The sequence below is a fragment of the Novosphingobium umbonatum genome (assembly GCF_004005905.1).
In the GTDB taxonomy this organism is placed as follows: Bacteria; Pseudomonadota; Alphaproteobacteria; order Sphingomonadales; family Sphingomonadaceae; genus Novosphingobium; species Novosphingobium umbonatum.
Genome location: NZ_SACO01000004.1, coordinates 286491 through 401833, shown reverse-complemented (window position 1 = coordinate 401833; position 115343 = coordinate 286491). Strand labels below are relative to the sequence as shown.

Sequence of the window (115343 nt, the reverse complement as noted above, 5' to 3'; positions counted from 1 at the left end):
CACGTCGATCAGGTCGTCATATTGCGCCAGAACCGCCTCTATATCGGCCATGGTAAAGCCTTTGGGTTCGGGGCCGGGCGCGACATATTGCGCGGGGCGGTTGGGGTAATGGCTGCGGATCGCCGAATTATAGATCAGGCCCAGCGTGACCAGCAGGATGGAATTGGCCGCCACCGGCACCAGCGCAAAGGACCAGCCAGCGGCCACCACCGCCTTGCCACCGATCACACAGGTCAATGCGCAGGCGCCTCCTGGCGGGTGCAGGCAGCGGGCAAGGCTCATCACCACGATCGCGCTGGCCACGGCAAGGCAGGCCGCATAGGCCGGATCGCCCAGCCATTTCATCCAGAAAATCCCGCAAAGCGCCGAGAGGACATTGCCCCCGACAATGGCCCAGGGCTGCGCCAAAGGGCTGGCGGGGACGGCAAACAGCAACACAGCCGAGGCCCCCATCGGCGCCACCAGCAGCGGGATGCTGGCCGGATCGCCCAGCCAGAGCCGCATCACCAGACCGGTGACGAGGATGCCCAAAGCGCCGCCCAGCCCTGCGGCCATTTGGCGCGAGAGGGGGCTGCGCGGTTGCACGTCGACAATCTGGGCAAAATGCGCAAGGGGCCGGAAACGGATCACAGGGCGATGCCTGCCCCCATCACATCGGCCAGAGTATGGCCTGACAATTGGTTGTAGAAAGCGCGCTGGGCCTGCGCGAACACCGATGGCAGGCCGCAGCCTTTGATCAGGCCACAGCCCGCGCAGCTGACCAAGCCGCAGGATGGCTCCATCGCCTGCACCACCGCGCCAATGTTGATCTGGGCCGGATCACGCGCCAGGCGGATGCCCCCGCCGCGCCCGCGCGTGGCCTCGATAAAGCCTTCATGCGCCAGTTGGTTGGCAATCTTCATCAAATGGGTGCGGGAAATGTCTTGTGCCTGCGCCACATCGGCAATCGCCATGCGCGCGCCATCGGCCTGCGCCAGACAGATCAGCAGGCGCAGCGCGTAGTCGGTGTGGCGGGTCAATTGCATGGTTGCTGCCTTTAGCGCGCGATTTGATTCATCTCAAATGAATCTTTGTGGCATCCCGATAAGTGGACTTTGTAAGTCATCTTTCGGGAGAGAATCATGTATTGCGTGCAGTGCGAACAATCGAACAAGGGCGGATGCGCGGTCAAAGTGGGCTCTTGCGGCAAGACCGCCCCGGTTGCCGATATGCAGGACGTGCTGTTGCGCATCATGCAGGGCGTTTCGGCCTATGCCAGCCTTGCCGCGCAAAAAGGCGCGCGTGATGCCGAGGTGGATGCTTTTACGCCCCATGCATGGTTCACCACGCTGACCAATGTGAATTTTGATGCTGACCGTTTCACCGCCCTGATCGCGCAGGCGCTGGATATGCGCGCCAAGGCCAAGGCTTGCGCCGTTGCGGCGGGCGCGGATCTGTCCGATCTGCCCGAACCGGCCACATGGAACCCCGGCACTACCGCCAGCGAACTGGCCGCCGCTGCACCTTTCGCCGCGATCCAGCGCTTCATGGACCGTGACGGGCCCAGCATTGTCGGCCTGCGCAATCTGGTGCTTTACGGGCTGAAGGGCACGGCGGCCTATGCCGAACATGCCCGCGTTCTGGGGCATGAAGAAGCGGCCGTATCGGCAGAGTTCCACCGCATTGCGGCCTTTCTGGCCACCGACCCCACCGATGTTTCGGCGCTGCTGGCGCAGTCCCTTGCGATTGGCGCGCTGAACCTGAAGGTGATGGAATTGCTGGACGCGGCCAACACCACCCGCTTTGGCCATCCCGAAGTGACCATGGTCCGCATGACGCCGGTGCAGGGCAAGGCTATTCTGGTGTCCGGCCATGATATGGGCGATCTGGAAGTGATCCTGCGCCAGACCGCCGGTCTGGGCATCAATGTCTATACCCATGGCGAATTGCTGCCCGCCAATGCCTATCCGGGCCTGAAGCGCTATTCTCATCTGGTGGGCAATTATGGCGGCGCATGGCAGGACCAGCAGCGCGATTTCGATGCTTTCCCCGGCGCGATTATCATGACCTCGAACTGTCTGATCAATCCCGAAATCAAATCCTACGCCGACCGGCTGTTCACTACGGGGCCGGTGGGTTGGGGCGGGATTCCGCATTTGACCGGCCATGACTTCCGCCCAGCCATCGCCCGCGCGCTGGAGTTGGAAGGCTTTACGCAGGACGCGCCCGAACAGCGCATTCCCGCCGGTTTCGCCCGCAACACGGTGATGGGTGTGGCGGACACGCTGCTCGATCTGATCGGCAAGGGCGAGGTCAAGAACCTGTTTCTGATCGGGGGCTGTGACGGGGCGCGTCCGGGGCGCAATTATTTCCACGATCTGGCGCTGGCCACGCCCAAGGATAGTCTGGTGCTGACGCTGGGCTGTGGCAAATTCCGTTTCAACCGTGAAGATATGGGCGACATTCAGGGCATCCCCCGCGTGCTGGACATGGGCCAGTGCAATGACGCTTTCTCGGCCATTCAGGTGGCCGTGGCGGTGGCTGGCGCGCTGGGCTGCGGGGTGAATGACCTGCCGCTGCATTACGCGATCAGCTGGTTTGAGCAAAAGGCGACCGCCGTGCTGCTGACCATGCTGCATCTGGGGATCAAGAAGATCCACCTTGGCCCCACCTTGCCGCAATTCCTGACGCCGGAAGTGTTGGGCGTGTTGGTGGACGAGTTCGACATTCGCCCCACCGGCGATGTGGCGGACGATCTGGCGCGTATGCTCAAGGCCGCATGATGGCATGGCCCGCCTGCCTCGCAAGGGGTGGGCGGGCCGATCAGCTGGCAGATAAGCGGGGACGGATGCGTGATGGGCGATTGACAGACGGGGGGTAAATGGCGCCTCTAGCCATCCACGACCGCAAGGCGGACGTAGGCAAGCAAGGCACAGGTTTCCCGCATGGCAACGATCAAGGATGTCGCCGAATATTCGGGCATCTCCATCAAGACAGTGTCCCGCGTGATCAATGGCGCCCCCACCGTCCGGCCCAAGGTACGTGCCAAGGTGGAGGAAGCGATCCGCGCGCTCAATTACCGCCCCGCCCTGGCCGCGCGGCAATTGGCCAGCGGGCGCAGCTTCATCGTCGCCATGATCGCCCCGCGCCAGACCTACAGCTATTTTTCACGCCTGATGGTGGCCATGGCCGAAGCCTGCCGCGATTACGGCCACCATCTGGTGCTGGAGGTGATTGACCGCAGCGAGATGGACAGCGATCCGGCATGGACGCTGCAATTGTCCTGTGAACCCGATGCGGTGATCATCGTGCCGCCCTATGCCGATGATCCGCGCATGGTCGAGGCGGTGGCGGCATTGGGTAAGCCGATGCTGCGGATGGCGGTGGGGGATGATGGGGTGGGGCAGGCGCTGCCCGTGCCCAGCTATGAGATTTCCTATGCCATGGGGCGCTATTTGCTGGCGAAGGGGCATCGGCAATTGGCGATCATCGCGCCGCCGCGCAAAACCATGTCGGCCTATGCCCGCGTGGAGGGCTTTGCGCAGGCTTTGGCCGATGCGGGGGTGGACTTGCCTCCGTCCTGTATCGTTGCGGGCACTATGGATTTTGCCAGTGGCGAGGCGGCCTTTCGTCAGTTGATGAGCCTGCCAAGGCGGCCCACCGCAATTTTTGCGACCAATGATCCGATGGCGCTTGGGGCCATGGCCTGCGCCTTGCGTCTGGGATTTTCCGTGCCGCAGGATGTGGCAATTGCCGGATTTGACAATTCGGTGGAGGGGCAGATGTGCTATCCCCCTTTGACCAGCGTGCATCAACCTTTGGAAGAAATTGCCCGGGCGGCAGTGGGCTTGGTGCTGGGGGTGGAGCAGCAGCGTCCCGAATTCATCCACCACATTGTCGAGCGCGAGTCGGCTTGAGTTAAAAATTCCTACGCTAGTATTTTTTAATCTGTGATCAATTTAACACAGGGTCCTTGCGCGTGGCTGGCGGCATCAGATCGCGGCTTTCTGGGATTTTTTATCGATCGCGCGTATGATTTTCGCGCCAATCCCCAAAAGTTCTAGCGATGGCATTTTCATTGACTCCTTCGCGAAGCCCCCTATTTTCCGGCGCCAGTGAAAACCCATGGGGGGATGGAGCATGTCTGAATATTTCGCCTCACTGTTGGCGGGTGCGGCGCTGATCGCTGTTGCTACGCCGGCTTTGGCACAAAATACTAGCGCTGGAAATCTTGGCGCTGGAAATTCTGGGGCCGCCGAACCGGCGCTGGCTCCCGGTGAAATCGTGGTGACCGCGCAAAAGCGCGCCGAGCGTCTTCAGGACGTGCCGGTTGCCGTCTCTGCTGTGTCCGCAGACAGCCTTGCCCGCGCCCAGATCAATGACACCGCCTCGCTGTCGCGCGCGGTGCCTTCGCTGACCTTCCAGCAGGGCGCGGGTTCGCAATCCAATGGTTTCCGCATTCGTGGCGTTGGTTCGCAATTGTTCAGCCTTGGCGTCGAAGCCTCGGTTTCGACAGTGGTCGATGGCGTGGTCGCCGCCCGCGCCACGCAGGGCTTCTCCGACTTTGCCGATATCGAACGCATCGAAGTTTTGCGCGGTCCGCAAGGCACGCTGTTCGGCAAGAATGCCACCGCCGGTGTGGTCAGCGTGATCACGGCCAAGCCTAGCCGCAAGCCGACCGCCTCGATGGAGGCGACGGTGGCCGAAAAGGGCGAATATCGCGTCAAGGGCACCGTCTCCGGCCCGCTGTCGGAAACGGTCGCGGGCCGCATCAGCGCCTATTACAACGATGTGGACGGCTACATCTATAACGTGGCGACCAAGCGCAATGTGAATGGCAGCAAGGCGTGGGGCGTGCGCGGCAAATTGCTGTGGGAAGCCAGTGAGAATCTGAACTTCCTGGCCAGCGCCGATTATCGCAAGAGCAATGCCTTGTGCTGTCAGTCGGTGGCGGTGCAGACGGTGACCCCTGCGGTGATCGCCCTGTCGCCCGGCATCACGGCCTCGCCCACCAACCGCCAGATCATTGATGATGCGGACAGCTTCAACAATGAAAGCCAGTATACGTTTTCGCTGGAAAGCAATCTGGATCTGGGCAGCGCGACGATCACCTCGATCTCGGCCTATCAGCATTACCAGAATGTCGCCAACAATGTGGTTGACCGCATCAACAATCCGCTGCCGATCTATACCGGTGGCCTTGCCCAGTTCAACCAGAACGGCGGCGAGATTGGCCTCAACAGCTTTTCGCAGGAATTGCGCATTGGCTCCAATGGCAAGCGCGACCTGACCTATGTGGCGGGCGTGTTCTATGCCACCACCGCCGTGACGCGCGATTTCCTGCGCCGTCAGGCGCTGTGCACGGCGGGCACTTTGGGCGAGGTTTGCGCCGCGCCGACCTATCGTTCGGTCTTTTCCCACGCCTATAACAAGTCGGACAGCATTTCGGTATTTGGCCAGCTGGAATATCGCGTTGTGGGCAATCTGAAACTGTTGGGCGGCGCACGTTTGCAGCATGAACGCACCTCGGTGGAAGGCGTCCGCTATGGCCCCGCGCCGCAATATCCCACCGATGTGGCCATCCCCGGCTTTGGCGCGGTTTCGGGCTATCGCTCGGCCAGCGACACCGCCCTGACCGGCAAGGTGGGCGCGAAATATGAATTCAACCGCAATGCCCAGACCTATGCCAGCTATACGCGCGGCTATAAGGGCTATGGTTTCAACACCGAGCCTGCCACCAATTTCGCCACGCAGGCGCCGGTGCTGCCCGAATATGTCAATGCGTTTGAAGTGGGCTTCAAGGGGCGCACGGCGGATAATCTCCTCAACGTGACCTTTGCCGCCTTCCTGTCCAATTACAGCAACCTTCAGGTTCTGGCCAATGTCGGCACGCCGATCGCGCCTGCCTTTGCCCAGACCAACGCCGGCAAATCGACCACCAAGGGCTTTGAAGTCGAAGGCACGCTGCGCCCTGCCGAGGGCCTGTCGGTCGGCTTTGGCGTGACTTATGCCAAATCCACCATCACCGCCGATGGTCTGAGCTGCCCCTTGCAATATCAGACCAACCTTTACACCGGCGCCAATCCGCCCGCCAACACCTGCTATGGTTCGGGTTCGGGGCAGCAGAATATCGTCAATGGCCGCCTGCCCTATGCGCCCGAATGGCGCGTGATGGTTTCGCCGCGTTATGAGGCAGATATTCCGGGCACTCCGCTGACCGGCTTTGGCCAGTTCAGCGTCAATTACCAGAGCCGCCAGATCTTCGACATTTCGCAAGATCCGATGCTGACGCAAAAGCCCTATGCGATGGTGGATGCCAGCGTGGGCGTGCAGGGGCCGGACAAGCATTACAGCTTTACCGTTTTTGTGCGTAACCTGCTTAACCAGAACTACTATTCGTCGATGGCCCATACCAGCCTGTTGGCCAGTGCGACCAATGCCAATGATTTGACGGCCTTTGTCAACAAGGACGCCAATCGCTATTTCGGTGCCACTTTCGGCGCGAAATTCTAATGGCTTGCCCGCAGGGAGGGATCGTTTATTCCTCCCTGCGGCTCGTGTGTCGGGCGGAACTTGCCTCTCTCTGGTTCCGTCCGGCGCCTAATTGATTGAACCATAAATCCGAGCTGGGGAACGATGCTATGTCCAGAATGCGTCATACGATCATGGGTGCTGCCGCCACTTTTGCCTTTCTGGCCATGCCATCGGCCAAGGCGCAACAGGCGCCCGCCGTGTCGGCCAAGCCTGCGGAGGCTACCGCCCAGGCGGCCCAGCGTCCGCGCAACATCATCTTTGTGTTGGTGGATGACCTGCGTTTTGACGGCATGGGCTTTCTGCAACCCGGCCTGCTGCATACGCCCAACATCGACCGTATGGCGCGTGAGGGCAGCTATTTCCCCAATGGCGTGACCACCTCCTCGCTGTGCAGTCCCAGTCGCGCCACGATCCTGACCGGCATGACCGCGCGCAACCATGGTGTGGTGGACAATAACAATTCCAGCGAAGATGGGCTGACTTTCTTCCCCGCCTATCTGCAACAGGCCGGATATCAGACCGCCTTTATGGGCAAATGGCATATGGGCGATGAAACCGATGCCCCGCGTGCCGGTTTCAACAAATGGATCAGTTTCCGCGGTCAAGGCCATTATTACCCGACCAGCGATCTGCCCGCCGCTGCCGCGCAGGCGGGCAAGGTGAACACGCTCAATGTCGATGGCAAGGAAGTGCCCCAGAAGGGCTATATCACCGATGAATTGACCGATTATGCGATGAACTGGCTGGAAAAGGAGCGCGACCCCAAGAAGCCCTTCTTCCTCTATCTCAGCCATAAGGCGGTGCATTCCGACCCCTTGCCCCCGCCGCGCTATGCCCATCAATATGACAAGGCGCAGTTCAGCCTGCCCGCCAGCGCCGAAAACACGCCCGAAAATTACAAGGGCAAGCCGCGCTGGGTCTATGAACAGCGCAACACGTGGCACGGGATTGATTTCTTTTACAATTCCGACATGAAAATGACGGAATATCTCAAATATTACTATGGCACGCTCTCGGCTGTGGATGACAGCCTGGGCCGGATCATGGCCTATTTGAAGAAGAACCATCTGGAAAAGGACACTTTGGTTGTCTTCACCAGCGACAATGGATTTCTGGTTGGCGATCATGGCTTGATCGATAAGCGCAACGCCTATGAAGCCTCGGTCCGCGTGCCTTTGGTTATGTGGGAACCGGGCACGGTGCCCGCCAACAGCGTCAACACCGGCCGCGTGCGCGGTCTGGATTTCGCGCCGACTTTCCTCCATGCCGCAGGCGTGTCCGCCATGCCCAAGCAGTTTGAAGGCCAGAACGCATGGGGCCTGATCACTGGGGCGGTAAAGCCTGCCGATTGGAAGCCCAGCGATTTCATCTATGAATATTACTGGGAATGGAGCTTCCCCGAAACGCCGACGACCTTTGCCATCACGCGGGGCAATCTGAAATATATCCAGTATCACGGCATTTATGATCGTGACGAATTGTATGACATTGGCGCCGATCCGAGCGAAATGCACAATCTGGCCGAGGATCCCGCGCATTTGCAGGACAAGATCACTCTGCGCGCTGCACTTTACCAGCAATTGGCCAACCGTCAGGGTAAGCACGCCATTCCCTATACAGCGCGCAAGTCCATTGGTGCGGTGCGCCGGATGAAGGGCGGCACGGGCGCGGCGCCTTTCCCCGAGGAATGGCTGGTCGAACCCAACCGCACCGACCGCATGGATGATATCATGCCCGACAGTCTGGCCAAGCAAGCGGCCAAGGCAGCAGGCAAGCCTTTCATGAATGCACCGACCGTCGACCAGCAATTCAAGCAAATCCCTGAAAAGTGAGCCAAGCCATGACCCTGTCTCCAGCCCTCCTTTCGCCACATGCCGGCATGCGTCTGGTGGAGGGCGGGGTGTTCCAGATGGGGTCGGAGGCTTTCTATCCAGAGGAGGCCCCGCGCCGGAAGGTTCGGGTGTCCTCGTTCTGGATGGACGAAACACCGGTGACCAACGCGCAATTTGCCAGTTTCGTGGCCGCCACCAATTATCGCACCTTCGCCGAAATCGCGCCTGATCCGCGCGATTATCCCGGCATGGATCCGGCCATGGCGCAGGCGGGTTCGCTGGTTTTCACCATGACCGACCATCCGGTTGATCTGGGCGATCCCTCGCAATGGTGGCGCTGGATAGAGGGGGCCTGTTGGCGCCATCCTCTGGGGCCCGACAGCGGGATTGATGACCTGCTGGATCATCCCGTGGTGCATGTAACCCATCACGATGCGGCGGCCTATGCGGCCTGGGCGGGCAAGCGTCTGCCCACCGAGGCCGAGTTTGAATATGCCGCAAGGGGTGGCTTGCCGGATGCCGAATATGCCTGGGGCGATGAATTGACCCCCCATGGGCAACATCTGGCCAATACTTGGCAGGGCATGTTCCCCTTTGCCAATACGGCGGCCGATGGCTGGGTCCGCACTAGTCCGGTGCGCGCCTATCCGGCCAATCCCTATGGGCTTTATGACCTGATCGGCAACACATGGGAGATTTGCGAGGATTGGTGGAGCCTGCCCTCCGATGCCCGTCCGCGCAAGAAAAGCGCCTGTTGCGCCATCGATAATCCACGCGGGGGATTCCGCGCCAAGAGCCATGATCCGGCCGAGCCCAAAACACCGCGCAAGGTGATCAAGGGCGGATCGCATCTCTGCGCGCCATCCTATTGCCAGCGCTATCGCCCCGCTGCGCGCCATCCGCAATCGCTGGACAGTTCGACCAGCCACATCGGGTTCCGCTGTGTAAAGGATGTTCAGGCGGGGTAGAATTGATAGTGCGCGTCGGCTTTTGAATGCTTGGTGCGACGGGCCTTTGCTAGATCCATGTCTTTAGTCTGGCTGCGGATGACGCGCGGCGAGGGGCAAAGGACGGGATGATGGTAAAGGCGTTGGATAAATTGGTCGCGGCGGCCCTCTTGGCCATAGCGCCGCAAGCTGTGATGGCCGCAGAACCTGCGCCCAAGCTAGCGCTCAGCCCTTTCTGGGAAGAACTGACCGGACCGGATTTCATCAAGGCGCTCAAAGCTGCCGATGGCCTGTGCATCCTGCCGATGGGCAGTGTGGAGAAATTTGGCCCCTCCGGCCCGATGGGGACCAATCTGATCATGGCCCGCGCCATTGCCGAACAAGCGGCCAGGCGCGAATATGCCATCATCTTCCCCGCCTATTATGTCGCGCAAACCGCCGATGTCGCCAACCATCAGGGCACGATTTCCTATAGCGCCGATCTGCAATTCCAGATGCTGCGCGAAACGGTCAGCGAGATGGCGCGCAATGGTTGCCGCAAGATCCTGCTGTCCAATGGCCATTCCAGCAATATGGGCCTAATCCAGTGGTTCATCCAAAGCAATATGGCCTTGCCCCAGCCCTATCAGGTCTATGCCGCCTATCCCGCCTCGCCGCGCTTTTCGCCGCCCACGCCTGAAACCTTGAAGCTGCCTGCCGTGATGCAGCCCAGCCACCCCGACGCCGACGGCCATGGCGGAGAGGAGCGTATCGCGCTGTTGATGGCGGTGCGCCCCGATCTGATGCATCCCGAACGGGGCCATGATGAGCCGGCGGAAAAGGAAGGCGCGGTTCACTTGCCCGTGCCCCATGGCGTGTTGATCGGCACGGCCCGTTATATCGAGGCGCCCACCAGCTATATTGGCGATGCCAGCGGCGCCACGGCCAAGCGGGGCAAGGCCTTGCTCGACTATGCCACCGACCGTCTGGTCCAGATCCTGCAGGCGTTGAAAGCCGATCAGCGCAGCGCCAAGGATTTGCAGGATTTTGCCGAGCAACGCCGCCACCCGCGCTGACTTCCTGCTTGGCGCTTGGCTGCATCCCGCTATAGTCCGTGCCCATAACATGGCGCCACAACGGACGCTGTGGCGCGGGAGAGACGTGTGGAGCATGCTTTGGGGCTGGTGATGATCAGCGCCGCCGGAATTGCGCTGGCCGTGTGGTTGATCGCCAAGGTGGGGCTGCATCCCTTTGTCGGCCTGCTAACCGCGGCCATGGCGATCGGGCTGACCGCAGGTGTGGCGCCGCCCGATGTGGCCACGGCCATTGAAAAAGGCTTTTCCGATATTCTCAAAGGCACTGGTCTGGTGGTGGCCTTGGGACTGGGGCTGGGCGCGATGCTGCAAATATCGGGCGGGGCGCAGGCGCTGGCGATGAAGGTGCTGTCCTTGACGGGGCAGCGCTATGCGACATTGGGCGCTTTGCTGGCAGCTCTGCTGGTGGGTCTGCCGCTGTTTTTTGAAACCGGTGTGGTGCTGTTGATGCCGATTATTGTGGCCGGTGTGGCTGTGATGGAGGACCGGCAGGGGCTGCGCTTGCGGGTGATCCTGTCGGCTCTGGCGGGGCTTTCGGTGCTGCACGCTTTGCTGCCGCCGCACCCCGGCCCTTTGATCGCCTTGCGGGACCTGCAGGCGCCTTTGCTGCGCACGATGATGCTGGGGGCTGTGGCGGCGGTGCCCACGGCGCTGATCGCGGGGCCTTTGCTGGCGCGTTATACTACGCGCGGGGTGGTGGCGCAGGAGGCCGTGTTGAGCCTGCCCGATACCACACGCAGCGTCTCGGTTGGGGCCGCCGCTGCGGTTTTGCTCTTTCCCATCGTGCTGATCGCGCTCGGCGCGGCCTTGCCCTTGATGGGCGGTATGGACCCGCACGCAGCAGCATGGATGCACCTGCTGGCCGAGCCGCCCGTGGCCCTGTTGCTGGCCAATCTGTTCGGGCTGATCATGCTGTTTGGCCGCGATGTGATGCAGCAGGATTTGCAGGACGAGATCTGGTCCAGCACGGTCCTGCCCGCCGGTGGCATGATCTTGAGCATTGGCGCGGGTGGTTCGCTCAAACAGGTGTTGGTCAGCGCGGGACTGCCCGATGTAGTCACGCAATTTGCCAGCGTCAGCGCCTTGTCGCCGATCATCATTGCCTGGCTGGTCGCGGTGGCCATTCGCGTGGGCACCGGCTCGGCCACTGTCGCCACCATCACCGCATCAGGGATTATGAGCGGTATGGTCGCAGCGGGGGGCGGCGTTGGGGCTGTTGTGGATCCATCGCTGTTGGTGCTGGCGATAGGCGCGGGGTCGGTGTTCTTTTCTCATGTCAATGACCCCGGCTTCTGGTTGGTCAAAAGCTATATGGGCACATCGACAAGCGACACGTTCCGCACATGGTCCATGCTGGAAACGGCGATTTCGGTGGTGGGTTTGGCGATGGTGCTGCTGCTGGATCTGATGAGCGGCGGTTAAGCTTCAGCTCGCCTGTTGATTACCTCTTTCAGGTGCTTATTAGCGTATGCCCTTTTTATCCCGCTTCCCTCGCATGCCTGTTCTGTCCGCTATGCTGGGCCTTATTTGTGCCGCATCCGCTCCGGTCTTGGGCGAGGATGTGCGCCCCCTTCCGATCGAACTACGGATCGGACGCAAGGCGGGGCCTGCCTTTGACCCGATCGAGGCGATGGGGGCGGGCATTGACGGCGGCCAGCAAGGAGCCACTGATCGCTTGCTGACCAAGCATAATGTGGCGGCGATGCGCAGCGCGGGCTTGCGGCCTTTAACCTATCGTTTGCGCACCGAACTGGGCATCGAGGCATGGCACTGGAATCCGCAAGGGACATGGAGTGATCCGGCCCACCAACAGGGCTATTGGACCTCCAGCGACCGCGCGACCAAGCCGATTGGCAATTCATGGGGTTATAAGCTGCCCCGTCGTGGCGATACGATTGATAATGCCAATGACGATGATTACTCGCGCCTTACCGATGGCGATCTGGACAGTTTCTGGAAATCCAATCCCTATCTGGATGCCGCTTTCCTGAAAGATGGCAGGCCGCATCATCAATGGCTGCTTTTACGCTTTGACAAGCCTTTGGAGATTGATGCGGTACGTATCCATTGGGGCACGCCCTATGCCACCGCCTATAAGGTGCAATATTGGTCCAGCGACAATGATTACGGGCCGGGGGCGCATTGGATCACCTTTGACTATGGCAGCCTGACCGAGGGCAAGGGCGGGGATGTCCTGCTCAAACTGGCCGAGAAGCCGGTAGGGGTGAAATTCCTGCGCGTTCTGCTGGAGCAAGGCTCAAACACCGCGCCGCCAGATGCCAAGGATTGGCGTGATCGCGCCGGTTTCGCCGTGCGGGAAATCAGTGCGGGGCGTCTGGCGCCTGATGGCACGTTGATCGATGTGGTGCAGCACAAGGCCAACAAGAGCGGGCAAACCTTCGCCCATGTCTCCTCTACCGATCCGTGGCACCGCGAAGTAGACCGCGATCCGCATCTGGAACAGGCCGGACTGGACCGTGTATTCCATAGCGGCCTTGGCAACGGGCGGCCGATCATGCTGCCGGTGGGGGTCTTGTATGATACGCCAGACAATGCGGCGGCGATGCTGCGCTATTTGCGTTGGCGGAATTATCCGGTGCGGCAGGTGGAATTGGGCGAGGAACCCGATGGCCAATGGGGCAATCCCGATGATTAGGCCGCGCTCTATCTGGCATGGGTGGACCGCTTGCGCCCCATCTGGCCCCAATTGCAATTGGGCGGTCCCAGCGCGCAAAGCGCATTGAGCGAGACCTGGCTCAATTCCGATCCGGAGCGTTCGTGGAACAGGCATTTTATCAAGGCTTTGCAGGAACGGGGGCGTTTGGCCGACCTGCAATTCTATTCGTTCGAATTCTATCCTTTCGATGATATTTGCCACAATATTCCCGGCAAGTTGATCGAGGAGGACCGGTTGATGCACCGGTTGATGACGCGCCTGACCGATGAAGGGGTGGGGCCGGATATCCCGCGCATCATCACCGAATATGGCTTCTCCGCCTATTCGGGCCGCGCCATGTCCGAAATGCCCAGCGCCTTGTTGATGGCCAATATCAATGGCCAGTTTCTGAGCGAGGGGGGCAATGCCGCCTATCTGTTCGGCTATGGCCCCAATGTGCCGGTGAACCAGAACCTGCCCTGTGCCGGCTTTGGCAATATGATGTTGCAAATGGCCGACCAGAAGGGACAGGCAGGCACGTCCATGCCCAGTTACCATACCGCTAGGCTGATGATCGGGGACTGGTTGATGCCTAAGGGCAAGCACCATTTCCTGCCGGTGGATATGGGGGCGCAGGCCGATGATGCGGTTCGGGTTTTCGCAGTGCGGCGGCCGGATGGTCGCTTGGGGGTCTTGGCACTGAACCGCCATGCCGATCGGGCGGTGAAGCTGCATATTACCGTGCAGGATCTCAAAGGCCTATTTCACACCATTGCTGGCCCTGTGCAGATCAGCCATTTTGGCCCTGACCAATATGCTTGGATCGACGATGGCCCCAAAAGCCGCCCTTCCAAGTCATTGCCACCCGCCCGCAGCACTTCGAAGGTGCGGGACCTCTATCTGGAACTCAAGCCACTGAGTCTGGGGGCCGTCATCGCCCCGCGATAGGGGGCGATTTGACGCAGATGACGTTGGGCGCAAAGGGGCCTATCGGAAGGTTCATGAGCAAGTTGCAGATTCTGGACGGCGGCACAGGTCGCGAACTGGCGCGGATGGGCGCTCCTTTCCGGCAACCGGAGTGGTCGGCCTTGGCGCTGATCGAGGCGCCGCATTTCGTGGGGCAGGTGCATCGCGCCTATATTGACGCGGGCGCCGATATTATCACCACCAATTCTTATGCCGTGGTGCCGTTCCATCTGGGTGAGGAGTGCTTTGCCGAGCGTGGCGCGGAGCTGGCCACTCTGGCGGCGCGTTTGGCACGGCAGGAGGCCGATGCTGCCGAACGGCCCATAGCGGTGGCGGGTTCCTTGCCGCCGGTCTGCGGGTCCTATCGGCCCGATCTGGTGGATCTGGAACGCGCGCGTCCGGTCTTGTCGGTATTGATTGCGGCAATGGCCCCCTATGTTGACCATTGGCAGGCCGAAACGCTGTCGGCTTTGGCCGAGGCGGAATTGGTGGCCGAACTGGTGGCCGACACGGGCAAGCCTTTGTGGCTGAGCTTTACTTTGGCCGATGAAGCACCTGCCGCCCCAGCCCTGCGTTCGGGCGAGAGCGTGGCGGAAGCGGCCCAATTGGCGCGGCGTTTGGGAGCAGGGGCTTTGCTCTTCAATTGCAGCCAGCCCGAGGTAATGCAGGACGCGCTGGCTGTGGCGCGGGCGGAATTGGGCGATAGCCTTCCCCTGGGCGTCTATGCCAATGCCTTTCCGCCGATGAGGGCTGATGCCGAGGCCAATTCAGGGCTGGACGAGATCCGTTCCGACCTGACGCCCGCAGGCTATGCCAACTTCGCCCGCGCTTGGGCGGGGGAAGGGGCCAACATATTGGGCGGATGTTGCGGTATCGGGCCAGAGCATATTGCCGAACTGGCCCGATTGCGCGGTTAATCCCGCCAGTTTTCCAACGCATCACCCAAGGCCTGTGCCAAGGGCGCCAGTTGCGGTTCAAACGCGCGCCAGTGGTCCAATCCGGAACGATAGATGGGCTGGCGCACCTGTTCGGAGCTGACGGTGCGGACGGCGCGGTCGTTCTCAAAGAAGCGCAGCGTGGCGGGGTGGAAATCGACTCCCACCGCCTCCAGAAGCTTGCGCACCTGCGTTTCGGTGTCCTCCACCAGATCCTCATAGATCAGGGTGTGAACCGATAGGGGGGCTACCTCGTGGAAATGGCGGATGATGGCCAGATAATGCCGGTAATAGGCGCCCAGATCCTCCAGCGAATAGGAAAACTCCTGCCCCTCGGCGAAGAGTTGTTTGAAGCCGGAGAAGCAGGAGGCCATGGGATGGCGGCGCACGTCCACGATCCGCGCCTTGGGCAGCATCAGGCGGATCAGGCCGATGTGGCGGAAATTGTTGGGCATCTTGTCGATGAAATAGGGGCGGCCAAGGCGGCGATGCACGGCGGCGCGGGCCAGATATTCCTCGCCCCATTGGCGAATGTCATCAGCGCTGGCCTCTTCCACCGCCTGCGGGCCTTTGGCGGCAAGGCGTGAGGCGATGGCGCCCATATAGGGCAATTCCATCGTGCCTTCGATCTGGGGATGGCTGGCCAGAATTTGTTCCACCAGCGTCGAGCCTGAGCGCGGCAGGCCAAGGATGAAGATGGGCGAGGCATTCGCCACACCCCAATCGGCGCGCTCGGCCAGAAATTCCGGCGTGAAGCGCGTGGCAACCGCTTGCGCTTCGGCGGCATAGTCGGGGATGACCATGGCGTAATGCCGCCGCGCCAGATCCGCACCCTTGGCATAATGATCAAAGGCTTGAGGCGCATCGCCGCCATCCTCGCAGGCGCGGCCCAAGGCATAGTCGAGATGCAGGCGGTCGACATCGGGCAGGCTTTTATCCGCCAAAAGCCCGCGCATCGTCGCCCCATCCTGCGCGGTCAGCGTGCCGACTTTCAGATTGGCCAGACTCCACCAGGCCTCGCCCGTGCGCGGGGCCAAGGCGATGGCGCGGCGATAGGCTGCAATGGCGGCATCGCGTTCGCCTTTGGTGCGCAGGGCATGGCCGTGGTTGACCGCGATGCGCGGGTTTTCGGGAAATTCCTGCGCCAGACTGGCATGGAGCGCCTCGGCCCCCGCATCATCGCCCAGTAGTGCGAGGCATCCGGCGCGCAAATTACGATAGGCGGGATTGGCGGGTTCGGCAGCCTCCAGCGGGGCGAGTTCGGCTAGCGCGGCTTCGGCCTGTTGGCGGGCGAACAGGCTGCGCGCTAGGTCAAAACGGGCGAGCTTGTCATCGGGCTTGAGGCTGATCGCATGCCGCAGCAGCGTCTCGGCATGGTCGAACGCACGGGCAGCCACATAGCAGGCGGCCAACAAGCGGGAGGCCTGCGCATGGTTGGGCTGTTTGAGCAGGAATTGGCGCAGGATCGGCTCGGCCTGATCACAGCGGCCCAGCACCACCAGTTCCGCCCCGCGCCCCACATCGGGATGGTCTGCATCAAGGCGGGCCAGCGCGGCATTGGCGCGCAATTCGCGCGCGGCATCGCCTGTGGCAAAACTGGCATCGGCCAAGGCCTGCCATGCTTCGACCAGCGAAGGGTCAAGCTGGGTTGCCGCCTCCAATTGCACCATGCCTTCTGCCCCGTGGCCAATGGCGCGCAGGCACAGGCCCAATTCGTAACGGGTACGCGCCGCATTGGGATAGGCCTGCGCCAAGGGCACCAGCAGCGCCAATGCGTCCTGACATTTCCCCTGTCGGCGCAAGGCCGAGGCCAGGATCAGGCGCGGGCGGGGATCTTGGGGCGCGCGGGCCACCAGATTGCGGGCCAGTTTCTCGGCGCGGGCAGGGGCTGTGGCCAGCGCCTGCGCTGCTTGGGCAAAGGGATCACTCATCACGGGATGTGCATAGGCCTATCGGGCGGGTTTGGGCAAAGAAAAAGCCCGACCTGCGCGCTCCGTTGTGGAGGGCAGGCCGGGCCTTTTCAGATTAGACCGGCTTAGAAGTTAAAGGTAGCGCGGGCGTAGTAATAGCCGCCGTTGATACCCCAGGGCGTGAAGCCCAGAGCCGCATTATACACGTTGCCCGACAAAGGACGCTCGCTGGTCGTGCCCTTGAAGATGGTTGGCGTGGTGGGGGCCTGCTTGTCGAACAGGTTGTTGGCACCCACGTCAAAGCGGACGCGCGGGGTCAGCTTGTAACCCACGTTGAGGTCGGTGATCAGCGTGGTGCCGATCTTCAACAGCTGGCAGGCCTCGCCGGTGGTCGAGTTACAATTGCCCGAACCGTCGGTGCTGACATGCTGGCTGGTGGTGCCGTAGATGGTCTCGCGCAGGTTCACCTGGAACTTGCCCTTGCTCCACAAGGCGTTGGCGATCACCTTCATCCGCGGCGTAGCCGTGGTCAGCGCGTCCATCGCGTTCTGGGTCAACAGCTTGGTCTGGCCCTGGGCGGCATTGTATACAGCCGCAGGCAGGCTGGCGATCTTGGTGATCTCGGTCTTGTTATAGTTCACGCCCAGCGACCAATCGACCTTGCCCATATCGCCAAAGTCGCTGGCATAGTTGGCGGTGGCTTCCACGCCGCGGGTGCGGGTGCTGACACCGTTGGTGAAGATGTTGATGCCGGCATAGGACGTGGCATCAGCCAGCGACACACCGCGCGAGGTCAGAGCATTGACCACAGCGGCCGAGACCGTGGTGGTGCCCAAGGTGCCGAAGATATCGCCCGAGGGAACGATGCGGTCCTTGATCTTGATCTGATAGGCGTCAATCGTGATCTGCAGCTTGGGCGCGGGGTGCAGCACCACGCCGCCCGAGAAGTTGACCGACTTTTCAGGACGCAGCTTGGCAAAGCCGAGCAGCTGGGCAGCCGCCGAGTTGGGGGGCAGCTGGCCAAAGGTCGAGCCGGGGCCGACGTTAACCGACGAATAATATTGTTCGGCCAGCGTGGGAGCGCGGAAGCCGTTCGACACCGTGCCGCGAACCGCGAACTTTTCGGAGAAGTCGTAACGGGCGTTGCCCTTGCCGATCCACACCGAACCAAAGTCCGAATAATGTTCGAAGCGGCCAGCGACATCGACATGCAGGCCCTTGATCGGGTCGGCGGCTACGTCAACATAACCGGCATAGCTCTTGCGGCCGAAGGAACCGGCATCGGTGGGGGCAAAGCCGGGATAGGACTGCGCGCCGCCGAAGATGTAGGAGGCATATTCGCCCTGGCTAATCGAATAATTGCCATTGCGATATTCGCCACCCATGGCCAGCGTCAGCGGCTTTTCGGTGCCGATTTCAAAGTCGCGGCTGACGTCAATGTTGGCGACCCATTCGCTGTTCGACAGCTGGCCGTCATAGAAATTGCGCTGGATGCCGGTGAGCGGCGTGGCGCTGGCCGATTGCAACATCGAGAACAGCGTGGGGTTGGCCGAATTGATCGTGTAGAGACCGACCGCGTCCTTGCCATAGGTGGCCGACAGGTCATAGTTCCATTCGGCGGCCTTGCCCTTGATACCGGCGGTCAGCGAGAAATCTTCCTCGCGGATGTTTTCCTGCGGCAGGAAGCCCTGCGACAGCGGGTAAACCGTGGTACCGGTGCTGGTGGTGCCCGAAACGCGTTCGGCATTACGGTAGTTCTGGAAAGAACGGGCGTTGCGGTTGCCATAGGTGCCGAAGGCGTAAACCTGTGCGTCCGAACCCACGTCATAGCCTGCGTTGAACGACAGGTTATAGATCGTGTAACGCGCGTCACCATTGATGCGGTTGACGTTGGGGTAATAGGGGTTCGACTTGAGGCCGTTGACAACCGTGGTGCTCAGGCCGGGCTTGAACGAGCCATCGGCGTAGAAGAAGCGGCGGTCATAGTTGCCATGCTGGGTATAGTCATGGAACTTGTATTCGCCGGTGATGTTGATGAAGCCCTTTTCACCCAGCTTGAAGCCGAAGTTCGAGCCTACAGCGGCCGTCTTGCCGCCGTTTTGATAATTGCTGCCACCGGTGGCGGTGATCGTGCCGCCATGGTCGGCGTTCTTCAGCTGGATGTTGACCACGCCTGCAATGGCGTCCGAACCATATTGCGCGGCGGCACCGTCCTGCAGCACTTCGACGCGGCCAATGGAGTTGGTGGGCACGAAGGACAGGTCAGTGGTGGCGCTGCCCGAGAAGGGGCTGCCGCCCAGCACGGCGAGGTTGGCGGTGGTGTGGCGACGCTTGCCGTTGATCAGCACCAGCGTGTCATTGGGGCTGATGCCGCGCAGGGCAGCCGAAAGGGTGAGGTTGGCGGTGTCACCACCCAGGCCCTGGAAGTTGAGCGAGGGAAGGGTCTGGGCCAGAACCTGGGTCAGATCCTGCTGGCCGACGCTCTGGAAGGCTTGTGCGCCGATCAGCTGGATCGGGGCGGCGCTGTCGGCGGCCTTCATGCCGGTCTGGCGGGTGCCGGTGACGATGATTTCGCTGGTGGGTTCTTGGTCAGCGGCCTGCGCGGCGACCGGCGCAATCATGGCCAGCGCGGTGCTGCAGAACAAAATCTTCTTCATAATGCGGTCCCTCATGGATCTGTTTCGGTTCCTGCCTGCGATGGGGGATGCTCGTTTTGGTTATGGTGAGCATCGTGGCAGGAGCCTTATGCGAGGGAGCTTGCGTCAGACCCTATACTACCTTCGACGTATCGACGGGGGATTTTTGCCGCGCTGCGGCATTGTGTTGCAAAAATGCAGCAGTGAATATCCAGCAGGAAATGCCGTAACAGCGGGGCTGGCCGTGTATTATGCCGAGAAGGGGTGTGGCGAAAATAGCGCTATATAGGCGTCCTGCCGCCTTTGCATGGCGCAAGTGCAGCATTTGCGCGGTTTTTGCGTGGTGGCGCCTATGCCACCCTGCCCGTGGACAGGGCAGGGTGGCAGATCAGGTTAAAAATCGAATCGGATGGAGCCGGAAACCGTGCGCCCATCAATCGAGCGGGCAAATCCGATGCCATTGGCGGGCACGCTGCTCTGGTTGACCTCGAAAATGCCGATTGTGTCGAACAGATTGCTGGCATTGACCGACAGGGTGACGCGATTCACCGGCTTATATTGCGCAAACGCCCCCACCGTGGTGAAGCCGGGCATACGCAACAGGTTGGAATCCTGCGCATAGCTGCCGGTGATCGTCACAATACTGGCCCCCAAGGCGACCCTGCCCAGTTCCACCTGAGGCGAGGCGGTGAAGGTCCAGGTGGGCTGGTGGCGGGGTTCCTTGCCGGTCAGGCTGGGGTCAAGCCGGTCCACGGTGATCTTCGCCTTGGTATAGGTGGCGCCCCATGCCAGTGTGAACGGCCCATGCCGCAGCCCGCCTTCCAGTTCCAGACCATAGGCGGAATAGGAGCGATCCGTGCGGTTGGCCGAACCGTTCAGCACATTATGGTCCGCCGCCGTCACGCGGAAGGCGGTGGCGTTGAGCGTGACATTGTTCTTGCGGAATTTGAAGCCGCCTTCCAACTGGCGCACTTCGTCATATTTGTCGCTGACATTCGATACGCCGCCATTGACCGTGCTGACCACCGGCGTGAACAGGATCTTGTCGGCATTGGCGCGACCGCCACGGCTATAGCGGGCAAAGACCGAGAAGGGTTCGGCCACGCGGTAATTGATGCCGCTGGAATAGCTGACATAGCCGTAATTGTAGCGCACAGGCGCGGGTTGGGTCAGCGGCAGATAGGCCACGCGGGTTTCGGCGGCCGAGATAATGCCATCGCCATTGATGTCATACGAGATCAGGCCATTGCGCCCGCCGCCCAGATCCGCGCCATACAGGGAACCGCGCACACGGCCGCTGTCGTAACGCAGGCTGCCGCCGATCGCCACTTTGCCAAAGCGGTAATTGACCGAGCCATAGGGGGCCAGCACATCATATTGCACGTCGAAAATGCGGCGGAACTGGCTGTTGCCACGCGCGAAGGCGTAATAGCCATTGAGCGTCTGGGGCACGCCGCTGGCGCTGGTGATATTGACCATCGCCGTATTGCCGCCGCCATTCACATCAATATCCATGGCCGTATGCAGCCATTGCGTGTTGATCTTTTGCGAGGCCAGATAGAGCCCGCTGGTGACGGTCAACTCGCCACCCGACAATTTCCACTGGCGCGAGGCGCGCAGGTCATCGGTGAAATTATCCAGCGAGGGCACGCGGGTATAGGAGATGTAATAGAGCGCCAGCAGGCCATTGCCATTAACCGGCGTCGTGGTGGAAATGGTCTGTCCCGCCAAAGGCCCGCTGGCATAGCTGGCCGTGGCACCAGCGCCGCCTTGGGCGGCGGCAAAGGCCGCGACCGTATTCGCGCTGGAGGAGAAGGCGCGGCTGAAATCGCCTGAATTCATCGAATAGCGCATGCGGTTGCTGATCGTCCAGCCCGCCACATCAAACTGCGCTTCAAGGCCCAGCGATTTGGACACCGCATGCTGGCCGGTATCCAACGGCAGCGAGGCCAGTTGGTTATTGCCATCCAGCGTGATCACCGGCCCCAGATTGGGCGAGAGCACAGAGTCGCGGCGAATGTCGAAATTGGCGAAATTGCTATAGGTCGGGTTGTCATTCGTGCCGGTGATCCGCACGAAATAGGGGGCATAGACCGGCGAGCGATCGTCCAGCAGTTTGGTGTAGAAGCGGATATAGCCATTGTCGAATTTGCGGGTGATGTTGAATTTTACCTGACCGCCGCGCCAACCGTCAAAGCCGATTTTGCGGGGGCCTTCGCCGGCGCGATAGAAGCCGCCGATGTGGAATTGCAACTTGTCGCTCAAATGCGCGCCATAGTCGAAATCGACGCGCTTTGTGTCAAAGTTGAGGCCGCCGGTCAGCTTGACCGAGCCGCCTTCGACATCGCCGGTTTTGGAAATGAGATTGATCAGGCCGCCCGGCGAGTCCGAGGCAAAGGTAGAGGCCGATCCGCCGCGGATGGTTTCGATCTGGGCGATGTTGAAGTCATTGCGCAGATAGACATCGCTACCGATGTTGAAAATATCGCCAAATTCCAGATTGGGGAGGCCATCCTCCTGAATCTGCATATATTTGGAGCCACCGGCGGCCAGCGGAAGTCCACGTACGGTGAAATTGTTATTGCCTTCGCCAATGCCGGATTCGATGCGCAGGCCTGCCATCGTGCGTAGGACATCGCCCAGTGGGCGTGGGCCGAATTTCTGGATGTCCTCGGCTTTCAGGGAACTCGTCGAGGTCGCACTGTCCAGTCGGTCGCGTCCTTTGGCCACGCCGGTGGAGAAAACCTCTGCTTCGGGCTTTTTGGCGGAAGGAGGCGCATCGGCCGCGCTTGTTCCCGCCAGTGCCGGAAAGCTCAGGGCAGTTTGAGCCAACAGCACGATAAGTCCCGCTTTTTTCATGTAATCACCTTCCCTGTTGCCGGGGCGCGTTTGTGTGGCGCGATGATTCCTCGGCTTAAATCAGGTGTTGATCATAAACCGGCGGGGTAATGGCAGGCTTGCCAGTGCATTACGCAAGGCTGCGTGGGGCGGGATTTCATTTTGGTGAGTATCGGTTTGGCCACAAGCCACTGTGGGCGTTGGGGCTTCACAAAATAGCATTGCCTTCCGGCCCGAATCCATTTAAGTCGGAGTAAATAGCGGGTGGAGAGCGGCGAAGCCGTGTCTGCCCCGAGGATGCGTCTCAGTAGAAGGGCTGGATTTTGGACGCTCTGGGTGAATGTTTTGCCCTTAGTCGTTTATCTTTTCGTGTGAAAGTCTGACACCGATGTCAAGGCGGTCAGGCTTGCCATGTCCGGCTATCAGGGCCCGCATCCTGTTGAACCTTAATCAGACTAATCGGGAGACAATCATGGCAATCTTCAGGCATGGGCTGGCAGCGGTCTTGCTTCTATCCAGCGCCACGCAGGCCTTGGCGCAGGCCGCGCCCCAATCGGCCGAAGCGACCCTGCATGCCGAGGCTCCGGCGGGGGTCTATGATCGCCATATCTTCACCCAATTTGCCGAGCATCTGGGCACGGGCATCTATGGCGGCCTGTGGGTGGGCAAGGATTCCCCGATCCCCAACACACGCGGTTTTCGCAATGATGTGGTGGCCGCGCTCAAAGCGCTGAAAGTGCCCACTGTGCGTTGGCCAGGCGGGTGTTTCGCCGATGAATATCACTGGCGCGAAGGTATTGGCGAACAGGCCAAGCGCCCGGTGAAGGTCAACACCCATTGGGGCGGTGTGACCGAGCCGAACACGGTTGGCACGCATGAATTCATGGACTTGGTCGAGCAATTGGGCGCTGAACCCTATATTGCGGGCAATGTCGGCAATGGCACGGTGCGCGAGATGGCCGAATGGGTGGAATATATGACCGCCCCTGCCGGCAGTTTGGCCGAAGAGCGCGCGGCCAATGGCCATAAGGCGCCTTGGGCGGTGCCCTATTTTGGCGTGGGCAATGAATTATGGGGCTGTGGCGGCAATATGCGCCCCGAATTTGCCGCCGATGAAACCCGCCGCTACGCCACTTTTGTCAAGGCTCCTTCGGGCACGCGCATCATAAAGATCGCCAGCGGCGCCAATGTCGATGATTATGGCTGGACCGAGGCGATGATGAAGATCGCCGCCAATCAGGTCGATGGCCTGTCTTTGCATTATTACACCATGCCCGGCGGTGGTTGGCCTCCGCGCACATCGGCGACCCAGTTCAACGAGGATGGCTGGGCCGAGACCCTGTCCGAGGCGCGGCGCATGGATGAGTTGATCACCAAGCATAGCGCGATCATGGATAAATATGACCCCAAGAAGCGCGTATTTCTGGCCGTGGACGAATGGGGCACGTGGTTCACGCCCGAACCGAGCACCAATCCGGGCTTCCTCTATCAGCAGAACACTTTGCGCGATGCTTTGGTGGCTGCGGTTCATCTCAACCTGTTCGCCAAACATGTCGACCGCGTGAAGATGACCGCCATCGCCCAGATGGTGAATGTGTTGCAGACGATGATCCTGACCGATGGCGCGAAGATGGTGCTGACGCCCACCTATCACGTCTTCTCGCTCTACAAGCCTTGGCAGGATGCCACCGTGTTGCCGATCGAGGTGAAAGCGCCAGACTATAAGCGCGGCGCGTGGACCATGCCCGCAATCAGCGCCTCGGCGGTCAAGGGCAAGGATGGGCACATCCATGTCGCGCTGGCCAATCTGGACCCGAACCGCGCCATGCCGGTGTCGATCGCGCTGGGCGGCGTCAAGGCTGGCAAGGTCGCGGGCCAAATCCTGACCGCGCCCGCGATGAACACGATGAACACATTTGCCGCGCCGCAGACCTTGGTGCCGGTGCCGTTCAAGGGCGCCAGCATCAAGGGCGCGACGCTGAGCGTGACCATGCCTGCCAAATCGGTGGTCGTGCTGGATCTGGATTGAGGGAGAGGCTTGATGTTGCATAAGACTTTGCTCGCCGCGCTGATGCTCGGCATGGCGGCTGCCCCTGCTGCGGCCCAGACGCCCAAGCTCAATGACGCGCTGACCGGCGATCTGGTGCCCACCCATGATCCGGTGCTGGCCCGCGATGGCGACACTTACTATGTGTTCGGCACGGGCGTTCCGGGGGAGGATGGTCGCTATATCCTGCCGCGCACATCCAAGGATCTGGTGCATTGGACCGCAGGCCAGCCCTTGTTTGCCAAGATCCCCGACTGGGCAGTGAAGGCCGTGCCGGGCACGAAGGAAATGTGGGCGCCGGACGTGTCTTTCGTCAATGGCCGCTGGCGGATGTATTATGCCGTGTCCACCTTTGGCGGCAATCGCTCAGCTATTGGCCTGTTCACCTCGGCCACGCTGGACCCTGCCTCGCCGGCCTATGGCTGGAAGGATGAAGGGTTGGTGCTGATGTCGACCGCGCAGGATGATTATAACGCCATCGACCCCAATTTCGTTGCCGACAAGGATGGTCGCCATTGGCTGGCCTTTGGCAGTTTCTGGACAGGTGTCAAGCTGGTGGAACTGGACACCAAGACCGGCAAGCCCTTGCGCCCCAATGAGAAGCCGCTCTCGCTGGCGCGGCGTCCCGCCCCTGCCGGAGCGCCAGCGCCGATTGAAGCGCCTTTCATTGTGCAGCATGGCGGGGGCTATTTCCTGTTCGCCTCCAATGATTATTGCTGCAAGGGCGTGAACAGCACCTATTACACCATCGTGGGTCGCGCGGATAAAATCACCGGCCCCTATCTGGGCAAGGATGGTAGCCCGATGATGCAGGGCGGCGGCACGATCTTCCTGCGCGCCGACTTGCCCGAACAGGAGCGCTTTCGCGGTCCGGGCCATGCCGGTTTCCTGCATGACAAGGATGGCACCGACATTGTGGCCTATCACGCCTATGACAAGGCCAATCATGGCGCCTCCACCTTGCGTCTGGCGCGTATCCGTTGGGGCGCGGATGGCTGGCCGGTGGCGGAGTATTGATCGTCATGGGCACTATGCAACTTGACCGGCGGCAGGTGATGGCGGGCGGACTGGCCCTGATGGCCAGCCCTGCCATGGCGGCGGACACGGCTCCCATCGTCAATCCCGTGGTGCGCCAGTGCGCCGATGCGCAAGTGTTCCGGCATTCGGATGGCTGGTATTACATGACCGGCTCGGTGCCCGAATATGACCGGCTTGTGCTGCGCCGTGCGCGCAGTCTGGCCGGACTGGCCCATGCGCGCGGGCTGGTGATCTGGCGGCGGCCTGCCAGTGGCAAGCTGGCGGGCTATATCTGGGCGCCGGAATTGCACTGGATCGATGGCGCGTGGGCGATGTATTTTGCCGCAGGCGATGGTGACGACAAGTTCCACATCCGCACTTATGTGCTGCGCGGCGAGGGGGCAGATCCCTTCACCGCGCGCTGGAGCATGGCGGGCCAGTTGCAGACGCCTTGGGACACATTCACGCTCGATTCCACCAGCTTTGTCCATCAAGGCCGCCGCTGGCTGTGCTGGGCGCAGCATGAGCCGGGGGTCGACACCAATTCCAACCTCTATCTGGCGCCTTTGGCGAGTTTAACGAGTTTGGCCGCCGCGCCGGTGCGCTTGTCGGTGCCCACGCTGGATTGGGAAGTGCGCGGGTTCAAGGTCAATGAGGCGCCCGCCGCTCTGATCCGCAACGGGCGGATATTCCTGACCTATTCGGCCAGCGCGACCGATGCGCGCTATTGTCTGGGCATGTTGACTGCGCCTGCCGATGCCAATTGGATGGATCCGCGCGTGTGGACGAAATCGCCCGTGCCAGTGTTCGCCTCCAGCCCAGCCAACAAGGTCTGGGGGCCGGGGCATAACAGCTTTACGGTCGATGAGCATGGGCGGGACATGCTGGTCTATCATGCGCGTGACTATGCGGAGATTAAGGGCGATCCCTTGTTCGACCCCAATCGTCATACGCGCATTCAGCCTATTCACTATCGTCCGGATGGCGTGCCTGATTTTGGTGTGCCGGTGGCCAACGGGCGTTTGGGCTGACTTGCGGCGGTGTCCGGAGCGCTATTTGCGCTTTATGTCTGACTTTTGATTTTTAGGCCCCTTATCGCCGCAGCCGCAGGATTGCTCCTGGCGGTTGCGGCGATTTTTGTGGGTTGCGCGTCGGGGTTGCGCATGGCTCGCGGACGAATCGCTACGCCATATCCCTATTTTACGGACCTATTGTCTGTCGCGCCCTGCTGTGGTGATTTTGCTGTAATGGCAACGTTTCCATTGCCCGATTTGGGGGTGGAATGGCGATCCCATGCGCAACGGGCTTGACGATACCGGTGTCAATGATTATCGGCGCAAATAATAGTTGGACTATAATCGATAGCCAACCGAGGCCCAGGGGGAGTTTTGCTATGAAAGCCTTCAAATCTATCGTTCTGTGCTCGGCATCGCTGGGCTCTCTGCTGTGCGGCGGCATGGCGCATGCGCAGGTGGCGGCTGCACCCGCACCGGCGGAGGATGCAGCCATTGTCGTGTCGGGCGTGCGCGCTTCGATCGTGGGCGCGCTGAATGTGCGTAAAAACTCCACCCAGATCGTCGATTCCATCGTGGCCGAAGACGTGGGCAAGCTGCCCGATAACAATGTGATCGAAGCCTTGCAGCGCGTGACCGGCGTGCAGGTGACCAACCGCGCCGGTGGCGAGGCTGGCGCTATCTCCATCCGTGGTCTGCCCGATGCGCTGACCACGCTTAACGGGCGCAATATCTTTACCGCCGATGGCCAGTCCTTTGCGCTGCAGGACCTGTCGGCCAACCTGATCAAGCAGGTCAGCATCTTCAAGACCCGTTCGGCCGACCAGCTGGAAACCGGCCTTGCGGGCCAGATCGATGTTCAGACCCGCCATCCGTTCGATTTTAAGGATTTTGCCTTCTCGGCGCAGGTGCGCGGCATTTATAACGAGCAGGCCGACAGCTATAATCCCAATGTCTCGGCGCTGATGTCCAAGCGTTGGTCGACCGATATTGGCGAGATCGGCATTCTGGTAAACGGCAGCTATAGCCGCACCAAATATCGCGATATGACCACCACGGCGGGCGCCTTTGTGCCCTTCGCAACGGAAAATCCGCCTGCCGCCTCGGGCTTCACGCCTTTGCAGCGCATGTTCTCGGGCTGGACGCCGGGGCTGGAATCGGGTCTGCCCACGGCGGCGGGTTCCACGCTCAACATTGGCGGGGTGAATGTCCCCTATTACCTGTCGCGCGATGCGGTGTTCAGTTCCGACTTCTATGGCAAGCGTGAACGCCCCGCAGGCAATATCGCGCTGCAATGGGCGCCCAATGACCGCTCGGTCTATACCGCCGAAGCCTTCTACAACGGTTTCCGTGGCGAGACTTTCAACAGCCTGCTGTTCAGCTTTGTCGACTGGTGGGGCGATCTGGGCTCCAATCCGGCCAGCACGTTCAAGCTTTACCCCAACACCAACATCGTCAAGTCGCGCTATGCGGGCAGCGTCTATGGCTTTAACAGCGGCGACTTTACCAAGAGCCGCACCGACAGCTTCCTTTATGGGCTGAACGGCAAGTGGGATGTGGGCAGCGCGGGCAAGATCGAGGCCGATGTCGCCTATCAAACCTCGAAATATTCGACCAATTTCTTTGCCATGCGCACCGATCGCGTGGCCAGCGGCATCAATGTCGATTTCAACGCTGGCGGCGGCATTCCCTCCTTCTCCTTCACCGATCAGGCCAAGCTGACCGACGCCTCGGCGTGGAATATCGCCCAGCTTTACGACAATGGCGGGCGCAGCAATGGCAATGCGCTGACCATGACGCTCAAGGCCCAGAATACGTGGGACGACGGCTTCCTGCGCAAGATCGAGGCCGGTTGGCGCTATGATGCGCGCAAGGCCAGCAACAGCGTCCGCACGCAGGATGCCGGTGGTCTGGGCGTGCCCTTGTCCACTTTGGGCGCGGATGCCTTGTTCACCAACAGCAATTTCTATCAGGGTCGCGCCAATGTGCCCACCAGCTGGGTGCTGCCCAGCGGCTATTGGGTGAACGCCAATGCCGACAAGATCCGCGCGCTGTATCACTCGGTCTATCCGACCTTCAAAACGACCGACCAGTTGAGCTTTACCAATGTGTTCAACATCGACGAACGCACGCTCTCGGCCTATGTCCAGGCTGATGCCGAGGTCGAGATTTTTGGCCGTCCGCTCAAGATGCAGGGTGGTCTGCGTTACACCAGCGTGGTGACCAAGTTCGATTTCACCGACCGCTATACCGCGGGCATGCCGGTGACGCGGGCCAGTTCGGCCTCGGGCCGGTTCCTGCCCACGTTCACCGCGCGCTATGAACCGATCCGCAATGTGCGCCTGCGCTTCAACTATGGCGAGACATTGCGCCGCCCCAGCTTTGGCGATCTCAACCCCAATTACTCGCTGACGGGCGACCTGACCAATGTCGGCTATGGCAGCGGGGCTTCGGGTAATCCCAAGCTGAAGCCGACCACGTCCAAGAATTATGACCTTGCGCTGGAATGGTATTTTGCACGCGATGCGGCGATCACCACCACCTTGTTCCGCCGCGATGTCGAAGGGCTGGTCGTGTCGCTGGCCAATCGCGTAACGGTCAATGGCAGCGGGCTCAACACCAACAGCTTTGTGGTGACCCAGCCCACCAATGCCTCGAATGGCGTGCTGAAGGGGGCCGAAATCGGCTTCACCTATTTCCCGCATAACCTGCCCGGCCTGCTTAAAGGTCTGGGTGTGCAGGGCAGCGTGACCGTTCTGAGTTCCAGCCAGAACATCCCGATTGCCGATGGCACGGGCAAGGTTGTGGCCCAGACCCAGAGCGCCTTCTTCGGCGTGTCGGATCTGAGCTATAACATCACCGGCGCCTATGAACGTGGCAAGTTTGGCGGGCGTCTGTCCTATGTCTGGCGCTCGGCCTTTCTGGCCAACAATGAAGCGCGCCTGTTTGCCAATCCGATTGGCGTCTGGCGCACGCCTGAAAGCAGCCTCGACGCGCAGTTGACCTTTAACGTCAACAAGCGCCTTGCGGCGACGTTCGATGCGGTCAACCTGCTCCAATCCACGCAACAGACCTATTACAAGTTTGGCGATGCGGGCAATTCGCAGCAGTTCAATCTGGGCACGACGCTGCTGGCGCGTACTTTCGCGCTGGGCCTGCGTTACTCGTTCCAATAAGCATGGCCCGCTCCGGCCATCGCCGCCCCCACCGCAGGCGGGCCGGAGCGTGGCTGTGGCGCATAGGGTTGGCCTCGGCCGCCCTATGCGCCGCAACGGGATCCATCGGAGCTGAGCCGCCTATTGATCAGGCGTCAACCTTGGCCCGCCGCTATGGCGGGGATGCGGCATGGTATGCGGGCAAGATCCCGCTTTTCGCCAGTTCGGACCCTGCACTGGATGCGGTCTGGTATTATCGCTGGGCTTTGTTCCGCGCGCATCAGCGCGATCTGGGCCGCTGGGGGATGATCAGCACCGAATTCTTTGACGATGTTGGCTGGCAACGCGAACCCTATGCCAGTTTGAACGATGCCACCGGCTTCCACCTCTACGAAGGGCGCTGGCTGCGCGACCGGCGCTATGCCGATGATTATATCACCTTCCTTTATCGCGGCGGCGGCAATGACCGCCATTTCAGCGAGGCCATCGCTGACGCCGTCTGGGCGCGCTATCTGGTCGATGGCGACCGCAAAGGCGCGACCCGTCATCTGGGCGTGATGGAGCATGTATTCGCGCAATGGGATGATCATTTTGACCCCGCGCGTGGGCTCTATTGGATAGAGCCTTTGCTGGACGCTACCGAATATTCGGTAGCCTCGATCGAGGCTTCGGGCGGCAAGGATGGCTTCTTTGGCGGCCATGCCTTCCGCCCCTCGATTAACAGCTATATGGCGGCCAATGCCACAGCGATCAGCCGGATTGCGGGGCTGGCGGGGGACAGGATTACGGCAGCCGCTTATGCCCAAAAGGCCGAGGCGATCAAGCAAAGCCTGCTGCGCGCCCTCTGGAGCGAAAAGCTCCAGCATTTCGTCGACCGCTATCGCTCTGGCAACGAACATGTGCAGGCATGGGACCAGACACCGGCGCGTGAATTGGTGGGCTATCTGCCATGGGCCTATGGCGTTTTGGGCCAAGAGCGGCAGTATGACGCCGCATGGGCCCATTTGCGCGATCCCGATGGATTGGCTGGCGCCTATGGCCTGCGTACAGCCGAACCTTCCTACCCCTATTACATGCGCCAATATCGCTATGACAAAGCCACCGGCCTGCCCGAATGCCAGTGGAACGGGCCTGTCTGGCCGTTTCAGACGACGCAGGCCCTGATGGCGATGGAGCGCCTGTTGCATGCCCGCAAGGACGCACCCGTCACGCGCGGCGATTATTTCCGCCTCTTGCGCCAATATGCCGCTTTGCATGGGCAAGGCGGGCGGCTCGATCTGGAGGAGGATTACGATCCGGCCACCGGCAAGCCGATTGTCGGTCTGGCGCGCAGCCACCATTATTTCCATTCCGGCTTCAATGATCTGGTCATCACGGGCCTTGCGGGGATTGTTCCGGCATCAGGGGCTGATCTGCGGCTCGATCCGCTGCTGCCCAGGGGAGGGCTGGATTGGTTCGCGTTGCAGGACGTGCCCTATCATGGCCATCTGATCACGCTGACCTATGATCAGGATGGCGGGCATTTCCATCATGGCAAGGGGCTGCGCGCCTATGTCGATGGCAAGCTGGCCGCCTCGCGCCCCGATCTGGGGGCGCTGCATCTGCGCCTGTTGCCGCGCGCCAATCCCGCCATCGTCGCGCCGATCAACAAGGCGGTGCAATTGCAGCGCGATGGTTGGCCACATCTCTCCGCCTCCAGCGGTGCCGCGCCGGAGAAGCTGCATGAGGCCGTCGACGGGCGGATCAGCTTCTTTGCCGAATTGCCCAATGGTTGGGACAGCACAGGCCCTGAGCCGCAGGAATGGTTCGAGATCGCGCTCGAACGCCCGACGATGCTGGGGCGTGCAGAACTGGCCTTTGGCCAAGGCGATGGGTTGGCCCTGCCGCGCGAGGTCCAAGTGCAGTTGCGGATAGGCGGTCGATGGCAGGATGCAGGGCGCCTTGGATCAAGCGATCAATCGGTGAGCCCCCTTGCATGGCGCCCCCGCAAGGTCGAGGCTGTTCGCCTCTCCCTGCGCAAGGGCGCGGGGCAGATCCGTCTGGTCGAGGCCAAATTGTTCTAACCCTCTCGGCAAGCAAAGCTTAGCGGCGGCAGGCCCGCCTGTTGCCCGATCCTGTCGAGATAGGAGGCAATCGCGCCCGCTTTCTCCCCTGCCGCTTCGGGTCTGCCCGGCGGGGCAAACCAGATGGGGATAAAGCCTGCTTCCAGCCTGCCATCCTCATGCCATAGCAATTCCCCGATCAGACCGTTTACCGCCTCGGGATGGAACGGGGCCAGCGGATAGGCGGGGTCGGGTTCAAAACCGAACATGGCCTTGCGCCGCTCCACCCATTCGGCGCGGGCGGGGTGGTCCTGCGCGGGGGACAGGGCATGGGTGACCACGCAGCCATTGCCCAAACCGTGATAGACCGGTGCCTTGCCCAGCATTTCCATGCCGCGCGCAATATGGGCATGGTGTCCCACCACCACATCCGCGCCCGCCTCTACCGCAGCGGCGGCCAGCGGCCTTTCATAGTTGGCCAGTTCGGAGGGCCTATGCGTGATCCCTTTGTGCAGAGCCACAATCACCAGATCGGCCTTGGCCTTGGCGGCGGTAATATCGGCCTGCATCCCGGCCAGCGAGGCGGCGTCGATGTGGCGCAAATCGGCCTGCGGGCGGCTTGCGCTGCCATCCTCTGGCGTGACCCGTACATAGGCGCATCCGGCGCTGTCGGGGCCTGCCCAGCTCAGCTCCGGCCCCACGCAATTATAGCTGAGCAGCGCGATGGTTCGTGCGCCCGCCTTCAGCATCGCAGGCGCTCTGGCCGAGGCCAGATCCTTGCCCGCACCGGCATGGGCCAGGCCGACAGCATCCAGCCCCGTGATTGTATCGGCCAGACCTTGCGCCCCGCAATCCATCATATGGTTGCCCGCCATGCTGACTGCCGTGACGCCTGCGCGGGCTATCGCGGCCAGATGGTCCGGATTGGCACCGGGGGCGGGCACATCACCCGCCACCTCATCGGTGCAGTGGGTATAGGGCACTTCCAGATGGCCGATCACCACGTCCCCGCCGCGCAGGATGGGGGCGATGCCCGACAACCAATGGTCAGGCTCTGGCACATCCAGAATGAGATCGCCCAGCAGCAGGATGCGGGTGGCACTCATGCGCGCGGCCTTTCCGGCAGGCTTTCGATAAAGCCGGTGATGGCCGCCTCGATGGCCAAACCATCCTCGCCTTCACGGCTGAAATTATCGGCGGCCAGTTCCAGCACCGGAAAGCCCGCAGCCCGCAAGGCCCGCACCACAAAGGGGTCCGCATCGGCCAAGGCCACCACCCCATCAATCGCATGGGTCTGCGCCTCATGCACATACCATGGGCCTGCCCATGTCGGCATGCGCAATTCATCGCCCATGGTGATGCAGCGCGAGGCGAGGGCCCGCAGGGCGTTCTTGCCATCGATGTTGCGGATGTAGCCATCGGCGGCCAGCGCCAGATACATCGACCATACAAAGACCGCGCCATGGCTCTCTTCCCATTTCTGGTAAAAGCCCATTTCGCTCCATAACCCGCGTCCCACCCACATCAGGCGGGTGCGTTCCTGCGGGCATGCGGCAAGGCCTGCATCGACGCGCGCCTGCACCTCCTCGTAAAACGCCTTGGCCGCATCGCGCGCCCATACCGTGCCGCGATGCCATTGCGGCACCATGGTGGCGGGCATGGAATCGACGATGCCGATCGGGGCGGGGATCGTGCGGGCGATCAAATCGCGGGTGCGGCGGTAATAGTCCTCCTGCTCGTTCACCAATTCCATCACCGCGCGGAAACGGGCCTCGTCAAAGCTTTTGCCGGTTCGCGCCTCGATCTGGGCGATCACCTCGCGCAGTTCCGCCGTCATCAGGTCAATGCGCTCTGCTTCCAGCGCTTCTTCCCAGCCATCGGGCAGGCGCGCCCACCAGTCGCCATAGAGATCGGGGCGGGGGTCATTGCTCTTTTCATAGACATAGCTTTGCGCGCCGGTCACTTGCGCCCATTCGGCAAAGAGGCGGGCGGTTGGCTCGCTGGTGGCGACGGCGTGGAGGAAATCGGGCTTGGGCAATCCACCCCAAGGCGCGTTTTCCGCATCCTCGTCCATGGCGGCGGCAATGCCTTGCGCGGAATAGGCTTCGACATTGGCGGGATAGTGGTGGTTGCGCAGCAAGCCAGCATAGCGGCCCGATTGCTGTTTGGCCGCCACAATCGAGGCCCACCATTGGTTGACCACAAAGGGGATATCCATGGCGCGCAGGATTTCCTGCGGAGCATTGGCATTGACCATGGCAAAGGGGCTGCCCTTGGCGACTTGCTCGCGCAGGCCCGTGAACCATGCGCGTTGATAGGCGTTGAAACTGGCCACAGATTCCAGCGATTTGCGGCTACGTTTCTCGCCCTTGGGCGGGGCGGGGCGGGTTTGTTTTGGTGGGCGGGGCGGTTCGGCCTCGCCGCGCAGTTTGCGGGCGAAGCTTTCATCGGGCAGCGCGTTGCAGCGGATGCTGGTGAAGCCCATGCCCTCAGGCAGCGCGCGGTGGATGGCGGCCTCTTGCCAAGGCGCGGCTTCATCCCCGCCAATGGCCAGATGCAATATGGCTTCGGCTCCGCAGGCCGAAGCGGCGGCGGCAATCCTGCGCCCGCTGTCCATATCGATGCGCGGCGGGACGGGGCCATGGGCGAATGGCTGACCCCATGCCTGGTCTTCGCCCACGATCAGCCAATCCTCGGCTTCGATGGCTTGATAGAGTTCGTGGCCCTCATGCGGGGTGCCGGTGATGAACAGGCGTTTGGCGGTGATGGAGGGCGCGCTGGCCAGTTCGGTCAAGAGTTCTTCGAGTGCAGAATTGTAATCGAGGGGATGCAGGATGGCAGACGCGCCGATGACGGCCAAAGCATGGCTGCCGCTGATCTTCCCCCGCCGCCGCGCCTCACCCAAGGCATCGAGCAGGCGGGTTTGACGTGGCAGCCAGGTCGCTGCCTCGACCATGGGAGCAGCGCCTGACAGGCTGGCCAGCCATGCCTCCATCTGCGCCAGTCGCGCGGCATTATAGGCGTGTGAGCCGGCGCGGTTTTGATGCAAAAGGTCGAGGAAATGCATCGCCTTGGGCACAGGTTCTCCCTGACGACCCAATTCGCGCAGGGCGGCAAAGATCTGGGCCTGATCGCCATCGGCCGCGGTCATCAGCAGCGGAGCATCATCCCATGCCAGCAAGGCTTCGAGCAGGCATTTGCCGCGGTGGCCCATAGCGGCTTGCCCCATCACCGCATCGGCGCGGGGCGTGGCGGCAAGGCGTGGGGCAACTAGACGGCGCGGTTGGAAACCGGCGCCCAGCAGCGCGGCGCGTGGCGCATCAAAGCCCAGCGTGTGGACGAGAGGCGCCCGTACAGGCGCGCTGGCCGGATCGGCATAGGCGGCAAGCAGGGTTTCGAGCATCAGATCACGCCTTGCGCTTTCAGCTCCGCCACATCTTGCGGCGAAAGGCCGAGGAAATCGGCATAAACATCCTCATTATGCTGGCCGATATGGACCGGCAGTGCATCGTCAAATCCGGTGCTGGCGGCGGAGAACTGGATGGGAATACCCGCCGTGCGCAGATCGACATTCGATCCATAGGTGGGATGTTCCACCGCCATCGTCTCCTGCCTTTCCACCACACGCGGATCGACCAGTGCATCCTCGGGATGGCGGACGGGGGCCACGGGCACGCCGCGTTCTTCGAGCAGGCGGCAAACCTGTGTCACGGGCAAAGTGCTGCTCCATGCGTTGATCGTGGCCTCCAACACTTCGGCATTGGCAACACGGGAATCGCGGTTGGAAAAACGGGGGTCCTGCGCCAGTTCGGGCTGGCCCATCGCATCGAACAAGCCGCGCGCCAGCGGTTCATGCACCGCCACCACCGCTACGTAGCCGTCCGCGCAGGCAAACACGCCAAAGGGCGACAGGCGCTGGACAGTCAGGCCGGTGCGCGCTTCCATCCCCGCCGCCGCCATGGCCGACCAGTTTTCAATCGCCACAAAAGAGGTCAGCGCGCCCAGCATGGAGACGTCCACATGCTGCCCCTTGCCGGTGCGGTGGCGTTGTTCAATCGCGGCCAGAATGCCGATCACAGTGAACACCGGCGCCAGCATGTCGGCAATGGGAATGCCGATCCGCACCGGAGGATGTCCCGGCTCGCCGCTGGTGAACATCGCGCCCGACAGCGCCTGAATGATCACATCCATCGCCTTGCCCGAGCGATCCGTCGCGCCAAAGCCCGATAGCGAGGCAAAGACGATGCGCGGGTTGATCGCGGCGCAGGCTTCATAGCCCACGCCAAGCCGGTCAGCCGTGCCGGCGGTGAAATTCTCCACCACGATATCGGCCTTTTCCACCAGCTGCATGAACAGCGCCTTGCCCTCGGCGCGCTTCAGATTGAGCGAGACGCCATATTTGCCCCGCGCGCGGGTGAGGTGGGACAGGGAAATGTCATCCTCATGCGCGCGTTCAACCATAATGCCGTCACGGCCCAGATAGGGGCTGTTCTCCCGCGCCAGATCGCCGCCTTGCGGTTCCTCGATCTTGATCACTTTGGCGCCCAATCCGGCCAGCAGCAGCGTGGCATAAGGCCCCGCCAAGGCGCGGGTGAGGTCCAGAACGGTGAGGCCTTCGAGCGGGCGGCCCATCAAGGGCGATTGGCTATCAGTCATGCTTGTCTTCCTTGGTGCAGCGGGTCTGGCCGCTGGCAATATGGGCTTGGGCCGCGCGGAATACCGGTTCGCCGTCGATGCCCATGGCGTTCAACTGGCGCGCCTGAACCAGCGCAAAGCGGTTATAGAGAGCATCAAATCGGGCCTGATCGGCGGCAGGCAGGGGGATGATCTGCACCCCGTGATCCTTGGCAAAGGCCAGCCCAGCCTTTTCGGCGCGGGCATTGTTGGCGTTAAGCTCGGCTTCCCACTTGGGTTTGGACTGTTCCAGCACCTGTTGCAGATCAGGCGACAGGCGGCGCCAGGTCTGGTCCGACATGGCGCGGGCAGGGTAGCCGCCACGGCTGAGGCGCAGGGTGGTGAAATAATGCGCCACTTCGGAGAAGTGCAGGCTCTTGATCGTGTCAGCAGGGGCAACCACCCCGTCGATCACGCCCTTGGCGAGCGCGGAATAGACTTCGGCCATGGGCATATTGACCGGATCGGCGCCCAATGCGCGCAACACATCAATGGAATCGGTTTGCGTGCGCAGGCGCAGGCCTTTGAGATCGGCCAATGTCCGCACCGGCCTGTTGCGGGTCATCAGGCCGGGAAAATTGCCTCCCTGCACCGCCAGCACATGCAGGCCGGAAAGCTCTGCGGACAATTGCGGAAAACGGGGGACCAGACAGTCATAGATGGTGACCTGATCCTCCATGGTTTTGACCCCGCCGTAAAAACCGGCCTGCGCGCGTTGCAAATGCACGCCGCCACGGGTGTAGATGGGGGTGATCAGGCCGATATCGGCCAGACCATGGCGGATTTCCGAAATGCTCATGTCGGAGGAAATGAGCGATCCGGCCCAGAAGGGTTTGAAAGCGATCCGCCCGCCGCTGTCCTTTTCCACCTGCTTCATCCACGCAGTATCGGCGCGGCTGAAGGGATGGGTGGGCGGATAGGGGCTGGCATAGGTCAGCGTATATTGCGCCTTGGGCGTGGGCTGGGGCGAACAGGCGGCCAGAGCAGCGCAGGCGATCAGGATGATCTTCTTCATCTTATGCCCCCATCGCTTTGGGCAGCCAAAGCGCCATCGCGGGGAAGGCGATGATCGCGGCCAGATGCAGGAAGTCGGCGCAGAGGAAAGGGATCACCCCGCGAAAGATCGTGCCCAGCGACAGATCCTTGGCCACGCCCTGCAACACATAGATGTTGAGGCCCAGCGGGGGGTGGACAAAGCCCAGTTCCATCGTGCGGACGAGGAAGATGCCGAACCAGATCGGACTATAGCCCAAAGCCTCGGCAATCGGCAGGAAGATGGGGGTGGTGAGCAGCATGAGGGCCACACCGTCCAGAAAGCTGCCCAACAGGAGCAACACCAAAGTCATCACCACAATCGCCATCACAGGGCTGGCATGCAGGCCGACCACCGCGCCCGACATGGCCTCGGTAATGCCGGTGATGGAGATGAAAGTGGCGAACAGCATCGCGCCAATGATGATCACATAGATCATGCCCGCCGTGCGCAAGGTGGCATGCACCGCCTCGCGCAAGGCCGCCAAGGTAAAGCCTCCGCGCAGGGCCAGCAGGCCAAGCGAGGCGATCACGCCCACCGAGGCGGCTTCGGTCGGCGTGAACCAGCCAATCATCAGCCCGCCAATGACGAAAGTGATCAGCGCCACAATATCCGCGATCCGGCCAAGCGCGCGCAGGCGCTCGCTCCATGGCGCGCGGGTGCTGGCGGGGCCAAGCGCGGGGTTGAAGGCGCATAGCAGGATGATGGTGACGAGATAGGAGATGGCTTGGGTGGCCACGGGGATGAGCGAGGCGGCGAAAAGCTTGCCGATGGATTGTTCGGCAATGATGCCAAACACGATCAGCGCGCCCGATGGGGGCACCAGAGACCCCAGCGTTCCGCCCGCCGCCAAGGCACCTGCCGCAAAGCCGGGGTGATAACCAGCCTTGCGCATCTCTGGCAAAGCAACCGAGGAAATGGTGGCCACTGTGGCCAGCGAGGAACCGGAGATGGCGCCAAAACCCGCACAGCCCCCGATCGAGGCCAAAGCCAGGCCGCCGCGCCTGTGTCCGACAAATCGCGCCGCCACGGCAAAGAAATCGCGGCTTGCCCCGGCGGCAAAGCAGATATGCGCCATCAGCAGGAACAGCGGCAGCACGCCCAGCTCATATTTGGAGATGACTTCGTAGGAAACCACACCGCCCTTGATCAGCGCCGCTTCGGGCGAGATCAGGATAGCCATGCCGCCCAGTCCGGCCAGCATCAGGCCAATGCCGATGGGTATGCCGCCTGCCAGCATGGCCAGCAACAGCAGTATGCCGATGGCTCCCACCATTTCGGGTGCGATCATGGCTGTTCTCCTGCATTTCCAAACAGCGCTTGGCGGGCGAACAGGGCGGCAATGGCCAGAGCGACCATTTCCCACAGCGCGCGTAGCCAGCGGATGGGGATATGCAGCAGCTCGGTCTGTTCAAACCCGCCCCACATTTCCGCCCCTAGCCAGATCGAGCCCGCTGCGATGGCCAGAAACACCAGCGCGCTGACGCCAGCCATTACCCGCGCCAAACGGGCGCTGGTGGCCTGGGAAAGGCGCTGGGTGACCATATGCACGCTGGCGTGATGGCCCTCCAAAGTGGCGTAGAGCATCCCGCCCGCGCCCAATAGCACGATGGCGCCTTGGGTGATTTCGATCGAGCCCAGCAGATGCAGACCCAAATGGCGTCCGGCCACCGCTATCCCGTCCGATGCCGCGCCAAGGCCAAGCCCTGTCGCGCCCATCGCATAGGCAGCGTTGCGCAGCAGGCGTCTTGCGCCTGATTCGGGCCGCTTCGTTTCCTCCGCTGGTCTCATCCATGTCTCTCCCGAGCCGGTCCCGTCTTGCAATTATCCGCTATGGAACGGGGCCAGCCTTGCCGATTGTCTTTGCGGGCTCCGGCGTTGACAGGCCATGCAAGGCGGGGTCTAATGCCGGTAGCTTCAATATCGTATGCTATAACAACCGTTGATAATGTCAACCAATTTGGAAAATCTGAATCCCATGGCAAAATCCGATCCCACCCCTGTTGAAAATGCCCGCAATGCCGATGCGGAAGGGCTTGGCGGGGTGAAATTGGGGCGGTTGGGCAATTATGTCGGCTTCCGCCTGCGTCGCGTGCAAAATCAATTATCCCGCGACTTTGCCAATGCCACGGCGGAAAGGGGGCTGCGGTCGGGGGTCTTTTCCTCTTTGGCCCTGATTTCCGCGAATCCGGGTATTTCGCAGGCGCAATTGTCGCGGGAAATCGCGATGGATAAGTCGGTTACGGTGACATTGATCGATGATCTGGAAAAGCGGGGCTGGGCCCAGCGCAAGCGTTCGCCCACTGATCGCCGCCGCCATGCCCTGTATATTACCGAGGCGGGCGAGCGGGAGCTGGACGCTATTTTCTCGGTCGTGTCGGAAACGGAAAACGCTGTTTTGCATCAGCTTTCTCCGGCCGAATTGATGCTGCTCAGCGAATTGCTCGACCGGATGTATGCGGTCTGTGTGGCGGAGGACAATGGATGACTGTCTCCATTGAGTGAAAATTAGATAGTTGACTCATTCCACCAATTTCCGCATTCTCACCCCATTGAGGCGATGCTTCAGTCGATAAGACCGAATCCGGCTATCGAAACAAGGGTGAGGGTGTGGTGGCCATTTCTGCGCAAAGCTTTCTTGCGGCAATTGGCGATTTTCATGCGAGCCCGAAGCTGAATGCATCTGTGCAAACGCTTGCAACCGGGAGGATGCCATGAAATTTTCGCTGTTCCGCGCCCAGATTCTGTCGGGCTCGGCCCTTGCTCTGGGCCTGATTGCGCCTGCCGCCATGGCGCAGCAGGCCCCCACGCCGCCTGAGGCCGCAATTATCGTCACTGGCAGCCGTCTGCGGATCGAGGCGCCGATTGGTTCGACCGTCACCGCCATGAGCAATGCCGACATTGCCTCCACCGGCCGCGTCACGCTGGACCGTGCGATCAAGGAATTGCCGCAGGTGTTCGATCTGGGCGTGTCGGAAAGCTCGCGCGGGCAATCGGGCGGTGCGGGCAATATTGTCTATTCCAACTCGATCAACCTGCGCGGCATTGGCCCCAATGCGACCTTGATCATTGTCGACGGCCATCGCGTCACCAACAACAGCCGCTCGATCGATCCATCCACCCTGCCGACTTTGGGCGTGGAACGGGTTGAAGTGGTGGCTGACGGGGCCTCTGCCATCTATGGTTCGGATGCGGTGGCGGGCGTGGTCAATCTGATCCCGCGTCGCCATTTGAACGGGCTGGAGATGACTGCGCGCGGCGGGATTTCCTATGACGGCGCCTATCACGAAACCATGGTGGGGGCAGCCTATGGTCGCAAATTCTCGCGTGGGCAGGTGATGTTCGCCTATGAACATGTCGACAAATCGAACCTGAGCGGTGACGATCGTCCCTTCTTCCGCTCGAACCAGACCTCGTCGGGTGGCAATGATTATTCGGTCACCAAATGCCGCATCGGCACGATCACCGCAGGGGGGGTGAATTATGCGCTTCCGGCGGCGGGTTTGACCAATGCCTCGCAATTGACCGCTGGCACCAGCAACAAATGCAACGACCTGCAGGGGCAGGATCTGATCCCCAAGCAGCGCTATGATTCCGCCAATATGACCGGCAATTTTCAGGCGACCGACTGGCTGGAACTGTTTGTCGACGGCTTCTATTCCTATCGCGCCTTTGAGCGCATGCCCGGCGCCACCAATGCCAATCTGACCGTGCCCAGCACCAATGCTTTCTATGTCGCCCCCACCGGCTTTACCGGTTCCAGCTATACGCTGGGCTATAATTTTGCCGGTGACGTGGCGAATAACAAAAGCTGGGGCCATTCGGAAAGCTGGCAGATCACGCCGGGTGTGAAGGTGAAACTGCCCAAGAGCTGGCAGTTCGAAGCCTTGATCGGCAAGGGTCGCACCTATGACATTTCGATCAGCACCAAGGGCATCAACAACACCGCTTTGGCCGCCGCGCTGGCCAGCAACAATGTGGCGACGGCCTTTGATCCCTATGGTCTGAACCGGACTTCGGCAGCCACGCTGGCGGGCATTTTCAATCAGGTGTTTTACGCCCCCACGATCGGCCATTTTGTCGGCTATGAAGCCCGTCTCAATGGTCCGCTGTTCAATCTGCCTGCGGGTCAGGTGAAGCTGGCGATGGGCTATGAAGCGCAGGAGTTCAACGTGTCGCTGGGGCAGGCGCGCGGCAATCCGGGGGTGGCCTTTACCTGGAGCAACCCCGGTCGGCGGGTGGATTCCGGCTATGCGGAAATTGTCATTCCGGTGTTTGGCAATGACAATGCCATCCCCCTGTTCCGCAAGCTCGATATTGATGCGGCGGTGCGTTATGACAAATATTCCGATGTGGGCAGCACGACCAACCCCAAGCTGGGGATTAACTGGAAGCCGGTGGATGAACTGACCCTGCGCGGTTCCTATGGCACCTCTTTCCGTGCGCCGACCCTGACCCAGCTTTACGGCAATACCAGCCAGCTTTATGTGCAGTCCTATCAGAACCCGACCGGCGGTTCGCCGATCGTGGGTGTGGCGCTGTCGGGTGGCAATCTCAACCTGAAGCCCGAAACCGCCAGCACATGGTCGGTGGGCGCCGATTTCCAGCCTACGCGCCGGACCAAATTGTCGCTGACCTATTTCAACGTGGACTATAAAAATCAGGTGATTGGCCTGTTGTCCGATCTGGCGGTGCTGACGCGGCTGTCGCAATATGATGGCACGGGCGTGATCGTACAGGGGGCGACTGCGGGCGCTTTGGCCGCGCAATATGTGGCCGGTGGCATGGCGGTATCGGGCGCCTTCCCCGGCGGCAATCCGTCCAATATCACGCTGTTTGTCGACGGGCGCAGCCAGAATTTGGGCCGCTCGATCACGCGCGGCCTCGATTTCACCGCTTCGCATGTGCTGGATACCGAAAAGCTGGGCCGCTTTACCCTCTCGGCCAGCGGCAGCTATTTTCTGGGATACAAGACGCAGCAGGCACCCAATGCGCCCTTTATCAGCCAGTTGAACAATATTTTTCAACCGTTGAAATTCCGCGCCCGCGCCAGCGTGAATTGGGAAAAGGACCGTTGGGGCCTGACGCTGCGCACCACTCATGTGGGCGGCTATACCAACAATGCGATCAGCACCCCGCAGGCGGTCAAAAGCTATACGCCGGTGGATGCGGTGGTCACTTTCAAAGTGGGCGAGGCCGCCAATCCCTTCACGCTCAGCTTTGAAATGCGCAATATGTTCAACATCAAGCCGCCCTATGTGAATATCGCGCCCAGCTCGAATGGCAGCGGCGGCTTTGATGCGACCGCTTCTGATCCCATCGGTCGCCTGATGGCGGTCAGCGCGCGGAAGAAGTTCTGATGCGCGCGCGTCTGTTGGCGGCGGCTTTGATGTTGGGTGTGTCTGGCGCGGGCCTTGCCATGGGGGCCGAGCCTGCCCCTGTGGCGCTGGCCGCGGCCATCGCTCCATCCAGCTTTGGCCAATATCAACCGCCCAAGGCCTATACTGGGCAGGTCCAGCAGAGTTTCTATGTGCGGATGCGCGATGGTACGCGTTTGGCGGTAACCGTGGCGCGGCCTGCGGTGGATGGCAAAGCGGCCGAAGGGCGCTTTCCCGTCATCTGGCACCATAGTTTGTCTGCCACGCAAGAGGCCGCCGATGGCACCGGCCCGCGCGCTGCGGGCTTCCGCTCGATCCCGCAATTGACCGATTATGGCTATGTGGTGGTGCAGGTCGCGCGGCGCGGCAACGGGCAAAGCTTTGGCACGATGCGCGGTTATCACGAGCGCAATGAGGATGCCGATGCCTATGAGATGATCGACTGGTTGGCCACCCAGCCTTGGTCCAACGGGATCGTCGGGCAATATGGCTGTTCAAACACGGGCGATGCGGCGGTCCATGCGATGACAGGGGGCAATCCGCATCTCAAGGCGGTGTTTGCGGGATGTTTCAGCTGGAACAAATATGACGCGATGCGGCGCGGGGGCATTTTTGCGCAATGGGGCACCGGCCCTACCCGCAGCATCGAGCAGGATATGGCGATCACCCCGATCACGGGCGATGAGGGCAAGGTTCTGTTGCGCAAGGCGGCTGAAGAACATCAGCGCGCCACGCCTTTGTTCGAGCTTTGGAAATCGCTGCCCTACCGCGACAGTTGGGCGCCTAGCGTGCAAAGCACCTTCTGGAGCGAGGGCAGTGCATCCTCCTATGCCAACCAGATGCGGCGTTCGGGCACGGCGCTCTATGTCGTGGGCGGGTGGCGCGATGAATTGCGCGATTCAGGCCTGATTACCTTCCTCAACATTCCCGGCACCCGCATTCTGATCGGCGATTGGCTGCATTGCCAGAATGACGGCTTTGCTTTGGTGGAGGAGGCGCACCGCTTCTTTGACCGCCATTTGAAGGGGATCGATACCGGCATCGACCGCGATCCGCCGATCCATTATTACACGGTGGGCGCGTTGAACGGTCAGGGTGGCGAATGGCGTAGCGCCTCGCAATGGCCATTGCCGCAAGCCAGCCAGACCGATTTTGCCCTGACGCCCAAGGGCTTGGTGATGGGCGCGGTCAAACCGTCCCCGTTTAAGGCCAGCTTTGCGGTGGATTACACCATCGCATGCCCCGAGGGTGGTTCGGGATCGACCGTGCAACCTTGCCATCTGGCGGGCAAGGGGCTCTCGCTATCGGGCAAGCCTTTGCCCGCGCCGGTGGAGGTTAGTGGTCATGGGCTGGCCGATATCTGGATCGCCAGTGATACGCGCGACGCCAATCTCTTTCTGTTGCTGGAGGATGTGGCGCCCGACGGCAGCGTGAAAGTGGTGACCGAAGGGCGGCTCAAGGCCTCCTTGCGCAAGCTCGACAAGGCGCCTTGGGCCTTGCCGGGCCTGCCATGGCACCGCGCCTATGCCGAGGATGTGCAATGGTTGAAACCGGGCGAGCCGGTGCGTTTGCAATTTGACCTGATGCCCACCTCCTATGTCTGGGCCAAGGGGCATCGCATCCAGTTCACCTTTACCGGTTCGGACCACCGCGAAAGGGCGCGCAACGCCAATGCCCAGCCCGCGACAATCAGTCTGATCAGCGACGGTGACCATCCCTCCCGCGTCAGCCTGCCTATCGTCAAACCCTGATGCCATTCGGGGGCCGGAGCGCAAGGCATCCGGCCCCCTTTTCTTTGCAGGAAAATCCCATGTCGATCCGTTTCGCCCTGCCTTCATCAGTTCTTATGGCATCGGTCCTTATGGCCGCTCCCGCCGCTGCCCAGCCCCTCCACTGGAGCGCCCCTATCGCCCAAACCGCAAAGTCCAGGATTTTTGCCCCCTTGGTGCTGGAGGGCACGAAAGAGGCGCAGGCCTTGGCCCGTGCTGGCTATGTGCAGGAGGAATATTTCGTGTCCGGCACCGGCGCGATCTATGGCGAGAAAGAGGATGGCAGTCTGGCCGTCCGGCAGGGGCAAGTGCCCTATCACACCCGCATCGTTCTCATCCGCCCGCGTGATCCCAAAAGGTTCAACGGCATCGTCCATTTCGCGCTACAGCATCCCAATCTGGCGGGCACCCAATGGGGCCGGATCGACAGTCTGGTGCTGCGTTCGGGCGCGGTCTATGCCGTGGCGATCAATGGCAGCGATGCGCCAAGCCGCAAGGCCTCCACGCCTGCCGTGCCGGTGGCCACCACCGATCTGCCGCAATGGTTTGATGCCAAGCGCTATGCCGCGTTTAACATCCCAAAAGATGACGGCATCCGCTGGGATATTATCGGCCAGATCACCAGCGCCTTGCGCGATCCGGCAAAGGGGAGCCCCTTGGCGGGCTGGAAAGTGCGGCGGGTCTATGGATCGGGCTGGTCCTTTCTGGGCAGCCAGTGGCGCAGCTGGATCAATTTCGGATTCCATGATCTTTATCGGCGTCGGGATGGTTCGCCGGTGATCGATGGCTATCTGATCGGCATTTCGGCGGGGGCTGTGGATGCGGGCCATGTGCCGCTTAACTCCACCGATCCGGTGAAAAACCGCCATGAGCAAAAGCTGCGCGTGATCGACTCTCCGGTGATCGAATTGACCAGCGAGATGGAGGCGATCACCAATATCTATCCCCTGCGCGAGGAGAGCGATGCGGCCAAGGGCGGCTATCGTATCTATGAACTGGGCGGGGTCAGCCATGGCGACAGCGGGGTGAGCGGGCAGGTCCGTCCCTCGACATGGCAATTGCTGGACCGTCGCCATGGCGGCGTGGAGCCGGTGCCGGTGTGTTCGGTGGAGGATACCGACAGCCCGATGCGCGATGTGGCGCAGGCGGCGCTGGTCAATCTGGACCGCTGGGTGAGCGAAGGTCTGCCTGCCCCGCGCGCGTCAAGGATGCAGGTGGTGGGCAAGGATTATGCCCGTGATGCTTTCGGCAATCCGCTGGGCGGCATTCGCGTGGCGCAGCTGGATGTGCCGCTGGTCCGCTATGGCGAGGCGCAAGCCAGCGCCTGTGGCGGCAAAGTGCCGCGCCGCAATTTGAAGCGCCTGCCGGTGGATGCCTCTCTGATCGCCCAGACCTATCCGGGCGGGCGGGGCGACTATCTGGCCAGGTTTGATGCGCGGGTGGATAGTCTGGTGAGAGAGCGCTGGCTGCTCGCCGCCGATGCCGCCGAGGAAAAGCGCGCCGCAAGACGCTATGCCGATCAGGCCTTTGGACCGTCGCGTGGGGATGGGCCTGCCTCGGCGGAAGGCGTGTTGAACAATGGGGCCAAATGGGCCTCTGAAGTCCCTGCCAACTGGAACGGCACTTTGCTGGTCTGGGGCCGTGGCTATTCGGCGAAACTGGGCGCGCCCGAACTGGCGCCCGCCAATGCCAAACCCTTGCTGCTGGAGAAAGGCTATGCCCTGCTTGCCAGCGATTATGGCGCGGCGGGTTGGTCCTTGGCCGAGGCGGTTCCAGCCCAGACCCAAGCGATTGCCGCCTTTGCCAAGACCTATGGCAAGCCCAAAACCACCATCGCATGGGGCAATTCCATGGGCGGATTGGTGACCACGGCGCTGGCCGAACAGGGGCGGCCCGTAGTCGATGGGGCGATTGCCTTTTGCCCATCGATCGGGGGTGCAGTCGGCATGATGAATATGGCGCTGGATGGCGCCTATGCCTTGCAGCAATTGCTGGGCCGAGATGCGGGCCTGCAATTGACGGGCGTTAGCGATGACAGGGCCAATGGCCAGAGGGCCGAAAGCGTGGTGCAGGCAGCGCTTGCCACGGCGCAAGGGCGCGCGCGTCTGGCGCTGGCGGGCGTGTTGTCGGGCATTCCGGGCTGGACGCGGCGGGACAGCCCGCGCCCTGCGCAGGGGGATGTTGAAGCGCAGGTGGATGAAATCGGCGCTTCCTTCACCTTTGGCACATTCCTGCCGCGTGTGGATCAGGAGCAGCGCGCGGGCGGCGCCTTTTCGTGGAACAAGGGCGTCGATTATACCGCCCAACTGGCGCTGTCGGGCCGTCGCGCCTTTGTCGAGGCGCTTTATGCCAAGGCGGGGCTGGATCTGAAGGCTGATCTGGCGCGACTGAACGGGGGAGCGCGGGTGAGCGCCAAGCCTGCGGCGGTACGCTATATGATGGAGCATTATACGCCCAATGCCCGCCCGATGGTGCCCTTGCTGTCCGTGCAGGCGATAGGCGACGGGGCTACATCGCCTTCATTGCAGCGTGCCTATCAGGAGGCGGCTGATCCGGCCATGTTCAGCACATTGTGGTTGGCGCAGGCGGGCCATTGCGGCTTTTCGGGCGAGGTGCTGGTGGCGTCCCTGCGCCAATTGGAGCAGCGTTTGGCCGATGGCATTTGGGGCAATCCGGCAACTGGATTTGTCGCCCATCAGCCCGCCCCGATGTTGCGGCCGTGCGTTCGCGGCCGCAACTGTCGGTAAGGGCTTTAAGGCAGGTGCTTGCGCTCGATGCTCCAACCGGGCGCAACGCAAAGGCGGCAGGCGGGGCCGGTAAAAGTCCGCGCGGCGCTCTTGTCGCCCCGCAATTGCCATTGCAGCCAATCCACCGAGGCCTGCGCAATCGCCCCGCCATAGGGTTTGTAGAAAGTGCCGCCATGGCCCACCGGCAGGTTCACCAGAACAGCGGGCACATGGTCGATCTTGGCATAATCGTCGCTGCCATTGGGAAAGGCCACATCGCCCGGTCCGCCCAGAAAATAGACGATCGGCGTGTGAATGCCTTTCAGCAGGGCCTTGGATACGGTCAGCCCCGCGATCGGGTTGCTGCCATCGGCAAAAACGCCGCTATTGTGGATCAGCACAGCATGGATGCGCGGGTCGCGGGCGACTTCCAAGGCTTGCAAGCCGCCGCAACTATGGCCGGCCACGGCGGTTTGTTTGGGGTCGATATGGCCCTGATACAGACTGCCCTTGCGGGTGTTTTCACCCAAGGCCCAAGTAAGTCCCGCCAGAACATCAGCGCTTTTGGTGGGGGAATCGAGACGGCGCGGCGCGGCGGGATCAGGCTCGGGCAGTTTTTCGGTGGCGCTGGGGCCCGACAGGATGCGGCCCGGCGCGATGACCAGATAGCCATGGCTGGCAATTTCCAGCAAATGCTGGCGCGCCGAGGCACCATCCTCGCGGCAGCCGCCATTGCCCCAGACCATCACGCCCAGTTTGGTGGCAGGCAATTTGGCAGGGCGATAGATGACATGATTGGGCAGGCGGGCGTCGGTTTCCATGATCGCGGCATAGGGGCCCGATCCGGGGATGTTGGGCAGGTTCATTGCGGCCTTACGCTCGGCTTCCTGTTCAGGGGTAAGCGCGGCAGGGCGCGGTGGCGGGGTTTGTGCATGGGCCGCGGGCAGCAGCAGGCAGGATGCCAGCAGGGCAAGGGCAAGGGGTGTTTTGGGCATCGACTTCTCCGGTTCCGGCCATGGTTGGCCATGTGTGCAAAGCCTTGCATAATGAATGGCGGCGATTTCTGGAAGATAATCTTTGTAACATCGTCGAAAAATTAGGGATAAATGGCGATGATCTTGCGAAATCAGGCTAGTTGCAAGCCCTTGCATTTATCGCTATGACCTATTGCATAAGGCCCGCCAGCAGAGCGGCGCGAAATGGGGAGAATCTGCGTGCCTATCCTGCTCGCCACCGGCGACCTCGCCATGGATCGCGACAATTATGACGAGAGCTTCGTGGCCACGCGCGATGTGTTGCGCGCGGCAGATTTAACCTTTGGCCAATTGGAAACCAGCTTTGCCCATAGCGGCCAGCGCCTGCCTCAGGCGCGCCATGCCGTGCTGGCGCGGCCCGATGGCGCGGCGGCGCTGGGGCGTGCCGGTTTCGATGTGATCTCGATGGCGGGCAACCATTGCATGGATTGGGGCGCCGCGGCGTTTTTTGAAACGCAGCAGCATTTGCGCGCGGCAGGTATGGAAGTGGTCGGTGCAGGCGCAAATATTGCCGAGGCGCGCCAACCCGTCATCCGCCGCCTGTCCGATGGCAGCACGGTGGCGATGCTGGCCTATTCCAGCATCCTGCCCCATTCCACCTGGGCCGACGAGCGCCGCCCAGGTTGCGCACCCATGCGCGCCCATACGGTCTATGAACAGATCGAGCATGACCAACCCGGCACGCCCGCCCGCATCCACACCTATCCCCACCGCGATGATCTGGCCGCGATGGAAGCCGATATTCGCGCGGCCAAGCAACGGGCCGACGTGGTGGTGGTGTCGCATCATTGGGGCATCCATTTCGTGCGGGCTGCGATTGCCGATTACCAGCGCGATGTGGCCCGCGCGGCGATTGCGGCGGGGGCTGATGCTATCCTTGGCGGCCATGCCCATATTCTGAAGGGCTGCGAGATGATCGAGGGCAAGCCGGTCTTTTACTCGCTGTGCAATTTTGCCACCGACCTCAAGATGGACGAAGCCCATGCCAAGTCCAAAAGCTGGAACGAGATCCGCGTGCTGGCCGAGGAATGGGAGCCCGATTTCGAAGGCTTGTACAATTTCCCGAAAGCGGCGCGCCTGTCGATGATCGCCCGCCTTGAAATCGCAGAGGGCAAATTGCTGCGTGCAGGTTTCCTGCCGCTATACATCGGCCGCGATGCGGTGCCCCATATTGTTGCACAAGGCAGCCCCGAATATGCCGCCGTGCTGGATTACATGGGCGCCATCACCGCCGAGGCAGGTCTCAACGCCCGTTACCGGCCCGTCGGCGATATGGTGGAGTTGACCGCGTGACCGCCCGCCGCCCGCTGGCCATGGAGGGCTGGGTGGGGCTTTATGTGCTGGCCTATCTGCCCAATGTGATGATCACCCGCATGGTGACCGGCTTTGCCGATCCCGTGCTGGGGCGGCCCTTGACCGGGCTGGAGACGCTGCCAGCATCGCTGCTGATCAATCTGGTGCTGACCTATGGCTTCATCTGGGCTTCGGGCTGGCATGTCCATGCCCATGCGGTCAGGCTGGGGCGGTTTCGCCTGCCATGCCCGACGCGCTGGACTCTGCTGTCCGGTCTGGGGACGGGTTTGGTGCTGTTTACCGTGCCGCTCTCGCTCACCTTTCAAGGGGTCAGCGTGCCCTTCATCCAGTTGGTGATGCGCGGGGATGTGTTGATCATCGCGCCTTTGGTCGATCTGGTGTTCGGCCGCCGCGTGCGTTGGTGGAGTTGGGCGGCATTGGCCATGGTGGCGCTGGCTTTGGGCATCACCTTGCAGGATCGCGGTGGGCTGCATCTGCCGCCTTTGGCGATCCTGACGGTGGTGCTGTATACGATCGGCTATTTCCTGCGTCTGGCGGTGATGACGCGGGTGGGCAAGAATGGGGATCTTGCGGTTCTGCGCGCCTATTTCGTCGAAGAGAAGATGATTGCGCTGCCCCTGTCGGTGGCGATGCTGGCGGCGATTTCGGCCAGCGGTCTTGGTGGACAGGCCGGTGAATTGGCCACCGGCTTCATCACCGTGTGGAGCCTGCCTGCGATATGGCCCTTGGTGGCCATCGGCGTCACGCTGACCATCATTTCCGTGCTGGCCATCATCATCCTGATGGCCCCTGCCGAAAACGCCTATTGCGTGCCTTTGGAGCGCGCCGCCAGCCTTGTGGCGGGCGTGGGCGGATCGGTGCTGCTGGCGTGGGGTTGGGGCATGAAAATGCCGCGCGGGGCCGAATTGCTGGGCGCGGGCATTTTGATCGGGGCGATTGCGCTGCTGTCGCTGGCGCCGCGCTGGCGGCGCGAAATTTCCAAAACACCATAAAAACAGGAGAGGATCATGAAGGCATATTATCGCGCATGGGCCACCGCCACGGCGCTGGCCAGCGGTTTGGTCTGGAGCACGCAGGCGCAAGCGCAAGTCAAGGCACCGCAGGCTGAGAAAGAGGATCAGGCGATTATCGTCACCGGCAGCCGCATTCGCGGTGTGGCGCCGGTCGGTTCGAACATTATCGCGCTCGATGCCTCGAAGATTGCCGCCGAGCCGGTGACCTCCACCAATGACCTGCTGCGTCGCGTGCCGCAGGTGGTCTCGCTGGGCGCCAACCGCAACGGGGGCAGCGCGCAAAATGGTTCAGCCAATGCCACGCGCGGGGCGGGCATCAACCTGCGCGGGCTTTCCACCAATGCCACGCTGGTGCTGTTTGACGGCCGCCGCCTGCCGCCGCAGGGCACGCAGGGGCAATATACCGATCCTTCGGTCATTCCCGCCATTGCGCTGGAGCGGGTGGAAGTGGTGGCCGATGGCGCTTCGGCGGTCTATGGTTCGGATGCGATTGCGGGCGTGGTCAATTTCATCCTGCGCCGCAAATTTGACGGGCTGGAACTGCGCGCGCGCAGCGGCTTTACCGGCGGCAATTTCAAAGAGCAGCAGATTTCGGGCATTTTCGGCCGCAAATGGGATAGCGGCAATGTGATGGTGGCGGGCGATATCACGCATAATTCCGCGCTGATCGGCGGGGATTTGCCTTGGTATCAGGACAATAACACCTATCGCGGCGGGCGCGACCTGCGGGTCACCAATTGCGATACCGGCACGATCACCGCAGGGGGGCAGACCTATGCCATTCCTTCGACCGGCGTAACCAGCGCCACGGCATCCTCGCTGGTGGCGGGCACCAGCAACAAATGTTTCTATAACCGCTATGACACGGTGATCCCCGAACAGATCCGCTACAATATTCTGGGCAGTTTCAGCCAGCAGATCAGCCCCGCTGTCCGCATCTTTGCTGATGGCATGTATTCATGGCGCGATGGCAAGATCGGTCAGTTCACCAATATCAGCGCCACGGTGCGCAACACCAATCCCTTCTTTGTCGCGCCTGCTGCGGGGATTACCTCGGAGACGGTTACCTGGTCGCTGGTGCCCACCAATGGCGGGCTCGATATGAACCCCTATTACGGCTATAGTTGGAATGCGGTGGCGGGGATCGAGGCGCGGCCCTTTGGCGATTTCAAGGCCACCGCCTATTACTCGCACGGGCAAAGCGCCGATGTGGCCAATCGCACTGTGGGCGTGAACACGGCGGCGTTGAATGCCGCTCTGGCCGACACCAATCCGGCTACGGCGCTCAATGTGTTTGGCGGGGCGAATAATCCGGCCACCATTGCCAAGATCCGCGACAATCTGTTCATTATCATCGGCCGCACGCGGCTTGATGTGTTGAATGTGCAAACCGATGGCACGTTGGCCCGCCTGCCCGGTGGCGCCTTGCGCGTGGCGGCCGGTGCGGAATATCGCCGCGAATATACGTTCACCGATCTGGCCACGGGGCAGGCGGCAAGCCCTGTTCATGTGACCGATGCAGGCAGCCGCAATGTAAAGGCGCTGTTTGGCGAGTTGTTCCTGCCTATCGTCGGGCGCGACAATGCCATGCCACTGTTGCGGCAATTGTCGCTGTCCGTGGCGGGGCGCTATGAAAAATACAGCGATTTTGGCAGCACCAGCAACCCCAAGCTGGGCGTGACGTGGAAACCGGCAGAGATGCTATCGCTGCGCGGGTCCTATGGCACATCGTTCCGTGCGCCGACGTTTACCGAAGTCTCCACCGTGGCGGGCGGGGCGGGGCTCTATTATGACACTTTGCCCGGCGCGAGTGGCAACCAGACCGGCATTGGTATCGCGGGCGGCAATCCCAATCTGAAGCCCGAAACCGCCACCACATGGTCGTTGGGGGCCGAGATCAACCCGATGCGGGGGCTGCGCGCATCTATCACCTATTTCGACATTGATTACAAAAACCAGATCATCGCGCTGCGCGGCACGCCGGGCATTCTCACCAACCCGCTCTATGCCAGCTTTGTCACGCTGAACCCCAGCGCGGCACAGGTCAGCGCGCTGGTCGGATCGGGCCTGCCGATCAACAGCGTGATCAACACCAATGCGGTCAGCTTTATCGTCGATGGCCGCCGCCAGAATCTGGGCCGCGCGCAGGTGCGGGGGCTGGATTTCATGGCCAGCTACGACTGGACCATCGGCAAGGTGAAGATGGATGCGGGGGTGAGCGGCACCTATTACGGCTCCTATAAATTTCAGGCCGTGCCCGGCGCTGCGGTCGCCTCGGTGGCCAATACGCTCAATTTCCCGCAGAAATTCCGTATGCAGGGCGATGTGGGCGCCAAGGTCGGGATTTTCGCCACGCGCTTCACCTGGAACCACCTGTCGGGCTATTGGAATACGGGGCTGACCAATTACCAGCATGTCAGCGCCTATGACACTTTCGATCTCTCGCTTACCGCTGAAGTGACGCGCAATTTCCGCATCGGGGTGGATGCGCGCAACCTGTTTGACCGCAACCCGCCCTTTGTCGACACCACCCGCGGCTATGATCCCCAAAGCGCCAGCCCCTTGCCGCGCGTGGTTTCGGTCAATGCAGGCGTGAAGTTCTGATGGCCGCGCCCGCATTGCTGCCGCTGCTGGCCAGCCTTTCCGCCATGGCGGGCGGGCCAGCGCCCGAGACCTGCTCCGCTCTGGCGGGGCGTGTGGGGCAGGTGGAGGTGGTGCGGGCGCAGCCCTTTGTGGCGGGGGCGTTCAAGCCGGAGGGAGGCGGCAAGACTTGGGGTTCCTATGCGCCGCTGCCGGTGTCTGCTGGCCTCTGCCGTGTGCAGGGACGGATCGAGGGTTCGATCGGATTTGAACTCTGGTTGCCGCAGGACTGGAACGGGCGTTTGCTGGGCGCCGGTGTGGGCGGCGATGCGGGCGTATTCAACTATCGCGACATGAGCCTGCGCATCGGGCAGGGTTTTGCGGTGGTCACCACCGACAGCGGCCACAAGGCATCCGATCCACACTGGATGCGCGGGGCCAAGGCGCGGGCCGATTACGAACATCGCGCTGTGCATCTGGCCACGCAGGCGGCCAAGGCTCTGGTGCGACGCTATTACGCCAAGCCGGTGGATCACGCCTATTTCATGGGCTGTTCGGGCGGCGGGCGACAGGCTTTGAAGGAAATGCAGCTCTATCCTGCCGATTATGATGGCGTGGTGGCAGGCGCGCCCGGCCCCTATATGCCTTTGCAATCGGTGCGGATGCTGTGGTTCGCGCTGGAACAGCAGCGCCAGCCTGCGGCCATGTTGAGCGATGCCGATTGGGCCCTGTATGAAAGGCGGACTTTTGAAGCTTGCGACAAGCGCGACGGGGTGAAGGATGGGGTGGTCGAAAACCCGCTGACTTGCCATGCCCCGACCGCCAACCTGTTGTGCAAGGCGGGGCAGTTGCAGGACTGCCTGACCGCGCCCAAGCTGGCGATGCTGGACCGGATCATCGCCCCCTTGCGGGACGAGCGCGGCAGGGCGATGGATAAAGGCCTGTTGGCCGGTGTGCGGACGCGGCCCGGCCCGCCATCGCCCTTGCTCAACGCCATGTGGGCCGATGCCTTGCATGATGATCCCGATTGGGATGCGCGCCAATTTGCCCGCAGCGCGGATCTGGCGGCGATCAATGCTAAAATGCCGCAATTGCGGGCGGATAGTACCGCCATCACGCCTTTCCTGAAGCGTGGCGGCAAGGCGATCCTCTATCAGGGCTGGCAGGACCCTTCGACCAATGCTGGCCCCACCATCGATTATTATGCCGCGCTGGCCCGTGCGCATGGCGGTGTTACCCGCTTGGGCCATTCGGTGCGCCTGTTCATGGTGCCGGGCATGTATCATTGTCGCGGCGGGCCGGGGGCAGATAGTTTTGGCGGATCGGGCCATGTGCCCGCCAGCGGCGAGGCGCAGAGCGATATTCTCTGGTCGCTGATCGACTGGGTGGAAAAGACGCGGGCTCCGGCGCAGATCATCGCCACGCGACGCGAGGGAGAGGCTGTGGCCTTTACCCGCAAGCTGTGCCCCTATCCGGCAAGGGCGGCCTATGATGGGCGAGGCAATAGCCGATGGGCCGCCTCCTATCGCTGTGTGACCGATCGGGCGATGGCGCGGAGGCTACGCTGATGGCGGGGCTCTCGGATGATCTGTCGGCCTATGTTGCGGAGGCGCTCTATGATGATCTGCCCCCTGCCACGGTGACAGCGGCCAAGCAGGTGTTGCTGGACGGGTTGGGCGTGATGCTGGGGGCCAGCGGCATGGCGCCAGAGGTTTTGCCCTTTGTCAAATTGGCGGCGGGCGACGGGCCTTGCACGATTTTGGGCAATGGCCTGCGCGCCAGCGCGCCGATGGCGGCGCTGGCCAATGGGGCGATGGCCCATGCGCTTGATTACGAGGATGCCTTTGATCTGGCGCCGATCCATCCCAATGCCAGCTTGCTGCCCGCGCTGATCGCTCTGGCGCAGGCTGAGGGCGGGGTGGATGGCAGGCGATTTCTGACCGCTCTGGCGGTGGGCTGCGATATCGGCTGCCGCCTCGCCTTGGCCTTGCGGCAGAGGATGGAGGTGGGGGGATGGTATCCACCGCCCATTCTGGCGGGCATGGGGGCGGTTGCGGGGGCGGCGCATCTGTTGGGGCTGAATGCGGGGCAGGTGCGCGACGCTTTCTCCTTGATGCTGTGCCAGAATGTGATGCCGGGCGAGATCAAACATTCGCAAGGCACCGTCATCCGCGCCGTGCGCGAAGCTTTCCCCGCGCAGGCGGCCGTGCTTTCGGCCTTGCTGGTGCGCGGGGGTGTGGCAGGGTTTGAACAGCCGATCGAGGGGCGGCATGGCTTTTACGCGCTTTACGCTGGCGGCGCGTTTGACGAGAGCGTGTTGCGCGAGGGGTTGGGTCGGCGGTTCTGGATCGAGGCGTTGACCTTCAAGCGCTGGCCATCTTGCCGTGGGACCCATGGGGCGGTGGAAATGGCGCTGGCCATGGGTGTGAAGGCGCAAGACATTGCACAAGTGGAGGTGGGCGTGGATGCGATCCAGACCATGCTGTGCGATCCTTTGCCCCGCAAACGCGCACCGCAGACGGCGATAGATGCCAAATTCTCGATCCCCTTCACGCTGGCCTTGGCACTGGTGCGCGGGCGGGTGGGGCTGGATGATTTTGATGCGGCTTCCTTGGCCGATCCGGCGGTGCTGGACATGGCGGGGCGCATTACCCCCGTGCTGGACAAGGCGGCTGCGTGGCAAGGGGCAGGGGGCTGGCTGCGGGTGACTTTGCGTGATGGGCAAGTGCTGGAGGCGGCGCAGGCCGATGCTTTGGGCTGTCCAGCGCGGCCTTTGGGGGCGCAGGCTTTGCGGGCCAAATTTGCCGATTGCGCGGCGCGCGCGGCCCTTCCCCCTGCCGATGCGCCAGCCTTGGCGGCGGCGATCCTCTCGCTGGAGCAATGCGGGGATGTGGGGGCGCTGTTTTAAAACAGCGCCCTGATTTCTACCCGCCGCGCCGATTGGGCGGGCAGATTATCGGCATCCCTGTCATTGGTGGGGTTCCCGCTGGTATCGACCCGCGCCTCCACCGGCATGCCGGGCAAGAGGCGGCGCAGGGATTGCGCGATGGTCTGCGCGCGCTGTTCGGCCAATTCAGCCGGTTCAGCCATGTTCCGACCAGAGACCGGCTGAGGCTGCGTGGCGGCATAGCCGGTCACCACCAATTTGGCCGGATGGGCTGCCGCGATCCAGTGATAGGCCTGTTCCAGCAGATAATCGCCATATTGATAGATGAGGAAGTCATTGCCCCATTCAAAATAGATGGGAAACACTCGCTCCGCAAAGGGCCCCTCCGGCGCGGGTTGCACCATGGATGTGGGCGAGATATTGCGCTTGGGCAGCACAAAGCGGCGGCCCTTGTAACCCTCGGCGGGCAGCATATGGCGGGTGCAGGGCGTGTCATAGAGGCGCGAGGTGCGCACAGCGTCCAGCACGGCACCGCCGCAAGCCTCGGGCGAGGCGCCAGAGACGCGCCCTTCGACCATGACGGCGAAATTCCAGTCCGGCTTATGCGGGCTGAGCGAGACATCATAGCGTAGCCCAGTCGCTGGATCATCGACCAGCCAACAGCCCGATTTCTTTCCGCTATCGGCATCGCGATAGACGGGACAGGCGATGAATTGCACCAGATCGCCGGTCTGGGCTGCAGCGGCAGAGACCGGCGCCAGCAGGGCGGCGGTGGCGAGCAGTTTCCGCAACATCACAGCGCACTCATCATATTGGTCAGATCCTGCTTTTCCTGCTCGGTATAGCCGATGTTGTAACGCCGGTCGTAATAGTCGACGATGCCGCGCAAATCCTTGGCCAGTCCGTTGGAGAAATAGGGCGCGCGTGCGGCCAGTCCACGCATGGATTGCAGCGTGATCTTGCCTACATCGGCGCAGCGTCCGGTGGTCATGGCATAGCCCGGATCCATGGTCAGGATCACGCGGCCATAATGGGGGTGCGGCGCTTTCAAACAGGTGATGCGGAACAGCGGAAGATCGCGCCATGGATCGGCAAAGGGCATGGTGGTGGTGCCCAGATCCACTTGGCCCGGTGCCACATCATTGCCCATCTGGCTCATATTATGGCAGAAAACGCAGCTGTTGCGTACCGGATTGCCAAAGCCGACACGCGAATTGATCCCTGCGCTGTCGGTGATGAGGAACATTTTCTCGCGGAAAACCCGCGCCCCGCGTGCCACCGATTGGCGGAAGGCCAATTGCTCGGGGCTGAGGGTCTTGGCATCCTCGGGGTTGATCTTTTCCCATGCAGCAAATTCGCTCCACACCGGAATGCCGATGCTGCCCAAGGCGCCGGGTTGGGATGCCTGCAATTTGCGCGGGCCGCCCTGCGCGCCCAGAGTATCCAGCGCGCCTGCCTTGGCGCTTACCTGTTGGGCGGTGAAAACGCGCATTTCAAAGTCCTTGATCTGCGCGATCTGGGCGGTGGTCAGTTTTCTCGCATATTCCAGATGGCCATGGGCGGCATCCTCCATCTGCATCCGCAAATTGCCCGCGCGATTGTCGGCCATGATATTGCCCGACATCATCGTGCCATCATCGGGATCACGCGGCAGGGCGACCCCCTGTTTGGGATCAAAGGGAAAGCCCACGGCCAGCAGATATTTCATATTCGCCACCGGCCTTGCGCGGCGATAGACCGAGATATTCCCTGCCGCTGGCCCATGCATCGCGCCCGAATTGCAGCCATTGGGGTCGCGCAGCACTTCGATGGTGAAATCGGGCGTTACCGGCCTGCCGTTCCACTGGCGCACCGGCCAAGGCAATTGGATGCGGAACAACCCGCGCTCGATCAACAGCGAGTGGGATTCGCGCTTTTCCTGCGGCAGGGCGGGGCAGTTCGATCCGTCGATGGCGGCAAACAAAGGGTCCTTGCCGCCTGTCTTCTCCCAACGCTCGGCGGCGGTGGCGGCGGACAGGCTCATGGCATCGGCAGGCTGGTGGCAGGTGACGCAGGCGCGGCCATTCTTGCCCAAAGGCTCGAAAAAGGCGTGGCCTTTGGTTTTCATCGCCCCGCCATCCAGCAACAGGCGCAAGCTGCCATGGGCATTGGCATAATCGAGCGAGGCGGGGAACACCCGCCCCTCGCCGGGGGACCACCAGCGGTCAGGCGCGGGCGCGGCCAGCGTGGCGCTTCCCAACAGACCGATGGTGGCGATCAACAGCTTCTTGCGCATGGCCCTGTTCCCTCCCTTAGCGCCCGAAGGCCGCCTTGAACCGGATACCCCAAGTGCGCGGCGCGCCATAGATGATGCCGCCATCGGCGCTGGAGGAATTCTGGATTTGCGAGGCGATATAGATCTTGTTGGTCAGGTTCTGGGCAAAGGCTTCGACCTGATAGGCCTTGCCGAAATCCACCGTGACGCGGGCGTCGACCACATCGCGTTCGGGCACCAGCGTGTTCGCGCTGGGGAAAGGCGTGGCGTTCTGGCTGGAGAGATGGCTCCATTGCAGGCGGGGCGTTACCTGTACGCTGCCGATGGAAAGCGCATATTGCACGCCCGCATTGAGCGTCAGCTTGGGCGAGAAAGGCAGCACGCGCCCCTTGGGTACCAGACGCAGATTGGTGAGGCATCCGGCATCGGTACCCGCCGCATTGGTGTCGGAGATGCAGGCAGCATTGGCAAATTGCGCGTCAAGAATGCCGCCGCCAAGGTTGAAGCCCAGCGCTCCGAACTGGCCGGTTACCTCAAGCTCGGCCCCTTTGGAATGGCCAGCCAAGGCGTTTTGGGTCGTGGGCAAGCCGTTAACCAGACTGGAAAGCTGGATATCCTTGTAATCGGAATAGAACACGTCGCCATTGACCCGCAGGTGGCGGTCAAACAGCTGGCTTTTAAAGCCCAATTCGTAAACGACATTGCGTTCGGGCGTGAAATTGGGCGTGTTGGGGGTGAGATTGACCCCGCCCGCCTTATAGCCTTTGGAGGCAGTGGCATAGACCATCCCCTCGCGCCCGAAATGGTAATTGACGCCCAGCTTGCCGGTGAATTGCTTGGTCGAAATGCTGCTGGTGAAGGGCAGGGTGAAGCCGCTGCCCGGCACGGCGATGCGGGTATAGATTTGCCCGTCGCTGCTATAGCGCCCGCCAGCCACCACTTCCCAATGCTCGCCAAAATGGTGGTTGATCTGGCCAAAGGCGGAATAGGTGGTGTTTTTGGCGGTGGTGATAATGCTGCTGGTGGAGGAGACAAAATCCGTCACATGGTTGTTGTCGCGCAGCAGCGTGACCGGCACTTTCTCGTCCATGAAAAACGCGCCCAACACCCATTGCGTGGGGCCTTTGCTGGTGGAGAGCAGGTTGAATTCCTGAATAAAGGTCTGGAACTGCGTGCTAGATTGGCTGACGCGGCCGACATTGGCGGCGGGTGGGCGCGGGGCAGCGGTGGCGGTGCGGTCGCCATCCACCTGATCGCGGGTAAAACCATCCTGCCAGGATGTCAGCGAGCGGACTTGCACGCCTTGGGTAATGTCCATCCGCATATCGGCAGCCAGACGATAGCCATGCTGGTTCATATAGGAGCGCGCGTCTTCCTCGATCACAAAGGGATCTTTGGTCACGGCATCATTACGGTTTTTGATGGCAATGCCATTGGAACGCATGTCGAAATATTCGCCGCGCAGATCGACATTGAGTTGGCCGTCAATCGCCTGCAGCCGCAGATTGGCGCGCAGGGCGTCCAGCTTCATATTGCCGGGCTGGCCTTGGGCGTTGCTGGCGATGTTGCGGGTGAAACTGTCGCGCTCCTCATGCACATAGGCAAGGCGCAGGGCCACATTCTTGCCGCCGATATTGGCCGCCACCTCGCCGCGCGCATGGGCGTAATTGCTGCCCAGCAGGTTGATCGAGCCGGAAAAATCATCGAATTTGGCTTTAGGACTGCGCACAAAAATCGCGCCGCCGGTGGAATTCTGGCCGGTCAGCGTGCCCTGAGGCCCGCGCAGCACCTCGATCGAGCCAATGTCGTAAAAGCTCATGCCGATGAATTGCTCGTGCGGGATGAGTTGTCCGTCGATGTAATAGGCCACGCCGGGGTTGGAGGTGGGCGCGCTTTGCGCAATGCCCACGCCACGAATATTGATGAAAGTGGAGCGGTTGACGGTGTTGATCGCCACCGAGGGGGCCACTTGCTGAATATCGGCCAGATTGCCCACGCCCTTGCGCTGCAAATCCTCGCCGGTCAGCACCGTGGCGGAAATGGGCACCTGTTGCAGGCTTTGCTCGCGCCTTTCGGCGGTGACGATAATGTCGGAAAGGCCAGCGCTGGGCGGATTTGCGCTCTGGGCCAGCGCGGGCATGGCGGTGCCGCACAGCAAAAGGGTGATGGCGGGCGCAAGGCGGCTTGTGCGGTTGGTCATGATGGTCCCCTCCCAAGGGCGGTCTGTTCTTGGCGGGCAGTTTATGTAAGGGCTTTCATTGAGTCAAGATTGCTATTTCTCATAATTAATCCCGGCCTGCCACGCAGCGTAAAAACACAGGATTCCGGTGCCCACCATCAACAGATCCAGCCTTAGCGCGCTAACCGGCGCGACCAGCCCCAAGCCCAAAGTCGCCGCTGCGCTGCCCAGCATTTGCGTTGCGCCTGCCAGACTGGTGGCGGTTCCGGCCAGACCTTCCTCGGCAAAGACCACGATGGCCATGGCCGATGGCCCCGCCATGCCCGCGCCCACACCCACCAGTAACACCGGCCCCACCAGCGCAAGAGGGCCGACCCCACCCGCAAACGCAAGCGTCGCGCCCAGCATTGTCCCGCCAAGAATGAACGATGCCCCTGCACTCAGCGCTTTGGCCCCGCCCGCAAAGAGCCGCACCATCCGCGTGCCCGCGATGGAAGCTGCCGCCACCACCAGCAGCCACAGTCCCACCGCCGAGCTGCCTACCCCGCTGGAGCGCAGCAGGAAGGGGGCACTGGCCAGAAACATGTAAAGCGTGCAACTGGCCATGGTCATGGCCAAAGTCGCAAAACGAAAACGGCTGTTGCGTAGAAGGCTGGCATAGTCGGCTGTTAAAGCAGAGGCTTGCACTCGGCCGACTGGCGCTTGGCGTGGCAGGCGCGGCGCCACCAAGATCAGTACGCCCAGCGCCGCCAGTCCCAGCAGGGCAGGGATCGCTCGCCACCCCCAATGGGCCGCCAATACGCCGCCCACCACCGGAGCGAGCGCGGGCGAGATCAGCACGATGGTCATCAAGGTGGCCTGTCGGCGCGCGGCCTCGTCCGCGCCGAACAGATCGCCCACCATCACCCGCGCCGTCACCATACCCGCCGCGCCTCCTGTCGCCTGCATCGCCCTTGCCGCCAGCAACAGCGGCAGGCTGGGCGCGCAGGCGCTGCCTGCCGCTCCCGCAATATAGAGGCACAGCCCCGCCAGCAGCACCGGCCTGCGCCCCAGCCTGTCCACCGCAGGGCCGACCAGCAATTGCGCCAGCCCCAGCCCGATCATATAGACGCTGACCGCCCTTTGCGCGCCGCTGGCATCCACGGCAAATTCATGCGCCAGCGCGGGCAGCGCGGGCACCAGCATATGGATCGCCATAGTGCCCAGCGCCGCCACCTGCGCCAGCCCCAGCATGGTCCCCTTGCCGCTGTGGCTCATGCCATTTGCCGCCTTGCCAGCAGGGATAGGCCCGCACAAAGCGCGGCAATGCCCAGCAAGAGCAGCGTCGGCGGCAGGAAGGAGCCGGTCACTTGGCGCAACAGGCCCATCAGCGGCGGGATGGTTGCTCCGGCCAGACTGCCCGCCATATTGATCACCACAATCCCCATTGGCAGGCTGGCCGGAGCCAGCATTTGCGTCGGGATGGCCCAGAAGGCCGCGACGGTGCAGCCGGTGCAGGCCCCGCCCAGAACAAGGCATAGCAAACCCGCCAGGCCCGGCCCCAGCAACCATGCGCAGACCAGCAGGACCCCGCCAGACAAGGCGGGGATGGCAATATGCAGAAAGCGCTCTCCGGTCTTGTCCGAATGGCGGGCGTTGAGCAACAGACCCAAAGCGCTTGCGGCATTGGGCAGGGCGACAATCCATCCGGTGGCGCTGGCCGAGAGATGTCCCATGCCTTTGACCACTTGCGGCAGCCAGAACATGATGCCGTAATTGCTGGCCAAAATGCAGAACCAGATGGCCGCGCAGGTCCAGCCCGCCGGACTGCGCAACACCGCCCAGCGCTGCTGGCTGGCGGGTGTGGCAGGCGGCGCGGCATGGGCATTCTGCGCTATCCAGCGTTTTTCGTCAGTCTCCAGCCAGCGGGCTTGCTCGGGTTGGTCGGGAAACCAGACCCACGCGAAAATGGCCAGTGCAAGTGCGGGCAAAGCCTCGGCCAGAAACATCATCCGCCATGGCGCCAGCCCCCATGGATTGGCCCAATCGAGCAGTAAGCCCGACACGGGCGCGCCGATCACCTGCGCCACATTGATCGACATAATGGGAACGGCCAAGATCGCCGCGCGATGCCTCTGCGTGGCCCATAGGCTGAGATAGAGCATCAGGCCGGAAGACAGGCCGCCCTCGGCAAAACCGATGGCCAGACGCAGCGCGTAGAGTTGGCCATCATTGCTGACCGTTGACATAGCCGCCGAACACAGGCCCCATGCCGCCGTGATCAGCGCCAGCCACCGGCGTAGGCCCAAGGCTTCGAACAGCAGGACGCTGGGATATTTGGCCAGCATATAGCCGATGAACAGAACCCCCGCGCCAAAGCCATATTGCGTTGGCGACAGGCCCAGCGCCTTGTTCATTTGCAGGGCGGCAAAGCTGACATTGGTGCGGTCTATCGCCCCGATCAGGATGTAAAGCGCGGCGGGAACCACGATGCGCAGGATCACCTTGCGGCTGATGGCATTTTCCAGCGGGTCGGTCGGTGGCGGGGCAGGGGGCATGTTTTCTCCCGTTGGTGCATGTTATGGGGGTAATGATAGCGCTTGCATGACTCCGCGTCGAGACTTATGCATGGGTGCCATGACGAAAATCATTGCCGATTTCGACCCCGAATCCCCAGAGGATTTTGACAGCGCCCATGCCGAATATGCGTGTTTGCGCCGCGAATGCCCTGTGGCTCATACTGATGGGCTGGGCGGTTTCTGGGCTCTCACCCGCTATGAGGATGTGAAACGCGCGGCATCCGACTATAGCGCTTTCACCACCACCCAACAAAATGTCGTGCCCAAAGTGGCCTTTACCGGCAGGCGTCCTCCGCTGCATCTCGATCCGCCCGAACACACGCCCTATCGCAAGGCGCTCAACCCCCTGCTCGGCAAGGAGCGCGCCGACCTGCTGGAGCCCAAGACCCGCGCGTTGACCCGTGCGGCGCTGGCGCCTTTGGTGGCCAAGGGCGGGGGCGATATTTGCGTGGAATTTTCCTCTTACCTGCCGGTACAGGTGTTTGGCGAATGGATGCGCATGCCCGCGCAATGGCTGCCGCGCCTGCATCAGGCGGGCCGCGCCTTCGTGCTGGCGGTGCATATGAACCAGCCCGAGACGATGAAGGAAACCAGCCTCGCGCTTTATGACATAGCCCGCGCGTTGATCGCCCTGCGCCATGAACAGCCCGAGGACCCCGCGCTGGACCCGACCAGCGCCTTGCTGGCAGCGCGGCATGAGGGCGAGGCTTTGACCGATGAATTGATCGTGGGCACGGTACGGCAGGTGCTGGTGGTGGGCATTGTCGCGCCCATGGTGATGGTGGGCAATATGGCGGTGCATCTGTCGCGCGATCGCGCCTTGCAGGACCAATTGCGCGCCGATCCGTCGCTGGTGCCCGCCGCGATCGAGGAATTCCTGCGGCTTTACACCCCCTATCGCGGCTTTGCACGCACGGCGGTGGCGGATGTTGAAATGGGTGGCCGCTGTATCCATGCCGGAGAGCCGATTGCCTTGCTCTATGCCTCGGCCAATCGGGACGAGGAGGTGTTTCCGGACGGCGACCAGTTCATCCTCAACCGCCCCAATATTGGCGAGCATCTGGCCTTTGGTCGGGGCCCGCATAATTGCCCTGGCCTGCATATTGGGCGGATGGAATTGAAAGTGGCGCTGGAGGAATTGCTGGCCGCGACGCCCCAAGGTTTCGAGGTGAGCGGCGAGGTGACAATGAGCCGTTGGCCGGAAATTGGCGCGTTGTCGGTGCCTTTACGCTTTCTCTAGGAAGCTTGTAGGGCGCTTGCATCAAGGCTAGGGTCGCGCAATGAACGAGATTGCCAACCGCAACCCCACGCTCGATGATGTGGCCGCCCTTGCCGGCGTGTCCACCGCCACGGTCAGCCGTTATCTCAACAATCCCAAAGTGGTGGCCTCGGCCACGGGCGAGCGTATCCGTGAGGCAATTGCGCAGACCGGCTATATTCCCAATTTGCTGGCGGGCGGACTGGCCTCGCAAAAGTCGAAAATGGTGGCGGTGCTGATCCCGCATCTCACCGATTCCATCTTTAACGACACGATCCAGACCATGGCCGAGGAATTGGCCAGCGCAGGCACGACCGTGATGATGGGCCTGACCGGCGTGACGCAGGAGCGCACCGACCAGCTCATTCTGGCGGCGATGGGGCGGCGGGTCGATGCGATCATTTCCACCGCGCCGCTGGGGCCCCAAACGCGCGATCTGATCGAGCGCTTTCCCGGTCTGTTTATCCAGATCTGGGAATTGCCGGAGGATCCGCCGCAATTGGCGGTGGGTTTCTCGCATCGCGATGTGGGGCGGGATGTGGCGCGTTTCCTGCAATCGCGTGGCTATCGCCGACCGGTGCTGGTCACGGCCGAAGGCACGCGGGCGCGGATGCGGTCGGACGGGTTTGTGGAGGAATGGCAGGCTCTGGGCGGGGGCAATGTGCCTGAACTCTCGGTCGAGGTGCCATCCCGTTTCGGCCATGCCCGCCGCATCTTTGCCGAAATGCGGCGGATGGCCGAATTGCCCGATGTGGTGGTTTGCGGGTCGGACCATCTGGCGCAGGGGGTGATTGTCGAGGCGCAGGCGGCGGGCTTGCGTGTGCCCGATCAATTGGCGGTCATGGGCTTTGGCAATGCGCAGATTGCGGGCGATATGCGCCCCACCATCACCACGGTGGATATTGATGGCGCCCGTATCGCGCGTGAGGCGATTGCCGCCATCCGGCAACATGGCGCGGGTGGTAAATTGCTGACCCACAAGGTGGACGTCGGTTTCCGCCTGATCGCCCGCGAAAGCGCTTGATCCGCCAGTCTGGCTGGTCAGGGCGGGTTGTTGAATTACGACAACATGTCATAGATATGTCACCGAATTGCATCTAAATCATCATCTTCGCACAGTAGGAGGCCCCCAGCGCCATTTGGCCGTTTCCTAAGGGGGTTTCATGTCCGGTTTGTTGCATAAGGTCGCTAGTCCGGCCCGCTTGCTCTCGTCTGTCGCTCTGGTGGCTATCGCCACCACGCCGCTCCACGCTGCCGAGGCAGAAGAGGCCGCGTCCGAAATTATCGTCACCGGCACCTATGCCAAGAGCCTTGAAAAGGCCGCCGAGTTGAAGCGCAAGGCACCCTATGCATTGGATGCAGTCAATGCCGAGGATATCGGTCGCTTTCCCACCCGCAACGCTTCGGACGCGCTGCAACTGGTAACCGGCGTCACCGTGGAAAAGCAGCGCGGCACCGGCCTTTACGTCAGCGTGCGCGGCCTTGGGCCCCAGTTCCAGAACACCCAGCTCAATGGCCGCACCATTGCTGTCAATGATCTGATCGAGAATGGCGGCGCACGCGGTCGCCAGTTCCGCTTTGAAGTGCTGCCTGCCGACCTTGTCTCGCAGATCGAGGTGGTGAAGACCCCGACCGCCGACATGGACGATGGCGCCTTGGGCGGCAATATCAACATCCGCACGTTCAAGCCGCTGGAACTGGGCAAGAAGGTCGCCTTCTCCTTGCGCGGTTTCCGCAATGATGTGGCCAAGAAGGGCGACGTTTCCTTCTCCACGCTGGGCAGCTGGAAAAATGACGCGGGCACGTTTGGCGTGCTGGCCTCGGCCATGGTGGAAGACAGCCATGTCCGCACCGACCGCCTGTATCAGGTGGGCTGGAACCTCAACAAGTTCACCTCGGTGCTGGGCAGCGGCTATTATACGCCAAGCCGCACCCGCTCGACCATCGAAACCGAGCACCGCCGCATGGCCTCGGGCACTTTGGCCTTGCAATTCAAGCCCAATCCCACGCTGCAAACCGATATTGACGTGTTGGTGACGCGGCTTGACGTGGCCTATGACGAATTCGGCATGGATATCTATCCTGACGACACCACATTCCGCACGCCGACCTTTGTCGCGGGTAGCCAGCAGATCGTGGGCGACACGGTGCAGGGCGGCACGATCAACAATGTGCGCTTCATGGCCAGTCGCGAAACCAGCTATAACCGCCATGACCTGACCGCTTTTGGCCTGACGCAAAAATGGACGCCGGGCGCTTTGGACGTGAAGGCGGATTTTGCTTATTCGCGCGCCCGTTCCTATCACCCCGATGGCCGCGCCACCACGCGCAACCGTCTGGCCACCTATGCCCCGCTGACCTATAGCTTTGGCAATGGTTACAAGGCGCTGCCCACGCTGACCACAACGACAGACCTCACCAATCCGGCCAATTTTGTGGGGCAGGCTTTCGACTATACGTTGAAGGACTCGCGCGACACCGATCTGAGTGCGCGTCTGGATGCGGGCTACAAGCTGGAAGGCGCGGTGAAGCGTTTGGCCTTTGGTGCCGAATATCACCATATGAAGCGCGATTATCGCCGCCGCGACTGGGTGCTGAACACGATTTTGGATGTGCCTTTGTCAACGCTCGGCTCGTCCTATACCGAGGCGTTGCCCTATAATGACTTCTTCTCCAATTTGGGTGGCAATCTGCCGCGCACTTGGGTGAACCCTTCGGACACGACGTTCTACGCCAATCTCTATACGCCTACCATCGCTGCTCAGGCTCCCTCCACGGCGGATCTGCGCAACAGCTTTGTGGTCGATCAAAAGATCACCGGCGCCTATGCTCGCGCCGATTTCGAATTTGATCTGGGCCTGCCGGTTTCGGGTAATATCGGCATCCGCTATGCCCATACCAAACAGGTGGCCAGCGGCACGCTGACCAATGGCACCACCGCGCAGCCGGTGTCTTACCCCAAGAGCTATGGCAATTGGCTGCCCAGCTTTAACCTGCGCGCCGAATTGACGCAAAAGCTGATCCTGCGTCTGGCAGCATCGCGGGTGGTGAACCGCCCCAATGTGACGGATTCCGCCCCGCGCATCACTGTGGCGCGCGATACGGCCACGGCCAGCGGCGGCAACCCCGAATTGCGCGCCTATGAGGCCACCCAGCTGGACGCTACGCTGGAATATTACCCCTCGGCCAGCGCCGCGCTGACGGGTGCTGTGTTCTGGAAGAAGATGGATGATTACATCACCGCCCAGAACACCACCATTCAGGTGCCGGGCCGTGGCGACATTCTGCTCTCCACCAATGTCAACGGCGGCGATGCCAAGCTGAAGGGCATGGAAGTGGCCTTCAATCAAAAGCTGACCATGCTGCCCGCGCCCTTCAACGGCTTTGGCATGCAGGCTTCGGCCACGGTGGTGGACAGCAAGGCGACCTATACCGCCGGCAACCGCCAGATCCGCGACGCTTTGGTGGGCCTGTCCAAAACCAGCTACAATCTGGTGGGCTATTACGAACAGGGCCGCTTCAACGCGCGTCTGGGCTATTTCTGGCGCAACCGTTACCTGTCGAGCATCGGCAGCACGACCACGGCTGAATCCTATGTTGCCCCCTATGGCAGCCTTGATGGTTCGGTCAGCTATATGGTGGCCAAGGGCCTGACTTTGGGCGTGGACGTGTCGAACCTGACGGATTCAATGCGCTATGTTTACGGCAAGGACGCCAATCAGCCGATGGAACTTTATCACTGGGGTCGCACTTTCACGATCAACCTGCGCGGCAAATTCTAAGCCTTAGCATGATGATACAGGAGGCGGTCTGCATGGCGGATCGCCTCCACTTTTTGCCTATGAAAGAAATGCCTATGCTCGCCGCCCGCCTCGTCGCTTTGCTGCTTTTGCCTCTCTCCATGGCCCCCGCATGGGCGCAGGCACCGGTCACGCAGGCCGTGGCTGCGCCCGATAATTTGCGCGATGTACCGCTCAATGCGATGCGTGTGTTGGGTTCGCATAATTCCTATCGCCCCGCGCCCAGCGAGGCTGACCTTGCCTCCCTGCGCGCATGGCTGGGGGATCGTGCGGCAGGGGTGGAATATGGCCATCTGCCGATCGCCCAGCAATTGGACCTTGGGCTGCGCCAGCTGGAATTTGATCCCTATGCCGACCCCAAGGGCGGCCTTTTCGCCGCGCCCCATGCGGGCAATCCGGCAGCCCATGCCGAGATGCTGCGCCCCGGTGCCAAGGTGTTGCATGCTCCCGTGGTGGATGCGGGCACGCTTTGCCTGTCGCTGGAAGGCTGCTTTGCCGAGGTGAAAGCATGGTCCGACGCCCATCCGGGCCATCATCCGATCACAATTTTCGTCAATGTGCGCGATGAACCTTTTGCCGACCCCCGCATGCCCAAAATCGCGCCCTTTGACGAAGCGGCACTGGCGGCGCTGGATGCCAGCGCGCAAACCATCTTCGGCCGCGACCACATTATCGCGCCTGACGATGTGCGGGGATCGCGCCCCACTCTGCGCGCAGGTGTCACCGGTGGCGGTTGGCCCAAGATCAATGCCAGCGCGGGCAAGGTGATGCTGGTGCTCGATTCCAGCCCGAAAATCGCGCAAACCTATCGTCAGGGTCATGCTTCCTTGCGCGGGCGGATGATGTTTGCCTTCTATCCCGAAGGCGATGCCGAAGCCTCTATTTTCAACCTGCAAGACCCCGTGGCCGAGGAAACCCGCGCCAAGGCTTTGGTGGCGCAGGGCTTCATGGTCCGCACCCGCGCCGATGCCGACACGCGCGAGGCCCGTGCCAAGGATTACAGCCGCCTTGCCGCCGCCTTGCGCAGCGGGGCGCAGATTATCAGCACCGACTATTACGCTGGAGCGCCCGATCCGCTGCATCTGGGCTTTACGGTGCGCTTGCCGTGAAGCGCCTTCTGATCGCCGCCGCGCTGCTGCTGTCCGGCACGGCGGCGGCTAGTGAGCGCTTGCCAAAAGGCATGGTGGCTGAACGTCTGGTGATGCTCTATCGGCATGGGGTGCGCGCACCTCTGGCGCCCGAGGCGGCATTGGACGGGTTGGAGCATCAGCCTTTGCCCGATTGGCCCGTGGGCGAAAGCATGATGACCCCGCATGGGCTGGATGCTCTGACGCAACAGGGGCGCGAGCATGCGCGTCTGTGGCAGCATTGGGGTCTGTTGCCCGCGAAGGCCTGTCCTGCGGCGAAAGATGTGGCGATCTGGACCAACACCTCGCCGCGTACCATCGCCAGTGGTAAAGCTCTGGTGCAAGGCATAGTTGAGGATTGCTCTTTGCCAGTGGGCCATCTGGATGAGGCACAGGTCGATCCCCTGTTCGAACCTCTGCGGGCCGGAGCGGTGGAGTTTGACGGGGCGAAGGCCTTGGCCTCGGTGTGGGCCTATACCGGTGGGGCGCAGGCACAGGCGCGGCGCTATGCAAAGACCCTAAGGTTGATGCAGCGGGTGATTGGTTGCAAAATTTGTGATCTGTCGCAGGAGCCTGCCAGCCTGGGTCTGTCATCGGATGGGCGCGAACTGGTGCTGACCGGCCCGATCCGCCGTTATTCGGGCACGGCGCAAGTGTTCCTGCTGCAATATTTGCAGGGCATGCCGATGCGCGATGTCGCGTGGGGGCGGGCAGATCTCTCCCGCCTGCGCCAATTGGGCGCGCTGCATGCGGCCTTGTTCGATGTCTATGCCCGACCGCCCTATCTGGCGGCGCGAGTGGCTGGCCCTTTGGCGCGGGACATGGCGCAGAGCCTGACCGCGCCCGCTGGGCCAAGGGTCAAGCTCTATATGGGTCATGATACCAATATTGCCGCTCTGGGCGCGTTGCTGGGGCTGAAACCTGCTTTTGCAGGCTATGCTGCGGGGGATCCTCCGCCCGGTGGCGGGGTGGGTCTGTTGCTTTTGCGTGACAGGCAGGGGCGGCGGTGGCTGCGCGCCTTTACCTCGTCCATGTCGCCTGTTTCATTGCGGCAGGGGGCGGCGGGCCATCATGGCATGGCGCTGCGGGATCTGCGCTGGCGCCATTGCGCCGGAGCCAAGGGGAGCTTGTGCCCGCTGCCCAGTTTTCTCGCTTTGGTGCAACTTCGGGCTGTTCCTGTCATGACGGTTCAAGGGCAGGCGCGCTAAGCACCTGCCCCCGTGTCCTATTGTGCGGCCACCTTGGGCAAATAGGGCGAGGCGACCTGCGCCACGGCCCCATTCACCGCCTTGCGCCAGCAGTCTGACCTGCGCACCACGCGGTTAACCTCGGCATAGGAACCACTGCCGCCGCCGCATACTTCCAGCGCGGCATTCTCGATGCGGGACAGCACATGTTTGGCCGCTTTCGGGCTGTCGGGGCGCGCCATAATGCCGCGCAGAATGACCGTGTTGACCTCTTCTTTGTCCGTTGCTGCCTCCGTCGCGGCCATCGCCTGTGCGGCAGCAGCAAACAGCAGGCCCAGCGCCAGAGGGGCAAAAGCCAGCACGCACAGGGTCCGGCTAAAGCGGGTGGAAGAGGTCTTGGTCATCATATTGGTCCTTTTGTGATCTCCTGAATGGATGGAGGCTCTCTGGCGCAAAAGGAGCTGGTGTGAACAGGAACGATCCGATACAATTATTCCGAACCGTACTGATGGAATCATCGATACAATGCTGGACACAATTTTCCGGACACAGGCTGATCAGGCAGGCGAGGCAAAGCCCCGCACCCGCACCGAACAGGTGATGGAACTGATCCGTCAGCGGATCGAGCGGCGGATGCTGGTGCCCGGGGCGCGCCTGCCTTCGGTGCGGGCGATGGCGGAGACTTCGGGCTTTTCCAAATCCACCATTGTCGAGGCCTATGACCGTCTGGCCGCCGAAGGGGTGATCCGTGCCAAGGCCGGGGCGGGCTTTTTCGTTTCGGCTCCCTTGGCCCCCTTGGCCCTGTGCGAGGTCGAGGCGCCCGAGGCGCGCGAGATCGATCCGGTCTGGCTCTTGCGCCAATTCCATGACGAGCGCGAGGGCTTGATCAATGCCGGATCGGGCACCTTGCCGCAGGATTGGCTGGCGCAGGAATCGATGGGTAAGGCCTTGCGCGGCGCGGCACGCCAAGTCCCCTTGCGGGGGCAAAGCGACCTGTTGGGCTATGAACCGATGCGGATGCTGATCAGCCGCCGCATGGCCGAACAGGGGGTGGAGGCCAGTCCCGACCAGATCCTGTTGACCGACAGCGGCACGCAGGCGCTCGATCTGGTCTGTCGTTTCCTGTTGCAGCCGGGCGATACGGTCCTGCTGGATGACCCGTGCTTTTTCAATTTCACCGCGCTGTTGCGGGCCCATCGGGCAAGGGTGGTGACCGTGCCGATGACCCCGCAAGGGCCTGATCTGGTCGCCTTTGCCGAGGTGGTGAAACGCGAAAAGCCGCGCCTCTATATCACCAATAGCGCGATGCATAATCCCACCGGCGCCACCCTGTCGGCCAGCCATGTCCATCGCGTGCTGAAAATCGCGGCCGAAGCGGATATGGTGATCGTCGAGGATGACATTTTCGCTGATTTCGAGATGGAATGCTCGCCGCGCTATGCCAGTTTTGACGGATTGGAGCGGGTTATCCGCATCGGCAGCTTTTCCAAAACCGCCTCGACCGCCATCCGCTGTGGCCATATTGCGCTAAGGCCGGACTGGGTAACGCCCTTGGCCGATTTGCGGGTGGTAACAGCCTATATGGGCAACCCTTTGGGCGCGCAGCTGTTGGTGACCATGCTGACCGATGGAACCTATCGCCACCATATGGAAACCTTGCGCCGCCGTCTGGCGCGGGCGCGGGCCAAGGTGGGGGCGCGGCTGATTGGGCTGGGCCTGCGGATCTGGTGTGAACCGCAGGCGGGCATGTCTTTATGGGCGCAATTGCCCGATGGCATGGATGCCGCCGCCTTGGCGCGAGAGGCTGCGCGCGAGCAGGTGGTGTTGGCACCCGGCGTGGTGTTCAGCCCGTCGGGCGGGTGGCAGGATTATCTGCGCATCAACACCGTGCATGGCGATGATGAGCGCTTCTTCGCCTTTCTCGCCAAGGCCTGTGCCGCAAGAAAGAGTTAGGGCGGAAGGGTTAGTGTCCCAGCGCCTGCGTGATCTGTGCCTCGGCCGCGCTGGCCAGAGCGGCCAGTTCGCGCAGGACTTTGGCCGTGTCCAGCAGCAACGCCTCGCTTACCGGCCTTTCCCCGCTGACAAAGCGGCGGATCGCCCTTTCATCAATCCCCATCCGCCGCGAGGCTGCCGAGGGGCCGCCCAGAACCTGAATGCAATGGGCGAAATGGTCGCGCATTTCGGGCGAGGCTTCGGGCGAGGTCATGGCTTGGGGCTTTCTTGCTAATAGATCTAGTTTGCGCGCCTGTGGCAAAGCAGCGCTTGCGTCAAGAGGGGGCATGATCAGCATGCCATCAAGTGCTTTACAGCCAAGGATTAACCATTACCCATAAGTTCCGGGAAGAACGGGATGACGATGCGGCCATGTTGATCGGAATTGATCTGGGGACCACCAATAGCGCGGTGGCGATCTGGCGCGATGGGCGCAGTCAATTGGTTCCCAATGCCCATGGCGATTTTCTCACCCCCTCTGCGGTGCATATGGACACCTCGGGCAAGGTGAGCATCGGGGCGGCAGCGCTGGACAGGCTGGCCGATGATCCGGCCAATACGGCCACCAGTTTCAAACGCCATATGGGCACACAGCGCAGCACCTCGATGGGCGGCAAGGCATGGAATGCCGAGGAATTGTCCGCCTTGGTGCTCCGCTCGCTCTGCGATGATGTGGAGGCTTTTGTCGGCGCAAGGCCGGTGGAGGCGGTGATCACCGTGCCGGCCTATTTCAACGATCGCCAGCGCAAGGCCACGCGCCGCGCGGGCGAATTGGCGGGGTTGACCGTGCGGCGGCTGATCAACGAGCCAACGGCGGCCGCGCTGGCCTTTGGCTTGCAGGACAAGAGCGACCGCGAACCCTTTCTGGTGTTCGATCTGGGCGGGGGCACCTTTGACGTTTCCATCGTGGAAATGTTTGAAGGCATTGTGGAAGTGCGCGCTTCGGCGGGGGATAACCGTCTGGGCGGTGATGATTTCAACGCAGCGCTCGCCTCGCTGGCGCGGCCAAGAGCCGACCCGCAGGGCGTGCTGGATGGCTTGGCCCAGAACCGGCGTGAAGCTGTGTTGCTTCGCGCGGCGGAAAAGGCGCGGCGGGCTCTGACGCAGGCGGGCGAGGTGGAATTTGCCTTTACGCTGGGCGAGCAGACCTATGCTACGCGCGTAACCGAGAGCGAATTTGAGGCCGCCGTCGAGGGCCTGCTGCGCCGATTGCGCGATCCAGTGGTGCGTTCGCTGCGTGATTGCGGGATGGACCCGGCGGAGTTGAGCGACATTGTGCTGGTGGGCGGGGCCACCCGCATGCCGGTGGTGCGCCGCGCCATCACCCGCATGTTTGCCCGTTTCCCCAACAGCACGGTGCATCCCGATCATGCGGTGGCCTTGGGCGCGGCGGTGCAGGCGGGCCTTTTGGCGCGTGATGCCGCTTTGGAGGAAGTGCGGATCACCGATGTTTGCCCCTTCACGCTGGGCATAGATGTGGCCGAGCGTGATGCCCATGGCGCGATGGTGGATGGCCTGTTCTCGCCCATTATCGAGCGTAATACGCCGGTGCCGGTCAGCCGGATGGGCCGCTATCACACGATGGGCGACAATCAGAAAAAGATCGAATTGAACATCTATCAGGGCGAGGCGCGTCTGGTGGCGGACAATATCCGGCTAGGCCAATTGTCAGTGCCGGTGCCGCCGCGCCCTGCGGGCGAGATCAGCGTGGATGTGCGTTTCAGCTATGACAGTTCGGGCCTGCTGGAGGTCGATGTCTCGGTTCCCGAAACCGGCCTGACCCGCAATCTGGTGATTGTGGATGAGGAGGACCGGCGCGATGCCAGGGAGATGGAGAAAAGGCGCGAGGCGCTGGCCCGTCTGAAATTCCACCCGCGTGAGGATGCGGTGCATGTGGCGCTGATGGCGCGGGCAGGGCGCATGTATGAGGACCATATTGGCGAGTTGCGCCAGATGATCGGCCATTGGATGACCGCCTTTGCCGGAGCGCTGGAATCGCAGGACCTGCGCCGGATTGCCGAGGCGCGCACCATGCTGGAGGCGCGGCTTGAGGAGTTGGAAGGGCCCGCGATCCTGTGATGCAGGGCTTCCCATGGGGCGAATTGGGCCTGCCCGTCGATAGCGATGCGGGGGCGATCCGCCGCGCCTATGCGCAAAAGTTGAAAGCCATGGATGTGGATGCCGATCCACAAGGATTTGCCCGTCTGCGCGAGGCGCGGGATGTGGCCTTACAGCGGGCAAAGCGGGCGGTTCCAGCGGTGGATGCGCCGCCGGCGGAGCCAGAGGTTGCAGCGCCGCCCCTGCCTTGGCCCTTGGCTGGCGCCTTGATCCTGCGCGAGGGTTTTGGCGATGTCACCGCGCCCCTGCCCGATCCTTCCGGCGCCATGCCTTTCATCGCTCCCGCATGGCGCGCTTCGGCAGAGCAAGGGCTGGTGCCGCATGTGGCATGGCCCTTTTTTGCGCCGGTGCTGGACAGGGCGGGGCCATCGCTCAGCCTGATCCAGCGGCCTGATGAGCGGCTCTATGCCCTGTTGCTGGAAGGTGGCGATGATCTGGCGCCCATGGGGGCGGAGGAAGAGGCCGAGGCGCAGGCCTGCCTTGCCGCGATCCTGGCCGATGCTACCACCGGCAGTCTGGCCCGCCATGATGCGATAGAGGCATGGCTGGCCGATGTTATGGCGCGTAGCTGGCCACGCTGTGCGCCTTTGCTGGAGGATGTGGCGCAGGTGATGGGCTGGTCGGGCCGTGCGGGCCATCTGGGGGAAAGCCCGCAGGTGGCCTTCCTCACCCAGCGCCTGGCTGGCTATCAATTCCAGCGCGACGTGGCCTCGCCCGATCATCCCCACCATGCCGCTTGGGAAGAGTTGAGCCGTGATGGCGAGGCCGGATGGCTGCGCCGCAGGCTGTTCCGCGCCAAGCGTATTTCCGCGCTGCTGACCCATATCCGCCGCCATTATCCAGAGTTGGAGGACCATCTCAATTATAGCCGCATCCAGTCATGGACGCACAAGGCGGAGCAAAGCTGGAGCTTCAACTGGTATGTGCCAGCGGCAATTCTGGCCTTCCGCTTGCTGGTGTCTTTCTTCTCCCCCGATGAGGACAAGGCGAAAGAGCAAGAGCAATGGCGCAACAAAGCGTTTGCCCAACAAGTCTCGCAAGCGATTGAGGGCAGTTTCGGCGCGGGCCATGGCACGGACTGGCTCAAGGCGCATCAGGGCGAATTGGCCGATACTTTGGCGGCCAATTTGAGCCTGAAGGATCAAGTCCCGCCCGAGACCCGCAGCCCCGCGCAAGTGGTGTCCGACATCATCCGCACCCGCAGCTATTTCGCGGCAAGGCTGGCCGGTGGGCAGGAGCTGGATCAGGCGATGGAGCAAAGGCTGGCGGTGCTGGATGCCCTGCGCGGGGACGATAGGGGCTGTGAATTGTTTCTGGCCAGTGGGCATACACCAGCGGGCCTTGCGCTAAAGCCCGAAGTGGGCGCGGCGGCGCAAAAGCTGTTTACCCGCCAAGCGGAGGAGGGGCGCTTGGTCCGGTCTATGCCCAAGGGTGGCAATAGCGCCACCGTGCCCGGCCTGTTGGTGCGCAAGGTGAAGGTGGAAAGCGGGCTGGACATGGATCGTGTAACTGCCGCCATGCAGAACAAGGGCAGCGCTGCCGATCGCTGTCTGGTCACCCGCGCCTTGCTACGCGCCACCTTGCGCTGGAAGGGCAAGGAGCGCGAAGCGATTTTGAGCACGCTTTAGAAGGCGGGGTTGAAGTTGAAATAGATCGGGTTGGACAGGGCGACCATCGTGCCGGAATAGCCCGCCGACATGGGGACTGCGGCGTAATCGGCCTGCGGGCCTTCCACTTCCAGACGGTAATAGGCGCGCTTGTCGGCGGGGGGCGTGTCGGTGAAAGTGGCCTCGCCCTTGCTGGCATCCACTGGCACCGTGGCAAAAACCTCGCCGTCGCGGATCACCCGCACGCGATATTGCACCCAAGGGATCGGGCATTGGGCCAGATGAATGCGAAAGCTCACCGGCTTGCCGGTGCCGCGCAGATTGTCGCCCATCATGCCATCATCGCGCCCGTCTCCATCCAGATCGACGGAAAATTCCACGCGCGGGTCCTTGGGATTGGCGCTGATTGCGGCATGGCCCTGTGTCAGCGCATCCACCACGCCCTGCCGGTCGCGCGTTTTGGCATAGACCCAGGTGGTGGGCGTGCCGACATAGTTGGACAGGCGCTCATCGCTCTTGGCGCTGCGGTCTTGCGGTGTGTCGGGCCAGCCATGGTGGGAATCGCTGCCACCACGTCCCGCGATCATTCGGCCCGATTTCAACATATCGTCCCACACGGTCAGCGCGGGCGGGTTCTTGGCCCAGTTCGAACTGTTCCACACCTCGATCGAGTCCACCATGTCGAAGGAAAAGCCGAAGTGATCCTTGTTGGTGGGATGGTTGGCCGACATATGCACGCCCATCGCCTTGCGCAGGCCGATCAGCTTGATGTCGCGCTCGTCGCTCATCCGGCGCAGCAATTTCTGGTCATAGGGATGGGCGGAAAAGACATTGGTATGCCCGCGGTCGGTGGTCCATTCCGCGGCATAGAGCAGCACGATCCTGTCCGAGCGCCATTGCGGATCAGCCCATGTGTGATGGGCCGTGTCGCCGTCAACATGGTTGTCATGATCGGTAATGCCCAGAAAGTCGAAGCCTTCGCTCTCGGCAAAGCTGATGATTTTGCCCACGGCATTGTTGGTGCTGTCCTGGCTGTGGCGCGAATGGAGATGGAGGTCGCCCTTCATCCACACGCCTTGCGCGCCGGCAGGCGAGGCCGTGCCAAGCATACAAGCCAAGGCCATGCCCAGAGCGGTTACGGATTTCTTCATGGGCAGTCCCTCGCTTGACATCGGGCCACGGATCGGCGCCGGTGCTGGGCAAGGTCTTTGCAACAAATAAGATACCAATGCAATGCCAATTAAGCGTTATGGTTCAGCGGCAGCATTCCGGCACGGGGGTGATGGCATGGCCGTGATTGAACCATGTGATCAAATTGTCCGCCACCAATTGCCCCATCGCCTGCCGCGTATGGTGCGAGGCCGAACCGATATGGGGCAGCAGCACCAGTTGCGGCATATCGAGCAAGGCTTGGGGCACTTGGGGTTCTTGTTCGAACACGTCCAGTCCGGCGGTCAAGATCTCGCCGGCCTGTAAAGCGGCGATCAGTGCCTGTTCGTCCACCACACTGCCCCGCGCGACATTGATCAACACGCCAGTGGGGCCCAGCGCCTGCAAAACCTGACGGTTGATCAGATGGCGCGTCGCATCCCCGCCCGGCACAATCACGATCAGCACATCGCAGGCGCGGGCCAGTTCGGTCAGGTCAGGGTAAAAGGGATAGGGCATATCCGGCTGTGTCCGGCGCCCGTGATAGGCAATCGAGACGCCAAAGCCTTCCAGCCTGCGCGCGACTGCCTTGCCAATATTGCCCAGTCCGACAATGCCGATCTTGCGCCCGCGCAGCGTGGGCGACAGGGGAAAGGCACCGTTTAACCAGCGCCCTTCGCGCAAATGGCGCTCGGCCTGCGGGATCTGGCGCAAGGTGGCCAGCAACAGGCCCAGGGTGAAATCGGCCACTTCATCATCCAGCACGCCCGGCGTGTTGGTGACGGTGATTCCTCTTTCCACCGCCAGCCCGACATCCACATTGTCATAGCCGACGCCGAAACTGGCGATAATGTCCAGCGCGGGCAAATGGTCGAGCAGTTGGTGATCGACGCGGCCATAAAGCGTGCTGGTGGCGATGCCGCGGATCTGGGGGCCTATGGCTTGCAAAAAGGCGCTCTGATCGTCCTGTTCCCACAGGCGATGGAGCGTGAATCGCGGCTCCAGCGCCTGTGCGACAGAAGGATGCATCGGGGCGGTCATCAAGATCGGGGTCTGGGTCATCGGGGGCAGGATAGACGGCAAGGAGGCGCAAGGGGAAGGGGGCAAGAGCCGCGCTATGTCCGCTAGATGGTTAGGCCGGTTGACAAAGTGAATATACGTTTCATATACGAATTGCATATCGAGGTATAAAGGTTCCCCCATGGGCATTGTGAAAATTGACGAGCAACTGCATGAAGACATCCGCCGCGCCAGCACGGTGATGTGCCGCTCGATCAATGCGCAGGCCGAATTCTGGATGAAGGTCGGTATGCTGGCAGAGGCCAATCCGACCCTGTCCTTCAATGATATCGTCAAGGCGCAATTGGCGCAGGCGCAAGTGCATATACCGGCGGTGGCTGCCTGACATGATCAAATCCCCCGCCGAAATCGACCTGATGCGCCAATCGGGGCGCCTATTGGCCAGTGTGTTCGAAATGCTGGATGGGCAGGACCTGGCGGACAGGACCACGATGCAGGTCAATGATCTGGTCGAGCGCTTTATCACGCAGGATCTGAACGCCCGTCCGGCCAGCAAGGGGCAATATGGCTTTGCCTATGTCCTGAACTGCTCGATCAATCAGGTGGTGTGCCATGGCGTGCCCAGCGATGCGGTGGTGATCCGCAAGGGTGACATTATCAATCTGGACATTACGCTGGAAAAGAACGGCTTTATCGCCGATTCCAGCAAGACCTATCAGGTGGGCGCAGTGCCCCATGCCGCCCAGAAACTGGTGCGCGCGGCGCAGGAGGCCATGTGGCAGGGCATCCGGCAGGTCAGGCCCGGCGGGCGGATGGGCGACATTGGCCACGCGATTGAAAGCTATGCCCGCCAGCACGGCCACAGCGTGGTGCATGAATATTGCGGCCATGGTATCGGGCGCCAAATGCATGAAGAACCTCAGGTGCTCAATTTCGGTCGCCCCGGCACGGGCATCTTGCTGCGCGAGGGGATGGTGTTCACCATCGAGCCCATGCTCAATCAGGGCAAACGCCAGACGCGAACCTTGCGCGATGGCTGGACCGTGGTGACCAGCGACGGCAAATTGTCCGCCCAGTTTGAACATACCGTGGCGGTCACCAGGGAAGGGGTGGAGGTTTTGACCCTGCGCCGCGACGAAGCCCATCGTGTGCGGCAAGGTGGGGCGCAAGCACAAGTATGAGCAGCTTTGGCATGATTTGAATAGCGCTTCCTCTTCGTCTCCCGCTAATGTCGCCGCCGGAAAAGGATGTACGGGAGAATGGAGATGATTGCGCGTCGGGCCTTTTGCGTGTCGGGTGCCCTTGTTGCCTTGGGGATAGCGGCTCCGGTTCTGGCCAAACCTGCGTCAGAGGTCATCTATATCGGCCAGCATGGTACCACCATTCAGGCGGCCCGTTTCAACCCTGTCGATGGTTCGCTCAATCTGGTCGGGTCGGTGGCCGATAGCCGCCGCTCGACATGGGCCTTGGCCCATCCCCGCCTGCCGATCGTCTATTTCAACGAAGATCCGCCCGCCGATCAGGAACCTTCAGGCGGGGTGAAGGCCTTTGGCATCAATGCAGCGACCGGCGCCCTGACTCTTTTGTCCGATCAACGGGTGGGGGGGGCTGGCACCACCCATCTGTGGTTCGATAAAGCCTCGAACACCATTCTGGCGGCCAATTATGGCGCCGGTTCGCTGGTCACTTTGCCGGTCAAGCGCGATGGCACGGTGGGCGCGCCGACATCCACCGTCAAATTCACCGGATCGGGCCCGCATAAACGTCAGGGTAGCTCGCATGCCCATGGCGTTTCGGTCTCGCCCGATGGCCATTGGGCTTTGGTGACCGATCTGGGCGCGGACCGTGTCTGGGTGGTGCCGTTTGATCGCCAGACTGGAAAGCTGGGCGCGCTCGATCTGGCCTCGCCCCATCATGCGGTGTTGCCCGCCGGTTCGGGGCCGCGCCATATGGCGTGGTCGCCCTCGGGCCAATATCTCTATGTGCTGACCGAATTGACGGCCAGCCTGCTGACCTATCGCTGGGATGCGGCCAAGGGGCAATTGGCGCTGGTCGATAGCCAGAGCACCGATGCGGCGGGCTATACGGGCGATAAAAGCGCCTCGGAAATCGCGATCAGCCGAGACGGGCGTTTCCTTTATACCGGAAACCGTGGCGACAACACGCTGGTGGTCTTTGCCTTGAATGGCACGACAGGCGCGGCCAAAATGGTGCAGCGGGTTTCGTCGGGCGGGGTGATGCCTTGGCATTTCACCCTCCATGCCAGCGGGCGTTGGGTGCTGGTCGCCAATCGGGGCAGCGATAGTGTCAATGTCTTGGCGCGTGATCCCAAGACCGGCCTGCTCTCTGCCACGCCGAACAAGGTGAGCGTGACCTTGCCCGTGCAGGTTTTTTCGCGCGGGCGATAGGTTGGACCACAGAACGGGCTTTGAATGGCCCTTGGCGTAGGTTTGATTTTGCAACAGCGCCACAACAGCGAAGATATCCGCTGATGTGGCGCTGTTGTGCCATGCGCTAAAGGAAAACCGGACGGTGTCAGGCTGAAAGCCCTCGATCCGGTACATGCGGAGAAAACTGGATGGATCGCAGGAATTTTATCGGAGCCTCGCTCGCTTCATTGGCCGCTGGCGCTGCCAAGGCTGCGGTGCCCACCGTGGGGAAAAAGGGCACGCTGCTGATGAACCGTATCGCGCCTTCCATCTCGCAATTGCATATTGCCGATCTGGATGGTTCGAACGAGCGCCAGCTGCTGGCTGATACCAAATTTGAATATAATGGCGCGCTTTCGCCCAAGGGCGATTGGGTGGTGTTCACATCAGAGCGCGTGGCGGATGGCCAAAGCGACATTTTCCGCGCCCGTCCCGATGGAACAGGGCTTCAGCCTTTGGTGGTGACGCCTGCCATGGATGATGCGGGCGTGCTCTCGCCCGATGGTACCAAGCTGGCTTTTGTCTCCACCCGCAATCCCACAGCCGCCAATGAAGGCCGCGCCAATATCTGGGTGCTGGACATTCCGACGGGTAAGCTCAAGCAATTGACCGGCACGCCCAGCGTGCATGGGGAAAGCGGGTTGCCCGATGGCTATTTCCGCCCGCAATGGTCGCCTGATGGGCAATGGATCGCCTTTTCCACCGATCGCAACACGCGCTGGACGGGGCACCATGGCGGCGCGGGCTGGGAGCATACGCAAGAGCTCTCGATCTATAGGATCCGGCCTGACGGGACCGGCCTGACCAAGGTCGCCTCGCGTCCGGGCTATTGCCTTGGTTCGCCCAAATGGTCGCCGGACGGGCGGCATATTGTGTTTTATGAAATGACGGTGGAGGCGACCTGGGGTGCGCGCCGTCCCAATTTCATTGGCAAGGCGCCTTCGCAGATCGTCTCGGTTGAACTGGCCACGGGCGAGCGCACGATCCACACCAACGGCGATGATCTGAAACTGCAGCCGCAATTCCTCAGCAACAAGGAAATCGGCTATCTGGTGAAATATGGCCCGCAGGAGGGGCTGCATTATACCTCGGACCGCGCGCCTCTGCTGCGTAACCTGCGCTCTCCCAACTGGACCCGCGATGGCAAGAGCGTGATTTACGAGAAAGTCTCGTTCCAGCCCATCCGCCCGATGTTTAAGCCGCTCTATGGCTGGGACAAGGCGTGGGATTACCGGCATATGGACGTGTTCCCCATCATGTCGCGCGATGGCTGGCTGGTCTATACCGAGAAGCAATTGGGCAATTCCTCGATCTACATCATGCGCCCCGATGGTTCGGGCAAGCAGAAGGTGTTTGAATCCTCGGGCCATGGTCTGGACTTGGCCAAGGTGAAATTCGGCCTCGCCGGTGCCTTCCAGCCTTCTTGGTCGGGTGATGGACAATGGATCGTGTTCGGCCTTGGCTATTGGTTCACCGAGAGGTCGACCGAAACCGCCGCGATCTGGCGCGTGCGTCGCGATGGTACGGGCGCGGAGCAATTGACCGATGGCACCATCCATTCCGGCTTCCCCAGCGTCGATCCGGCAAACCCCAACCGCATCGTGTTCCGTGTGTGGAGCGAGAAGGAAAAGGGCCTGCGCATCATGGACTTGAGCACGCGCCAGATCACCGTGTTGACGGAAGGATTCGACAATCTTCCCGGTTGGTCGCCCAATGGCAGATGGATCGTGTTTACCCGCAAGCGGACCGATGGTAATTTCGACATCTATACGATCCACCCCGATGGCTCGAACCTGCGCCGCGTAACCACCCATGAATCGAGCGATGGCCATGCGGTGTGGAGCTATGACAACCAGATCATGTGGAGCGGATCGCAGCATGGCTTCCGTGACGAGGCCGCGCTTTATGAGATGACGTTCCAGCAATATGGCCAGATCTACATCATGAACGCCGATGGATCGAACAAGCGGATGCTGACCGACAGCAAGTGGGAGGATTCGATGCCGATCCTTGTCCCCAACCACTGATCCAGGCTTAAGCTTTCACGACCTGCCCGGCATGGCCTTCCCCCATGCCGGTTTTTTTATGGCGCGCTGCGATGGCCAAAGAAAACCCCTCCATCCGTCACGGGATGGAGGGGCAAGGCTGACTGCCACATGATCAGATGGCAGGGTGGTTAGCAATCCGTCTGGTCAGAAATCCATGCCCAGCGTCACGCCAAAGGTGCGCGGCGCACCGGCATAGCCATTATCGCCGCTGTTGGTGGCGCTGATCTGGCTGCGATAGAAGGCGTTGGTGAGGTTCTTGCCCCAGAGGCGGGCGTAATAGCGCTCGCTGTTCGACTTCCAAGTCAGGCCCATGTCCAGCGTATTATAGGCGGCCTGCTTGACGCGTTGGTCTGCGGTAGCGACAAAGCCGCCATTATAGTAATAATTGCCCGACAGGCTGAACAGGCCGATGCTGGTGGGAACATCCCAATTGCCGCCAAGGCTGAAGGTGAAGTCGGGCGTGTTCTGCAGCTTGCCCCCGCTGGCATCGCCGCGCAGCAGGCAATTGCCGCCCAATTGCGCGGTGGGGCTGCCGAAAGTGCCAAGGCAGCCGGTGTTGGCCACGGTGGCGCCAGCGGCATTCACAAAGGTGTAGCTGCTGGGCGAGAAGCCAGCGGCCACCGGATAGGGGATCGAGATGATCGCATCGGTGAAGGCTTTATAACGGGCATGGGTCCAGTTGATCCCGCCGAACAGGCGCAGATGGTCCGTCGCCTTGAAAGTGACATCGGCGTCCAGACCATAGATACGCGCGCCTTGGCGGGCATTATAGACATTGTTGACGCCCGCGATCACCTGAATGACCTGCACCGCGGATTGGTCGTAATAATAGCCGGCCACGTTGAAGCGCAGCTTGCGGTCCAGCAGGTCGGTTTTCAGGCCCAATTCATAGGCATCGACCACTTCAGGCTCCAGCACGCTGAAAGGCGTGGAAATCTGCGGCACGAAAGTGCCCGAACGGAAGCCGCGGTTATAGCTGGCATAGACCATCGCTTCGCGCGAGAGGCGGTGATCGACCGACAGGCGCCAGGTCAGCTTGCTGAAATCGCGGCTTTCGGGCGTGTAGCCGGTGGTGGTGGTCACGCCCGTGGCGCCATTATAGGTCACGCGGGTGGCGCTGATATCGCGCGTGTCGCTGGTATAGCGCAGGCCTGCGGTGATCTTGGTCGCCTCGTCCAGCTTGTAGGTGGCATCGGCAAAGGCCGAATAGGATTTCAGTCCGATGTCCGTGGTGTCATCGGAATAGCCATTGCCGCCAAAGGTGGTGAGGCCGGTGGTGCGGCCCGGATATTGGCCGGAACTGCTCTGCATGTAAAATGCGCCCAGTACCCAATTGAGTGGGCCATTGCCGCTGGAGATCAGGTCGATTTCCTGCGTGAATTGTTTGTCGCGGTTGTTGTTGTCGATGCGCAGGCGGGCTTGCGCGGTGCCATCGGGGTCAAAGAAAGTGCGCAGGTTGGTTTTGCGATAGGCGGTGATGGAGCGCAGATTGGCAAAGCCCAGCTTGCGGTCAATGGTCAGGCTGCCGCCCGATTGCCGCCCGCGCAGGGTGGGGTCCATGTCGGAATAGATGTCGCGCTGCGGATTGCCGCCCATGGCCGCGATAACCGCTGGCACATTCTGCCCTGCCGTGTTCAGGCCAAAGGTGACAAAGGCGGGATCGGCGGCATTGCGGCCATAGATATCACCCGACAGCAGCACTGACGTCGCCGCATCCGGCTCCCACAGGATTTTGCCGCGCATAGCATAGGTTTCATCGGTTTGCACATCATGGCCGGTTACGACATTCTTGCCAAAGCCCTTGGCGCGCTTGTCATATTGGCCCGACAGGCTGACGGCGAGCGTGTCGGTCAGGCCGGTCGAGAAAAAGCCTGCCGCGCTGGAGCTTTGGTAATTGCCATAGCCGATGCGGGCGGAAAGTTTGGTGTCATGGGTGGGTTTGCGTGTGCTGACCTGAATAAGACCGCCGGTGGCGTTGCGGCCAAACAAGGTACCTTGCGGGCCTTTTAGGACGGCGACCTGATCCACGTCGAACAGCGATTGCAACGCACCAATGGCCGAGCCGTAATAGACCCCGTCTACATAGACCGCGACGGGGTTTTCGATTCCCGCCCCTTGCCCCGTGGCGCCCACACCGCGAATACGCGGCAGGCCAAAGCCGCCCGCCGCCGTGGTGACATTGAGCGCGGGAACGGCCGCGCGCAGGTCTTCGGTGCTGGTCACGCCAGTGGCGGCAATATCCTTGCCCGACAGCGCGCTGATCGCCACGGCGACGTTCTGGGCATTCTCGCTACGCTTTTGCGCGGTGACGATGATTTCGCCTGGCTCGGACTGTTGCGCGATTGCGGGTTGGGCGAGAGCGAGACTGGCCGATAGGGCCATAAGGCTGGGCGCAAGGCGCCCCTTGATCGCGGACATGATGGAAATCTCCCTGTGGTGGCCTCGGGGGCGACCGCTTTTGTTTGGCTGAACCCAAACTAAACGAAGGCGCGGGCCTTGGGAGATAAGAAGCTTGTGCGAAGCCTTCGCATTTACAGGAGAGGCGAAAAGAGATCGGTCGGGGTGATAAGAAAACGGCCGGAGCGGGTCAGGCTCCGGCCGCTTGCATGGCTTGCAACAGGGCGGCGGGCCTTAGCCCAGATTGGCCGTCACATCATCGAACAGCTCGTCCACGCTCAGCTTGTGCGGGATGATCTTTTGTTCAAATGCCCATTCGACCGCCAGTTCCAGCCCCTTGCGATTGGCCTCCAGCCCCATCGGCGGGAAGGGATCGGGCAAGCCGCCTTCGGTCAGCTCGCGGCTTTCCTTGATCATGCGATAGATTTCACGCACGGCTTCGGGGTTGTTCTTGGTCAGATCCTGATGCACGACAAAGATGTGGTTGATCGGCACCACGCCAACACGCGCGAACCAGTCCTTGGCCGCGTTGAAGGGATCGGGCACCAGACGTTCGACGCGCGGATCCTTGGGCAGATCGACGCCTTGCAAGGTTGCGGCCAATTCGCCATCCAGCATCATCTGGCCGATATTGCTGCCCTTGGGCAGGCGGGTGCAATTGGCCGGATCGCTATATTCTTCCAGATGGCCTTCACCCACGGTGTAGAAATGCACCTTGTCGAGATCGACGCCATATTCATGACTAAGGATGCCGCGCACCCACAGGCCGGTGGTCTGCGCATAGGTTCGCACGCCCACCTTCTTGCCTTCGATATCCTTGGGGTTCAAATGGCCCAACTCGCGGTTAAAGCCCGCGCAATGGTGCTGGAAACGCCCCGAAACCGGTGCGGGCAACAGCACCCATGGCTTGTTGTAGCATTTGGCCTGAAGATAGGTGACGATGGCCAGTTCGCCGCAATCATACATGTTGCGACGGAGCATATCCTTGAACCCGCCCTGTGCCGGATCGGGGCCGCACAGATCGAGCTTCACGATGTCCGAAGACACGCGCCCGTCATGGATCGCCTTGGTATAGGGCGAGGGGGCCAGATTGGTGCGCAAAGTCAGCAAACCTTGCTCTACAGTTGCCATTGCTGCTTTCTCCTGCATGTATGCGTTTCAGGCAGCACAAGACCTTCGGCCAAAGCCCGAATGACGCGGTTGGTTCCAAGAAGGGAAGGGCAGCCTTGTGAGGCTGCCCAGTTGGCTTAGAGGCGGACTTCGATCAGTTTGGGGCCCGGTTCCTTCACAGCATCGCTGAGCGCTTTGGTGAAATCCTCGGCGGTTTCCACGGCCAGACTGGGCACGCCCATGCTGGTGGCCATGGCCAGCCAGTCGATGCGCGGATTGCCGATGTCGATCATTGCCATCGCCTGAGGCCCCGGTGTGCCCGCGCCCATATTGGCATATTCGGCCTTGAGGATCGCATAGCTGTTGTTGGCGAAAATCACCGTGGTGATGTTCAGCCCCTCACGCGCCTGCGTCCAAAGCGACTGGATCGTGTACATAGCCGAGCCATCGCCCACCATGCAGATCACCGGACGGTCGGGGCAGGCCAAGGCTACGCCCGTTGCCACCGGCGTTGAATAGCCGATCGAGCCGCCCATATTGTTGATCAGATCATGGCGCGCCGCGCCCATGGTAAGCCCCATGCTCTCGCGCCCTGTGGTCAGGCTTTCGTCCACCACAATCGCATCCTCGGGGATGGCGACGGCCAGTGCATGGGCAATGCTGATCGGGTTGAGGGCACCGACGGGCGGCACCGTGTCCAACGCGGGCTGGATCAGTTGCGGCGCATCGGGGGCGACACCCAAAGCATCGAGCAGCATTTCAAAGGCCAGCTCGCTATTCTCGTCCGCCTCGGCCAGCGCATGGACGCTGGTGCCTTCCTTTTTCATCAGGCTGGGCTTGTCGGGATAGGAGAAGAAGGCCACCGGCTCGACCGTTTCCACGGTGATGAGATGCTGGAAACCGTCAAGGAAAGCGGTTGCCTGCCCTACGGCATAGGGAATGCGCTCGATGGGCGTGCGGCCTGCGCCGCGTTCGATACGGGCGGTGAAAAATTGCGAGCCAAGACGCGCGCCGGTGGCCTTGGCCACTTTGCCCGCCAGTTCCAGCGCACGGCCCCGCGTGGCGCGATTGGCCAGAATGATCATCGCCGGTTCGCCGGACTTCAGCACTTTGGCGATGTGGTCGATGCGGGCCTGTATCGGCGCCTTGCGGGCGGCGGGGCGAGCGGGGGGCACAATCGGGGCTTCCACTGCGCGCCAGCTGACATCGCCGGGCAGGATCAATGTCGAGATTTTGCCCGGATGTTCGCTGGCGACCTGCACGGCTTGGCTGGCGTCCCAGGCGATCGTGTCGGCGCTGTCGGCGCGCCGCACCCAATGGCTGAGGGGACGCGCCAGACCTTCGATGTCCGAGGACAAAGGCGGGTTATATTTGAGGTGCGAGATCGAATGCTCGCCCACAATATTGACCATGCCGGAGGAGGCGCGTTTGGCATTGTGGATATTGGCAAGGCCATTGGCCAGACCGGGCCCCAGATGCAGCAAGGTCGAGGCTGGCGTTTCCTTCATGCGATACCAGCCATCGGCTGCGCCCGTGGCCACGCCTTCAAACAGGCACAGTACCGAGCGCATCCGCGGATTATCCAAAGCGGCCAGAAAATGCATTTCCGACGTGCCGGGATTGGCAAAGCAAATGTCCACGCCATGATCGACCAGCGTGTTGACCAGCGTGGTCGCGCCGTTTTGGGGACCGGTCATGGGCTCAATACCCCGCCATTTCGCGCGCCTGCCCAATGACACCATAGGAGCGCTGGGGGGCGGACATCAGGAAGCGATAGCCTTCGCCGATCAGACGTTCGACATTCTTGGCATTGGTGTGCGGGTTGCCCACCACCACATTGTGCTTCTTGCAGGTCTCCACCACCTTGGCCATGGCGCCCAGCACTTCGGGATGCTCATACTGGCGAGGATAGCCCAGTTCCTGAGACAGATCGCCCTCTCCGATCAGGCAGAAGCCGATGCCGGGCACATTGGCCAGCATATCGTCAAGGTTTTCAATCGCCTCGGTGCTTTCGATCATCAGGCCGACCAGCAATTCGCCCTGCGGCGCCAGCGGCCAGACATCGGCCTTGGCGTAATATTCGGCCTGAGATACGCCCCAATAGCGCGCCGCCGTGGCCGGACCATCGCCGCGAACGCCCTTGGGTTCATACAGAGGCGCGTTCTTGGGGCGGGCATAGCGGCAGGCGGCAACCGCATTATAGGCCTGCTCCACCGTCTTCACATGCGGGGTGACAATGCCGTAAACGCCGCGATCCAGCGCCTGCTTGGCCTGCCACTGGTCCATCTCGCCACCATTGGCGGGGATGCGGACGATTGGGGTGACAGCAGGGGCCACGCTATCGGCGCTGAAAATCTGCTTACGGTTGAGCAGATATTGCAGGAAATCGCCCAAAGCGCTCATGTCGAAAGGATTATGCTCCATTTCGACCACCAGCCCGTCATAGGGGCTGTCCTGCAGGTCAATGGCGCTCTGCTTGTCGGCCTTGGCAAAGCAGGTGAAGGCGGGCTTGCCGGATTCAAAGGCGCGGATGATGCCGTTGAGGCGGGTGCTCATGATAGATTTCCTCAAATGTCTGAATTTCAGGCTTCAGGCGCCTGCCAATACATAAAGCCCATGCCTTCGCCGGTGCCCGCTTCGGTGCGCCAGCAAGGCACGTAATCGACCAGTTCCATCTGCGCGCCGGTGGGTTGCAGCGCCATCATCACGATGGAGTAGATCTTCACTTCCGACGTGCCGGACTGGTAATAAGTGTCGGGAATGGCGGCCAAACCTTCGTAATCATAGGCGGCCAGCTTGCCCATCACATCGCGGTCGAATTCCTCGTCATTGACGAAATGGGTCAACCCGCCCGACGCAATCACCGCCACGCGCACATCCTCGGGCCATGCGGCAATCGCTTCCCGCAGCACGCGGCCAAATTCAATGCAGCGTTTCATCGAGGGCTGCGTTGGCGGATAGAACAGGTTGAACAGTACCGGCACATGGGGCGGGGGATTGTCGCCCATGATCTGGTGATAGACGAAGCTATAGGCATGGGGCACGACCGGATAATCGGGCTTGTAGCCCTGACGCTGGGCCATCCACACGTTTTCCGGCCATGCCTGCAGATCGTTGAGGTCAAAGCCGGAGTTCTGGAAGGCATTGATCAGATAGGTGGCAAATTCGGGATAGGCCTTGTGCACGACATGATGATCGGGCGCATAGACATCGCGCTGAGGCGGGCCGTTATGGACGTCCTCGCCGGTGTAGATGGTGATGGACGGGCTTTGATCGGGCCAGATTTCCTTCTGGTCCTTGCCCAGAATGATGGCCACATCCACCTTGGCATCGGCATAGGCCTGCGCCATCTTGTCCAGCGCGCTGCGGCAACGGCCAGCGCGTTCGGTACGTTCCTCCAGCGTCAGGAAGGGCGCGAAAGCGGCACCGCGTTCAGCTTCCAACTCGGGATAGGTCCAGGTTCGGCCCTTGTACCACAAGGCGGGGTTCTTGCGGTCACGTTCGCCATTGTTCAGCCAGTCTTCGGGCTTTTGCCCCAGCATGCCCGAATGGGGAACGGCCATTCCGAAAACGATCTTTGCCATACTATCCTCTTGCAACTTTCCCGGACGTGTAAAGGTAAGGCGTCGGGGGTCGCCAATCGAATTGGTGGTAAGGGTGAAAGGCTTTGCGCCTCAGCTCTCGTTGAGTTTGGGGGCCCATTCGGGGCGCAGCAGGACCCATGTGCCCGCCGCACCAATCAGCAGGAACACAAAGATCACCTTCATCGGCAGGTCATAGCTGCCGCTGACCGCCAGCAGCCAGCCCGACAGACTGGCCGAAACGCCGCCCGCCAGGCTGGTCGCCACCTGTTGAATGCCGGTGACAAGGCCAACCGCCTGCTTGGGGATCAGCGTCAGGCGGCACAGCGCCAGATTGTTGGCCGTGGCCAAACCCAGCAGGGTGAGCGAGGTGACATTCCAGAACAGGGCGGTGTTCAGGTCAGCCGCCGTCGAGCCCAGCAAAACGGTGCAGCCGCCAAAGAAGCCCGCGATGACAAAGCCCTTGCGCACCAGCACGGGGTCCTTGCCCTTGGAAATCAAGTAATCTGCCGCCCAGCCTGCGATGGCGGCCATGATGGCGATACCGGCAAAGCTGAAGAAGGTGAACACGCCCGACTTGGCCAGCGACAGGCCACGCTTTTCCACCAGATAGGCGGGCATCCAGGTCATGCAGTAGAAGGTGAAATAGCCATAGCAGAAATTGGTGAGCATGCCGCCCCACACCACCGGGCTTTTGAGCGCGCCGCCCAGCGTGATGCCCGAAGCCTTCTTCGCAATGGCCGCGCGTTCCTCGGGCTTGGGCAGGTCATCGCGCACCAGCATGATCCAGGAGGCGAGCCACAAGATACCCACCGCGCACATGGCATAGAACACCGCGCGCCACGAATAGTTGTAGATGAGCCAAGCCGCCGCAGGCGCCCCGATAGCCGGGCCGAATTTGTTGCCCATGGCAAAAATGCCCACCGCCAACCCACTGCGGCTTTCATCGAAATTGTTGCGGATCCAGCGGTAGGAGGCGGGGATGACGATGGCCTCGGCCACGCCCACCAACAGGCGCGCGCCAAACAGCACGGGCAGCAGGGTGATCGTGCCGGTCACCGCGCAAATGACGCACCACATGCCAAAGAAGATCGCATAGGGGCGTTTCACCCCATAGCGGTCCACCAGCCAGCCCATCGGCACTTGTGCTATGCCATAGGACCAGAAGAAGGCAGAATTGATCCAGCCCCGCCCGACATTGGACAGGCCGAATTCTTTGACGAAACCCTTGTCGGCAATGGCAGAGCCAATGCTGGTGCGGTCGATGAACGAGATCAACACACCCAAAGCCAGCAGGAACAGGATAAACCAGCGCGCACCGGACGAAAGGCCTGTGGCTTCGTCCGTTTCAATTGTTGCCGTTGCCGGTGATGTTGCGGACGTAGCCATGCAGGACCTCTCGAACAGTTATTCTTGCTATTAATCGGCCAGATCGGGATAAAGCTTCTGCGCGGTCTTGCCAAAGATCCACGCGCGGTCTTCATTCGACAGGCAGGCCAAACGATCCTGCGCGGTGGCCAGAATTTCGGCCAAAGTGCCCGGCGAGGTGGGGAAGTTTGAACCCCAAGCCAGACGATCGGCGCCAAAGGTTTCAACCACCTTGGGGAAGAAGGTTTCGGGGCGGGCCTCGCCCTTCTTCACATCGCCCATGATGCGCGGGGTCAGCTTCATATAGACATTGCTCAGATCGGCCATGTCCCACAGGCTTTGCGCATTGGCATAAGGGGGGCCATCCAGCACATCGGGGCGACCCAGATGGTCAAGGATGATGTTCACATTGGCAAAGCGGGTGGCCAGATCGCGCACCTGCGGCAGGCCGATGGGGCCGGTCTGGATGCACATGGGAATGCCCAGTTCCCCCAACAATTCCCACGCCGGATAGGCGGCAGGGTTCTCCAGCTCGGTGGGGTCGAAATCCTTGGTCGACCCGCCGGTGAAGATGCGCAGGCCTTTCAGCCCCTTGGCGGCCCAATCCTTGATCGTGGCCACCGCATCGGGTGCGGCCACATCCACGCTGCCCACCGCCAGCAGACGATCGGCATAGGCGTTGCAGCCATCCACCACATAGGAATTGTCAAAACCATAGGTGGTGGAGGAGTGAACCACCGCCGCCTTGGCGACACCGGCATCGTCCATCGCCGCGATCAACGCTTCGACGGTGTTGGGGCGTTCCTGCGACCATTCCGAACGCTTGCCAAACAAAGGCGCAGGGGGATAGCGGGTCTCGTCATCCGAGATGATATGCGGATGGATGTCGATAATGCTCATGCATTCTCTCCGGAAAGGTTAGAGGCCTTTGGCCTTCAGATGGGCGTCCAGACGCGGATAGACGCGGCGGGCATTGCCTTCGTAAATGGCGTGACGATCGGCTTCGCTCAGCGCCTCGCAGGCGTCGACATAGCGCTTGGTATCGTCGAAATAATGGCCGGTGCAGGGGTCCTTGCCGCGCACGGCGCCGATCATTTCGCTGCCGAACAGCACGTTGGAGGTGGGGACCACCTTGGTCAGCAGTTCCACGCCGGGGTGGTGATAGACGCAGGTGTCGAAGAAAATATTGTCCAGCAGCCCTTCGAGCGGACGGTCCATCATTTCAAGGCTCATGCCGCGATAGCGGCCCCAGTGATAAGGCACAGCGCCGCCACCATGCGGGATAACCAGACGCAAAGTGGGGAAATCCTGAAACAGGTTCGATTGCAGGATCTGCATGAACACGCTGGTGTCAGCATTGAGATAATGCGCGCCCGTGCCGTGGAAATTGGGGTTGCAGCTGGCGGCGACATGCACCATCGCGGGCACGTCCAGCTCGCACAGGGCTTCGAACAGGGGATACCATTCCTTGTCGGTGAAGGGCTTGCCGGTCCAGTAACCACCGGTCGGGTCGGGGTTCACATTCACGCCGACAAAGCCCAGCTCGTTAACGATGCGCTTCAGTTCGGGAACCGAATTCTTCGGCGGGGCATAGGGCGATTGCGGCAACATGCCCACCGGAACGAAATTGTCGGGATAGATATCGCACACGCGGCGAACCAGATCATTGCTGATCGTTGCCCATTCCAGACTGGTGCGCTCATTGCCCAGATGGTGGCTCATCAGGCCCGCGATGGGCGAGAACAGGGTGATGTCCGAACCGCGCTCCTGTTGCAGCTTTAACTGGCCATTGCCAACGCCTTCGCGGATTTCATCATCCGACACATGGGCCGCCGACAAAGGCGGGGCGCTGGCAGGAGTTTCGGCATTGGCAACCTGCGCGGCACGGAAATCGCGGAAGGACTTGGGGACGGTCGTGAAATGGCCGTGGCAATCGATGATCATGCTATCTCCCGTGGGGCATCGCCCCAGCGTGTTTTACAAGGTTGCCCTGATCCTAGGCCGGACGGCGGCTTTGCGGACATTGATTCTGGGTCGCGATGGATAAGACTTGATCGCAGGCAAGGGGTGGGGGCCATGGGTACGAACGCGGGCGAAGCCCCAAAGAAAAGCGCCACGGCAAGGGCTTGAGAGCTTGCCATGGCGCAGGTGGGGTATTGAAATTGCGATGGTCAGGCGGTCTGGCTGACCTTGCTCGGGTCAACGAACAATTCGTCCATGCTCATGCGGCGCGGGATCAGCCCTTGATCGAAAGCGGTCTTTTCCAGAGCTTCGATCGTGGCGCGGTTTTCCTCGATGCCATAGGGCAGCGGGTCATGGCCGACGATCTGGGTCAGCGCCTTGTACTTCAAGGCAACCTTGCTGCTATCCTCGCCCGAATGCATCTTTTCCAGCCACAGGTCCTTGGCCTTGGTAAAGGCATCGTTGAGCGACTTGGCCACCCAGGGATGTTCCTCCAGCACCGAATCCTTGACCACAATCGTGCCATGCATCGGATAAACCTTGGTGCGGGCGTAATATTCCGTTTCCAGTTCGACCGCATTGGGGAACAGGTCGGGATAGTTGGTTTCCACTTCCTGCCAACCGCCGGTCGGCGCGCCGGTGCGGCCAATGCCTGCCGCGCCTTCGAAACCGGCGATGATATCGCCGCGCGCCATCATATCGGCCAGACTGTCGCCAGCGGGGACATGCTTGACATTGGCGGGCAGGTTCAACTCCTGCACATGCTCTTCATCATCCACCCACCAGGTGATCTTGTTGTTGTCGACGCCGAATTCGTCGATCAACACTTGGCGCGTCCAAACGCCGGTGGTGACGGAGTAGGCGCGCACGCCGCATTGCTTGCCTTCCAGATCCTTGGGGCTGGTGATGCCCGCATCGGGGCGCACCAGCAGGCCCGAATGGTGGAAGCGGCGGACGACGAAAATCGGCAGCGCCTTGAAAGGCTTACCATAGGCTCGAGCAATGATGTAGGTGGTGGGCGCGATTTCGCAAACGTCAAAGGCCAGATCGCGGACCATGCGGCGGAAAGCGCCGATCTGCGGCTTGGTGACAATGAATTCGGGCTCGACGCCCTCGATTTCGATTTCGCCCGAACGGATCGCCGCCGTATGCGGATGCTCCGTCGAAATGGCAATTTTCAGTTTCAGTTTGGACACTGGATCTCTCCCCAAGCTTGGAACGCGCTGCATCTCTTTGCGCGCAGGGGCCCATCGTCAATGGCCGCGCCCACATACCAAAGGCTTGCGACACGCTTTGAATAGACCTTGCCTTGCGGTTTGCCGATGCAGGCGGGCAAGCGGATTTACGGGCTATTCAAAAGATGTTTTGCAACTGTATCGCAATTGCCACTGGAAATGTGTTTTCGATAGAGATAAGTAGGGCCACGGACGAGGGTTGCCAAGGTGACAATAAATGGCGAAAAATAGCCGTATTTCCAACGTAGATGCTATCAGTTTCCGGCAGTTGAAACTGTTCGAGAGCATCGGCCGACTCCAGAGTGTGCGCCGTGCTTCAGAAGACTGTAACTTATCACAACCGGCGGTAACTCAATCACTCTCCAAGCTGGAGGAACTGGTTGGCGCAAGGCTGGTGGAAAGGCGCGCCAGCGGCTCCTATCTCAACCATGATGGCGAGGTGTTCTACCGCCGCGTCTCGCGCTTCCTCGCCCAGTTTGAGGAGGCTTTGGTGGCCTTTGGCGTAGAAGGTGGCGAGGGCGGCGCGCGGGCTGTTGCAGGCCGCCTGTTGCGCTCGCAGGTGCGCGCGCTGATCGCGATTGTCGAGGCGGGCAATATTGCCCCTGCCGCGCAGGTTCTGGGCCTGTCGCCTGCCACTTTGCAGCGCGCCGCGCGTGATCTGGAAAGCAATATGCGCAAGAGCCTGTTCTATCGCACGGCGGCGGGCACGGTGCCCACGGTGGACGCGATGGAATTGGGCCGCCGGTTCAAGCTGAGCCTGCAAGAGATCGAATGGGGCATCCGCGAACTGGGCGCCGAACATGGCAGCGAGGTAACGCCGATTACCGTGGGCGCCATGCCTTTGGGCGGCAATGTGCTGCTGGCCTCGGTGCTGGAGGATTATCTGCTGCGCGAACCGCGCGCGCAGGTGCTGGTGCGCAATGAAAGCGCGGCCGAAATGCTCAAGCGCCTGCGGGCCGGTGATGTGGATTTCGTGGTGGGTCTGGTGCCTCTGGAGGCTGCCGATGACCTTGATTGCGCGGCCCTGACCCGCACACCCTATTCGGTGGTGGCGCGTAAAGGACATCCCTTGCTGCGTCAGGACAAGGTCAGCGCCGAGGATCTGGTGGATTGCGAATGGCTGGTGGGCGCACCCGGTTCAAGCCGCCGCGCCTGTTTCGAGCAATTGTTCCCCGGCCATGAGGAAATTCGCAAGCCGGTGGCGACCACGGCCTTGCCTATCATCAAACAATTGCTGTTGGCCAGTGACCGGCTGACCCTGATGACATCCTATGAATTGCAGCATGAAGGCGAAGGCATGGCGGCTTTGCCCTTTGGCCCGATTTCGCCGGTGCCCTCGATCGGGATCACCACGCGGGCGGGGTGGTTGCCCACCCGCGCCCACGCGGAATTTATCCAGATTATCCACGAGAAGATGGCCGCCTCGCGGACGACGCGTTCAGTCGAACTGGTGGCGGGGTAGGTTGAGCGGGTTGCCCGCTTGCAAGGCGGCGGGCAACAACGCATCGGGCAGCGCCTGATAGCATACCGGACGCAGGAAGCGATGGATGGCCATGGCGCCTACCGAGGTTGTGCGCGGGTCGCTGGTAGCGGGGAAGGGGCCGCCATGGACCATGGAACGGCTGACTTCCACGCCGGTGGGCCAACCATTGGCCAGAATGCGCCCCACCTTGCGTTCCAGCACAGGCATCAGGCTGGCGGCGAGGGGATAATCGGCCTCGACAATATGCAGCGTGGCGGTCAATTGCCCTTCCAGACCTTCCAGCACGGCAAGCATTTCCGCCGTATCGCGGCAGCGCACCACCAGCGAGGAGGGGCCGAAGACTTCATGGGTCAGCGCAGGGTTGGCCAGCAGGGCGGAGGCAGCGACCGCCAGCAAGCTAGCCGCGCCTTCGACCGTCCCGCCGCTCTCGACGCCAGTGGCCAAGACTTCGACGCCGCTCTGGCTTTGCAGCGTGGCGATGCCTTGCTGATAGGCCTTGGCAATGCCGCCGGTCAGCATCACCTGCGCGGGCACTTGCGCCAAGGCCTGCGCGGCATGGGTCAGGAACTGGTCAAGCTCGGGCCCTTCGAGTGCCAGCACGAGGCCGGGGTTGGTGCAGAACTGACCGGCAAACAGGCTGAGCGAGCCGACAAAGGCCTTGGCCAGCGCCTCGCCCTTGTCGGCCAAGGCGGCGGGGGCGAGGATGACGGGGTTGATGCTGCTCATTTCGGCATAGACGGGGATCGGCTCGGGGCGCGCTGCGGCCACGGCCATCAAGGCCATGCCACCGCCACGCGATCCGGTGAAGCCCACTGCCTTGATATGGGGATTGGCCACCAGCGCAGTTCCCAAAGCGTGATCGGGGCCTTGCACCATGCTGAACACGCCTTCGGGCAGGCCGCAAGTGGCGACCGCTTCGGCAATCGCCTCACCCACGAGCAGCGAGGTGCCGGGATGGGCGGGATGGGCCTTGACCACCACGGGGCAGCCAGCGGCCAAGGCAGAGGCCGTGTCACCGCCCGCCACGCTGAAGGCCAGCGGGAAGTTGGACGCGCCGAACACCGCGACGGGGCCGACTGCAATCTGGCGGCTGCGCAGGTCGGGGCGGGGCAGGGGCTGGCGTTCGGGCAGGGCGGGTTCGATGATGACACCGGCCCATACGCCTTCACTCAGAACTTTGGCAAACAGGCGCAATTGGCCCGTGGTGCGGGCCAATTCGCCCGTCAAACGACCCTGTGGCAGGCCACTTTCCAGCATGGCGCGGGCGATGATCGCTTCGGCGCGGGCCTCGATGGCGGTGGCGATGGTTTCAAGGAAAGTGGCGCGTTGTTCGGGCGTGGTTTCGCGGTAAGCATCAAAACCCTCGCTTGCCAGTTCACAGGCCTGCGCCAAAGCTTCGGGCGGGGTGACCGAGAAATCGCCGGGCAAGGGCGCGCCGGTGGCGGCTTCGATGCCGTGGAAAATGGCGCTGCCCGCTACGCGGCGGGCACCGATCAAAGAGAGACCATCCATGGGAATTCCTTTTGGCTGTAAGGCTGGCGCAGGTGTTTAGGGCCTGCATCCCTATGCCGACCGATCGTTTCTGCCCAGCCTCAGATTGAAAATCGGCTTTGCGTTTATTGGGTCAGGCGTGCCGATTGCATGGTCATGGCAAACAGCGAGGCAAGCGCGGCGGAAATATCGCCATTGGCCCCCACCTCGTAAAACATGACCTCGCCAGACGAGGTGGTGGAGGCGCAGGATTTGAGCGCAGGGGCGACATAGGGGATGCGCGGGGCCACAACCGAGGTTGACCACGAATCGCCGGTAAGGGTGGCCGAATCATAAGTGGTGTAAAGCACGCCGATCATCACGCCTTTGGCTTTGATCGCGCTGCATTGCGTCAACGTATCGGCATGCATTTCGCCAACATAGCGCGATCCATTACGCGACTCATCCAGCATACCATCAGTGATGATCAGCAGAACTTGCTTAGCCTTTGCTGACGTGGTTCCGTCACCGGCGGTCGGGATATAGCTTTTCGCCAAGGATAGTGTCGTCGTGAATTGGGATGCTTCATCGTTGATGCAGTAGTTTTGTCCGGGGCAAAAATTGGAATACCATCGCACCTGTTGTGTATAAAGGTCGGGAACGGATGACCTGCTCATCGAATTGACGTCTGCCATGGATGATGTAACGGCCCGAACCGGAACGTTTTCATTTTGACGCGGCCAGTCAAAGCTGAAGATTTGCATTTTATAGGTGACATTGTTGCTGGCGGCGTAGGATTGGGCGGTCTCGATCAAATCGCGCGAGGCTTCGGTCTCGGCGTCGATGCGCAGGGGAATGCTGACCGAACCGCCATAAAGGCTGGAATAATTGCGCGATAACCAATGGGTGTCGGCATAGACGCCGCTGCTGAATGCGCCGACAGGCTGCGAGCCGTTGCGATAGGAACTGCTGTAAACATAGCCGTTCTGAATACTGGAAACCGGCCACGCATTGTTCGAACTGTCCAGCCAGATGTCCTGCCCTGCGGTGTTCTGGATATAAATGTTATTATTATGCGCGGTGGATGTGTGGCAGGCAAAGGTGCAGCCATAGGGGGAATTGGAACGCGCCTTGGTCGCGTTGCGCAGGGCGTCCATGCCCGCTGTGGTGGTGGGCAACAGCATGGAGGGGCTGATGTCCAGCAACAGGTAATAATTGATATAGGGCGCCTTGGAGGCTGCGGCCTTGGCGGTGCCCGCAATGGCCAAAGAGCCGGATTTGAGAATGCTGGAAAACAAGTTGGTCGATTTGGCCCGCCATGCCACCGTTGCGGTCCGCACCGAGGCCGAGGAGGCCGAGGATGTGGTGGTGATGGTGACCGTTATGTCGGTGCTGCTGTCAAACACCAGTCCGGTCAGGCCGGTGACCTGTGCCTTGAACATATTGATGGCGGTGGTTTGCGCCGCCTGTGTCGTGCCCGCCATGGCCGTGTTGCTCACCGCGCTCAGCGCGGCGGAATCGGCGGCGGCGTTGAGGATGGTCTGCAAACGCATGGCGCGGCTGTAATCTATGCCAAAGCCAATGGCGAAGATCAGCGGCACCAGAATGAAGCCGCACATCATCAGCACATTACCGCGCGCATCATGCCACAATCGGGGCCAAATTCTCACAAGCCATGACGCAGGCGCAAAAGAGCGTCCACCACGAGGCGTGGCGGTGCTTTGCGTCCTTTGGTGGCGACCCTTTGGCAAAAACATTATTCCGCTTTTAACCATAGGGTTTGAGCGAAATCTCAGCAGGCACCTAAGAGTTGCCCCTAGGGTAAGGCGGGGTTCCTTTGGGTCAGCATGGGGCAATCTGCTGATGGCCTTGCCTGATGGATTGTGCAAATCTGCCGCTATCGCGCCTTGCGTGCCAAGACCTTGTATCATCGGGAGTTAACTCATGCGCTTTCCCTTCTTGCTTCTGGCATCCACCTTGATCGCCAACCCGGCGCAGGCGGCGGCCTTGGCACCTGCGGCGGCCAAGGCGCAGATTGACGGTGTGGTGGACCGGAACTGGGCGGAACTTGAAGCGCTTTACAAGGATTTGCACAGCCATCCCGAAGTGGGCTTTCAAGAGGTCCGCACCGCTGCCATTCTAGCGGAGAAACTGCGCAAGCTGGGTTTTGACGTGACCGAGCATGTGGGCAAAACCGGCGTGGTGGGCGTGCTGCGCAATGGGGCGGGGCCGGTGGTGCTGGTGCGGACCGAGATGGATGCGCTGCCTTTGGAGGAAAAGACCGGCCTGCCATGGGCCAGCACCGCGCAGCAAACGGTCGGCGGCAAGGTCAGCGCCACCATGCATGCCTGTGGCCATGATGTGCATATGGCATGGTGGCTGGGCACGGCACAGGCGCTGGTCGCGCTAAAATCGCAGTGGAAGGGTACGCTGGTCTTCATTGGTCAGCCTGCCGAGGAAGGCGGCGGCGGGGCGCAGGGCATGTTGGCTGATGGGCTGTTCACCCGCTTTCCCAAGCCCGACTATGCCTTTGCTGCCCATGTTGGCGCCGATGTGGCGGGGGCGGTGTCGGTCAAGCAGGGGGTGGCGACCTCCAATTCCGATTCTTTCCGCATTACGTTCAACGGGCAGGGCGCGCATGGATCGATGCCGGACAAAAGCATTGACCCGATCGTGATGGGCGCCCGCTTTGTGCAGGATGTGCAAACGGTGATCAGCCGCCAGAAGGACCCGCAAAAATTCGGCGTGGTGACCGTGGGCAGTTTTCATGCCGGAACGGTGGGCAATATCATCCCCGACAATGCGGTGTTGCAATTGACGGTGCGTTCTTTCGACGCCGATGTGCGTAAAGTGCTGCTCGACGGGATTGTGACCACGGCCAAGGGCGTGGCGGCCATGTCCAATGCCCCCGCTCCCGATATTGTCCATGGGCAGGGCGGCAAGAGCGTGGTGAATGACAGCGCGTTGGCGGCCAGTTCTGCGACGGTTTTGACATCGGCCTTGGGCGCTGGGCGGGTAACGCTGGAACCGGAGTTCAAGCCGGGATGGACGGCGAGCGAGGATTATTCGGAATTTGTCAACGCGGGTGTTTCTCGTTCTGTGTTCTTCAGCATTGGCGGCAGCGATCCCAAGCTGCTGGAAAGGTTGAAGGAGGAGGGTAAGCCGGTGCCGGTCAACCATTCACCCTACTTTGCCCCTCTGGCAGAGCCATCGATCCGCACCGGGGTAGAGGTGTTGAGTTTGGCGGTGATGAGCGTGGCGAGGAAATAGGGCTGGAGCCTTAATGGTATTCCAGTTGCAAAAATTGATCTGGCTTTTGTGAAAAATTGGACGTACCAATATACTCCATAAAATACAATAATGGTGGAGTGGATTGGTATGATGACGACATGGAAGCGTCTTGCTCTTTGTAGCGGCGCGGTGGCGGCGGTGGCTGTCGCCACCACGGCCTGTGCGGCGGAAACGGGCAATGCATGGATGGCCCCGCCCTTGGTAGCGCAGCAACAGGCGGCCTCCAGCGACGAGGCCCGCGAGGCCATTGCGCGCCAGCGGGCCAAAATGCTGATCGCGGCCATGACGTTGGACCAGAAATTGCAGCAATTGACCGGTGCCAAGCCGGAAACGCTGCCCGATCTGCCCGAATGTTTTGGCGGACGCCATGTCAGCGGCATTGCCGAGCTGGATATACCCACTTTCCGCATCACCAATGGTCCGGTCGGATTGGGCCAGAATGACTGCGTATCGCATGAAGTGGCCAAGAATGTGCTGCATATGCCCGGTTTTGGCGATATTTCGCAGGCCTATTCGCATTCCAGTTCGGCCAAGGCGACGGCGCTGCCTTCGGCGGTCGGGGCGGCGGCCTCCTTTGATCCGGCGGTGGGCGCGATGTATGGCGATGTGATTGCCGATGAAATGCGCGCTCTGGGACTCCATGTGTTTGAAGCGCCGGGTGTCAATCTCGCCCGCTTGCCGATCCTGGGCCGCAATATGGAGTATTTCGGTGAAGACCCCTATCTGAGCGGGGCGATGGCGGTGGCCGAGACCAAGGCTTTGCAGTCCAAGGGGTTGATCGCCATGGTCAAACATTTCGTGGCCAATGAGCAGGAAACCAACCGCCAGACCATTCAGGAAAATGTCGATCGCCAGACCCTGCGCGAGCTGTACCTCTTACCATTTGAAATGGCGGTGAAGGATGGCAAAGTGGCGGCGGTGATGTGCGCCTATAATTATGTCAATGGCCAGTCTTCTTGTGAAAACAAGGAGATGCTGACCGATGTCCTGCGTAGGGATTGGGGCTTTACCGGCTATGTCCAATCCGATTTCTTTGCGATGAAAAGCACGGTGGCCACGTTGAACAATGGCACCGATCACGAAATGCCGCTGCCGCTGCATTGGGCGCCGGCCAAGATCAAGGCTGCGCTGGACAGCGGTGAAATCCGCCTCTCCCGCATCGACGAGGCCTTGGAGCGCCGTTATACGCAGGCGTTCAAGCTGGGCATTTTCGACCGCAAGCTGGCGCGCCAACCGATCGATGTAGCCGCAGGCGGGCGCAAGGCGCGCGAGATCGGCGGACGGGCCACGGTGCTGTTGCAAAACAATGGTGCCTTGCCCTTGCGCCATGACCTGCGCTCGCTGGTGTTGATTGGTAAGGCCAGTCAAGTCTATGCCCAGCAAGCCGTAGCAGGCGGCGCGGTGGTGGGCGAACCGATGGGCGCCGGTGGCGGCAGTTCGGACGTCGTACCCCATTACACCGTCCCCCCGATCGAAGGCTTGCGTAATGCGCTCAAGGAATTGGGTAATGGGCAGGCCAGCGTGAAGCTCATTCTGGTCGATGATGCCAATGCCATCGCCACGATTGACGGCCAAAGCGTCGATTTCGCGCAAGCTCTGGCCGAGGCAGGCAAGGCCGATGCGGTGGTGATGATGGCTGGCACCATTTCCGAGGAAGGGGCCGACCGCGCGACCTTTACCGACAAGAGCGGCAAGCAACTGGCCGCGCCAGCATCACTGGGCAGCGGGCTGGATTGGTACACCGGCCATTCGAACACGATTACCACCAAGGATGGCGATAATCGGGCGCGCAACAGCGGCACAGTGGCGATGATCAACCGCCTGATGGCCGCCCCTTCGACCAGCGGCAAGCCGATGGCGGGCAAGACGGTCTTGGTGCTTAAAGACAATGCGGGGGTCGCCATGCCCGCTACTCTGGTCGGGACCAAGGGGCCAGCCATTCTGGAGGCATGGTTTCCGGGTCAGGAAGACGGGAATATCGTGGCCGACGCACTGTTTGGCCGCATCAACCCTTCGGGCAAATTGCCCGTCACGGTGCCGTTCGAGGGCAAAGGCTTTCTCGATCATGTCACCACCAGCCAGTTCCCCGGCGTGATCTCGCCCGATGGCAAGGTGCAGACGGTGACCTATAGCGAGCAATTGGCGATGGGCTATCGCTGGTATGACGCCAATCCGTCCGGTACCTGCGCGCAGGCCAAGGGCGGCAATTCCTGCGTGGCCTTTCCGTTTGGACATGGCCTGTCCTATACCAGTTTCTCGGTGGGACGTCCGGCTCTGGTCAAAGGCAAAACGCGCGATACTTGGCAGGTGGAGGCCAGCGTGACCAACACCGGCAAGCGTCAGGGCGCGCAGGTCTTGCAGTCCTATCTCTCGCTGCCCGCCTCCGCCAACAGCTATGGCGCCAAACAGCCGCCGCGCCGTTTGGTCGGCTTTGCCAGAGTGGAACTTGCGGCGGGCGAGACGCGCAAAGTCTCGATCCCGCTCGATGCCAAGGCCAGCCATCACCCCTTGGGCGTGTGGAATGAAAAGGCGCATCAATGGGTCATCCCCAAGGGGCGCTTTACGGTCTGGCTTGGCGTTTCCTCCGCCTTGCCGGATTTGAAAATGGCCGGAACGATCGAGCGTTAAAGGGTGATGGGCGGCATGGCGGGGAAAGCGCCCTGCCATGCCGCCTTTGGTTCAGGGCTTGCAGGAAGGATCAGGTTTGCCCGCCCATTCCAGCGCCTGTGTGAGGAAGCGCCGGTAATTGGGATCGGCAAAGGTTGCCGGCACATGGCCAATCGCGGAGTAGAAAGAACGCCCGCGCCCCACACAATGTTTCCATGCAATCGGGTGGTCTTTGCCCATCACCAGATGTTCGGGCGGGTTATAACCGCTCTCGTCCAGCGTCAGCAGCACCCGCACGCCCTTTTGGCGCGGGTTGGCGCGGAAGGAATACCATTCATCGGTCATGGGAAATTCGGCGGGCAGGCCGCTTGTGGTGGCGTCCGCGGGTTGTTCCACATGCAGCGTGGCGGGGCGGAATTGCGGGTTGGCCGGATGGCCCAGAAAGCTGGCGCCGATCAATGTGTCATTATACCAGTCCCAGAAGGTCATTGGATCGCCCGCCGCACCATGTAGGCCAACAAAGCCGCCGCCGCGCGTGATCCATTCGCGCAGGGCCTTGCGCTGGGTGAGGGTTAGCGCATCGCCGCTGATATTGTTCCAGACCACCAGATCATAGTGCGCCAGCACCTCTGGCCGGATTGCGCCGCCCTTGTCGGTTACTTGCAAAGACCAGCCCCGTTCTTGCGCCATGCTTTCGAGCGCATGACGGGCGGTGGCCACCGATTCCTTGTCGAGGAAGCCGTTGATCTTTTCAAACACCAGCACATGCAATCCCTTGCCCGACGGGCGCGGGTCGGCGGGGACATTATCATAGCGGGCGCAGCGGGCCCGTTGATCGGCGGCGGTGACCGGCAACTGGCGCAGCCTTTGGTCCAGTCGCGCCAAAGTGGCAGGATCGGCCTTGTTCATGGCGTAAACGCTGCGCAGCGTTACGATCACGCTGAAAGTGGGGGCACTGGTGCCGGTGAGGAAAGGGTTCAGCTTGGTGAAGCTCTCACCCAGTTCCTCGGTCACGATCGCGCTGGCCGCCGGATTGATCAGAATGTCGATCAAGGGGCTGTCGATCGAAAAAGCCGCCTTGGCCAGCGGGCAATCGATCGGGCGGGGAGTGGCCATCGTGGTGGCCATGGCATTGGTGGCGCCACTAAGGCCCAGCAAAAGCGCCAAGGCGCTGGCAACAGATTTGGTCGGCATTCCGGCTCATCTCCCATGTGTTTGCGCTATCATGCGCGGCCTTCGCGCTGCTGGCCACAGGAAATTTGCGAAAATATGGGGGATGATCCTGAAACAAAAGGGGGCGGTCTGGTGACTAGCAAAACCGCCCCAGTTTGGGCCATGCCTTAGGGAAGCGATGGCCGGTTTTCGCGTGGACATAAAACGGGATCAGAAGTGGTCCCTATCCTTGGCGATGCGGACAGGGCCTTGGTATTGCTGCCCAATTGCGGCCTGATAGCGGGCATCGGCTCCGGCATCGCTGGCGCCGCCACCGGCAATATGGGTGACGACCACAGCTTTGACGCCTGCCTTTTGCGCCATGATGCCGATGGCGGCGGGGCTGAGATGGTGGCGGGTAAGATGAGCCGCCATATTGGCCTTTTCCGTATCGGAAATATGCCGAACTCGCCGGTTCATCTGGGCCAGAGTGTCGTCCAGATCGATCATTTCCGTCACCAGCAGGTCCGCCCCTTGGGCCAGTCGGGTGACATTCTCGCTGGGGCCGGTGTCGCCGGTATAGACGATCGCGCGATCGGGCAGTTCAAAGCGGAAAGAGAGCGAGCGATAGGTTCGCTCCTCCACGCTGCCGGGGGCAAAGCTGTAATGGCTGTTGGTGGCTACTTTGACTCTAAAGCCATCTTGCTGGACCTGCGCGTCATCATCCAGTTCCACCACGCGGATGGAGGCGGCCGGATCCAGCGCGACCTCGCCCTCTATGCCAAAGCCGGACAAGGCGCTGGGGCGCATGGCGGCGATCAGGCCCGATACAATCTCCTTCATGCCGGGCGGGCCATAGATGGTCAGCGGCACAGTCGTGCGCGTTTGCAGGCGCAGACCAAGCACCGCGAACAGGCCGCCCAGATGGTCGAAATGGATGTGGCTGATCCAGATCGAGCGCAAATCGGGATAATCCGCGCCTGCCAAGGCCATGCCGGTCATTGCGCCATCGCCTGTATCGATCAAATGGGCCTCGCCCCTACGCATCAGCAGGTTGGCCGGTTCGTTCCGCCCCGCGCGCGGCATCGGCCCGCCCATGGTGCCCAGCGTGACCCAACTATAGGGCTGGGCGGTCTGGGCGGTGGCCTGCGCCAAGGGTAGCAGGCCACAGGCTAGCATCAGCAGCCATTGTCCGGATTTTCGCATGCATTCTCTCCCTAGCCTTTTGGCTGGTCTATGGTTGGATAATGTCCAGATCGCGCCCCAGCGTCACCGTGCCGGAAAAATGGGCGCGCACTTGCGTCAGATCGCTCTCGCTCACCTGGCCGACATGGCTGAGCACCAGATGGCGCACGCCAGCCTGACGGGCCAGATCGCCCGCCTGGGCAGGGGTGAGATGTTCGACGTCCATATGTTTTTGCACCGGCGGCGGTACGGCGGCGCGGTCGGCTGCGGTGGCCATTTCGCAAATCAGGATATCCGCGCCCTTGGCCAAGGCCACAACCGCTTCGGAAGGGCCGGTATCACCGGTAAACACCACGGATTTCCCGCCAAAGTCGAAGCGATAGGACAGCGATTGTGCTTCAGGTGCTTTGGAACGGTCGATCAGCGTGTAATGGCTGTTCGCCACCGCGCGGACAGTTACGGTGCCGTCGGAGAAGGTCTCGCCCGCCGCCAAAGGGCGTGCGGAAAGGAAATGGGCGGGCGAGGGTAATTGGCCGCCTTCCGCGGTGCGTATGTGGCTGTTGATCGCCATGACGCCTGCCACCGCCTGCGCCAGATCGGCTACGCCCGAGGGGCCAATTAAGGTTAGGCCCTTACCCCGTGTGGAATAGGCAAAGCTGGCCAAGGCGGTTAGCCCTGCATAATGGTCATCATGCAGATGGGTCAGGAAGACCAGCGGAACATCCCTTTCCGCGACGCCCGCATGGGCAAGTTGGCGCGACACACCGCTGCCTGCATCGATCAGATAGCGTTTGCCATCCACCTCCAGCATGGTTGCAATGCCCGCCCGATCGACGCGGCCGCCCGGTCCTCCGCCCGTGCCCAGTAGCACGATGCGGGGAGGATTGGCGCTTTGCCCATAGGCCGCGCCTGCGCCCGACATTGCGGCCATGGCCATTAATGCGGCGGGGATCATGCCCCTTTGGCACCATGTCATCAGGTGAACATTCCTTTGTTGCATCGCGTCCGCCCTTGCGGAATGGCGGACGCGATGGGTGGGCGATCAGAAATGATAGGCAAAGCGCATCCCATAGGTGCGTGGCGGGGCCAAAGTGCCATAGGAAACGTTGAGGATCGGCCGGTTGCCTGCACGGACCAGAATGGCGCGGTCTTCGATATTGTTGATGAAACCGGTCAGTTCCCAGCGACGGTCGCTGCTTTCCAGCGTCAGATAGCCGTCCGACATGCGATAGGCGGCCTGCTTTTCGTTGTCCTGAAAATTGACGTTGAGATAGAAATCCGACTTGATGGCAGTGCGCGCGCCAGCCACCAGCTTCATGCCGTTGCGCAGCGCGAAACTATGCGAATAATCCAGATTAAGCGTCCATTTGGGCGAATAGACCGTCGGCTTGCCCGAACAATCCGTGTCATAGAAACGCGCGGCATTCACCCCCGGATTGGCGAGACGGCTTGCCGTGACGGTGCAGCCGGTGGGGACCGCCGCGCCTGTATTGGAAAAGACCGAGGTTTGCAGGCTGTTATAGCGGCCGTTGAGATATTGCAGCGTGGCGGCAAACTGGTCATGCCCGTTGGGGGCAAAGCGGGCCTCGATTTCGGTGCCATAGATACGGGATTTGCCCGCATTCACTGTCACCCCGCCCGATGTGTAAAGCCCGCTGGTAGAGGGCACACCGCCGACGAAAGAGATCTGTTGGTCGGTATAATCCCAATAGAAGGCTTCGGCATTGAGTTGCAACCGGTTGCCCCAGAACCGGTTCTTGCTGCCCAGCGTATAGGCGGTGAGCATTTCGGGTGCGAATGTGTTGGCGGGCGGGGCCGCGACAAAGAAGCCGCCCGCCTTGAAGCCGGTGGACACATGGGCATAGGCCAAAGAGCGCGGGCCAACGTCCCATTCGACGCCCGCTTTCCATGTCGCCTTGTTGAAAGACAGATGGCCGGAAAAGGCCGCGCCCAGCGCCGGATTGACCGCGTTGGGCAGCCCGCCAGCAGCCAGCGAGGTGGTCTGGCTCTTGGTTTCATGCGTATAGCGGCCGCCCACCACCAGACGCAGCTTGGGCGTCAGATGATAGGTCAATTGGCCGAAACCGGCGATGCTTTGTGTTTTGAGTAAGGGGTTGAACAGGGTGGTCGACAGGTTGCCTTGCGCGAAATAGTTGGTCGCGGTCTGGTCTTCGGCAAAATAGAAGGCGCCCAGTACATAGCGCAGCTTCCCCGTGTCTTGCGAGGCAAGGCGGGTTTCAAGGCTCAATTGCTGCGAGCGGTCGCTCACTTGCAACAGGAAGCCGGGCAGGTAGGAACGGTAATTGGACGCACTGCTGCGATAGGCGGGAATGAGGGTGAGCGTGGCAAAGCCCAGATTGCCTTCGGTCTGGGCGCTGATGCCCCAGAAATCACCCTGTAGATAGCCGTCAGTCTTGGGCGTCATCACGCAACCGCTGGAGACCAGTTTACCGGCGCCGCCGCAAAAGGGGGGCGCGGCCAAGGTGGCAGCATAGGTCTGCAAGGCGGCAACCGATACCGGATCCGCGCCGCCAATCCGCGCGCCTAGCGTCGGCGCGGTGGCGACCGAACCGGGCAACAGGACATTGCCCCCGCCCATACCGTGTTGGTGGTAATAATCGGCGACCAAAGTCATCGACCAATCGGGCGAGGGCTTGATCAGCAGCGAGGCGCGGGCGGCCTCGCCCTTGTCATCGTCATAGCCGTCCGAGAGATAGCCGTTGCGGTCGATCATCTGGCCCGCAAGGCGAAGCGCCATGATCGGCCCCAAGGGAATGTTCAGCGCTGCCGAGGCCTTGCGGGCCTGATAATTGCCTGCTTCTAAATTGATGTCACCGCCCCATTCGCCCAGCTTGGGCCGATTGGGCAACACATTGATCGCGCCGCCGGTGGCATTGCGGCCATAGAGCGTGCCTTGCGGCCCTTTGACCACTTCGACGCGTTGCAGGTCGTAATAGACGCCCGAAGGCGCGGTGGGGCGGGCGATGAACACGCCGTTGAAATTGAAACCGACCGCATTTTCGGCATAGGAATTGCCGGCCTGTGTCCCCACCCCGCGCACATAGATGCTGGTCGTTCCGCCCGAAGGCTGAACCGACAGGGCAGGGGCCAGTCTTTGCAGATTGGTCGTGTCGGAAATTCCCGCCTTGATCAGTTCGCTGCCCGAAACGGCGGTAATGGCGACGGCGGCCTTTTGCGCGCTTTCCACGCGGCGTTGGGCGGTGACGACAATGTCCTGCAGACCCGTTTCGGGGGCGCTTTGCGCATAGGCGGCATTGGTCAAGTTAAGTGCGCTGCCCAGCAGCAAGCATAGGCGTAAGGACCTTGATCCCATGGTTTTCTCTCCCCGTTTGATGGCGGCGTTTGGGCCTGCCTTGTGATTCTTCATCTGATAACTACATATGTAGAAGTGAAGGTGGCTTGTCAAGGCGCCATGCACGCGGCAAGGCAAGGCAGAGCAGGCCAGCATGCCCATTGCGGCGCGCCGGTCCCACGCAAGGACGACCAAGATGGATGCGCTGCCCGAAGCTGCCCCGCGTGAGCAAACAGGCCCGACCAAGGGCAATCGCCGCGATGAACTGGCGCGCGGCGCGCTAGAAGTGCTGGGCCTTTACGGCAGCCGTGGCTTTACCCATCGCGCATTGGACCGGCATCTGGGCCTGCCCGAAGGCACGACTTCGGCCTATTACCGCCGCCGCGAGGATCTGGTGGCCATGGCCATCCGCCATGTGTTCCTGCAGGACGCGCGGCAATTGGATGATATCGTCAGCCGGATAGAGAGCCTGTGCGGAGGCAAGGCAACCCGCGATGTCGTGGCGCAATGTTGTCTGGATCTGTGGCATTATGTTGCCGCGCAGTCGCAAGGCACTTTGGTGCTTGCCCGCTATGAATGCTTTATCATGGCGCGGCGCGATCCTGAATTGATGGCTTTGGTGGAAAACGTGATGTTGGCCCGCCAGACCCGCTGGGAACCGATCATGGCGCAGATGGGGGCCAAAGACCCTGCCGCTGCGGCGCGCTATATCGGCCTTGTCTTGCGCAGCGTGTTTTTCTCGGAGATCTTTTTCCCGTCGGCCCTTCGCACCTCGCAGGCCGAGATCGATTTCGGCTTTTTCAGTCGTCTGGTAGAGACGGCCATTGCCGAAGGGGATTGAAATCAACCCTGCCGATGGCGGGGGAACAACGGTTTGGGGAAATGCAGGGCCAATGTTACCGCCGTGGCCAGCACCAGCAACATGGTCATCAAATGGGGCGGCAGGCTGGGCATAGTGTCATGCAGTTGCGCTGCATGGAAATAGGGGCGCATGATCATGGCCCCGCCAAAAGCCAGCCCTATCTGTTGCCCCAATCGCAGGGTGGCCGCACCGGTACCGGCATAGGCTGTTGGCATGCGGGCCAGACTGGCCGGACCGATGCAGCCCGAGGTCATGCCCACGCCCACACCGGCAAGCCCCAAAATCGGCAGCAAGGCCCAAAGCGGCAATTGCGTCTGAGCGCTGGCCCAAATGATCAAGGGGGCGGCGATCATCAACAGTGACGCTCCCGTTGCAAGGACAAAGCGCCCGTTGGGTTTCAACAAATATCGGCCAAAGCACAGGATCGAGAAGAAGACGCCCAGCCCATAGGGGATCAACATGGCACCCGACAGTGAAGGCGATCGGCCCAAGGTGGTTTGCATGATATGGTTGACGATGATCAGCAGGCTGTTGCTGCTGGCGCTGAAACAAATGGTCAGCATGGCGCCGGTGACCAATTGCCTTTTGGCGTCCGGATCGATGGCCTGTCCCTCGGTCTCGCGCTGTTCCCTTTGCCATTTGCGCAGCAGCAGGACGGCAATAACGGGCAGGGCAAGGGCCGCCAACATCCATGGCTGAAACCCTTGCTCGCCACGGCCCAGCCATTCGAACAGGGCCATGATCAGCGCCACCACCAGCGCCAACCCCCAACGCCCTTTGGGCATGGCCGTGCCCGTTTGCCCCTGCGTGTGGCGAGGCAGCAGCCAAAAGCCGAGCAGGAAGCTAACCAAGCCGATGCAGGCAGAGCCTAGAAACACCGTCCGCCACCCCATATCCATCCAATTGGCGGTGATCAGGAAACCGGCGGCCACCGGCCCGAAGGTGCCCGCCGAGGCCGAGGCAAAGCCCAAAGCGGGCAGCAGCTTGACCCGCTGCTCTGGCGTGTAGAGGATGTGCAGCAGGCCCATCACTTGCGGCGCGGTCATGGCAAAAGCGGCACCCTGCGCTACGCGGGCCAGCAGGAAGGGCGTAATCTGGTCCGACATGGCACAGGCCAGCGAGGCCAGCACAAAGAGGGCCGCCCCCGTCAGGAAGATCCGGCGATGCCCGATCCGATCCGCCATCGATCCGGTCAACACCAGCGTCAAGGCAAAGCCAAGGGCATAGGAGCTGAAAACCCAATGGGTGATTGTGTCCGATGCATGCAATTGGCGCGAAACCACCGGCATGGAAATGTTGACGAACATATGGTTCAACACTTCCATGAAATTAGCCAGCAGCAGGGCGGCAAACGGCAGGTAGGGCGATAGGCGAAGCTGTCCGCTCACTTGCACTCCCCTCCTGTCCCTTGTGGCCGTTGGATGGTCCCCCTCCGGCTTATGCCTGCCTTGCCCATAGCTAGGATGCGATGAACTGGCCAGTCGCGGCCATCCGATGGGCGATGTTTTTGCAAAACGTGGTGAAAAGGCATCAGGGGCATTTGCGGCGGGCGATTTTGGTTCTAGAGATGGGCGCGCAAGAGGTTCGGGGAACGTTTAACCAGTGGCAACAATCAAGGATGTGGCCAAGGCTGCGGGCGTTTCGTTCAAAACCGTGTCCCGCGTGGTCAATGGCGAAAAGCGCGTTGGCGCCGAGGCCCGCGAAAGGGTGCAACAGGCGATCAGGGATCTGGGCTACAAGCCTACGCTGGCCGCGCGGCAACTGGCCGGACAGCGCAGCTATCTGATCGGCTTGGTGGTGCTGGGTTCGGGGATCAGCTATATTTCGCGCATGATGATCGCCATGGGTTCGGCCTGCCGCGATCGGGGCTATAATCTGATTACCGCCACGCTGGATTACAAACAGCATAACGCGTCCGACACCGTGGCCATCAGCTTTTCCGCGCGGCCAGATAGCGTGATCCTGACCCCGCCCTATTGTAATGATCAGCGCATTCTGGACCATTTCGAGCGGGAGAAAATCGCGGTTGTCCGCGTGGCTGCGGTGACCGAGGGCTATGGCCTCACCGTACCGGTCAACGAGGAACCTTGCGCGCTTGAACTCATGCGCCATTTGTTGGGTCTGGGACATAAAAGGATCGGGATTATCGCCCCGCCTTTGCCGCGCCGCGCCTCCGAAGCGCGTCTGGAGGCCTATTGCAAGGCGTTGGACGAGGCGGGCATCGCCTTTGATCCCGATCTGGTGCTGCGCGGCGATTTCAGCTTTGCCGCAGGCGTACAGGCGACCACCAGCCTGATGGCCCTTCCCGACCGGCCCACCGCCATTTTCGCCACGGGCGATGAAATGGCCGCGGGCGTTTTGGCCGAGGCTGCACGACTGGGCTATCGCGTGCCCGATGATCTGGCGGTGGCCGGTTTTGACGATTCCCCGATCGCGCGCATGGTGTTCCCGCCGCTGACCACTGTGCATCAACCTGTGCCCGATATTGCAAGGGCTGCGGTGGAGGCGGCGATCAATCCCGCGTTCCAGCCACAGCCCTTTTCCTATCAACTGATCATCCGTGGCTCCACTGACGGCAGCCGCCAGCATTGTCTGGAGCCTTATCCTTTTTAACCTTTCATGCGTTGCATCAGGCGTTCAAAGTCCATGATCGGCAAGGAAGGGGTGTAGCGGCCTTCCAGCACCGCGCTGAGATAGCGAGCGGCATTGCGGACATATTCCTGCTCGCTCAACGCGGCCTGTTGCACCACCGGCAGGGCAGGGCGCGCTGCCTCGCCGATGAAGGTCAGGCCGTTGATAGCCTGCAATTGCACCTGCCACACCCGATCCTGTGCGGCCAATGTGGTGAGCATTTTGACCGGTTCCTCCACCTCACCCAGATGGACCAGGGTTTCGGCAACAAGGACGCGGATCTGGTCGCAAGTCTCCTGCGCCAGCAGCTTTTGCAACGCAGGTTTTGCGGCGGCAGGGCGGTGGATCAACAGGCCCATCGCCGCCCAATAGCGCAGCACGGGCAGTTTGGCGTCCAGCCCCGCGAGCAATTGCGCGGTGCTGGCCGAACCGCTGACCGCAGCACGGGCCAACTCCATCACCTGCGGCAGGGGATAAAGCGCGCGGTTGCGGCTCTCGAAATAGCCTTCACCGGCCAAGGCTTCGGGGATAAAGCCATTGTCGTTGATGGCCAGCATATGCTCGTCCAGCGCCTTGCTCAACCGAGCCAATTGTGGCTTGGCGCTGGCATCCTTGGCCAGATTGCGCAATTCATGCGGGTCCTGCCGCAGGTCATACAGTTCCTCGAACGGCTTGGGCTGAAAGAAGCGGTCCTGATCGGCATTGAGCGTTCCGGCCCGATGCGCGCTTTCCCAGTCCTGATAGCCTTTGGCCAACCACTCAAAGGCCTGATGCTGTCCCCATGGCCGATGGGGCATGTAATTGCGGATATAGCGCCAGCGCCCATCGGTGACGGTGCGCTGGAAATCATAGCGTTCATCCATGCGGTTGCGCATGGAAAAGGCATAGGTCTTGGCGCTGGCACGGGGGCCAAGGAAAGGTTTGCCGACCATTTGCGCCGGTTGCGCCACACCGGCCAGCGACAGCACGGTGGGGGCCAGATCGATGAAGGATACCGGACTGGTCAACTCGTGCCCCGGGGCAACGGGTAACAGATGGCGCCATTTGGGCGGGGCATAGACCACCATCTCGCAGGCCAGCCCTTCCTCATAGCAATAGCGCTTGGATCGGGGCAGGATGCCGCCATTGTCGGAATAGTGGAAGATGATCGTGTCTTCGGCCAGACCGTCGGCTTCCAATTCGGCAAGCCGTTCGGCCAATTGACCGTCCATCTTTTCCATCATGTTGTAATAGCTGGCATAGTCTTGCCGGATGCCGGGCGTATCCGGCAGGAACGGGGGCAGCGTGATCATGTCGGGCGTCACGCGGCCTGCGGTGGGTTTGAAAAGACGGGATTCATGGGTGGTTTCATAGTTGAACACCGCCATGAAGGGCTGGTTGGCGGGCCGTTTGCGCCAATGGCCCTGTGGCCCTTGCACATCCCAGATGGCTTCGGGCTTAACATCGCAATTGTAATCCGTCTTGGTGTTGTTGCTGCAAAAATAGCCTGCCTCCCGCAACAATTGCGGATAGGTCTTGAAGGCTTCGGGCCAATGGGCATTGGCGCGCATATGGTTGGCCGGCGCACAGCTTTCGGGATAAACGCCGGTCAGAATGCCAAAGCGCGACGGCGCGCAAACCGGCGCGTTGGAATAGACATGGCGGAACAAGACGCCCTTGCGCGCCAATCCGTCGATGGTGGGCGTATGGGCCAATTTGTCGCCATAGGCGCCAATATAGGCGTTATTGTCTTCCGACACGATCCACAGGATGTTGGGGCGCTTGCCTGAAGAGGGTTGGGCAAGCGCCCCCTGGGCTGCGCCTGCCGCCAGAGTGGCGGCTGCGCCCAGAAGATGGCGACGGGTAAAGTTGTAATGGGACATGGCAGGTCTCGCTGGTCTGGAATGCTGGCAAAGGAAGGATCAGTAGACCCATTCCGTCTCGCGCCCGCCGATCACCACCTTGCGGGTGCTATGCAGCTTCCACAGGGGTTGGGGCAGCGACTGGGCAAATTGGTCAATGGCGGCGTTCAGCCTGTCGCTGTGCTGGCGATTGGCGGCGGAAATATCGGTTTTTTCCCAGGGGTCCTGCGCCAGATTGTGCAAGGCGCGGCTGCCCCAATCATCCGAACGCCACACCCGCCACGGCCCTTGCTTGGCGGCATAGACCGGTGCCTGGCCCCAAACCATCAAGCGCTGATCGGGGCCTTTACTCTGGGCGGAGGCGATTAGGTCCTGCCCTTCCAATTCGCGCGGCAGGGGGCTTTCGGGCGCGGCCGCTTTCAAGATGGTCGGCAGGATGTCGAGCGAGGAGACCGATTGATCGACCACCCCTTTGGGCTTCATCCCGCGTGGATAGGCGAAAAGGAAAGGCACCCGCACGCCGCCTTCCAGATAGGTGAATTTGCCCGCGCCCCATGGATGGGCTTCGTTGCAGAAACCAAATTGCACCGGACAGCCATTGTCAGACAGGAACACCACCATCGTGTTCTCACGCAGGCCGCGCTGTTCCAGCTTGTCCAGAATGCGCCCCACGCCTGCGTCCATCGCGGCAATCATCGCCACATAGGTGCGGCGCACGGGGTCCTTAATGTGGGCAAAGCGGTCATACCACGCCTGGGGCACCTGCAAGGGCCAATGGGGCGCATTATAGGCGACATAAGAGAAGAAGGGCTGTTTCTGCTTGGCCGAGCGGTCAATGAAATCGACCGCATGATCGGTGATCTCGTCGGTGAGATAGCGGTTGAAATTGTCCACCCGATGGCGGCCTGCCCCTTCGATCACCACCCCATTGCGCAGGCGCTGTTCAAACGGAGGTTTGCCCGCATCCGCCTTGGTCGGGGTGGTGACGATGCCGGGGGTTTTGGGATCGACATAGACCGTCTCCCCCGCCAGAAATCCGAAAAATTCGTCAAAGCCGCGATTGGTGGGATAGAACCGGTCCTCTGAACCCACATGCCATTTGCCAAAGGCGCCGGTGCGATAGCCTAGCGGCTTGAGCCTT

80 protein-coding genes (2 of these 80 cut by a window edge) are annotated in these 115343 nt (G+C 61.6%); 41 read left to right on the top strand and 39 right to left on the bottom strand.

Features of this window, described 5'->3' with window-relative positions; all coding sequences use genetic code 11:
- Both EOE18_RS08025 and EOE18_RS08020 read right to left on the bottom strand, forming a co-directional pair.
- Positions 1–630 carry the 5' portion of an HPP family protein gene (locus tag EOE18_RS08025; protein ID WP_246027328.1) on the bottom strand. 480 nt of this gene lie to the left of the window's left edge, so the window shows 630 of its 1110 coding nt (coding positions 1–630); its start codon is at positions 628–630; its stop codon lies beyond the left edge, outside the window.
- Positions 627–1025 (bottom strand): RrF2 family transcriptional regulator, encoded by a 399-nt coding sequence (locus EOE18_RS08020; protein ID WP_127707996.1) that lies wholly within the window; start codon positions 1023–1025, stop codon positions 627–629. The genes EOE18_RS08025 and EOE18_RS08020 overlap by 4 nt, the downstream gene beginning before the upstream one ends.
- A 96-nt stretch (positions 1026–1121) precedes the next feature.
- On the opposite strand from EOE18_RS08020, the gene hcp reads away from it, so the two are divergent.
- The 10 genes from hcp to EOE18_RS07970 all read left to right on the top strand — a co-directional run bounded on the left by hcp (position 1122) and on the right by EOE18_RS07970 (position 14904).
- Complete coding sequence (gene hcp / locus EOE18_RS08015; RefSeq protein WP_127707994.1) at positions 1122–2762, top strand: hydroxylamine reductase; 1641 nt, start codon at positions 1122–1124, stop codon at positions 2760–2762.
- A gap of 162 nt (positions 2763–2924) precedes the next feature.
- Positions 2925–3896 carry a LacI family DNA-binding transcriptional regulator gene (locus tag EOE18_RS08010; protein WP_127707992.1) on the top strand — a complete coding sequence of 324 codons (972 nt, stop codon included), beginning with the start codon at positions 2925–2927 and terminating at the stop codon, positions 3894–3896.
- Positions 3897–4119: 223 nt separating this feature from the next.
- Positions 4120–6492, top strand: coding sequence for a TonB-dependent receptor (locus tag EOE18_RS08005; protein ID WP_127707990.1), 2373 nt, complete (start codon positions 4120–4122; stop codon positions 6490–6492).
- A 128-nt stretch (positions 6493–6620) separates the two neighbouring features.
- Positions 6621–8345, top strand: coding sequence for a sulfatase family protein (locus EOE18_RS08000; RefSeq protein WP_246027327.1), 1725 nt, complete (start codon positions 6621–6623; stop codon positions 8343–8345).
- 47 nt (positions 8346–8392) lie between these two features.
- Complete coding sequence (locus EOE18_RS07995) at positions 8393–9313, top strand: formylglycine-generating enzyme family protein (protein WP_127708146.1); 921 nt, start codon at positions 8393–8395, stop codon at positions 9311–9313.
- Positions 9314–9486: 173 nt separating this feature from the next.
- Positions 9487–10347, top strand: coding sequence for a creatininase family protein (locus EOE18_RS07990; protein WP_164852702.1), 861 nt, complete (start codon positions 9487–9489; stop codon positions 10345–10347).
- An 87-nt stretch (positions 10348–10434) separates the two neighbouring features.
- A complete protein-coding gene (locus tag EOE18_RS07985) occupies positions 10435–11787 on the top strand; it encodes a GntP family permease (protein WP_342772652.1) in 1353 nt (450 codons plus the stop codon).
- A 73-nt stretch (positions 11788–11860) separates the two neighbouring features.
- On the top strand, positions 11861–13021 hold the full coding sequence (locus EOE18_RS07980; protein ID WP_164852701.1) for a discoidin domain-containing protein: 1161 nt from the start codon (positions 11861–11863) through the stop codon (positions 13019–13021).
- A 30-nt stretch (positions 13022–13051) separates the two neighbouring features.
- A complete protein-coding gene (locus tag EOE18_RS07975; protein ID WP_127707984.1) occupies positions 13052–13969 on the top strand; it encodes a hypothetical protein in 918 nt (305 codons plus the stop codon).
- A gap of 53 nt (positions 13970–14022) precedes the next feature.
- On the top strand, positions 14023–14904 hold the full coding sequence (locus tag EOE18_RS07970; RefSeq protein WP_127707982.1) for a homocysteine S-methyltransferase family protein: 882 nt from the start codon (positions 14023–14025) through the stop codon (positions 14902–14904).
- Here the strand turns inward: EOE18_RS07970 and EOE18_RS07965 are convergent.
- The 3 genes from EOE18_RS07965 to EOE18_RS07955 form a co-directional block, all read right to left on the bottom strand.
- The gene (locus EOE18_RS07965; RefSeq protein WP_127707980.1) at positions 14901–16853 is read right to left on the bottom strand and encodes a tetratricopeptide repeat-containing sulfotransferase family protein; all 1953 of its coding nucleotides are present in this window, start codon (positions 16851–16853) and stop codon (positions 14901–14903) included. The two genes, EOE18_RS07970 and EOE18_RS07965, sit on opposite strands and share 4 nt — an antisense overlap.
- A 104-nt stretch (positions 16854–16957) precedes the next feature.
- On the bottom strand, positions 16958–19489 hold the full coding sequence (locus tag EOE18_RS07960; protein ID WP_127707978.1) for a TonB-dependent receptor plug domain-containing protein: 2532 nt from the start codon (positions 19487–19489) through the stop codon (positions 16958–16960).
- Between the two features lie 372 nt (positions 19490–19861).
- The gene (locus EOE18_RS07955; protein WP_127707976.1) at positions 19862–22327 is read right to left on the bottom strand and encodes a TonB-dependent receptor domain-containing protein; all 2466 of its coding nucleotides are present in this window, start codon (positions 22325–22327) and stop codon (positions 19862–19864) included.
- 448 nt (positions 22328–22775) lie between these two features.
- On the opposite strand from EOE18_RS07955, the gene EOE18_RS07950 reads away from it, so the two are divergent.
- From EOE18_RS07950 to EOE18_RS07930, 5 genes are all read left to right on the top strand, one after another.
- Positions 22776–24335 (top strand): alpha-N-arabinofuranosidase, encoded by a 1560-nt coding sequence (locus EOE18_RS07950; RefSeq protein ID WP_425464289.1) that lies wholly within the window; start codon positions 22776–22778, stop codon positions 24333–24335.
- A 12-nt stretch (positions 24336–24347) separates the two neighbouring features.
- Complete coding sequence (locus EOE18_RS07945; RefSeq protein WP_127707972.1) at positions 24348–25370, top strand: arabinan endo-1,5-alpha-L-arabinosidase; 1023 nt, start codon at positions 24348–24350, stop codon at positions 25368–25370.
- A gap of 5 nt (positions 25371–25375) precedes the next feature.
- Positions 25376–26401: a glycoside hydrolase family 43 protein gene (locus EOE18_RS07940; RefSeq protein ID WP_220445986.1), complete on the top strand. Its 1026-nt coding sequence runs from the start codon at positions 25376–25378 to the stop codon at positions 26399–26401.
- Between the two features lie 362 nt (positions 26402–26763).
- A complete protein-coding gene (locus EOE18_RS07935) occupies positions 26764–29559 on the top strand; it encodes a TonB-dependent receptor (protein WP_127707970.1) in 2796 nt (931 codons plus the stop codon).
- A gap of 140 nt (positions 29560–29699) precedes the next feature.
- Positions 29700–31601 (top strand): MGH1-like glycoside hydrolase domain-containing protein, encoded by a 1902-nt coding sequence (locus EOE18_RS07930; protein WP_127707968.1) that lies wholly within the window; start codon positions 29700–29702, stop codon positions 31599–31601.
- On the opposite strand, the gene EOE18_RS07925 is transcribed toward EOE18_RS07930, so the two are convergent.
- The 6 genes from EOE18_RS07925 to EOE18_RS07900 are packed head-to-tail and all read right to left on the bottom strand — an operon-like array spanning position 31598 to position 39078.
- A complete protein-coding gene (locus EOE18_RS07925) occupies positions 31598–32686 on the bottom strand; it encodes a CapA family protein (RefSeq protein WP_127707966.1) in 1089 nt (362 codons plus the stop codon). The genes EOE18_RS07930 and EOE18_RS07925 overlap by 4 nt on opposite strands.
- Complete coding sequence (locus EOE18_RS07920) at positions 32683–34983, bottom strand: 2-hydroxyacyl-CoA dehydratase family protein (protein ID WP_127707964.1); 2301 nt, start codon at positions 34981–34983, stop codon at positions 32683–32685. The genes EOE18_RS07925 and EOE18_RS07920 overlap by 4 nt, the downstream gene beginning before the upstream one ends.
- Positions 34983–36236, bottom strand: a complete 1254-nt coding sequence (locus tag EOE18_RS07915) for a CaiB/BaiF CoA transferase family protein (protein ID WP_127707962.1) — start codon at positions 36234–36236, stop codon at positions 34983–34985. The genes EOE18_RS07920 and EOE18_RS07915 overlap by 1 nt, the downstream gene beginning before the upstream one ends.
- A complete protein-coding gene (gene dctP / locus EOE18_RS07910) occupies positions 36229–37269 on the bottom strand; it encodes a TRAP transporter substrate-binding protein DctP (protein WP_127707960.1) in 1041 nt (346 codons plus the stop codon). The genes EOE18_RS07915 and dctP overlap by 8 nt, the downstream gene beginning before the upstream one ends.
- A 1-nt stretch (position 37270) precedes the next feature.
- On the bottom strand, positions 37271–38578 hold the full coding sequence (locus EOE18_RS07905) for a TRAP transporter large permease (protein ID WP_246027326.1): 1308 nt from the start codon (positions 38576–38578) through the stop codon (positions 37271–37273).
- A complete protein-coding gene (locus tag EOE18_RS07900) occupies positions 38575–39078 on the bottom strand; it encodes a TRAP transporter small permease subunit (protein WP_127707958.1) in 504 nt (167 codons plus the stop codon). The genes EOE18_RS07905 and EOE18_RS07900 overlap by 4 nt, the downstream gene beginning before the upstream one ends.
- 187 nt (positions 39079–39265) lie before the next feature.
- Between EOE18_RS07900 and EOE18_RS07895 the strand changes: the two genes are divergently transcribed.
- The 4 genes from EOE18_RS07895 to EOE18_RS07880 all read left to right on the top strand — a co-directional run bounded on the left by EOE18_RS07895 (position 39266) and on the right by EOE18_RS07880 (position 47181).
- On the top strand, positions 39266–39775 hold the full coding sequence (locus tag EOE18_RS07895; protein ID WP_164852700.1) for a MarR family winged helix-turn-helix transcriptional regulator: 510 nt from the start codon (positions 39266–39268) through the stop codon (positions 39773–39775).
- Between the two features lie 226 nt (positions 39776–40001).
- Positions 40002–42647, top strand: a complete 2646-nt coding sequence (locus EOE18_RS07890) for a TonB-dependent receptor plug domain-containing protein (protein WP_127707954.1) — start codon at positions 40002–40004, stop codon at positions 42645–42647.
- Complete coding sequence (locus EOE18_RS07885) at positions 42647–44416, top strand: CocE/NonD family hydrolase (RefSeq protein WP_127707952.1); 1770 nt, start codon at positions 42647–42649, stop codon at positions 44414–44416. Before EOE18_RS07890 ends, EOE18_RS07885 begins: the two co-directional genes overlap by 1 nt.
- Positions 44417–44526: 110 nt before the next feature.
- Positions 44527–47181, top strand: a complete 2655-nt coding sequence (locus EOE18_RS07880; protein ID WP_127707950.1) for an alpha/beta hydrolase domain-containing protein — start codon at positions 44527–44529, stop codon at positions 47179–47181.
- A 5-nt stretch (positions 47182–47186) separates the two neighbouring features.
- Here EOE18_RS07880 and EOE18_RS07875 read toward each other — a convergent pair whose 3' ends face one another.
- A complete protein-coding gene (locus tag EOE18_RS07875) occupies positions 47187–48155 on the bottom strand; it encodes an alpha/beta hydrolase (RefSeq protein ID WP_246027325.1) in 969 nt (322 codons plus the stop codon).
- Positions 48156–48374: 219 nt separating this feature from the next.
- On the opposite strand from EOE18_RS07875, the gene EOE18_RS07870 reads away from it, so the two are divergent.
- Genes EOE18_RS07870 through EOE18_RS07850 form a run of 5 tightly spaced genes read left to right on the top strand, consistent with a single transcriptional unit; the run spans position 48375 to position 56009 of the window.
- The gene (locus EOE18_RS07870; RefSeq protein WP_246027324.1) at positions 48375–49487 is read left to right on the top strand and encodes a CapA family protein; all 1113 of its coding nucleotides are present in this window, start codon (positions 48375–48377) and stop codon (positions 49485–49487) included.
- Positions 49484–50500, top strand: a complete 1017-nt coding sequence (locus EOE18_RS07865) for a hypothetical protein (protein ID WP_246027323.1) — start codon at positions 49484–49486, stop codon at positions 50498–50500. The genes EOE18_RS07870 and EOE18_RS07865 overlap by 4 nt, the downstream gene beginning before the upstream one ends.
- A gap of 15 nt (positions 50501–50515) precedes the next feature.
- Positions 50516–53125: a TonB-dependent receptor gene (locus EOE18_RS07860; protein ID WP_127707947.1), complete on the top strand. Its 2610-nt coding sequence runs from the start codon at positions 50516–50518 to the stop codon at positions 53123–53125.
- A complete protein-coding gene (locus EOE18_RS07855) occupies positions 53125–54669 on the top strand; it encodes a tannase/feruloyl esterase family alpha/beta hydrolase (RefSeq protein WP_246027322.1) in 1545 nt (514 codons plus the stop codon). The genes EOE18_RS07860 and EOE18_RS07855 overlap by 1 nt, the downstream gene beginning before the upstream one ends.
- Positions 54612–56009 carry an MmgE/PrpD family protein gene (locus EOE18_RS07850; RefSeq protein ID WP_246027321.1) on the top strand — a complete coding sequence of 466 codons (1398 nt, stop codon included), beginning with the start codon at positions 54612–54614 and terminating at the stop codon, positions 56007–56009. The genes EOE18_RS07855 and EOE18_RS07850 overlap by 58 nt, the downstream gene beginning before the upstream one ends.
- On the opposite strand, the gene EOE18_RS07845 is transcribed toward EOE18_RS07850, so the two are convergent.
- The 5 genes from EOE18_RS07845 to EOE18_RS07825 all read right to left on the bottom strand — a co-directional run bounded on the left by EOE18_RS07845 (position 56006) and on the right by EOE18_RS07825 (position 62958).
- Positions 56006–56782, bottom strand: a complete 777-nt coding sequence (locus EOE18_RS07845; protein ID WP_127707945.1) for a hypothetical protein — start codon at positions 56780–56782, stop codon at positions 56006–56008. The two genes, EOE18_RS07850 and EOE18_RS07845, sit on opposite strands and share 4 nt — an antisense overlap.
- Positions 56782–58263, bottom strand: coding sequence for a hypothetical protein (locus tag EOE18_RS07840; RefSeq protein ID WP_246027320.1), 1482 nt, complete (start codon positions 58261–58263; stop codon positions 56782–56784). Before EOE18_RS07840 ends, EOE18_RS07845 begins: the two co-directional genes overlap by 1 nt.
- A gap of 16 nt (positions 58264–58279) precedes the next feature.
- Complete coding sequence (locus EOE18_RS07835) at positions 58280–60442, bottom strand: TonB-dependent receptor (RefSeq protein WP_127707943.1); 2163 nt, start codon at positions 60440–60442, stop codon at positions 58280–58282.
- 72 nt (positions 60443–60514) lie between these two features.
- Positions 60515–61678 (bottom strand): MFS transporter, encoded by a 1164-nt coding sequence (locus EOE18_RS07830; protein WP_127707941.1) that lies wholly within the window; start codon positions 61676–61678, stop codon positions 60515–60517.
- Positions 61675–62958, bottom strand: coding sequence for an MFS transporter (locus EOE18_RS07825; RefSeq protein WP_127707939.1), 1284 nt, complete (start codon positions 62956–62958; stop codon positions 61675–61677). The genes EOE18_RS07830 and EOE18_RS07825 overlap by 4 nt, the downstream gene beginning before the upstream one ends.
- A gap of 79 nt (positions 62959–63037) precedes the next feature.
- Between EOE18_RS07825 and EOE18_RS07820 the strand changes: the two genes are divergently transcribed.
- From EOE18_RS07820 to EOE18_RS07800, 5 genes are all read left to right on the top strand, one after another.
- Positions 63038–64219 (top strand): cytochrome P450, encoded by a 1182-nt coding sequence (locus EOE18_RS07820; protein WP_127707937.1) that lies wholly within the window; start codon positions 63038–63040, stop codon positions 64217–64219.
- A gap of 40 nt (positions 64220–64259) precedes the next feature.
- Positions 64260–65261: a LacI family DNA-binding transcriptional regulator gene (locus EOE18_RS07815; RefSeq protein ID WP_127707935.1), complete on the top strand. Its 1002-nt coding sequence runs from the start codon at positions 64260–64262 to the stop codon at positions 65259–65261.
- 139 nt (positions 65262–65400) lie between these two features.
- Positions 65401–68019 (top strand): TonB-dependent receptor, encoded by a 2619-nt coding sequence (locus EOE18_RS07810; protein WP_127707933.1) that lies wholly within the window; start codon positions 65401–65403, stop codon positions 68017–68019.
- Positions 68020–68093: 74 nt separating this feature from the next.
- Positions 68094–69146, top strand: a complete 1053-nt coding sequence (locus tag EOE18_RS07805; protein WP_127707931.1) for a Ca2+-dependent phosphoinositide-specific phospholipase C — start codon at positions 68094–68096, stop codon at positions 69144–69146.
- Positions 69143–70372, top strand: coding sequence for a histidine-type phosphatase (locus EOE18_RS07800; RefSeq protein ID WP_127707929.1), 1230 nt, complete (start codon positions 69143–69145; stop codon positions 70370–70372). The genes EOE18_RS07805 and EOE18_RS07800 overlap by 4 nt, the downstream gene beginning before the upstream one ends.
- Positions 70373–70389: 17 nt before the next feature.
- Here the strand turns inward: EOE18_RS07800 and EOE18_RS07795 are convergent, their stop codons facing one another.
- The gene (locus EOE18_RS07795) at positions 70390–70758 is read right to left on the bottom strand and encodes a UrcA family protein (protein WP_164852699.1); all 369 of its coding nucleotides are present in this window, start codon (positions 70756–70758) and stop codon (positions 70390–70392) included.
- Positions 70759–70876: 118 nt separating this feature from the next.
- Between EOE18_RS07795 and EOE18_RS07790 the strand changes: the two genes are divergently transcribed.
- Complete coding sequence (locus EOE18_RS07790; RefSeq protein ID WP_127707925.1) at positions 70877–72304, top strand: aminotransferase-like domain-containing protein; 1428 nt, start codon at positions 70877–70879, stop codon at positions 72302–72304.
- A gap of 10 nt (positions 72305–72314) precedes the next feature.
- Here the strand turns inward: EOE18_RS07790 and EOE18_RS07785 are convergent, their stop codons facing one another.
- Positions 72315–72557 (bottom strand): hypothetical protein, encoded by a 243-nt coding sequence (locus EOE18_RS07785; protein ID WP_181953026.1) that lies wholly within the window; start codon positions 72555–72557, stop codon positions 72315–72317.
- Positions 72558–72715: 158 nt separating this feature from the next.
- Here EOE18_RS07785 and EOE18_RS07780 point away from each other — a divergent pair, with 158 nt between their 5' ends.
- Positions 72716–74422: an Hsp70 family protein gene (locus EOE18_RS07780; protein WP_127707923.1), complete on the top strand. Its 1707-nt coding sequence runs from the start codon at positions 72716–72718 to the stop codon at positions 74420–74422.
- Entirely contained in the window at positions 74419–76089 is a 1671-nt protein-coding gene (locus EOE18_RS07775; RefSeq protein WP_127707921.1) for a hypothetical protein, read from the top strand. Before EOE18_RS07780 ends, EOE18_RS07775 begins: the two co-directional genes overlap by 4 nt.
- Here the strand turns inward: EOE18_RS07775 and EOE18_RS07770 are convergent.
- A complete protein-coding gene (locus EOE18_RS07770) occupies positions 76086–77219 on the bottom strand; it encodes a CehA/McbA family metallohydrolase (protein ID WP_127707919.1) in 1134 nt (377 codons plus the stop codon). The two genes, EOE18_RS07775 and EOE18_RS07770, sit on opposite strands and share 4 nt — an antisense overlap.
- 103 nt (positions 77220–77322) lie before the next feature.
- On the bottom strand, positions 77323–78279 hold the full coding sequence (locus EOE18_RS07765; RefSeq protein WP_127707917.1) for a 2-hydroxyacid dehydrogenase: 957 nt from the start codon (positions 78277–78279) through the stop codon (positions 77323–77325).
- A gap of 139 nt (positions 78280–78418) precedes the next feature.
- Here EOE18_RS07765 and EOE18_RS07760 point away from each other — a divergent pair, with 139 nt between their 5' ends.
- The 4 genes from EOE18_RS07760 to EOE18_RS07745 all read left to right on the top strand — a co-directional run bounded on the left by EOE18_RS07760 (position 78419) and on the right by EOE18_RS07745 (position 82693).
- Positions 78419–78622: a ParD-like family protein gene (locus tag EOE18_RS07760; protein ID WP_127707915.1), complete on the top strand. Its 204-nt coding sequence runs from the start codon at positions 78419–78421 to the stop codon at positions 78620–78622.
- 1 nt (position 78623) lies between these two features.
- Positions 78624–79418: a type I methionyl aminopeptidase gene (gene map / locus EOE18_RS07755; RefSeq protein WP_127707913.1), complete on the top strand. Its 795-nt coding sequence runs from the start codon at positions 78624–78626 to the stop codon at positions 79416–79418.
- An 84-nt stretch (positions 79419–79502) separates the two neighbouring features.
- Positions 79503–80645 (top strand): lactonase family protein, encoded by a 1143-nt coding sequence (locus EOE18_RS07750; protein ID WP_164852698.1) that lies wholly within the window; start codon positions 79503–79505, stop codon positions 80643–80645.
- A gap of 170 nt (positions 80646–80815) precedes the next feature.
- Positions 80816–82693, top strand: coding sequence for a TolB family protein (locus tag EOE18_RS07745; RefSeq protein WP_127707909.1), 1878 nt, complete (start codon positions 80816–80818; stop codon positions 82691–82693).
- A gap of 165 nt (positions 82694–82858) precedes the next feature.
- Here the strand turns inward: EOE18_RS07745 and EOE18_RS07740 are convergent, their stop codons facing one another.
- From EOE18_RS07740 to EOE18_RS07700, 9 genes are all read right to left on the bottom strand, one after another.
- Complete coding sequence (locus tag EOE18_RS07740; protein WP_127707907.1) at positions 82859–85132, bottom strand: TonB-dependent receptor; 2274 nt, start codon at positions 85130–85132, stop codon at positions 82859–82861.
- A 213-nt stretch (positions 85133–85345) separates the two neighbouring features.
- Positions 85346–86242 carry a type 2 periplasmic-binding domain-containing protein gene (locus tag EOE18_RS07735; protein WP_127707905.1) on the bottom strand — a complete coding sequence of 299 codons (897 nt, stop codon included), beginning with the start codon at positions 86240–86242 and terminating at the stop codon, positions 85346–85348.
- A 116-nt stretch (positions 86243–86358) separates the two neighbouring features.
- A complete protein-coding gene (locus EOE18_RS07730; protein WP_127707903.1) occupies positions 86359–87918 on the bottom strand; it encodes an acetolactate synthase large subunit in 1560 nt (519 codons plus the stop codon).
- A gap of 4 nt (positions 87919–87922) precedes the next feature.
- On the bottom strand, positions 87923–88777 hold the full coding sequence (locus EOE18_RS07725) for an HpcH/HpaI aldolase family protein (protein WP_246027319.1): 855 nt from the start codon (positions 88775–88777) through the stop codon (positions 87923–87925).
- A gap of 26 nt (positions 88778–88803) precedes the next feature.
- Positions 88804–89805 carry a DODA-type extradiol aromatic ring-opening family dioxygenase gene (locus EOE18_RS07720; protein WP_127707901.1) on the bottom strand — a complete coding sequence of 334 codons (1002 nt, stop codon included), beginning with the start codon at positions 89803–89805 and terminating at the stop codon, positions 88804–88806.
- Positions 89806–89895: 90 nt separating this feature from the next.
- Entirely contained in the window at positions 89896–91191 is a 1296-nt protein-coding gene (locus EOE18_RS07715) for an MFS transporter (RefSeq protein ID WP_127707899.1), read from the bottom strand.
- Positions 91192–91221: 30 nt separating this feature from the next.
- Positions 91222–92070 (bottom strand): amidohydrolase family protein, encoded by an 849-nt coding sequence (locus tag EOE18_RS07710; protein ID WP_127707897.1) that lies wholly within the window; start codon positions 92068–92070, stop codon positions 91222–91224.
- 18 nt (positions 92071–92088) lie between these two features.
- On the bottom strand, positions 92089–93114 hold the full coding sequence (locus EOE18_RS07705) for an amidohydrolase family protein (protein ID WP_127707895.1): 1026 nt from the start codon (positions 93112–93114) through the stop codon (positions 92089–92091).
- 227 nt (positions 93115–93341) lie between these two features.
- A complete protein-coding gene (locus EOE18_RS07700; RefSeq protein ID WP_246027318.1) occupies positions 93342–94328 on the bottom strand; it encodes an ABC transporter substrate-binding protein in 987 nt (328 codons plus the stop codon).
- A 256-nt stretch (positions 94329–94584) separates the two neighbouring features.
- Between EOE18_RS07700 and EOE18_RS07695 the strand changes: the two genes are divergently transcribed.
- A complete protein-coding gene (locus EOE18_RS07695) occupies positions 94585–95829 on the top strand; it encodes a LysR family transcriptional regulator (protein WP_127707891.1) in 1245 nt (414 codons plus the stop codon).
- On the opposite strand, the gene EOE18_RS07690 is transcribed toward EOE18_RS07695, so the two are convergent.
- Positions 95806–97362 carry an aldehyde dehydrogenase (NADP(+)) gene (locus EOE18_RS07690; RefSeq protein WP_127707889.1) on the bottom strand — a complete coding sequence of 519 codons (1557 nt, stop codon included), beginning with the start codon at positions 97360–97362 and terminating at the stop codon, positions 95806–95808. The genes EOE18_RS07695 and EOE18_RS07690 overlap by 24 nt on opposite strands.
- Before the next feature lie 104 nt (positions 97363–97466).
- Positions 97467–98990, bottom strand: a complete 1524-nt coding sequence (locus EOE18_RS07685; RefSeq protein ID WP_164852697.1) for a TadE/TadG family type IV pilus assembly protein — start codon at positions 98988–98990, stop codon at positions 97467–97469.
- A gap of 274 nt (positions 98991–99264) precedes the next feature.
- Between EOE18_RS07685 and EOE18_RS07680 the strand changes: the two genes are divergently transcribed.
- Together EOE18_RS07680 and EOE18_RS07675 are read left to right on the top strand one after the other, a co-directional pair.
- Positions 99265–100590 carry an amidohydrolase gene (locus tag EOE18_RS07680; protein ID WP_127707884.1) on the top strand — a complete coding sequence of 442 codons (1326 nt, stop codon included), beginning with the start codon at positions 99265–99267 and terminating at the stop codon, positions 100588–100590.
- A gap of 108 nt (positions 100591–100698) precedes the next feature.
- Positions 100699–103239, top strand: coding sequence for a beta-glucosidase family protein (locus tag EOE18_RS07675; RefSeq protein ID WP_220445985.1), 2541 nt, complete (start codon positions 100699–100701; stop codon positions 103237–103239).
- A 51-nt stretch (positions 103240–103290) separates the two neighbouring features.
- On the opposite strand, the gene EOE18_RS07670 is transcribed toward EOE18_RS07675, so the two are convergent.
- The 4 genes from EOE18_RS07670 to EOE18_RS07655 all read right to left on the bottom strand — a co-directional run bounded on the left by EOE18_RS07670 (position 103291) and on the right by EOE18_RS07655 (position 108889).
- Entirely contained in the window at positions 103291–104412 is a 1122-nt protein-coding gene (locus EOE18_RS07670) for a ThuA domain-containing protein (RefSeq protein ID WP_127707882.1), read from the bottom strand.
- Between the two features lie 189 nt (positions 104413–104601).
- Entirely contained in the window at positions 104602–105576 is a 975-nt protein-coding gene (locus EOE18_RS07665) for an MBL fold metallo-hydrolase (protein WP_127707880.1), read from the bottom strand.
- 28 nt (positions 105577–105604) lie between these two features.
- Positions 105605–106531 (bottom strand): MBL fold metallo-hydrolase, encoded by a 927-nt coding sequence (locus EOE18_RS07660; RefSeq protein ID WP_164852696.1) that lies wholly within the window; start codon positions 106529–106531, stop codon positions 105605–105607.
- 66 nt (positions 106532–106597) lie between these two features.
- A complete protein-coding gene (locus tag EOE18_RS07655; RefSeq protein WP_127707876.1) occupies positions 106598–108889 on the bottom strand; it encodes a TonB-dependent receptor in 2292 nt (763 codons plus the stop codon).
- A 175-nt stretch (positions 108890–109064) separates the two neighbouring features.
- Here EOE18_RS07655 and EOE18_RS07650 point away from each other — a divergent pair, with 175 nt between their 5' ends.
- A complete protein-coding gene (locus EOE18_RS07650; protein ID WP_127707874.1) occupies positions 109065–109709 on the top strand; it encodes a TetR/AcrR family transcriptional regulator in 645 nt (214 codons plus the stop codon).
- Between the two features lie 2 nt (positions 109710–109711).
- On the opposite strand, the gene EOE18_RS07645 is transcribed toward EOE18_RS07650, so the two are convergent.
- Positions 109712–111118, bottom strand: a complete 1407-nt coding sequence (locus tag EOE18_RS07645) for an MFS transporter (RefSeq protein WP_127707873.1) — start codon at positions 111116–111118, stop codon at positions 109712–109714.
- A 214-nt stretch (positions 111119–111332) separates the two neighbouring features.
- On the opposite strand from EOE18_RS07645, the gene EOE18_RS07640 reads away from it, so the two are divergent.
- Positions 111333–112343 (top strand): LacI family DNA-binding transcriptional regulator, encoded by a 1011-nt coding sequence (locus EOE18_RS07640; protein WP_127707871.1) that lies wholly within the window; start codon positions 111333–111335, stop codon positions 112341–112343.
- Here the strand turns inward: EOE18_RS07640 and EOE18_RS07635 are convergent.
- Together EOE18_RS07635 and EOE18_RS07630 are read right to left on the bottom strand one after the other, a co-directional pair.
- Complete coding sequence (locus EOE18_RS07635; RefSeq protein WP_127707869.1) at positions 112340–114223, bottom strand: sulfatase-like hydrolase/transferase; 1884 nt, start codon at positions 114221–114223, stop codon at positions 112340–112342. The two genes, EOE18_RS07640 and EOE18_RS07635, sit on opposite strands and share 4 nt — an antisense overlap.
- 39 nt (positions 114224–114262) lie before the next feature.
- Positions 114263–115343: the 3' portion of a sulfatase family protein gene (locus EOE18_RS07630; protein WP_246027317.1), read on the bottom strand. It continues 431 nt past the right edge of the window; 1081 of the gene's 1512 nt are visible here — the last part of the coding sequence; its start codon lies off the right edge, out of view; it ends in the stop codon at positions 114263–114265.

What these genes read in the sequence shown, in the direction of transcription:
- EOE18_RS08020 (WP_127707996.1), bottom strand. Translation starts at nt 1,025, where the DNA reads ATGCAATTGACCCGCCACACCGACTACGCGCTGCGCCTGCTGATCTGT.
- hcp (WP_127707994.1), top strand. Translation starts at nt 1,122, where the DNA reads ATGTATTGCGTGCAGTGCGAACAATCGAACAAGGGCGGATGCGCGGTC.
- EOE18_RS08010 (WP_127707992.1), top strand. Translation starts at nt 2,925, where the DNA reads ATGGCAACGATCAAGGATGTCGCCGAATATTCGGGCATCTCCATCAAG.
- EOE18_RS08005 (WP_127707990.1), top strand. Translation starts at nt 4,120, where the DNA reads ATGTCTGAATATTTCGCCTCACTGTTGGCGGGTGCGGCGCTGATCGCT.
- EOE18_RS08000 (WP_246027327.1), top strand. Translation starts at nt 6,621, where the DNA reads ATGTCCAGAATGCGTCATACGATCATGGGTGCTGCCGCCACTTTTGCC.
- EOE18_RS07995 (WP_127708146.1), top strand. Translation starts at nt 8,393, where the DNA reads ATGCGTCTGGTGGAGGGCGGGGTGTTCCAGATGGGGTCGGAGGCTTTC.
- EOE18_RS07990 (WP_164852702.1), top strand. Translation starts at nt 9,487, where the DNA reads ATGGCCGCAGAACCTGCGCCCAAGCTAGCGCTCAGCCCTTTCTGGGAA.
- EOE18_RS07980 (WP_164852701.1), top strand. Translation starts at nt 11,861, where the DNA reads ATGCCTGTTCTGTCCGCTATGCTGGGCCTTATTTGTGCCGCATCCGCT.
- EOE18_RS07970 (WP_127707982.1), top strand. Translation starts at nt 14,023, where the DNA reads ATGAGCAAGTTGCAGATTCTGGACGGCGGCACAGGTCGCGAACTGGCG.
- EOE18_RS07965 (WP_127707980.1), bottom strand. Translation starts at nt 16,853, where the DNA reads ATGAGTGATCCCTTTGCCCAAGCAGCGCAGGCGCTGGCCACAGCCCCT.
- EOE18_RS07960 (WP_127707978.1), bottom strand. Translation starts at nt 19,489, where the DNA reads ATGAAGAAGATTTTGTTCTGCAGCACCGCGCTGGCCATGATTGCGCCG.
- EOE18_RS07955 (WP_127707976.1), bottom strand. Translation starts at nt 22,327, where the DNA reads ATGAAAAAAGCGGGACTTATCGTGCTGTTGGCTCAAACTGCCCTGAGC.
- EOE18_RS07945 (WP_127707972.1), top strand. Translation starts at nt 24,348, where the DNA reads ATGTTGCATAAGACTTTGCTCGCCGCGCTGATGCTCGGCATGGCGGCT.
- EOE18_RS07940 (WP_220445986.1), top strand. Translation starts at nt 25,376, where the DNA reads ATGGGCACTATGCAACTTGACCGGCGGCAGGTGATGGCGGGCGGACTG.
- EOE18_RS07935 (WP_127707970.1), top strand. Translation starts at nt 26,764, where the DNA reads ATGAAAGCCTTCAAATCTATCGTTCTGTGCTCGGCATCGCTGGGCTCT.
- EOE18_RS07925 (WP_127707966.1), bottom strand. Translation starts at nt 32,686, where the DNA reads ATGAGTGCCACCCGCATCCTGCTGCTGGGCGATCTCATTCTGGATGTG.
- EOE18_RS07920 (WP_127707964.1), bottom strand. Translation starts at nt 34,983, where the DNA reads ATGCTCGAAACCCTGCTTGCCGCCTATGCCGATCCGGCCAGCGCGCCT.
- EOE18_RS07915 (WP_127707962.1), bottom strand. Translation starts at nt 36,236, where the DNA reads ATGACTGATAGCCAATCGCCCTTGATGGGCCGCCCGCTCGAAGGCCTC.
- dctP (WP_127707960.1), bottom strand. Translation starts at nt 37,269, where the DNA reads ATGAAGAAGATCATCCTGATCGCCTGCGCTGCTCTGGCCGCCTGTTCG.
- EOE18_RS07905 (WP_246027326.1), bottom strand. Translation starts at nt 38,578, where the DNA reads ATGATCGCACCCGAAATGGTGGGAGCCATCGGCATACTGCTGTTGCTG.
- EOE18_RS07900 (WP_127707958.1), bottom strand. Translation starts at nt 39,078, where the DNA reads ATGAGACCAGCGGAGGAAACGAAGCGGCCCGAATCAGGCGCAAGACGC.
- EOE18_RS07895 (WP_164852700.1), top strand. Translation starts at nt 39,266, where the DNA reads ATGGCAAAATCCGATCCCACCCCTGTTGAAAATGCCCGCAATGCCGAT.
- EOE18_RS07890 (WP_127707954.1), top strand. Translation starts at nt 40,002, where the DNA reads ATGAAATTTTCGCTGTTCCGCGCCCAGATTCTGTCGGGCTCGGCCCTT.
- EOE18_RS07885 (WP_127707952.1), top strand. Translation starts at nt 42,647, where the DNA reads ATGCGCGCGCGTCTGTTGGCGGCGGCTTTGATGTTGGGTGTGTCTGGC.
- EOE18_RS07880 (WP_127707950.1), top strand. Translation starts at nt 44,527, where the DNA reads ATGGCCGCTCCCGCCGCTGCCCAGCCCCTCCACTGGAGCGCCCCTATC.
- EOE18_RS07875 (WP_246027325.1), bottom strand. Translation starts at nt 48,155, where the DNA reads ATGCCCAAAACACCCCTTGCCCTTGCCCTGCTGGCATCCTGCCTGCTG.
- EOE18_RS07860 (WP_127707947.1), top strand. Translation starts at nt 50,516, where the DNA reads ATGAAGGCATATTATCGCGCATGGGCCACCGCCACGGCGCTGGCCAGC.
- EOE18_RS07855 (WP_246027322.1), top strand. Translation starts at nt 53,125, where the DNA reads ATGGCCGCGCCCGCATTGCTGCCGCTGCTGGCCAGCCTTTCCGCCATG.
- EOE18_RS07850 (WP_246027321.1), top strand. Translation starts at nt 54,612, where the DNA reads ATGGGCCGCCTCCTATCGCTGTGTGACCGATCGGGCGATGGCGCGGAG.
- EOE18_RS07845 (WP_127707945.1), bottom strand. Translation starts at nt 56,782, where the DNA reads ATGTTGCGGAAACTGCTCGCCACCGCCGCCCTGCTGGCGCCGGTCTCT.
- EOE18_RS07840 (WP_246027320.1), bottom strand. Translation starts at nt 58,263, where the DNA reads ATGCGCAAGAAGCTGTTGATCGCCACCATCGGTCTGTTGGGAAGCGCC.
- EOE18_RS07835 (WP_127707943.1), bottom strand. Translation starts at nt 60,442, where the DNA reads ATGACCAACCGCACAAGCCGCCTTGCGCCCGCCATCACCCTTTTGCTG.
- EOE18_RS07830 (WP_127707941.1), bottom strand. Translation starts at nt 61,678, where the DNA reads ATGAGCCACAGCGGCAAGGGGACCATGCTGGGGCTGGCGCAGGTGGCG.
- EOE18_RS07825 (WP_127707939.1), bottom strand. Translation starts at nt 62,958, where the DNA reads ATGCCCCCTGCCCCGCCACCGACCGACCCGCTGGAAAATGCCATCAGC.
- EOE18_RS07820 (WP_127707937.1), top strand. Translation starts at nt 63,038, where the DNA reads ATGACGAAAATCATTGCCGATTTCGACCCCGAATCCCCAGAGGATTTT.
- EOE18_RS07815 (WP_127707935.1), top strand. Translation starts at nt 64,260, where the DNA reads ATGAACGAGATTGCCAACCGCAACCCCACGCTCGATGATGTGGCCGCC.
- EOE18_RS07810 (WP_127707933.1), top strand. Translation starts at nt 65,401, where the DNA reads ATGTCCGGTTTGTTGCATAAGGTCGCTAGTCCGGCCCGCTTGCTCTCG.
- EOE18_RS07805 (WP_127707931.1), top strand. Translation starts at nt 68,094, where the DNA reads ATGCTCGCCGCCCGCCTCGTCGCTTTGCTGCTTTTGCCTCTCTCCATG.
- EOE18_RS07795 (WP_164852699.1), bottom strand. Translation starts at nt 70,758, where the DNA reads ATGATGACCAAGACCTCTTCCACCCGCTTTAGCCGGACCCTGTGCGTG.
- EOE18_RS07790 (WP_127707925.1), top strand. Translation starts at nt 70,877, where the DNA reads ATGCTGGACACAATTTTCCGGACACAGGCTGATCAGGCAGGCGAGGCA.
- EOE18_RS07785 (WP_181953026.1), bottom strand. Translation starts at nt 72,557, where the DNA reads ATGACCTCGCCCGAAGCCTCGCCCGAAATGCGCGACCATTTCGCCCAT.
- EOE18_RS07780 (WP_127707923.1), top strand. Translation starts at nt 72,716, where the DNA reads ATGTTGATCGGAATTGATCTGGGGACCACCAATAGCGCGGTGGCGATC.
- EOE18_RS07770 (WP_127707919.1), bottom strand. Translation starts at nt 77,219, where the DNA reads ATGAAGAAATCCGTAACCGCTCTGGGCATGGCCTTGGCTTGTATGCTT.
- EOE18_RS07765 (WP_127707917.1), bottom strand. Translation starts at nt 78,279, where the DNA reads ATGACCCAGACCCCGATCTTGATGACCGCCCCGATGCATCCTTCTGTC.
- EOE18_RS07760 (WP_127707915.1), top strand. Translation starts at nt 78,419, where the DNA reads ATGGGCATTGTGAAAATTGACGAGCAACTGCATGAAGACATCCGCCGC.
- map (WP_127707913.1), top strand. Translation starts at nt 78,624, where the DNA reads ATGATCAAATCCCCCGCCGAAATCGACCTGATGCGCCAATCGGGGCGC.
- EOE18_RS07750 (WP_164852698.1), top strand. Translation starts at nt 79,503, where the DNA reads ATGATTGCGCGTCGGGCCTTTTGCGTGTCGGGTGCCCTTGTTGCCTTG.
- EOE18_RS07745 (WP_127707909.1), top strand. Translation starts at nt 80,816, where the DNA reads ATGGATCGCAGGAATTTTATCGGAGCCTCGCTCGCTTCATTGGCCGCT.
- EOE18_RS07740 (WP_127707907.1), bottom strand. Translation starts at nt 85,132, where the DNA reads ATGTCCGCGATCAAGGGGCGCCTTGCGCCCAGCCTTATGGCCCTATCG.
- EOE18_RS07735 (WP_127707905.1), bottom strand. Translation starts at nt 86,242, where the DNA reads ATGGCAACTGTAGAGCAAGGTTTGCTGACTTTGCGCACCAATCTGGCC.
- EOE18_RS07730 (WP_127707903.1), bottom strand. Translation starts at nt 87,918, where the DNA reads ATGACCGGTCCCCAAAACGGCGCGACCACGCTGGTCAACACGCTGGTC.
- EOE18_RS07725 (WP_246027319.1), bottom strand. Translation starts at nt 88,777, where the DNA reads ATGAGCACCCGCCTCAACGGCATCATCCGCGCCTTTGAATCCGGCAAG.
- EOE18_RS07720 (WP_127707901.1), bottom strand. Translation starts at nt 89,805, where the DNA reads ATGGCAAAGATCGTTTTCGGAATGGCCGTTCCCCATTCGGGCATGCTG.
- EOE18_RS07715 (WP_127707899.1), bottom strand. Translation starts at nt 91,191, where the DNA reads ATGGCTACGTCCGCAACATCACCGGCAACGGCAACAATTGAAACGGAC.
- EOE18_RS07710 (WP_127707897.1), bottom strand. Translation starts at nt 92,070, where the DNA reads ATGAGCATTATCGACATCCATCCGCATATCATCTCGGATGACGAGACC.
- EOE18_RS07705 (WP_127707895.1), bottom strand. Translation starts at nt 93,114, where the DNA reads ATGATCATCGATTGCCACGGCCATTTCACGACCGTCCCCAAGTCCTTC.
- EOE18_RS07695 (WP_127707891.1), top strand. Translation starts at nt 94,585, where the DNA reads ATGGCGAAAAATAGCCGTATTTCCAACGTAGATGCTATCAGTTTCCGG.
- EOE18_RS07690 (WP_127707889.1), bottom strand. Translation starts at nt 97,362, where the DNA reads ATGGATGGTCTCTCTTTGATCGGTGCCCGCCGCGTAGCGGGCAGCGCC.
- EOE18_RS07680 (WP_127707884.1), top strand. Translation starts at nt 99,265, where the DNA reads ATGCGCTTTCCCTTCTTGCTTCTGGCATCCACCTTGATCGCCAACCCG.
- EOE18_RS07675 (WP_220445985.1), top strand. Translation starts at nt 100,699, where the DNA reads ATGATGACGACATGGAAGCGTCTTGCTCTTTGTAGCGGCGCGGTGGCG.
- EOE18_RS07670 (WP_127707882.1), bottom strand. Translation starts at nt 104,412, where the DNA reads ATGCCGACCAAATCTGTTGCCAGCGCCTTGGCGCTTTTGCTGGGCCTT.
- EOE18_RS07665 (WP_127707880.1), bottom strand. Translation starts at nt 105,576, where the DNA reads ATGCGAAAATCCGGACAATGGCTGCTGATGCTAGCCTGTGGCCTGCTA.
- EOE18_RS07660 (WP_164852696.1), bottom strand. Translation starts at nt 106,531, where the DNA reads ATGACATGGTGCCAAAGGGGCATGATCCCCGCCGCATTAATGGCCATG.
- EOE18_RS07655 (WP_127707876.1), bottom strand. Translation starts at nt 108,889, where the DNA reads ATGGGATCAAGGTCCTTACGCCTATGCTTGCTGCTGGGCAGCGCACTT.
- EOE18_RS07650 (WP_127707874.1), top strand. Translation starts at nt 109,065, where the DNA reads ATGGATGCGCTGCCCGAAGCTGCCCCGCGTGAGCAAACAGGCCCGACC.
- EOE18_RS07635 (WP_127707869.1), bottom strand. Translation starts at nt 114,223, where the DNA reads ATGTCCCATTACAACTTTACCCGTCGCCATCTTCTGGGCGCAGCCGCC.